The following is a 114285-nucleotide window of genomic DNA, read 5'->3' on the forward strand; positions in this document are numbered from 1 at the left end:
GGTAATGCTTCATAGCCATAGTCTTCCAGGACTCCCATCCACCCGAACCACTCAAGATCCAGGTTCCAGGTGTCCAAGATCAGGGGTCAACTCCCTTCGTCGTGGCCGGTTGTGGTGCCGGTCTTGTTGCGGTCGGCCGTGGTGCTGGTTTCGTTGTGGCCGGTTGTGGTGCCGGTCTTGTTGCGGTCGGCCGTGGTGCTGGTTTCGTTGTGGGCGGCTGGGGTGCCGGTTTTGTCGTGGTTGGCTGTGGTGGCGATGAAGCCGCCCGACTGCCGGGACCACAGGTCGGAATACAGGCCGCCGAGGTCGAGGAGCTCGGCGTGGGTGCCCTGCTCCACGATCCGGCCGGCGTCGAGGACCACGATGCGGTCCATGCGGGCGATCGTGGACAGCCGGTGTGCGATCGCGATCACCGTCCGGCCGTGCATGACCTCGTCGAGGGTGTCGTGGATGGCGGCCTCCGCCTCGGAGTCGAGCGCCGACGTGGCCTCGTCGAGGACGAGGATCGGTGCGTCGCGGTAGAACGCGCGGGCGAGGGCGATCCGCTGCCGCTGGCCGCCGGACAGTCGCACGCCCCGCTCGCCGACGTGGGCGTCGAGTCCCGTCCGGCCGTCCGCGTCGCGCAGGCCGGCGACGAAGCCGTCCGCGGACGCCTTCCTCAGGGCGGCGTCGATGCCGGCCGCCGCCGCGCTTGCGTGCCCGGCGATGTTCTCGCGGATGGAGTGGTGCAGGAGGGTGGCGTCCTGGGCGACCATCGCGATCTGCGCCCGCAGGCTCTCCTGGGTCACGTCCGTGACGGCGGTGCCGTCGACGGTGATCGTGCCCGCCTCCGCTTCGTGGAACCGCAGCAGCAGGCCCACCAGCGTCGACTTGCCCGCACCGGACCTGCCCACGACCCCGACCCGCTCGCCCGCGCCGATGTCCAGGTCGAGCCGGTCGAGGCCGCCCTCGCCGCGCCCGTAGTGGTGGCTGACGCCGTGGAAGCTGATCGCGCCGCCACGGACCCGCAGGTCGCCGGCATCCGGCTGGTCCTGGACCGCGAGGGGCTGCGCGATCGTCCGCAGCGCCTGCCGCAGCGCGCCGACCGCCCCGAACAGCGCCGAGACGGCGTCCAGCAGCCACTCCGCCATCGCGTTGATCCGGAAGCTGAGCGCCAGCGCCGCCGCGACCAGCCCGAGCGGCGCCGCGTCGGAGCGCCACAGCACGATCCCATAGCCGACGAGGCCGACGAGCAGCGCGCTGCCCAGGGTGAGCATCGCGCTGTTGATCGTCACCTCGACCCGCTGCAGGTCCAGGTGTGCCCGTCTGGCCCGCGCGAACACCCGCCGGTCGTGCTCGGTGCGGGCGTCCGGGCCGCCGAGCAGCGCGAGCGTGTCGACGTTGACGTAGGAGTCGACGAGCAGCCCCGTCAGCGTCGACTCGGCGTCCTGCAGCCGCTCCGACGCCCGCTGGAACCGCGGCACCACCCATCGCATGACCAGCACATATGCCACGATCCAGGCGCCGAGCGGCAGCAGCAGCCGCGGGTCGACGGCCGCCATCACCCACACGGACCCGGCGACATACGCCACGACGAACACGAGCGTGTGGATGACCGAATACGCGGCGGTGCTGGCGGCGTCGCCGCCGTCGCGGACCCAGCTGGCGATCCGCCCGGCGAGGTCGGCGCGGAACCAGCCGACGGATTGCCGCGACACGTGCCGGTGCGCCCGCCACCGGGCGAGGGGCCGCGCGTTGGCCCGGAACGTGATGTCGTCGAGCGCCTCACTGACCAGGCTGAGCGCCGGCCTGACCAGCAGCACCAGCACGGCCACGGCGACCAGCTCCGCGCCGTGCCGGGCCCACAGCGTGCCCGGGCCGCCGGCCGCGAGCAGGTCGACCAGGCGCCCCGCATAGCCGATCAGCCACACCTCCAGCGCGGCGCAGACGACGGTCATGGCGACCGCCGCCACGACTACCGGCCGGAGCGGGCTGAGCTCCCGCAGGAGGAACCGCCGCACGTCGGCGGCGGGGGTGCCGGCATCGGCGGTGGGGAAGGGGTCAGCGGCGTTCTCGAAGCGACGAAGCACGAAGTGCCTTTCCGGCGAAGGAGACTGGCAGGAGATCGGGGAAGCCGCCGGATGCCCGCATGATCGATCTCCTTCTCCGTCTGGTCGTGCCTCTCCCCGCGAGGCTATGCCAAGCGCCGCCGCGCCGCCGCCCATTTGCGCGCCTACGGAAACAGCCACCGCAGGCTCCGCTCCGCCGCCCTCGCGTGCTCGCCGCCATACGCCAGGTCCTCCAGGGCCGCGCACCGGGCGAAGAACTCGATCCGCGCAAGGTCCGGGATCTCGCCATACGCCGCCCGCACCTGGCCGAGGAACCCCGGCCCGAAGTCCCGATACAGCCGGGCGAAGTCCAGCGCGGGATCGGTGACCGCCGCGTCGGACCAGTCGATGATCCCGGTGACCCGGCCCCCCTCCTCCAGGATGTGCTCCGCCCCGAGGTCGGCGTGGGCGAGCACCGCCGTCACGGCGACGGCGGGCACGTCGCGATACAGCTCCGGCGGCCCGTCGAGCTCCTCCAGCCACTCCTCGGGATCGGCAGGCTCGACCGGCACGTCGAGCCCCGCCACGTCGATGGCGTGCAGCTCCCGCAGGAACCGCCCCAGCGCCGCGGCGATCCCGGCCGGCGCCTCGCGCCCCAGCAACGGCCGCCCCGGCAGCATCGGATATGCCAGCACGTCCCGCTCGGCGAACCGGACCGCGGGCACCGGCACCGACACCCGCAGCGCCACCACCGCGAGCAGCGCCGCCTCCCAGGCCACGCCGCGCCCGTCCCCGGCGACCCGCACGACCAGATCGCCGGCCCGGAACGCCGTGTTGTCCAGCCCGTGCCCCAGGTCGCTGACAGCACTGCCGTCCAGCTCGGGCGCGTGCGCGCGGATCGCTTGCGTCGCACGGTCCCGGGGCGTCTCGGTCATGCGGCTACTCAAGCACAGCGGTACGACAGAAATGCCCGTCGAACCGGAAGGCTCATGAGCGGGCCGCCGCCCGGATCTCGTCGAGCAGCAGCGCCAGGTCGTCCTCGGTGGTCGCCGGATTGAGCAGGCAGGCGCGAAGCGCCTCCACCCCGCCCAGCCGGGTGCCGGTCAGGAAGGCGCGTCCGCGGCGCTGGACCACGGCAGGGATCCGGCGATTGACCGCATCCAGCCCGGAGTCCGGGCCGCCGGGATGGTACCGGAACGCGACGATCGAGGTGCCGACCGGTGCGAGCAGTTCGAAATCCGGCGCGGCGTCGATCATCGCGGCAAGGGTATGCGCGAGCCGGACCGTCGTGCCGACCAGCCGGACGATCCCGTCCCTGCCGAGGTGCGACATGGTGGCCCAGACCCGCAAAGCCCGGAACGGGCGGGTCTGCTCCGGGCCGTACTCGGAGAACCACCCGGGCCCGTCGTCGTGATCGTCGCGCAGGTACGCGGGCACCAGGCTGAACGTGGAACGGGTCAGCGCCGGGTCACGCCAGAGCACGCACCCGCAGTCGACCGGCACGCCCAGCCACTTGTGCGGATCCAGGACGAGTGAGTCGGCCCGCGCCATGCCCGTGTAGGGGGCGTCGCCGGTGAGGACGCCGAGCGCGCCGTACGCACCGTCGACGTGGAACCACAACCCGTGCGCGGCGGCGACGTCGGCGATCTCGTCCAACGGGTCGACGGCACCGGTGTTGACGGTGCCCGCGCTCGCCGCCACGCAGAACGGGCGCAGTCCCGCCCGCACGTCACGGGCCACCAGGGTCCGCAGCGCGTCGACGTCCATGCGGAAGCCGTCGTCCACCGGCACGACCCGCACCTGCCGGCCGCCCAGACCCAGCAGCTCGGCCGCCTTGCGCAGGCAGCTGTGCCCTTCCGCGGACACGTACACGACCATCGGCGGCCGGCCGTGGAGCCCGTCCTCGCGGACGTCGGCGCCGTCCCGGCCCGCGGCCCACTGCCGGGCGGCGGCCAGCGCGATCACGGTCGCCATCGAAGCGCCGCTGGTCAGCAGGCCACCGCCGGGTCGATACGGGAAGCCGACCAGACCGGCGAGCCACCGCAGCACCGTGTGCTCCAGCAGCACCCCGGCGTGCTCGCCGCCGGCACAGCTCGGATTCAGGGCGGCGGCGATCGGCGCGACCAGCACGCCCGCCGCCGACGGCGCGGAGTTCACCCAGCCGAAGAACCGGGGATGACCGTTGCCCATCGGATACGGCAGCACCCGGGTGCGGATGTCGTCGAGCAGATCCGGCAGCGGCCGGCCCGCCGCCGGCAGGTCCTGCCGCAGCAACCAACCGCGGTCGGCCTCCGTCACCGGCTGCCACACCGGTCGTGCGCCGACACCCGCCAGATAGCCGGCCGTGACGTCGGCGGCGAGCCGGCCCGCACGCGTCAGCTCGTCCGTCACCGCTCCGCCCCGAGGTCCATCACCAGGTAGTAGGCACACTCGACGTCGCCGGGGTTGGCGAACGCGTGACGGCAGTCGCCGGGGAAGTACGCGGAGTCGCCGGTCTCCAGCGTCGCCGCCCGCCCGTCGATGGTGAGCGTGAGCCGGCCCGACTCGACGGCCACGTACTCCCGCGAGCCGGGCTGGTGCGGCGAGAACTCCCCGGCGTCGACGCCGGGCCCCAGCACGGTGCGCATGAACTCGAACTCGACGCCGGGCAGCACCGGCGACAGGATGCGCCGCTGCCACCCCGCCGGGTCGTGGACCACCCGCTGCCGGTCGTGCGGCAGCACCACCAGGGCGAGCTCGTCGGGCTCGTCCAGCAGGCGGGAGATCGACGTGCCCAGCGCCGTCGCCAGCCGGTCCAGCACCAGCACGGTCGGCGTCTTCGTGCCCCGCTCCACCTCCGACACCATGCTGCGGCTCACGCCGCTCAGCTCGGCCAGCCGCTCCAGCGCGAGCCCCTGGGCCCGCCGCCGGGCCCTGATCCGCGATCCCAGGTCGGTCATCGACAGCCCGCTGGACAGCAACCCTCCACCACTGGACATGAATCCACGATAGTAGAGATTCCTCCGCTATCAAGGATATGGTTCATCGATGAGGCTGGAGTGGGGCGGGTTGCGCAACGCGCGGGATCTCGGCGGGCTGCCGACCGCGGACGGGGGCGTGGTCCGGCACGGGGCGGTGGTGCGGGCCGACTCGCCGCACGCGCTCACCGTGGCCGGGATCGCGGCGCTACGGGCGCACGGGGTCAGCCGGATCATCGACCTGCGGTGCGCCGACGAGGCGGCGATGCGGCCCAACGTGCTCGCCCGCGATCCGATGTACCGGCTCGTGCCGTTCACCGACCCGGACGACGACCCAGCCGACGAGTTGTCGGACCTGGCGGAGGTCGGCGAGCTGTACCGCTGCCGCATCGCCGGCGACGCGCGGCGGGTCGTCGCGGCGGTGGCCGCCGTCGCCGACGCACCGGACGGCGCGGTCCTCGTGCACTGCCAGGCGGGGCAGGACCGCACCGGCATGCTCGTCGCGCTGCTGCTGCGCGTGGCGGGCGTCGCCGACGACGTCATCGCCGAGGACTACGCGTTCTCGTCGGTGTGCTGGGACTCGCCGGGCGAGTGCGAGCCGGAGGCGATCCTGGCGATGCTCGACCTCGTCGACGAGCGGTGGTCCGGCGCCGACGGCTACCTCCTCGCCCACGGCCTGCCGGCCGATCGGCTGGCCGTCCTGCGCGCCCGGCTGCGCGGCTGACCTGGTCGCCGGCGGGACCGCACGGGGTGCGATCCGCGCCGGAATGTGTCAGCGGGCGCGGTGCGGGCATCAGTGGATCATGACTGAGATCATCGCGCATCAGGGCTTGGTGAAGGACACGAAACTGCACGTCGACGATCCGGGCGGGACCGGACGGCCGGTGGTGCTGATCCACGGCTGGCCGCTGACCGGGGAGTCGTGGGCGCCGCAGCTGCCGGTGCTGCTCGCCGGTGGGTACCGGCCCATCACGTACGACCGGCGCGGCTTCGGGCGCAGCGACAAGCCGCTGACCGGGTACGGCTACGACACGCTCGCCGAGGACCTGCACACGCTGCTGCTCGAGCTCGACGTGCGGGACGCGACGCTGGTCGGCTTCTCGATGGGCGGCGGCGAGGTCGCGCGGTACCTGGCGACGTACGGCCCCGAACGGGTGCGCAGCGTCGTCTTCGCCGCGGCCGTCACGCCGTACATGATGAACGTCCCCGGCAATCCCGGCGGACCGCTGCACGCCTCGCAGGCGGCGAAGATGACCGCGGCGCTGACCGCGAACAAGGACGCGTTCTATGAGGACTTCATCACGCAGTTCTACTCCGCCGGCGGGGTGCTGCAGGTGAGCGAGCAGGAGCGGCAGGAAGCACTCGCGATGTGCCGGCAGGCCGGGAAGATCCCGGCACTGGAGTGCATGACCGCGTTCGGCAACACCGACTTCCGCGAGGACCTCACCCGGGTGACGGTGCCTTCGCTGGTACTGCACGGCGACGGCGACGCCACGGTCCCGTTCGAGGGCTCGGGTGCCCGTACCCACGCGGCGATCCTCGGCAGCGAGCTGGTGATCCTGCCGGGCGCCCCGCACGGCTGCAACGTGACCCACGCCGCCGCGTTCAACGAGGCGTTGCTGCGCTTCCTCGAGCGCTGAGAGCGCTGAGACTGCTGAGACCGCTGAGAGGTGCCGTCCCACCTTTTAGACCACCCGCCGCGACCAAATAGGTCAGAATGTGGGTGATACGACTAGAAGGTGAAGAATGTACCGATCGAAGCTCTTGGTCGCGTTGACCGCGTTGGTCGTGCTGGCCGCCGGGGGCCCCGCGGCCGCCGCGGAGGCACCCGCGGACAGCGTGCTGGTCACCGGCACCGGCGAGGTCTCCGGCGCGCCGGACACGCTGACCGCCGACTTCGCGGTGGAGACCGGCGCGCCCACGGTCGACGAGGCCCTGCGACGCGCGAGCACCGCGGCCACCCGGATGCGCGACGCGCTGCTGGGTGCCGGGCTGACCGGCGCCGACCTGCGGACGTCGAACGTCACCGTCAGCTCGCGACGCGACGACGACGGCGGCGCAGTCACCGGCTACACCGCCGTTCAAGGGATCAGCGCGACCGTCCGGGACCTGCCGAAGGCCGGTGCGCTGCTGTCGGCGGCGATCAAGGCGGCCGGCGACGCCGGGCGGCTCAACGGCGTGTGGTATTCGATCGACGACGACACGGCGCTGCTCGCGCAGGCGCGCAAGAAGGCCTTCGCCGACGCCCGGGCCAAGGCCGACCTGTACGCAGGGGAGGCGGGCAGGAAGCTCGGCCGGGTCATCAGGGTGGCGGAGGTGCCCGGGTTGACGCCCGGCAGCGCGGGTGCGGGCGCGCCGGACTACCGCGGCGGCTCGGACGTGCCCACCGAGCCGGGCCTGCTGAGGCTGTCCGCGACGGTGACCGTCGAATGGGCCCTGCAGGAGCCGTAAGAGGTCAGGCCCGGACGACCTTGACGCCGACGTCGGTGAAGACCGTGATGTGCTCATCGGTCGCGGTGCTGTCGGTGACGAGGGTGTCCACGTCGGCGATGGCGCAGATCCGGGCGAAGGCGCGCTGGCCCAGCTTGGAGCTGTCGGCCACGATGATCACACGGTCGGCGCGGTCGGCCATGATCTGGTTGATCGCGGCCTCGCCGTCGTTGTGCGCGCTCGCGCCGTGCTGGTGGTCGATCGCGTCGACGCCGAGGACCGCGACGTCCACCGCGACGGTCTGCAGCATGGCGGCGGCGATCGGGCCGATCAGCTCGTAGGACTGCGGGCGGGCGGCGCCGCCGGTGGCGACCACCCGGATGTGGGGGCGCACGACGAGCTCGTTGGCGATGTTGAGGGCGTTGGTGACGACGGTGATTGCCGGGCCGCGCTGGTCGCTGTTGAGGTCGGCGCGCATGGCGAGGGCCCGGGCGACCTCGGTGGTGGTGGTGCCGCCGTTGAGGCACACCGTCGAGCCGGGGGTGATCATCGCGGCCGCGGCGGCGGCGATGCGCTGCTTCTCCGGCGCGTGACGGGCGACCTTGAAGCGCAGCGGCAGGTCGTAGGAGACGCTGTGCGCGGCGGCGCCGCCCCGGGTGCGCTGCACGAGCTGCTGCGCGGCGAGCTCGTCGAAGTCGCGTCGCACGGTGGCGGAGGAGACGCCGAGCGCCTCGGCGGTGTCGTCGATGTTGAGCTGACCGGTGTCCGCCATCATCTCCAGCAGCCTGGTCCAGCGCTCGTACCGGTTCACCGCTGCTCCTACCTTGCAAAGTCGTGTTCCGTTGCCCGTCCATTCTTGCATCCTGGTGACAAGCAAAACGGGACGGGCGTGTGCCCGTCCCGCCTTGGTGTGGATGCTGTCGGAACGCTCAGGACAGGGTCAGGTTGTCGGCCCAGACCGGTTGGGTCTGCTGCCGCCACGCGTGGACGTAGACGGTGACGGTGCCGCTGGCCGGTGCCACGAACGACGGCACGGTGACGGTCGTGTAGGTGGCGGAGGTGGTACCGCGTTCGGTGGCCACGCCGGCCACGGTGGTGCCGAGGTACGCGTACGAGCCGTCGCTGCGCAGGCGGCCGCTGAGCGTGTAGGTGCTGCCGGGGGTGAGGCCCGAGACCGTCTGCTCGCAGCGGGCGGTCGTCGACCCGGTCGGGGTCAGCTTGAGCGCCTTGCTGCCGCCCTCGCCGCCGGTGGCCTGCTGCGAGTACGTGCCGGAGCAGCTCCACGGGCTGAGCGTCGCGGCCTGGAAGTCGCCGTTGACGAGCTTGTCGGCGCCACCTCCGCCGCCGGTGTCGGTGGTGACGGTGATCTGGTTGCTGGCCGCGGACAGGTTGCCGGCGGCGTCGCGGGCCTTCACCGTCAGGGCGTAGGCGGTGCCCGGGGTGAGACCGGTCAGCTGCGTCGTGGTGCCGGTGCCCGTGGTGGAGGTGAGCAGCGTCGAGCCGTTGCGGTAGACGTTGTAGCCGGCCACGCCGACGTTGTCGGTGGAGGCGCCCCACGAGAGGTTGACCGTGGTGGACGTCTTGCCCGTGGAGGTGAGGCCGGTCGGCGCGGTCGGCGCCTGGGTGTCGGTGCCGCCACCGCCGCCGAGCGTGGAGATCCGCACCCAGTCGATGTACTGGTACTGCGTGGCGTAGTTGAAGCTGCCGGACCAGGACGCCGGCCAGTTGCCGACCCACAGCTGCGCCGGGGAGGTCGGCACGGTGCCGGTCTGGGTGGAGCGCAGGACGCCGTCGACGTAGAACTCGATGCGCTTGGCGCCGTTGACGCCGTCGTACCAGTCCCAGCGGTACACGTGGTAGTTACCGTCGTTGTTGTTGAAGCCCAGGTCCACGTTCTGGTAGGTGGCACCGGCGTCGTTCGGCGCGACGTAGGTGTTCAGGCCGGCCCAGCGGGACCAGTCCGCCCGGGCGGCCGTGCCGTTGGCCGGCATCTCGATGTCGATCTCGGTGTAGTCGCTGGTGCCGGGCTCGTAGTAGTTCCAGATGCAGGAGCAGCCGCCGGGCTGGGGCAGGTTCTTCATCCGGACCTCGTAGCGGCCGGCGCCGTACCGCTGCTGGGTCCAGACCAGGCCGCCGCTCATCTGGCCGGTCGCCTGCCGCGTGTAGCGGCGCGGGTCGCCGATCTCGTAGCTGCCGTTGGTGCTCTTCACACCGCGGACCGGCCCGGTGTACTGGGTGCCGTTGGCCTGGGCGACGAGCACGCCGATGTTCTGGCCGTTGTCGCTGACGGTGCGCACCGCCAGGTTCTCGGGCACGACGCCGTTGTTGGCGCCGCCCCACTGGTGCAGGCCGGCGACCCACTTGGTGGTGTCGAGGGCGGTGCCGTTGAAGTCGTCGAAGAACAGCACCTGGTCGGCCGCGGCGGCGGGCTGGACGGAGCTCGCGACGACGACGGCGGTGGTCGCGGCGAGGACGAGTGACAGGCCGGTCGCGAGCCTTCGTCTGCCGCGACCGGGGAGGAGTTGCTGTCGCACGGTGATGCCTCCTCTTGGGGGTGGAGGGGCGGCGCCCCGGGGTGGGCACGCCGATCGATGCCTCCGAGGGGATTGCATTGAGGTTTGCCAGTCTGCTCAGAGCTGCCATGTTTGGCAATACTTGTTGCAGAACTTTGCGTGAGACTGCACTGGATGCTGCTTTGCATGCGGAACGGCGCGCATTGCTACCCCAAGTGACGGCTCAGGGCAATGTTGCAACTTTTGCAAGATGGTGTTGACAGCTGCGAAGTACGCGCCGAGTATGGGCACCGCAAGCGCACGTCACCTCAGGCAGCTCGACTTCCCTCTATGCAGACAGGTGGGTTCGAACTCGATGGCGCAGACACGTTTCTCCCGGCGCAAGGCATTCGCCGCGCTGCTCGCCGCCATCGTCGCGGGTCCGCTCGCCGCGTGCGGCAGCGGTGGCGGCGGCGGTGACACGGGCAAGGCCAGCACCGACCTCGTCTACTGGTCGATGTGGAAGCAGGGCGAGGACCAGCAGAAGGTCCTCGCCGCGGCGATCGAGGAGTTCCAGTCCAAGACCGGCATCAAGGTCGAGGTCCAGTGGGCCGGCCGCGACGTCGTCAAGCAGGTCGCTGCCCGGCTCAACGCCGGCAACCCGCCCGACCTGACCGACCAGGACGCCGGCACCATCAAGGGCATCCTCGGCAAGGTCGACGGCGTCAGGGCCCTCGACGGGCTCTACGGCACGACCGTCGACGGCGAGACGAAGAAGGTCTCCGAGGTCATCCCGGCCGGCCTGATCAAGCCCTACCGCAACGCCGCCGGCGCCCCGATCGTCGTGCCCTACGAGATCATCGGCTCGACGATGTGGTTCGACGGCAAGGCCAACCCGGCGTGGGCCGCCGGTCCGCCGAAGACCTGGCCGGAGTTCGTCGCGGCGCTGGACGCCCGCAAGGCGGCCGGTCGCACCCCCATCGCCCTCGACGGCGACATCAAGTTCTACGACGCCTACTTCACGACCTGGTCGATCATCCGCCACGGCGGTGTCGGGCTGCTCGCCAAGGCGGCCACCGACAAGACCGGCGCCACGTGGGACGACCCGGCGTTCCTCGCCGCCGCCAAGGACGTCGAGCAGCTCGTCAAGGGCGGCTACATCGTCAAGGACTTCAACGCCACCAAGTTCCCCGCCCAGCAGAACGCGTGGGCGGCCGGCAAGAGCCCGACCGACCTGCTGCTGATGGGCACGTGGGGGCCGAGCGAGACCGGACCGCAGGCGTCGGCCGGCTTCGAGTACCGCTCCTTCGCGTACCCGACGGTCGAGGGCGGCAAGGGCAACACCGCCGCCGAGGCCGGCGTCATCGGCTTCGCGATCCCGGCGAAGGCGCGGCACGCCGACGCGGCCGAGAAGTTCATCGCGTTCTTCCTCAACAAGGACCGCCTCGGCAAGATCGGCACCGACGCGAAGAACCTCACCCCGCGCACCGACATCCCCGCGCCGGCCGTCCTCGCCGACTACCAGAAGGAACTGATCGCGGCGGGCGACAACCTGTTCCTGCCCTACGACGACGCGGGTGCCGTCGCGCCCGAGTGGGTGTCGAACGTGTGGGAGCCGCTCAACGGCGACTTCTTCAACGGCAAGCTCGACGCCGCCGGCTTCATCGCGAAGCTCAAGTCGGAGACCGTCAAGCTCGCGAAGAACCAGTGAGCGGCCGGCGGAGCGGCTCGGGCCGCTCACCAGTAGCGCAGATCAAGGTCGCGGCGTCGTGACCACGGTCGAGGAGGTGACCCGGCCGCGGGTCACCTCGCCCAAACCCGGGCCGCGCAAGCACAACGACGGCCCGCTCGGCCGTGGCCGGCGCCGCCTGTACTGGTGGTTCGTCGCCCCGGCGCTGACGGTCTACCTGGCGTTCGTCGCCGGACCGGCGGTCTCCGGGATCTGGATCAGCCTGCACTCGTGGCGCGGCGCCGGCGACGAGATGCGCTGGGTCGGCCTCGCCAACTACCGGCGGCTGTGGTCCGACGACATCTTCCGCACCGCGTTCCTCAACTCGCTGACCATCCTGGCCGTGTGCGGCGTCGCCGTCTTCGCCCTCGCGTTCGTGCTCACCATCGCCCTGCGCGAGATCCGCGCCAAGAGCGCGCTGCGGTCGCTGCTGTTCTTCCCGTACATCGTGTCGCCGATCGCGATCGGTGTCGCGCTGGGACTGCTGCTGGACCCGCAGGGCCTCGCCAACGCCACCCTGCGCAGCATCGGCCTCGACGCCCTCGCCAAGCCGTGGCTCGCGCCGGACCGGCTGTTCTCCACCATCCTGGTGGGCCTCGTGTGGGTCTCCACCGGCTTCTACGTCGTCATCCTGATGGCCGGCACCGACCGCATCCCGGCGTACTTCTACGAGGACGCCGACCTCGCCGGCGCCACGCCCCTGCAGAAGCTCCGCCACGTCACGCTGCCGCTGTCGTGGGACGTGGTGTCGGTGGCCGCGGTCCTCTGGGTGATCAACTCGTTGAAGATCTTCGAGTTCATCTACGCGTTCACCGGCACCGGCGACTCACCGATCCCGGACACCCGCACCGTGCCGATCCATCAGTTCGTGGTCACCACCGGCGGCCGGTCACCTGCCTACCTGCTGGGCTACGGCGCCGCCATGGGCGTCGTGCTGGTGGCCGCGATCGCCGTCCTCGTGATCCTCCTCCGACGGGTGATGCGCCGTGAAGCTGTTCAGTTCTAAACGGCGCCGCCAGCCGGGCCTGGTCCATGCCGCACGGGTGGTGCTGCTGGGCTGGGTGGCGTTCAACCTGTTCCTGCTCGTGTGGATCGTCGCCACCTCGCTCAAACGCAGCAAGGACGTGTTCGGCGAGCCGTTCGCGGTGCCCGGCGACCCGCAGTGGCGCAACTACACCCAGGCCTGGAGCGTCTCCGGGTTCTCCACCGCGTTCCTGAACTCGCTGACGATCGTCGGGGTCGCCTCCGTCGCGGTCGTCGCGCTCGCCGCGCCGGCCGCCTACATGCTGGCCCGGGCCAGGACCCGCACCGCCGGGCCGTTCACCACGTTCTTCGCCGTCGGCACCGGCATCCCGCTGCAGGCGATCGTCATCCCGATCTTCGTCCTGACGCAGTCGATCTCCAGCTTCGCCTACGAAACGGTGGGCTGGTGGGACGACCGGATCAGCCTGACCATCATCTACGTGGCCACCTCGCTGCCGTTCGCGGTCTTCCTGCTGACCGGGTTCTTCCGGTCCCTGCCGCACGAGCTGGAGGAGGCGGCCGCGCTGGACGGCGCGTCGGTCGGGCACATGTTCGTGCGGGTCATGCTGCCGCTCGCCCAGCCCGGCCTGATCACCGCGCTCGTGCTCACCGTCGTGTCACTGTGGAACGAGACGCTGCTCGCGCTGATCCTGGTCGTCGACACCGACCAGCAGACGTTGCCGCAGGCGCTGCTCGGGCTCTACGGCACGATGCAGTACACGTCGAACTGGGGCGGCCTGTTCGCCGGGCTGGCCATCGTGGTGGTGCCGATCGTGGTCATCTACTGGTGGCTCGGCCGGCGCATCATCGAAGGACTCACCGTCGGGGCTGAGAAATGACCGGGGACATGAGCACGCTGGAGCTGACCACGGTGACGGTGCCGGCCGCGGCCCTGGGCCCGGCCAACCCGCTGCCGCCGCTGCGCCGGCTGCGCGACTTCCACGCCGGGCTCGACGCGGGGGTCGCCGACGCGGCGATGGCCGAGAACCTCGCCTACGGCCACGTCACGTCGCTGCTGCCGTACACGATGCAGGACGGCTACGGCCGGGAGCGCGCCGACACCCCGCTGCGGGTCGCGGTGCTGGACAACGGTGTCCTGCGCGCCGAGGTGCTGCTGGACTACGGCGGCCGGCTGTGGTCGCTGCGGCACCTGCCCACCGGGCGGGAGCTGCTGCACCGCAACCCGATCCTGCAGCCGGCCAACCTCGGCCTGCGCAACGCCTGGTTCGCCGGCGGCATCGAGTGGAACATCGGCACCATCGGGCACACCCCGCTGGGCTGCGCCCCGGTGCACGCCGCCCGGGTCGACCGCCCGGACGGCACGCCCGTGCTGCGGATGTGGGAGTTCGAACGGCTGCGGGAGCTGGTCTTCAGCGTCGAGCTGTGGCTGCCGGCCGGCTCGCCGGTGCTCTACGCCCACGTTCGCGTCACCAACCCCAACCCGGCGGACACGCCCCTGTACTGGTGGACCAACATCGCCGTGCCGGAGACGCCGGACACCCGGATCGTCGTGCCGGCCGAGCGCGCCTACCACTTCTCGTACGACAACGTGCTGCGGCGCATCCGCGTGCCCGTCCACGAGGGCACCGACGAGACGTACCCGGGACGGCGCGGACCGGCCGCGGACTTCTTCTACGACCTCGGCGCCGGCCGGCCCTACATCGCCGCGCTCGACGCCGACGGGACAGGCCTGGTGCAGACGTCCACCGGCAACCTGCGCGGGCGCAAGCTCTTCCGCTGGGGCACCTCGATCGGCGGGCGGAACTGGCAGGAGTGGCTGTCCGGCCCCGGCGCCGGCTACCTGGAGATCCAGACCAGCCCGGCGCGGACCCAGATGGAGCACCTGCGGCTGCCGGCCGGCGAGACGTGGTCGTGGGTCGAGGCGTACGGCATGCTCGCCTGCGACCCGGACGCCGTCCACGGCCGGTGGGCCGACGCGCGGTCGGCGGTCGGGACGGCACTCGACGAGCTCGTCCCGGCGTCCACCGTGGACGCCGCGCTCGCGGAGGCCACCGGTCAGGCCGGGCGGCCGCCACAGGCCGGGCTGCACCGGGGCAGTGGCTGGGGCGCGTTGCAGCGCCGGCTGCGTGAGCATGACGGCGACCGGTCGCTGCGCCTGCCCGGCACCCCGTTCGGCGACGAGACGATCGGCCGCGACCAGCAGTCCTGGCTGCGGCTGGTGGACACCGGTGCCATGCCGGCACCGGCGCCGGAGCTGCCGCCGTCGTCGTACACGGTCGGACCGGCCTGGCGGGAACTGCTGGAGAAGTCGTCCGCCACCCAGCCCGGCAACTGGTTCGCCTGGCTGCACCTCGGCGTCAACCGCTTCCACGCCGGCGACACCGACGGCGCGCGGGACGCCTGGAGCCGGTCGCTGACCTTCCGGGCCAACGCGTGGGCGCTGCGCAACCTCGCGATGGTCGACCTGGCCGACGGCGACGGAGCGCTCGCCGCCGACCGGCTCACCGCCGCGCACCGCATGGCGCCCCGGCTGCGGCCGCTGACGGCCGAGGCCCTCGAGGCCCTCATTGCCGCCGGCCGGCCCGGCGACGCGCTGTCCATCGTGGAGCGGCTCGACCGGGAGCAGCGCTGGCACGGCCGCATCCGGCTGCTGGAGTGCCGGGCCGCGCTCGACTTCGGCGACCTGGCCCGGGCGAAGCGGCTGCTCGACGACGGGATCGTCGTCGACGACCTGCGGGAGGGCGAGGACGCCCTGGACACGCTCTGGTGGACCTATCACGAGAAGCGCGCCGCCGCCGCGGGCATGGGCCGGCTCGACCCGGCGACCCGGGTGCGGATCCGCCGCGAGCACCCGCTGCCCTGCCTGTACGACTACCGGATGCACGAGTCCGGCTGACCGTCCCGGCTTGAACGCGGCCACCCGGACCGGGGGCCGCGGCCGAACCCTGCGCACGTCGTCGCGCCCCGCACGTCGTCGCATCCCGCACGTCGTCGCATCCCGTATCCGAGGAGGAGTCCGTGACCCACCCGGTGAGCGCACCCGCGGTGCTGGCCGTCGACGCGGGAGGCACGTACGTGAAGACGGCGCTCCTCGACGCGGACCACGCCGTCGTCGCCGTACACCGGGAGCCGATGCGGCCCGAGGCGGCACTGGACTCGGTGCTCGACGCGGCCGCCGCGATGGCAGCACGCGCACCGGCCGCCGGTCGCGCGGTGGTCGCCGCCGGCATCGCGGTGCCCGGCATCGTCGACGAGGACGCGGGAATGGCCCGGTGGGCGGCGAACCTCGGCTGGCGGGACGTGCCGGTCCGCGCCGCGGCCACCGCCCGGCTCGGCATCCCCGTCACCCTCGCCCACGACGTCCGGGCCGGCGCGCTGGCCGAGGCGGCGCGCGGCGCCGGGCGGGACGCCGGCAGCGTCCTGTTCGTCGCGCTGGGGACCGGTATCGCGGCCGCGCACGTCATCGGCGGCGCGGTCCACCCGGGCGCACACCACGCCGCCGGCGAGCTCGGCCACCTCCGGGTGCGGCCGGGCGGACCCCGGTGCGGCTGCGGCGGCCTCGGCTGCCTGGAGGCGGTGGCGTCGGCGTCGGCGATCGCCAGGCGGTACGAGCAGCGCGGCGGCCCACCGGCCACGGCGAAGGACGTCGCGGAGCGGGCGGCGGCCGGAGACCCCGTCGCCGGCGCGGTGTGGAGCGAGGCCGTCGAGGCCCTCGCGGACGGGATCGCGGTCGCGGCGACCGTGTCCGACCCCAGGATCGTCGTGATCGGCGGTGGCCTCGCCGGTGCCGGCGCGCAACTGCTGGATCCGCTTGCCGCCGGGGTACGGCAGCGGATGACCATCCACGGTGGACCCGCGGTGCGGGCCGCGGCTTTCGCGGATCTCGCCGGCACCCACGGCGCCGGGCTGCTCGCCTGGGCGGCCGCCCGTCCACGGGAAACGGCACCGGCGCCGCACTGACCCGACCACCGTCGTCGTCGCGGCGAAGCGCCGGGGTCAGCGCGCCTGCGGGGGCCAGTCCTGGTCGTCCCAGAGAAGGGGCTGCCGCGTCAGATGCAGCAGGCGCTCCACCAGCCGCCGGTGGGCCGGCGTCTGTGCCGAGGCGCCCCACAGCGGCGCGCTGCTCATCCCGTCCGCCGCCGCCACGACGAGCGCCAGGACGTCCGGGGAGAGGCCGTCGGCGGCCAGCATCGTGTCGATGCGTTCCGCGTCGGCGCGGGCGAGCTCGGCGACCGCGGGGATGGTCATCAGCTGGGTGATCAGCGTCAGGGACTCCCGGGCCTGGACCTCGTCCGCCGGCAGGGTCAGCGCGGCCCGCAGGTAGGCGCGGGTCAGCCGCCCCGGTGCCGTGTCCTCCGGGTCGAGGGCCGCGTCGATGAGGGCCTGGAACGTGGCCAGCTGGTCGCGGGCCAGCTCCAGGATCAGCGCGTCCTTGCTGGCGAAGTGGTAGATCAGGCCGCCCTTGGACACGCCGGCGAAGCGGGCGATCTCGTCCAGGGAGGCGTGGATGCCGCGGGCGCGGATGGCGTCCCCGGCCGCCGACAGCAGCGCCCGGCGGGTGTCGTGCGGCGTGCGGCCTGCGGTGCGTCCCACGGTGACACCGTACCTACGGCCGGGGCGCCGGCTGCGACGGGATCAGCGCCCAGGCCAGCACCGCCGCGCCGGCCATCAGGGCCGCCGCGGTGAGCGAGGTGACCTGCACGGCGGTGACGAAGGCGTCCCGGGCGCCGGCGGCGGCCTGCGGCGGCAGGACCTGCACCGCCGACGCCAGCGAGTCCCGCACCCGGATGGCGTCGCCGGTCGGCAGCCCGTCCGGCACGGTGACGGTCGCGCGGTACACCGAGGTCATCAGCGAGCCCAGCACCGCGATGCCCAGCACGACACCGAGCTCGTTGGCGGTCTCGGTGATCGCGGAGACCGATCCGGCCTTCCGCGGCGGCGCCGCGGAGATGATCGCGTCGCCGGTCAGCGTCAACGCCAGCCCGATGCCCAGCCCGACGGGCACCAGCGCCAGGCCCAGCCACAGGTACGGCCCGTGCGCGGCGGCGGCCATCAACGCCAGCCCGGCGGCGGCCGCGGCCAGGCCGGCGGCGATCGCCCGGCCGCGGCCCAGCCGGGCCGTGGCGATGCCGACGACGGCCACGACCACCATCGCGGCGATCGTCACCGGCAGCTCGGCGAGGCCGGCCCGCAGCGGGCTGTTGCCGCGGGCCAGCTGCAGGTACTGGGAGAAGAAGAACAGCAGCCCGGTCAGGGCGAAGATCGAGATGACGCTCGCCGCGACCGCGCCCGAGAACGCCGGGCTGCGGAACAGCTCCACGTCCAGCATCGGCTCCCGCAGCCGGCGCTGCCGCCGCACGAACAGCACACCGCCGGCCAGGCCGATCGCCGCCGACGCCACGGTCAGCGCGTCGACGCCGGACCCGGCCAGGTGCTTGACCGCATAGACGACGGGAACGACCGCGACCATGGACAGCACCGCCGAGGCGACGTCGAAGCGCCCCGGCTCCGGGTCACACGACTCGGGCAGGAGCAGCAGACCCGCGGCGAGCACCGCGAGCATGACGGGCACGTTGATGAGGAACACCGATCCCCACCAGAAGTGCTCCAGCAGGAACCCGCCCACGAGCGGCCCGACCGCGGAGCCCGCCGCGAACGCCGTCGACCAGATGGCGACGGCCCGGGTCCGCTCGGCACCGTCGGGGAAGATGTTGCGGATCAGCGACAGCGTCGACGGCATCAGCGTCGCTCCCGCCACCCCGAGCAGCAGCCGCGCCCCGATCAACGCCTCCGCGGACGTGGCTAACACCGCCAGCAGCGACGCCGCTCCGAACGCCGCCGAGCCGATCAGCAGCACCCGCTTGCGCCCGAACCGGTCGGCGAGGTTGCCCATCAGCACCAGCAGCCCCGCGAGGGTCAGCGAGTAGACGTCGCCGATCCAGAGGATCTGCTCGGCGGTCGGCCGCAGGCTCGCGGTCAGCGCCGGCACCGCCAGGGCGAGGACGGTCCCGTCGATGGCCAGCAGCAGCACCGTCCCGGCCAGCACGGCGAGCGCCGCCCACCGTCGCCGGGGGGACAGGATCGGGTGCGGCAACGCCGTCGCGGGAAGCGCCATGGGCGAAACTGTACCGACTGGTCGGTGAAGTTTCGAGAGTGGGCGTGATCACCTTCCGGCTCAAAGGGCTCGGCGGCGCCGGGGTGGGGTGGGGGGAGTGGCGTCGGTGAGGTGGGTGAGGACCTTGTCGGCGATGCGGCCCAGGGCGGCGACGTCGGCGTCGTCGAGGAGGTCGATGAAGTGGCGCCGGACCGAGGCCACGTGGTGCACGGCGGCGGCCTGCACGGTGGCCCAGCCGTGGTCGGTGAGCACGACGGTGGCGCCGCGGCCGTCGTCGTCGGCGCCGGTGCGGGTCACCAGGTCGCGCTGCTGCATGCGGGCGACCTGGTGCGACAGACGGCTCGTCGACCAGCGGATCGAGGCGGCCAGCTCGCCGAGACGCAGCTGCCGGCCGGGGGCCTCGGAGACGGCGGTGAGCACGTCGTAGTCGGCGTCCGACAGGCCGGAGTCGGTGCTGAGGTCGCGGGTGAGCTGCAGGTCCAGCAGGGCGCGCATGCGGCGATACCCACGCCAGGTGTGCATCTCGGCGTCGGTGAGCCAGCGCGGTTCGGTCATGCGGTCAAGGCTACGAGATTTGCTTGACGTGTCAAACGCACCGCGGGTAGCGTGCATGACATGTCAAGCATCAAGTTCGGGATCGACGTTCCGGCGAGCACCGCGGTGGACCCGGTCGCCGCCGCGCGGGCCGCCGAGACGCTCGGCTTCGACTTCGTCTCCACGTCCGACCACCCGAGCGGCACCGAGCCGAGCCACGAGGCGTGGACGGTGCTCGCCTGGATGGCGGCGCACACGAGGCGGATCAGCGTCATGCCGCGGGTGCTCGGCGTGCCCTATCGGCGACCCGCCATGGTGGCGAAGATGGCCGAGACCCTCGACCGGCTCAGTGGCGGCCGGCTGATCCTGGGGCTGGGCGGCGGGGCGTCGGACGAGGAGTTCCGTGCGTTCGGCATCGCGGTGCCGTCGCCACGGGACAAGGTCGACGGCCTGGCCGATGCCCTCAAGATCATCCACGGTCTCTGGTCGCGGCCGGTCACCACGTACACCGGCCGCGTCCATCACGTCGACGCCGCGCCGATGGAGCCGAAGCCGGACCGGCGGATCCCCGTCTGGCTGGGCACGTTCGGGCCACGCGCCCTCGCCGTCACCGGGCGGCTCGCCGACGGGTGGATGCCGTCGCTGGGCTACGCGCCGCTGGAGCGGCTGCCCGCGATGCGTGACCAGGTCGCCGCCGCCGCGGAGCGGGCCGGCCGCTCCATCGACGACATCACCTGCGCGCTCAACGTCGAGGTGCGGCCGCTCGAGGAGCCGCCCGGCCGGCTCGCCGAGCGGCTGCACGGCCTGCTCGCGCTCGGCTTCACCGTGCTCAACCTCAAGGTGCCCGCCACCGGCCGCGACGAACACCTCGAGCGGCTCGGCCGGGACGTCCTGCCGCGCCTGCGGTGATTATCATGCGTCGATGAAGGGTGCTCGGATCTGCTTCGCGATGATCGGCGCCGGCAGCGCGCTGTTCCTGCTGTCGTGCGCGCCCTGGATGCCGGCCGGCTCCGGCATCGCCGGCGGCCTGCTCGCCGTCGCCGGTGCCATCGGGCTGCCGCTGGTGTCCAAGGCGCAGGCGATCCAGCACCACGACGACCTCCAGCACCACATGCGGACCCAGGGCGTGCGGGGCGTGGTGCGCATCCACGGCCTGGACCGCCTCGAGGGCGCGCAGGTCCGGCTGGACGCCACCCTCGACCTGCCGGGCGCCGCGCCGCACCGCGGCAGCTTCCGCTGCATCGCGACCGCCGCCGACCGGCGCAACCTGGCGCCCGGCAGCGAACGCCCGGTGGAGGTCGCCCCCGGCCGCATCCTGGTGTATCCGACAGCCACGCCGGACAAGCAGAAACTCCCCACCTACCGGGTGACCTTCTCCCCGACGTGACGGTGCACCGGGCGGGCACCATCGACGACACGCCCCGAGCAGGTGCCGCTGGTCGTCGTGGTGGTCTAGCGCGGCAGGTCGTGGCGGCGGTGGGTGGCCTTCGAGACCAGGGACTGGGGCAGGAGGCGGCGCAGCGGGAAGACGAGCGGGGCGTTGCTGCCGACCGCGTAAAACGGCTTCGGGCGGGGCGTCTCGATCGCCTTGACGATCGTCGCGGCGACCCGCGACGCCGGTGTGCCCGCGCGTTCGTTGCGGTCCAGGGCGGCGAGCATCCGCTCGAAGTCCGCCCTGTGCGGTGAGTCGTCGGCGACGTACCTGGTGCGCCGCTCGCTGATGCCGGTGCTGATCGCGCCCGGCTCCACCGTGGTCAGCCACACGTCGAACGGGGTGTACTCGTGCCGGGCGCCGTCGCTGAAGCCCTTCAGCGCCGCCTTCGACGCGACGTACGAGGAGCGGTACGCCAACGGGAACGACGCGAGCATCGAGCCGACCATCACGACCCGGCCGTAGCGCCGGGCGCGCATGCCGGGCAGCAGCAGCTGGGCGAGCCGGACCGGCCCGAGCACGTTGATCTGGAACAGCCGGCGCAGGGCGTCGAGCGGCAGTTCCTCAAAAGGGCCGTTCTGGCTCTCGCCGGCGTTGTTGACGAGGACGTCGACCTGCCCGGCGGCCGCGGCGAGGGCCTCGATCGACGTGTCGTCGCCGAGGTCGAGCGGCAGGAACCGCACACCGTCCGGGCGCTGGTCGTCGCGCAGCTCGGCCGGGCGGCGGCTGGTGCCGATGACCTGGAATCCGCGCGCGACCAGCGCCGCGGCGGTCGCTCGCCCGATCCCTGACGATGCCCCGGTGACCAGCGCGGTGCGTTGCATCGCTGCACCATACCGCCGCCGGCCCCGGGGCCGCCCGTCAGGCGATCTCGTCCTGTCAGGCGATTTCGAGACTCAGGCGATCTCGTCCTCGCCGGCGACCAGCACGACCGTGCGGCGGCGCTTGGCCCACAGCAGCAGCGCCGCGCCGGCCACGACCGTCACGGCACCGGCGGCGGCGATCCAGCCGACGCGGTCGCCGGTGACCGGCAGGTGCGGCGTCGCGTTCACGACCACGGTCGCGGTGTCGTTGGCCGGGTCCGGGTCGGCGAAGTCGTAGAAACCGTCCGACACCTCGTAGGTGATCTTCCCGGTGGCGTCGGCGATCTTCGTGGTGACGGTGACCCCGAACCCGAACATGATCATCTTGCCCGCGGGCAGCGCCGGGACCCGGCAGCTGAACATGGGCTTCGGCGTGTCCGAGCCGATGCACCCCGGCGGGTAGACCGCCCTGGTGGTGCCGGGCGGCACCTCGACGTGCAGCCACAGCGGCTCGCCGCCCCGGACGTCGCCGAGGTCGGACGGCCCGAGGTTGCGCACGGTGACGGTGAACGAGACCGTCTGCCCCGCCGCGCCGGCGACCGTGGCACCCTCGACCGCGATGTCGGTGGGCACGCCGCTGGTCAGGTGCGCCGTGACGGTGGTCGTCGAGTAGTACACGCTCTCCAGCGGGGTGAGCGGCTCGGCCCACAGCACGAACGACAGGTCACCGGCGACGGCGTGCATCGGGATGCTGACCGGCGTGTCGTAGGTGCCGCCGACCTCGACGCGCCGGTCCACCCGGCACCGCACCGACGGCGGCTCACCGGGCGAGATCATCTCGCAGCCGGCCGGCAGCGTCGCGCCGTGCGTCCACGCGTTGTCGCCGTTGACCCGCACCCAGAACCCGTCGAGGGCGCGGTCGCCCCAGTTGGTGAAGGCCACCGGCAGCGCCAGGGGACTGCGCGACCTGCCCTGCAGCCGCACCTGTGGCTGCGCCGGGATCGGGTCCGCGCCGTGGGTGATGCGGACCTCGGCGTTCCCGGTGAGGGGCTTCGCGTTCGGCCCGGCCACCCGGACCGGCACGCTCAGCGTGCTCCCAGCCGCCGCGGCGGCGCCGGGTCCGGCCCGGTAGACGAGGTCGACCTGCGCGTCTGCCCACGAGGTCGACGGCCCGTCGTGCATCGGGCACGTGACCTTCTTCCCGGCTGTCGTGCAGTCCGCCGGCGGCGTGACCACGACCGCGGTGCCCAGATCCGTCAGGTCGTACTCCGCGGTGAGCCCGACCAGCTCCGCGGCGCTGCTGACCGCCACGAGCGTCCGCGCTGCGCGGCCCGGCGACTGCGCGGTCATGCCCGGCGTCAGCCAGGTCGTGCCGTATTCGGTGAACGTGGTCTCGGCATGGGCAGGGGTGGTGACGAGCCCGAGTCCCCCGACCGCGAGGGCCAGCGCGCCGGCTGCCCCGAAAGCTCTCGTACGTTTGGACGTCACGCGCGGTGAAGCTAGCAGGCCGTCGATCTTCCCGCTGTCCCGTGCGGCTACGCGATCTGGGCGGGCTTGTGGGCGGCGGCGATCTCGGCGGCGAGGCGCCCCGGCTCGTCGAGGGGGACGAAGGTGCGGGCGCCGGGCAGCTCGACCAGGGTGGCGTCGGGGAAGGCGGCGCGCAGGCGATGGGCGAGGCTCAGCTTGAAGAAGCGGTCGCCGGTGCCCCAGACCAGGCGGACCGGCTTGCGGAACGTGCGCAGGCGGGTCGAGACGTCGAGCAGGTCCGCGGGGGAGATGCCGCGCAGGAACGCGGCGGCGTCCCGGCGGATCGCGGCGTCGGCCCGCAGCGGGGCGACCCAGCTCGCGGTCAGGGCCGCGTCGAGGGGGTCGCGGGCCAGTCCGCCATAGCCGGCGACCGAGTGGCGCAGGGCCTTCGCCCGCACCGACGCGGCCAGCAGGCGCAGCCGGGCGGGGCTGCGGCCGGCCTTGACGAGCAGGTCGATCGGCGCGGGCGGGAACTGCTCGAACGCGTCGCAGTTGGTGAGGACGACCCGCCCGACCCGGCTGTGGTCGGTGTCGAGGAGGAACTGGCAGAGGGCGCCGCCGGTGTCGTTGCCGACGAGGGTCACGTCGCTGAGGTCGAGAGCGGCGAGGAACTCGCCGATGAGCCGGGCGATCCCGCGCGGGCTCAGGTCGGTGCCGTCCGGCCACGGCACGCGGTGCGCGCCGAGCGGCAGGTCCGGCGCGTAGCTGCGGATCCCGCGCTCGGCGAGCGCCGAGGCGGTGGCCGACCACAACGAGGCGCCGACGAGCAGCCCGTGGATGAGGACGACCGGGGGCAGGGTGCTGTCCTGCGGTCCGGCGGCGCGGTATTCGATGCGGCCCTGCGGGATGTCGACGGCGGGCATGGCGCCTCCTCGCGGTATCTTCACGGTATGGCACAACAAACATACGTACTGCCTGTATGAAAAGCAACCGCCGAACCCAGGAGCAGCGTTCGGAGGCGACCCGTGCCGCGCTCATCCAGGCGGCCAGGCCCCTCTTCGCCGAGTCCGGCTTCGCCGGCGTGGGCACCGAGGCGATCGTCCGCGCCGCCGGCGTCACCCGCGGCGCGATGTATCACCAGTTCGCCGACAAGACCGACCTGTTCGCCGCGGTCTTCGAGCTGGTCGAGACCGACATGACCCGCCGCATCGACGACGCCGTCGGGGCCAGCGGCCTCACCGACCCGATCGCGCTCATGAGGCTCGGCGCGGGGGTCTGGCTGGACGCGTGCGCCGAGCCCGAGGTGCAGCGCATCGTGCTGATCGAGGCACCCTCGGTGCTCGGCTGGGCGCGCTGGCGCGAGATCAGCCTGCGGCACGGGATGGGCCTGGTGCAGAGCCTCGTCAGCTTCGCCATCTCGGTGGGCCGGATCGCGGAGCAGCCGCCCGAGCCGCTGTCGCACGTGCTCATCGGCGCCCTCGACGAGGCCGCCCTCTACCTGGCGCAGGCCGAGGACCCGGTCCGGGCCCGTCAGGAGATCGGCGCCGTCCTCGACCGGCTCATCGACTCCCTGGCTGTATAGCGGTAGACCTGCCGTGAGCGCCGCGGGGAGCCCTGCGGCGCTCGTCGAGTTTTGACGGTTCTGTTACGTCCGTGCTGCGGCGGTGTTCTTGACACGCTGGTCGGCCCTCGCCAAGATGTAAAAACCAAGCGCTTGTTAGGTTATCGAATGAGACCGGTGGCGTTCGCCGCGATCACTCCTTCCGAGGCTGACGATTCGTATAATTCCGTGACAGGGGTACAAATGGGCGTTTCATCGACGATTCGCATCGTCAGCTGTCTCGCGCTGGCGGCGCTCACCGTCGCAGGCTGCGGCAACAAGGCGGGGGAGGACAAACCGAGCAACGGCACCGCGTCGGGCGCTCCGATCATCATCGGCCTGGACGAGGACAGCACCGGCTCCGGCGCCTCCTACAGCACCATCGCCGGCAAGACCATCCGCCTGGCGATCCAGGACGTCAACGACAAGGGCGGCGTGCTCGGCCGGCCGCTGAAGCTGGTCGTCGAGAACGACGAGTCCGACCCGACCAAGGTGCCCGCGGTCCTGCAGAAGCTCGCCGGCCAGGGCGCCAAGGCGCTGTTCCTGCAGAGCGGCTCCGCCGCCATCCTCCAGGCGAAGTCGACGCTCACCCAGCTCGGCCTGCCCGCCATCGCACCCACCGGCGTGACCGCGACCCTGGTCCAGCCGCCGGACAACGAGCTGATCTACATGCTCGCCAACACGACGACCGACTGGGCCGACGTGTACTGCGGCGCCTTCAAGGCCGCGAACATCACCAAGATCGGCGTCCTCACCGACGACACCACCACCATCGCCGCGCTGGACAAGGCGCTGCTGCCGGCGCTGTCGTGCGTGCAGATCGTCGCGACGGAGAAGGGCGCGGCCAACGCCTCCGACCTGTCCGCGCAGGTGGCCCGGCTCAAGAACGCCAACCCCGACGCGATCCTGGTGACCAGCGTCGGCGGCGCGTTCGAGGTGCTCGCCCAGAACACCCTCGGCAGCCAGATGAAGGGCACCAAGCGCTTCTCCCTGGCCTCCATCGGCAACCAGCCGTCCTCCTGGAAGCTGGCCGCGCCGGGCGCCCTGGAGGGCCTCATCTTCATGGGCTCCATCAACACGGCGAACCCGCGCACCCAGGAGCTCGTCAAGCTGCTGAAGACCAAGTACGGCAACGACTACGACATCACCGCATACGACGCGCAGGCGTGGGACTCGGTGCACGTGCTCAAGCAGGCGATCGAGAAGGCCGGCGGGGTCGACGACTCCAAGAAGCTCAACGAGGCCATCCAGAGCATCAAGGGCTACCCGGCGACCTTCGGCCAGGCCAACTTCACGCTCTCCTTCGGCGCCGACAAGCACCTCGGTGCGGACGGGCCGTGCGGGCTGTCGCTGATCGAGTTCGGCGCGGACAACAAGCCCAAGGGCCCGTGGGCCACGTTCCAGCCGCCGTGCGCGAAGTAAGGAGGTAACACAGGTATGGGCCAGCTGCAGCTGTGGTTGTCAGCCCTCGAGATGGGGTGTTTCTTCGGCCTGCTCGCGCTGGCCTACTACCTGGTCCTGGTCGGCGCCGGGTTCTTCAACTTCGCGATCGGCCCGTACGCCATGGTCGGCGGGCTGTGCACGTCGTACCTGGTGCTGTACGAGGACATGAACGTGTGGGCGGCCGCGGCGGTGGCGATCACCGCCGCCGCGGCGCTCGCGGTCGTCACCGAGCTGGTGGTCGTCCGGCCGGTGCAACGGCGCTCCGGCGGCGGCGAACTGCCCGCCCTGGTCGCGGTCGCCGCGGTGCTCTTCACCATCCAGCAGCTGGCCGGGTACCTGTTCGGCTACACCACCCTGCCCGGGCAGCAGCTGTTCACGTTCGACCCGGTCACGGTCTCCGAGACGGTGATCCAGCCGAGCACGCTCGTCCTGCTCGGCTTCACCGTCGTCGCGTTCGCCGCGCTCGCGCTGTGGATCCGCGGCACCCGCACCGGCCGGCTGCTGCGCGCCGTCGGCGACAGCACCCACGCCGCCAAGCTGCTGGGCCTGCCCGTCAACCGGATCCGGCTCATCGCGTTCGTGCTGTCCGGGCTCCTCGCCGGGATCATCGGGCTGCTGTTCGCGCCGAAGGCCGGGGTCAGCTCGCTGTCCGGGCTCAGCTGGGCACTGTCCGGGTTCCTCGCCATGGTCGTCGGCGGCACCGGCTCCGTGTGGGCGCCGCTCGCGGGCGGGCTGCTCCTCGGCGCCGTCGAGGTCTTCGTCCCCTACTACTTCGGCGGGCAGTCCCACGTGTACGGGCTGCTGTTCGTCGCCCTGGTGTTCTTCGCCCTCAAACCGAGCGGCCTGTTCGTGCGGAGGGTACGAGCATGAAGCGCATCCCCGGCTCCCTCGGCCTGCTGCTCGGGCTGATCGGCGCGGCACTCATCCTGCTGTGGGTCGGCGCCGACGGCTACAAGCAGACCCTGGTCACCACGACCGCCACGTACGCGCTGATCGCGCTCGGCATGTACGTGCCGTACCTGATGGCCGGCTCGCTGTCGATGGCGTACGGCGCGTACGCGGGCATCGGCGGCTACGCGGTCGGCCTGATCTCCAGCAAGAGCGGCCTGCCGCTCGTCGTCGCCTGGCTCGTCGGGCCGATCATCGCGGCGGCCGTCGCGGTGCTGCTCGGGCTCGCCACCCGGCGGCTGTCCGGGTTCTTCCTCGCCGCCGTGACACTGCTGTTCGGCATGGCGTTCACCGCGTGGCTGGTCGACGCCGAAGGCTTCACCGGCGGCTCGGGCGGCCTCGGCAGCCTCCGCAAGCTCAACATCCTCGGCTGGCAACCGGACCACTACGACGTCGTCGTCGGCTCCGTCGTCGTCGTGTGCGTCATCGCGTTCCTGCTCGACCGGCTGCGGATGTCGCCGTGGGGCGTCATCGTGCGCACGATGCGCGACGCTCCCCGCGCGGTCGAGGCGGCCGGTGTACGGGTGCCGGTCATGAACCTCGTGTCCCTCGCCGTCGGCGCGGCGATCGCGGCCGTCGGCGGCGGGCTGTTCACCTACTCCGCCGGCAGCGTCACCCCGGACACGTTCACGCTCAACCTGGTGTTCCTGGCCATCTTCATGCCGCTCATCGGCGGTTCGGCCACCCCGTGGGGCGCGGTCCTCGGCGCGGTCATCGCCGTCGAGCTGACCCTGAACTTCCCCGCGGTGGAGACCAGCGGCACGCTCATCCTCGCCCTCGGGGTGCTCGTCATCCTGCTCGTCGCGCCGCAGGGCGTCATCGGGTACGCGGGCAAACTCGTCAAACTCGCGGGAGGACGCCGTGGCTGAGACGCTCCTCGTCGGATCCGGCCTGACCAAACGGTACGGCGGGGTCACCGCCCTGCAGGACGTGTCGTTCTCGCTCACCGCCGGTGAGGTCCTCGGCCTCGTCGGACCCAACGGCGCGGGCAAGACGACGCTGGTCGACCTCATCTCCGGCGCGCAACCGGCGACCGAGGGGTCGCTGACCCTGCGCGGGCAGCGGCTGACCGGTCCCGCGTCCAAGCGGGCCAAGGGCGGGCTGGCCCGCACGTTCCAGTACCCGCAGCTCGCGCTGGAGCTCACCGTCGCGGAGAACCTGCTGCTCGGCCGCGTCGCCCGCCGGCACGGCACGATCTGGCAGATGATCGCCGGCTCGTTCCGCGGCGCGCTGCGCCCGTACGAGAAGGCGGACACCCTCGCCGTGGCCGCGATCGCCGAGGAGCTCGGCATCGACCGCCTCGACCTGCCCGCGGGCGACCTGTCCCTGGGCGAGCAGCGGCTCGTCGAGGTCGGCCGGGCGCTCGGCCAGGACCCGCTCGTCCTGCTGCTCGACGAGCCGTTCGCCGGGTCCGACGCGGCCGGTGTCACCGGCATCTCCGAGGTGGTGCGCACCGTCCAGCGGCGCGGCCACGCGGTGATCCTCGTCGACCACAACGTCGACCTCGTCGCCGGCCTCGTCGACCGGATCATGCTGCTGGACCGCGGGCGGTCCGTGTTCGACGGCTCCCCGCGCGAGTGCCTCGACAGCCCGCAGATGCAAGAGGTGTACTTCGGGGTCGCCGACCCCGCCACCGAACCGGACCCCGAGGAGGCCGACCGTGTCAGCTCATGAGCTGCGCCTGGAAGGGCTCACCGTCCGGTACGGCCACGCCAGCGCGGTCGCCGGCGTCGACATCACCGCGCCCGGCGGCAAGATCACGGCGCTGGTCGGCCCGAACGGCGCCGGTAAGAGCAGCGCGCTGCTCGCCGCGTACGGGTCGGTCGCCGCGACCGGCCGGGTGTTCCTCGACGGCGAGGACGTCAGCAAGCTCAAGCCGGCCGACCGGGCCCGCGCCGGGATCGCCGTCGTGCCGCAGGGCCGGCAGCTGTTCCCGAAGCTCAACGTCGCCGACAACCTGCAGGTCATGGCGGAGCTGCTGCGCCTGCCGCGCTCCGCGGTCGACACGGCGATCGACCGCTTCCCGATCCTGCGGACCCGGCTCAAGAGCCTCGTCGGCGTGCTGTCCGGCGGCGAGCAGCAGATGCTCGTGGTGTCCCGGGCGCTGATGGGCACGCCGCGGGTCCTGCTGCTCGACGAGATGATGACCGGTCTCGCCCCGCTGATCGTGCAGGAGCTGCTGCGCACCGTCACCCAGCTGGCGTCCGAGGGCATCGCGGTGCTCATGGCGGAGCCCGCGCTCGGCGCCGTCCGCGGCGCCGTCGACCGCGGCTACGTCCTCGTCCGCGGCGAGGTCGTCGCGACCCGCGAGGACGGCGGCAAGTCCCTCGACGACGAGTACCGCTCCCGCATGGGCGTCCTCAAAAAGGCCGCGCACTGAGGTCGGCGTTGCGGGCCGGCTCTGCCAGGATGGTGGCGTGACAGGCACGGCGGACCGGCACGACGACGCCGGGGAGTTCTGGCTGGCGGAGCCCGGGTGGGCGCTGGTGAAGAGCAGCGGCGGCTATCTGCCGGTCAACCGGCTCACGTCCCGGGCGATGCTCGTCTGCGACGAGGACGAGGCCGCGCGCGTCACCGCCGGCATGCTGTCGGCCGGCTGTCCCGTCCTCGACCTGCCCCATGACGTCGACGAGCCGGTCTTCGCCGACATCTACGTCGACCGGGTCCCGCGCGACGGTCTGCGGGTCATGGTCGAGCTTCGGCGCCTGCTGGGAATGGCGTGGCCGTTCTCCGGCATTCGCGACCTGCTCGCCGCCCAGCCGATTCACGCCCGGGCCGCCGACGTGGCCGAGCTGCGAAGCGCGCTGACCGCGGTCCCGCACCTGCGACCGTTCCTGTTCCATGACGCCTACGGTGGCCTCGAGCCGGTCTGGACCGACAGCTGAGGCTGTCCGGTCGCGGGGGTCCGCTCCGACGTCTCCGGCGAACCGGCATCGCGAGGATGCCGGTCGGGAGGAGACGACGATGGGCCGCTTGCGGCTGCTGGGAGTTGTCGCCGGTCCGGTGTTCATCACCGTATGGCTGGTCCAGGCGCTGACCCGCGACGGGTTCGACCCGGCGCGGCATCCGATGAGCCTGCTCAGCCTCGGCGCGGGCGGGTGGGTGCAGATCGCGAACTTCGTGGTCGCCGGTCTGCTGCTGGCCGGCTTCGCCGTGGGGGTCCGCCGGGCCCTGCACCCCGGCCGCGCCGGCACGTGGGCGCCGGTCCTGTTCGCCGCCAACGGCGTCGGGCTGGTCATCGCCGGGGTGTTCGTCACCGACCCGGGGGCGGGGTTCCCGGCCGGCGCTCCCGCGGGTGCCCCGGAGTCGGTCAGCTGGCACGGCGTGCTGCACGAGGTCGGCTTCGCGACGGCGTCGGTGTCGTGGCTCGCGGTCTGCTTCGTGCTGCTGCGCCGCTTCGCCGCCGACGGGCGGCGCGGCTGGGTGGTGGCCTGCGTGCTCGCGCCGCTCGCCTGGGTCGTGGTCGGCGCATGGCCGGACCTCGACAGCCTCAGCCTGCGCCTGGTCGCCGGTACGGCGATCTCGTTCGCGTTCACGGCTGCGCTCGGCGCGGCGCTGCGGCGCACCCCGTGGTAAACGGCGCGGTCAGGTGTGCCGGGCGGTGACGGGTGCCGTGACGATCAGGGTGTCGACGTCGGCGGGGGGCAGGGGCCGGGCGTAGAGGTAGCCCTGGCCGGTGCCGCAGCCGAGCCGGAGGAGCTCGTCGGCCTGGGCGGTGGACTCGATGCCCTCGGCGACCGTGCGCAGGTGCAGCGCCTGGCTCAGCCGGATCACCGCCTCGGTCACCGCGGCGCCCTCCGGAGTGCCGTCGAGCTCGGAGACGAAGCTGCGGTCGATCTTGAGGATGTCGACGGGCAGGCGGGTCAGGTAGTGCAGCGAGGAGTAGCCGGTGCCGAAGTCGTCGATGGCGATGCGGATGCCGTGCTCGCGCAGCGCCTTCAGCGCCGGGATCGCGACCGCCTCGTCGACGACCGCGGACTCGGTCACCTCCAGCACCAGGTCCGTCGCGGGCAGGCCGGTGCGGGCCAGGACCGCCAGGACGTCGGCGACGAGGGTGGGCTCCTGCAGCTGCCGCGGCGACAGGTTGACGCTGGCGTAGAAGGGGGCGCCGAGCCGCCGCTGCCAGGCGAGGACCCGGCGGCAGGCGTCCTCCAGCACGAACAGGCCGATGGCGGTGATCGCGCCGGTGCGTTCGGCGGCGGGGATGAACTCGACCGGCGAGATGGTCCCGCGTTGCGGATGCTCCCACCGTACGAGCGCCTCGACAGCGAGCGGGCGGGTCGTGGTCAGGTCGACCATCGGCTGGTACAACACCCGGATCTGGCCGTCCTGCACGGCCCGGCCGAGCTCCTCGGCGAGCGCGTCGTCGGCGGCGCGCCGGTCGGCGAGACCCGGGTGGTAGGCCTCCCAGCCGTGGGTGCCGGCCCGTTTGGCGTGGTACATGGCGGTGTCGGCGCGCCGCAGCAGGTCCTTGGCGGTGTCGTCGGGGGCGCTGAGCGCGATGCCGACGCTGGCCCGCACGGTGAGCATCTCCGCGCCGACCGGGATCGGGTTCGCCGCGATCGTGGCCAGGATCCGCTGCGCGGTGGTGACCGCCGGGTCGAGACCGGCGACGCCGTCGAGCAGCAGCACGAACTCGTCGCCGCCGATACGGGCCGCCAGGTCGGCTGAGCGCACGTTCTGCCGCAGTACGAACGCGAACTCCGCCAGCAGGGTGTCGCCGGCGTGATGGCCGAAGGCGTCGTTGACGCCCTTGAAGCCGTCGAGGTCGATCAGCAGGACGGCGACGGGCTCGCCGCGGCGGACCGCGCGCTGCAGGCGGTCGTGCAGCCCGGCGCGGTTGGCGAGGCCGGTCAGCGAGTCGGTGACGTTGAGGTCGTGGCTGTCGCGCAGCGAGATCAGCTGCCGCGCCGCGACCGCGCCCGTCATGAGGATGAGGCCGAGCACCAGCCCGCCCCAGGGGAAGACCTGCCGCTCGCGGACGGTCACCACCACGAGCAGCAGGTACCCGCCGATGAGCGCCGCGTACGGGAAGTAGCTGGCCCAGAACGGCACGGCGATGGCGTCGGCGGCGTCGCCGGCCAGGGCGTGCACCAGGACGGCACCGGTCATGAGCAGCGCCGCGGCGAGGCGGCTGACCGTCGCCGGCGGGTCGGCGCCGAAGCCGACCTCGCCGATGAGGAGCACGAAGATCCCGGCCATCAGGACCGGCACCGACCGGGGCGCGCGGGTGAGCGCGCCGCGCAGCAGGAGCCCGGCGATCGCGGTCAGCACCAGCAGGTCACCGAGCGGGAAGCCGACCGACGCCACCCACTGCGCGCCGACCGGCTGTTCGGTGGCCGGGCCGAGCCGCAGGTACCAGACGACCATGAACCCGCCGCCGAGGACCGTGCCGACCTCGGCGAGGTACGCCGCGAGGCGCCGGCCGTGCAGGCGACCGGTCGGCGCGGACAGCATGCCCGCCGCCATCGCCGCGTACATGGCCAGGTGGGCCAGCGCGCCCGTCCACCACCACCCGGTCGCCGAGGCGAGCACCGCCGCCGCCGAGAAGCCCCTGGAGACGGCCATGAGCTGCCAGGTGCGCCGGTCGTTGGCGTGCCCGGCGCCGTACAGGCCGACCACGAGTCCCAGGGTGTCCAGCAGCACCAGCGTGCCCGTCAGGATCACCGGCCGCAGGTGCCCGTCCAGCACCGCGGCGGCCTGCCCCAGCACGACCAGCAGGATCAGGACGCCGACCGCGATGCCGGCTCGGCGGCGGCGGTCGACACGGGACGGCATATCCGGTCTTTCGGCAGGCCCGGCGCTGATGTGAGCGTCAGGCCGCGTAGCCACCGTCGACGTCGAGCTTCTGGCCGGTGATGAAGCGGGCCCGGTCGCTGGCGAGGAAGCATACCGCCTCGGCGACGTCGCCGGCCGTGCCGAACGTCCGCAGCGGGATGTTGGCCCGGGTCACCTCGAGGGCGTGCTCGTCGAGGTCGCCGTCGGCGATGAGCCGGGCCGCCATGCCGTCGGTGAGCATGCCGGGGCCGACACAGTTGGCGCGGACGCCGAAGCGGCCCTCCTCGGCCGCGATCCCGCGCACGAGCGCCTCGACGGCGGCCTTCGGCGCGGCGGACAGGCCGTCGCGGACCGGGAACCGGCGGGTGGCGGCGGTGGTGACGGCGACGAGGCTGCCGCGGGACTCGCGCAGCCGCGGCAGGGCCGCGGCGAGGACGTTGAAGAACCCGGCCACGTCGTCGCTGACCTGCGCGGCGAACTGCCCGGGGGTGACCCGGCTCAGGTGCCGCATCGGCACGTGCGGCCCGGCGGCGTGCACGAGGGTGTGCACGACCGGCGCCGCCTCGATCAGCGCCGCGCACGACGCCGGGTCGCCCAGGTCGACCCGGTGCGCGGTCGCGTCCGGCAGCGACGCGGCCAGCTCCTCGGCGAGCGCGGCGTTGCTGCGGTACGCGAGGAGCACCCGGCTGCCGCGGGCGGCGAGAAGGCGGGCGACGGCGGTGCCGATGCCACCGGTGGCGCCGGTGACGACCGCGACGCCCTTGCGGAACCTGAAATCCATCCGCTTACGCTACCAAGCAAGCGTTTGGTAGAGTAGCCGCCGTGGAGCTGAAACTCGGGGTCATGCCCGTCCTCGGCGGCACCGGCGCCGCCGATCCCGCCACCACCGCCCGCTTCGTCCGGCTGCTGGAGGACCTCGGCTGCGAGTCGGTCTGGGCCGTCGAACACGTCATCGTCCCCGACGACTACACCTCGGCGTATCCCTACGACCCGGGCGGCCGGATGAGCCTCGGGGCCGGCGACGACATCCCTGACCCGCTGCACTGGCTGACGTTCGCCGCCGCGCACACCACCACCCTGCGGCTCGGCACCGCTATGCTCATCCTGCCCGAGCACCACCCGGTCGAGCTGGCGAAACGCCTCGCCACCGTCGACGTGCTCAGCGGCGGCCGGCTGCTGGCCGGGATCGGCGTCGGCTGGCTGCGCGAGGAGTACGACGCCGTCGGCGTGCCCTTCGAGGAGCGCGGCGCCCGCGCCGACGAATACCTCGCCGCCATGCACGCCCTGTGGACCCGGACCCCGGCCAGCTACACCGGGCGGTTCGTGAGCTTCCGCGACGTGCACAGCCGCCCCGCACCGACCCGCCCCGGCGGCGTGCCGATCGTCGTCGGCGGGCACTCCATGGCCGCCGTGCGCCGCGCCGCCCGGCACGGCAACGGCTGGTACCCACTCGGCGTCACCGGCGCCCGCTTCGCCGAACTGCGCGCCGCCCTCGCCGAGGAATGCGCCGCCGCCGGGCGCACCATCGACGACATCGAGATCACCATGCGGGCCCCCGGCAACGTCGGCGACCTGGAGACGCTGCGCTCCCTCGGCGTGGCCCGGGTCGTCATCCGGGCCGACCCCAACGACCCCGTCGGCGTCCGCGACAAGGTCCGCCGCTACCAGAAGGACGTGCTGCGCGTATGAGGTCCGTCATCGTCACCGGCGCCGCGCAGGGCCTCGGCCGCGCGCACGCCCTCGCGTTCGCCGCCGCCGGCGCCCGGCTCGTGCTCAACGACCTCGACGCCGGCGCGCTCGCCGACGTCGCCGAGCGCACCGGCGCCGTCGCGTTCCCCGGCGACATCGCCGACTGGGACTTCTCCGCCGCCCTCGTCGACAAGGCCGTCGCCGCGCACGGCCGCCTCGACGCCCTCGTCAACAACGCCGGCCTGGCCCGCGACCGGATGGTCGTCAACCTCGCCGAGGCCGAGTGGGACGCCGTCATCCGGGTCAACCTCGGCGGCACCGCCGCACCGCTGCGCCACGCCGCCGCGCACTGGCGGGCCCGGTCGAAGGCCGGCGAGACCGTCGCCGCCCGCGTCGTCAACACCACCTCCGGCGCCGGGCTCATGGGCAGCGTCGGGCAGGCCAGCTACAGCGCCGCGAAGGCCGGGATCGCCGCCCTCACCCAGGTCGCCGCCGTCGAGCTCGCCCGCTACGGCGTCACCGTCAACGCGATCGCGCCCAGCGCCCGCACCCCGATGACCGAGGTCGTCTTCGCCGACGCCATGCGCGCCCCCGACACCGGCTTCGACGCCATGGCTCCCGAGAACGTGTCGCCGCTCGTCGTGTGGCTCGCCGGCGCCGACAGCGGCGACGTCACCGGCCGGGTCTTCGAGGTCTCCGGCGGCACGGTCAGCGTCGCCGACGGCTGGCAGCACGGCACGCCGCACGACGCCGGTCGCCGCCTGCACCCCGACGAGATCGGCCCGATCGTGCGCGACCTGCTGTCCCGCGCCCCCGCACCGGCGGCCGTCTATGGCGCCTGAGCCGTCGCTGCGGGCCGCGGACATCCGTGCCTGGCTCCGCGAGCACCTGACCGGGAAGTTCGCCGTCCTCGCCGGCAGCGGCGGGCCCGGCCGCGAGCACGAGCACCTCGAGCTGCGGGCCGAATGGGAGCGCGTCCTCGGCGCCGCGGGCTGGATCGGTCTCGGTTGGCCGCAGCCGTACGGACGCGGCGCCACCATCGCCGAACAGGTCGTCTTCTTCGAGGAGTACGCCCGCGCCGGCGGCCCCGGCAGGCTCAGCCACATCGGCGAGTACCTGCTCGCGCCGACCCTGATCGCGCACGGCACCGACGCGCAACGCGAGCGCTTCCTGCCGCCGATCGCCCGCGCCGAAGAGCTCTGGTGCCAGGGTTACTCCGAGCCCGGCGCCGGATCCGACCTCGCCGGCGTGCGCACCCGGGCCACCCTGTCCGACGGCCGCTGGCACGTCACCGGGCAGAAGGTGTGGACGTCCCTCGCGCACGTCGCCGACTGGTGCTTCGTGCTCGCCCGTACCGACGCGGCGGCCACCCGCAAGCACGGCCTGTCCTACCTCCTCGTGCCCATGCGGCAGCCCGGGGTCGAGGTCCGGCCGATCCGGCAGCTGACCGGGACGTCGGAGTTCAACGAGGTGTTCTTCGACGGCGCGACCACCGACGCCGACCTCGTCGTCGGCGCCCCCGGCGACGGCTGGCGGGTCGCCACCAGCACCCTGTCCTTCGAGCGCGGCGTCGCCACCCTCGGCCAGCAGCTCGGCTTCGCCCGCGAGCTGGACGCCGTCGTCGCCGCCGCGCGGGCCAGCGGCGCCCTCGACGACCCGGTCGTCGCCGACCGCGTCGCCGACGCCTGGGCCGGGCTGCAGGGCCTGCGCCACCACGCGCTGCGCGCGCTGTCCTCGACCGAGCCCGACCCGGCCGGCGCGTCCGTGGCGAAGCTGCTGTGGGCCGGCTGGCACCAGCGCCTCGGCGAGCTCGCCATGGACGTCGGCGGCGCCGCGTCCACGGTCGCGCTGCCGGGGGAGTACGAGCTGACCGACGCCCAACGCCTGTTCCTGTTCACCCGCGCCGACACCATCTACGGCGGCTCCGACGAGATCCAGCGCAACATCGTCGCCGACCACGTCCTCGGCCGCATCCCCCGGAGCACCGCATGACCGAGTCCGCCGAACACGCCGCCCTCCGCGAGAGTGCCGCGGCCTTCTTCGGTGCCGGCGGCGACTGGAAACGACTGACGGGCGAGCTCGGCCTGACGGCCCTGGCGATCGGTGAGGAGCACGGCGGCTTCGGCGCGACCCTCGTCGAGGCCGGCATCGCCCTGGAGGAGGCCGGCGCCGCGCTGCTGGAGTCGCCGCTGCTGGCCACCACCGTCGCGGCGCTGTCCCTGGACCCGGCGCTGCCCGCGGCCGCCGCGCTGCTGCCGGCGCTGGCCGCCGGTGACCTGGTCGGCGCGGTGGCGCTCGACGGCACCTGCACGGTCTCCGGCGACCTGCTGCTGGACGGCTCGTTCGAGCACGTCCTGGACGCCGGCACGGCCGGGGTCGTCATCGTGTCCGACGGGACCTGCCTGTACGCCGTCGACGATCCCGACGTCCGGCCGCAGCCGACCCTGGACCAGACCCGCACGCAGGGCACCCTCGTGCTGTGGCAGACCCCCGGACGGCTCGTGTCCCGCGACGCCGCGCACGCCCACGACCTGCTGCACGCCGCGCTCGCCGCGGAGTCCGTCGGCGTGGCCCGCGCCGCACTGGACCTCACCGCCGAGCACCTGCGCACCCGCCAGCAGTTCGGCGTGCCCCTCGCCACGTTCCAGGCACTGCGGCACCGCGTCGCCGACCTGTACGTCCTGCTGGAGCAGGCCAGATCGTCCGTCTGGTACGCGCTGCGCGCCCACGGCACCGCGGATTTCGCCACCGCCGCCCCACTGGCCAAGCTGCACGCCGCCGAGGCCGCGTGGACCGTCACCCGGGCGTCGATCCAGCTGCTCGGCGGGATCGGCTTCACCTGGGAGCACGACGCCCACCGCTACCTCAAACGCGCCACCGCCAACCGGCTCCTCGCCGGCGACCCGGTCTTCTTGCGGCGCCTCCTGCTGGCCCGCTCCGGCCTGTAGCCGCCTCAGGCGGTCCCGGCCTGCGGGCGAAACGCGGCGTCCCGCCCGGATTGCTGCGAGGCTGGGGCTTGTGACCGAACTGCTCGTCGTGCTGGTGGCCGCGCTGCTGGTGATCGCCGCGGCGCACATCGTCGGCCGGTGGTTCGGCGTCGCGTCGCCGCTGGTGCTCGTCGCGGTCGGGGTCGCGGCGAGCTTCCTGCCGGTGTTCTCCGACACGCACATCGAGCCCGAGCTGATCCTCGAAGGGGTGCTGCCGCCGCTGCTGTACTCCTCGGCGGTGTCGATGCCGGCGATGAACTTCCGCCGCGAGTTCGGCGCGATCGGCGGGCTGTCCGTGCTCCTCGTCGTCGCCAGCGCGCTGCTGCTCGGCGTGTTCTTCATGCTCGTCGTGCCGGAGATCGGCTTCGCGTGGGGCGTCGCGCTCGGCGCGATCGTCAGCCCCACCGACGCCGTCGCCACGTCCATCATCAAGCAGACGCCGGTGTCCAGGCGGGTCGTCGCGATGCTGGACGGGGAGAGCCTGCTCAACGACGCGACCGCCCTGGTCGTCCTGCGCACCGCGATCGTCGCGACCGCCGCCACGTTCTCGTTCTGGGGTGCCGTCGGGTCGTTCGCCTACTCCGTCGTCGTCGCCCTCATCGTCGGCATCGTCGTCGCGTGGCTCAGCCTCGCCGTGCGCAAGCGGGTCACCGACCCGACCGTCAACACCGTCATCTCCTTCACCGTGCCGTTCGCCGCGTCCGTGCCCGCGTCGCTGCTCGGCGCGTCCGGGCTCGTCGCCGCCGTCGTCGCCGGGCTCATCGTCGGGATCCGCGCGCCACGCGACCTGTCGCCGCGCAACCGGCTGTCGGACTCGCAGAACTGGCACACCGTCGAGCTCGTCCTCGAAGGCGCCGTGTTCCTCACCATGGGCCTGCAGATCCGGTCCATCGTGATGAGCGTCGAGGAGGACCATGCGGGGGTCGCCGCCGCGGTACTGATCGCCGCCGGCGCGCTCGTGCTGACGGTCCTGATCCGCGCCGCCTACGTGGCGCCGCTGTTCGGCCTGCTCGCCCGCAAGACCCGCGGCAGCGCGGTCATGCAGACCCGGATGCAGGACATGCAGCAACGCCTCGGCACCGCCGAAGGCAAACAGTCGGCGTTCCAGGAGGTCAACACCCGCCGCCGCCGGGGCGCGACGGAACGCGACCTGGAACGCTTCGCCCGCCGCGTCACGCAGGTCCTCGCCGACGTCGAGTACTTCCTCCGCGAGCCCCTCGGCTGGCGCGAGGGCACCGCCGTCGTCTGGGCCGGGATGCGCGGCGCGGTGACCGTCGCCGCCGCGCAGACCCTGCCCGAGGACACCCCGCAACGCTCGACGCTGGTGCTCATCGCGTACGCGGTCGCGGCGATGTCGCTGCTCGTGCAGGGCGGCACCATCGGCCCGCTGCTGCGCCGCATCACCCCGGAACCCGACGAGGCCACGCTCCGGGACACCGCGGCGCAGCGCGACGCCGAGCGGACCCGCATCTTCGAGCTCATGCGGTCCAGCGGCGACGCGGTCCCGGAGCCGCCGCATCCCGAGGGTGCCCCCACCCTGGAGACGTTCACCGTGGCGAAGGAGCACCGGCTCGCGGTCATCGCCGCGCAGCGCTCGGCCCTGCTCGACGCCCGCGACAACGGCACCTTCGACGCCGACGTCCTGACCAACGCCCTCGCCAACCTCGACGCCACCGAGATCGCCATCGAGATGCGCGGCAGATCCTCCACCGAATAGGACCGGTCGCTCGACGGATGCCCGGAACGGCACCTCGTCAGTGGGTGGGGATGCCGAGGCGGTGCAGGTGGGCGGCGAGCTCGGCCTCGAACATGGGCTCCGGGTCCGTCAGGGCGAAGTGCAGGTGGCCGTAGGCCTCCAGCGCGATCATCCCGTACAGGCGGATCCAGCACGACAGCGCGACGTGCGCGGCACCGACCGGCAGCGGCGCCGGCATCCGGTCGATGTAGGCCTGCAGCTGCGCGCGCAGCGACGCGGCGATCTCCTCCGGGGCGGGCACCGGAAAGGGTGAGCGCCCCCAGATCTCGGCGAACAGCGCGCTGAACACCGTGGCGAACCGGTCGCCGGCCTGGTGCACGGGGCTGTCGGAGTGGCCGGGCTCGAGATGGTCGTCGGCCGGCAACGGCGTGCCGAACATGACGCCGAACTCCGCGGGGTGCTCCAGGGCCCAGCGGCGCAACGCGCGGCAGACGGCGATCAGCCGGTCGCCGGGATCGTCGGACGGCGTGGCGTCGCGGGCGCGCTCCAGGTGGCCGCGGGTGTCGTCGTACAGGTCGGCGGTGACCGCCTCCATCAGCGCTTCCAGGCTCGGGAAGTACCGGTAGAGCGCGGCCGGCACCATGCCCATCTCGCGGGCGATCGCCCGCAGTGACAGCCCGGCGGCGCCGTCCTTGACGAGCAGGGCGCGGGCCGTCTGCTTGATCTCGTCGACCGTCGCCGCCCGGACCCGTTCCCGACGGGTCGGTGGAGTCGTCAATGTCTCTCCCGTTGACTTGCGCGAACACCGGTTGACTGTCGCGAACACCAGTGACAGAGTGAACGCCGTTCACTTAAGTGGACGTCGTGTTCATCGTACGGCTGATGTGGGGGACGACATGCTCGCATGGTGGGGGCGCACCGTGGTGCGCGCACGATGGGCGGTGCTGCTGGCCGGGGTCGCGCTCGCGGTGCTCGGCGTGGTCTGGGGCACCGGCGTCCTGGGCACGCTGAGCAGCAACGGCTTCGACGTGCCCGGCAGCGAGTCGGTCCGCGCCAGGGACCGGATCGTCGCCGAGCTCGGCCGGCAGGACGCCGACGTCGTCGCCCTGTACAGCTCGCGGGACATGACCGTCGACGACCCGCGCTTCGCCACGGCGGTCCAGGACGCGCTCGCCCGCGCCGGGCAGCGCGCCGAGGTCGCCAGGATCGTGTCCTTCTACGACACCGGCAGCCCGGCGCTCGTGTCGCAGGACCGGCACGCCACCTACGTGGCGATCACCATGCGCAGCGCCGACGACGACGAGGACCTGAAGGCCGTCCGGCCGGTCCTGCGGGCGGACGGCGTCGACACCCAGATCGGCGGGCACACCGCCGTCTTCGCCGACGTCAGCGACCAGGTCGGCGACGACATCGCCCACGCCGAGCTGCTGTCGATGCCGATCCTGCTGGTCCTGCTCGTCCTGGTCTTCCGCAGCGTCGTGGCGGCGACCATGCCGCTGCTGGTCGGCGGCCTCGCCATCCTCGGCGCGTTCGTCGTCACCCGCCTGCTCGCGTCCGTCACCGAGGTGTCGGTCTTCGCGCTGAACATCATCACGCTGGTGGGTCTCGGCATGGCCGTGGACTACGCGCTGTTCGTCGTGAGCCGCTTCCGGGAAGAGCTGGCCGCCGGCCACGACGTGCCCGGGGCGGTCGCCCGGACGATGACCACGGCCGGGCGCACCGTCCTGGTGTCCGGGCTCACCGTGGCGTTCGCGCTGTCGAGCCTGCTGCTGTTCCCGCAGGCGTTCCTGCGCTCGATGGGCTTCGGCGGCGTGGCGGCCGTGCTCGTCGGGATGCTCGTCGCGCTCACCGTGCTGCCCGCCGTGCTGGCCGTCCTCGGCACCAGGATCAACGCGCTGCGGGTACCGCTGCCGGAGCGGGACAAGGGCAGACTGTGGGAGCGCGTCGCGCACGCCGTCATGCGCCGGCCGGTCCTCGTCGCCGCCGCCGTGGTGGCGGTGCTCGGGGTGCTCGCAACGCCGTTCCTGCGCGCCGAGTTCGGCGCCGCCGACGAGCGCGTCCTGCCCGCCGGGACCGAGAGCCGGGTCGTGTCCGAGCGCCTCGGCGCCGAGTTCCCCGGCGGTGGCGGCGGCGTGCTGACGGTCTTCGTCGGCGGCGCCGACCCGGCCCCGCTCGCCGGTGAGATCGGCCGCCTCGACGGGGTGCTGCGGGCGGGCGTCACCGCCACGAAGGGCACGTCGTCGGTCATCACGGTCACCACCGCGCGCGAGCTCGACAGGGCCGTGGTCAAGGAGATCCGCGCGCTGCCCGGCCCGGGTGAGGTCCTCGTCGGCGGTGCCGCGGCCGACGTCGAGGACCGGCTCGACAGTCTCGGCGACCGGTTGCCGTACATGGCGCTGACGGCGGCGGCCGGCACGATGCTGCTGCTGTTCCTGGCGTTCGGCTCGCTCGTCCTGCCCGTCAAGGCGGTGCTCATGAACCTGGTGTCGATCGGCGCGTCGTTCGGCGCGATCGTCTTCGTCTTCCAGGACGGCCACTTCAGCGACGTGCTCGGCTTCACCCCGACCGGTGACCTCGAGGCGAGCCAGCTCGTGCTCATCCTCGCCGTCCTTTTCGGGCTGTCCACCGACTACGAGGTGTTCCTGCTGTCCCGCATCCGCGAGGAATGGGACCGCACCGGCGACAACACCACCGCCGTCGCCGCGGGCCTGCAACGTACCGGCGCCATCATCACCTCCGCCGCGCTGCTGCTCATCGTCGTCGTCGCCGGCTTCGCCACGGGCGGCATCTCGTTCATCAAGATGATCGGCGTCGGCATGATCATCGCCCTGGTGGTCGACGCGACGATCGTGCGGGCCCTGCTGGTCCCGGCGACGATGCGGCTGCTCGGCCGCGCCAACTGGTGGCTGCCGTCCCCGCTGCGGCAGGTGTACCGCCGCTTCGGCATCCGCGAGTCCGGCCCGGCCACACCAGCGGACGTGCCGGCCGGTGCGGCCACACCCGTCGGCTCCACCTTCGGCCGTTAGCAGGGGCCGCCGTCGCAGGCGGTGCCGTGGGTGCGGCCGGGCATGTACTCGGTGGCGATGGCGGTCGCGAGGTCCCGCAGGAGCCGCCGGTCCTCCGCGCCGAGGGCGTCGGCGATGCCGGGCAGCCGCTCGGCGACGTCGGCCTGGAACGCGTCGGCGATCTGCTTGCCGGGCGGCGTGACGTTGAGGGTGATCACGCGCCGGTCGCGCTCGGGGCTCTCGCGGTGCACCAGCCCCCGCCGCTCGGTGCGGTCGACGAGCTGGCTCAGCGCGTTCTTGGACATGCCGAGCGCGGCCGCGAGCATCGCCATCCGCTGCGGCCGGTCCTTGATCATGCACAGCAGCTGCGCCTGCGCCGGGGTGAGGTCGTGCTCGGCGCAGATCTGCGCATACCGGCGCTGGATGACGATCGAGAGCACCACCAGCACGTCGCCGAAATCGTCCTGCTGCGCCACGTCCCACGTCTCCCTCGTCACAGCCCCGCCGGTGCAGTCTACCTGGCAGAAGTTCATGCCGTGAACTACAGTTGGTTCACGGCATGAACTTCCGTTTCGAGGTGAGGAGCCATCGATGAAACGCGACACGACGTTGTCCTGGCGCCCGGTCGACCCTGACCGCGTGGACCTGACGGGCCTGCGGGTGGCGGTGGTCGGCGGCGCCGGCGGCATCGGCCGGGCACTGAGCCGCCGGATGGCCGCCGGTGGCGCGCACGTGCTGGTGGTCGGCCGCACCTTCCGCGACGCGGACGTGCCCGGCATCGAGTTCCTGCCCGCCGACCTGAGCCTCATGCGCGAGGCCGAACGCGTCGCCGAGCGGCTGCCCGACCTCGACCTGCTCGTCCTCACCACCGGCATCTTCGCCGCACCGGCCCGCCAGGAGACCGCCGAGGGCGTCGAGCGGGACATGGCCGTGAGCTACCTGAGCCGCCTCGTCATCCTGCGCGCGGCCGCCGCCCGCCTCGGCGCCGGCGGCCCGGCGGCGCTGGGCCGGCCCCGGGTCTTCGTCATGGGCTTCCCCGGCAGCGGCCAGACCGGCACCGCCGGCGACCTCAACGCCGAGCGGTCCTACCGCGGCATGACCGTGCACATGAACACCGTCGCGGGCAACGAGATGCTCGTCCTGGACGCCGCCCGCCGGTGCCAGGGCATCGACACCTTCGGGCTCAACCCCGGCTTCATCAAGTCCGACATCCGCGGCAACGCGCTCGGCGCCGGCAGCCTCAAGCACCGCCTGACCGAAGGTGCGATCGGGCTGCTCACGCCGAGCGCCGGCAGCTACGCCCGGCGGATCACGCCATTGCTGGTCGCGCCCGAGCTCACCGGCCGCAGCGGCGCCATGTTCAACCGCAAGGGCGCCGCCGTCCTGCCCTCCAAGGGGCTGACCGGGGACCACGTCACCGCCTTCATGGCCGCGTCCACCGCCCTGGTCTCGCGCGCCGGCGTCCAGCTCCCGGCCTGATGGGAACGCCCGGGGCCGATCCGCGTCACCGACCGCTGGCCGGCGCCACGGCCGCCGCCCGCCACGTGCTGTAGGCGGCCTCGAGGCGGTCGAGCTCCTCCCGGGTGCCGATGCCGGCGCGGTGCTCCGGGTGCTCCACGTAGTGCCGGATCACCGAGGCGAGGAAGTCGCGGTCGACGTGGGTGCGGCCGGTCAGCACGCCGAGCCGTTTCGGTCGCCCGGCCGCGGTCCGCTGCAGCAGTGTCAGGGTCCGACCGGTCGGCACGTGCGGGCCGCCCGGCAGCAGGTCGTCCCAGCCGACGGTCCGGGCGCGGCAGCCCCTGGACCGTGACGCCCTGCGGGGTCAGCGTCACGCTCGGACCGGACAGCCACAGCATCGCCAGCCCGAGCGCGAGCAGCACGACGATCAGCGTCGACACGACCGGGACGAAGCCGGGAAGCGTCGACAGCCGCACCTGGTCGGTGTCCGGCACCCGCTCGGCCGGGATCATGTTGCCCGCGAGCAGCGCCGCGCAGATCGCCTGGATCCCGAGGTATTCCGGTGAGACCGGCACGACGAACGCGTCCCCGGTGGCGGTGAACGTCGCCGGGCGCGGCCGCAGGTCGCGGGTCAGCCACCGGAACAGCACCAGCGGCACCGCCGCGGCGAGGGCGAGCGCCGCCAGGCCCGCCGCGAGGCCGAGCCAAACCGGCTCGATGCGGAAGAACACCGGCCAGAGCACGAACTTGTACAGCACGAACCCACCGAACGCGCCGGCGGTGACCACGGTGGCGGTGACCCGCCGGCGCAGCGACATGGCAGCAGCGTAGGTGGAGACCGGCCGGCCGTGTGACCCACCGGACGGCCGGACCCCTCAGGCCGCCGCGAGCGGGCAGGTCGCCCGGCGTCGCGGGACGAGGGCCGGAGCCAGGCCGGACGGCTCAGAGCGGCGTGGGGCGGGCGGTGTCGGCGTAGCGGGGGAGCTGGCCGCCGCCGTCGACCAGCAGGCTGGTGCCGGTCAGGTACGTGGCCAGGGGCGAGGCGAGCAGCAGCACCGCGTCGGCGATGTCGGCGGGGGTGGCCATGCGGCCCATCGGGACGGTGGCGGCCACGGCGGCGAGCGCGGCCTCGTCGCCGTAGTGCGCGGCGTTGTCGTCGGTGCGGACCACGCCGGCGGTGACGGTGTTGACGCGGACCTTCGGCGCCCACTCCAGGGCGAGGGCCCGGGTGAGTGTTTCCAGGCCGGCCTTGGCCGCGGCGTACGCGGCGGTGCCGGGCGCCGGGCGCAGCGCCGACACGCTGCCGATGTTGACGATGAGACCGCCGGTCGGCTGGGACTGCATGACGGCGTTCGCGGCCTGGGCGACGAAGAACGGGGCGAGCAGGTTGAGCCGGACGACCGACGTGACGAGGTTCGGTGAGGCGGTCGCGGCCGGCACCGCGGGCGAGCCGCCGGCGTTGTTGACGACCAGGTCCAGCCGGCCGAACCGGGTGACCGCCGCCGTGACCAGCGCGGCGGCCTCGGCGGGCTCCCGCACGTCGGCCGCCGTGAAGGAGACCCCGTCCGGCAGGTCGGACGGCTCGCGGCGGCCGCAGACCAGGACCTGGTAGCCGGCGCCGGCGAGCCGGGCGGCGATCTCGCGGCCGATGCCCCGCGTGCCGCCGGTGACGATCGCGCACTGGGGTTCAGAGGCGTTCGATGATGGTGACATTCGCCGTGCCTCCGCCCTCGCACATGGTCTGCAGCCCGTACCGGCCGCCGGTGTCCTCCAGAGCGTGCAGCAGCGTCGTCATCAGCCGGGCGCCGGTCGCGCCGAGCGGGTGGCCGAGCGCGACCGCGCCGCCCCTGACGTTGATCTTCTCAAGGGGGCAGCCGGTCTCGCGCTGCCAGGAGAGCACCACCGGGACGAACGCCTCGTTGATCTCGACGAGGTCGATGTCGTCGATGGTCAGGCCGCTGCGGCGCAGGGCGTGGGCGGTGGCCGGGATCGGGCCGGTGAGCATGTAGACGGGGTCGTCGGCGCGGACGCTGAGGTGGTGGATGCGGGCGCGGGGGCGCAGCCCGTGCGTGTGCAGCGCCTGCGCCGAGGCGACGAGCAGGGCGGCGGCGCCGTCGGAGATCTGGCTGGCGAGGGCGGCGGTGACCACCCCGCCGGGCGTGAGCGTCCGCAGGCCCGCCATCTTCTCCAGGGAGGTGTCGGCGCGCGGGCCCTCGTCGGTGGTCACGTCGCCGAGCGGGGCGATCTCCCGCTCGAAGGAGGCGGCCAGGGCCTTGCGGTGGCTGTCCAGGGCGTACACCTCCATCTCCTCGCGGGTGAGGGACCACTTGGCGGCGATGAGCTCGGCGGCGCGGAACTGGCTGATCTCCTGGTCGCCGTAGCGGGCCTGCCAGCCGGCGGAGCCGCGGAACGGGTCGTCGAAGCCGTACGCCTGGCCGGCCAGCATCGCCGCGGAGATGGGGATGGCGCTCATGTTCTGCACGCCACCGGCGACGACGAGGTCGGCGGTGCCGGACATGACCGCCTGGGCGGCGAAGTGCAGCGCCTGCTGGGAGGAGCCGCACTGCCGGTCGACGGTGACGCCGGGGACCGCCTCGGGCAGGCCGGCGGCGAGCCATGCGGTGCGGGCGATGTTGCCGGCCTGCGGGCCGATCGCGTCGACGCAGCCGAAGATCACGTCGTCGACGGCCTCCGGGTCGACGCCGCTGCGGTCCATGAGTGCGGTGAGCGCGTGCGCGCCGAGGTCGGCTGGGTGCACGCCGGCGAGGCCGCCACCCCGCCGGCCGACCGGGGTGCGGACCGCTTCGACCAGGTAAGCCTCCGTCATGCTGAGCACCTTACCAAGCGAGCGCTTGGTTGGTAAGGTGCGTGCCATGGAACCGTTGCGTGCCCGGACACTGCCGGAACTGGTGCGGGCCGGCGCCGAGCACCACCGCGACCGCGAGGCGATCGTCGACGGCCCGGTCCGGCTCACCTATGCCGGACTGGCCGACGAGGTCGCACGGTTCGCCGGGGCCCTTGCCGTCAGGGGTGTCGGCAAGGGCGACCGGGTCGCGCTGTGGGCGCCCAACTCCTGGCGCTGGATCGTCGCCGCGCTCGGCATCGTCACCGCCGGCGGGGTGCTCGTGCCGCTCAACACCCGCTTCAAGGGGCCGGAGGCCGGCTACATCCTGGCCCGCAGCGGCGCTCGGATGCTGCTGGTGGACGACGGCTTCCTCGGCAACCGCTACGTCGACTCCCTCGACAGGTCTGAGATACCCGAATTATCGGAAATCGTACCTTTCGCCGAGTGGGACGCGTTCGTCGGCCGTACCGGCGACGTCACCGCGACCGTGGAACCCGACGACCTGTCCGACCTCTTCTTCACCTCCGGCACGACGGGCCGGCCCAAGGGCGCCATGCTCACCCACCGGCAGAGCACCCAGGTCTACGCCGCCTGGAGCGAGCTCGCCGACCTCCGCGCCGGCGACCGGTACCTGCTGGTCAACCCGTGCTTCCACACCTTCGGCTACAAGGCCGGCGTCATCGCCTGCCTGCTGCGCGGCGCCACCATCGTGCCGATGCCCGTCCTGGACGTCGCCGAGTCGCTGCGGCTGATCGAGCATGAGCGGATCACCGTGCTGCCCGGCCCGCCCACCCTGTACACGACGATGCTCGACCATCCGGACCGGCACCGGCACGACCTGTCGAGCCTGCGGGTCGCCGTCACCGGGGCCACCACGGTCCCGGTCGTGATGGTCGAACGCCTCCGCGAAGAGCTCCGCCTGGCGACGGTGCTCACCGCCTACGGGCTGACCGAGTCGTGCGGCACCGCCACCATGTGCCGCCCCGACGACGACCCCGTCACCGTGTCCACCACGTGCGGCGCCGCGATCGACGGGGTCGAGGTCGCCGTCGACCCGGCCAGCGGCGAGGTCCTGGTCCGCGGGTACAACGTGATGCGCGGCTACTGGCAGGACCCGGCGTCCACCGCCGACGTGATCGACGCCGGCGGCTGGCTGCACACCGGCGACGTCGGGGTCCTCGACGAGCGCGGCTACCTGCGGATCACCGACCGGCTGAAGGACATGTTCATCGTCGGCGGGTTCAACGCCTACCCGGCCGAGATCGAGCAGGCCCTCGCCCGGCACGAAGCGGTGGCCGAGGTCGCGGTCATCGGCGTCCCCGACGAACGCCTCGGCGAGGTGGCCCGTGCCTACGTCGTGCCGCGGCCGGGCGGCTCGGCCGACGCCGGTGAGCTCGAGGCCTACTGCAAGGAACGCCTCGCCAACTACAAGGTGCCGCGGTCCTTCGTGTTCCTGGAAGCGTTGCCGCGCAACGCCAGCGGCAAGGTGCTCAAGACGACCCTGCGCGGGGAGGCCTGAACCATGGAAACCGGCATGGACACCGTCATCGTGACCGGCGGCGCGAGCGGCATCGGCGCCGCGATCGTCCGCCTCGCCGCCGCACAGGGCCTCCGCCCGGTCGTCTGGGACCTGACGGCGACCGACGGCGGGCTCGTCGTCGACGTCCGCGACCCCGGCGCGGTCGCGGCCGCGCTCGCCGAGACCGGGCCGGCGCGGTATCTCGTGAACAACGCCGGACCGGCCAGCGGCGGCGCCGCCCTCGAGTTCGGTGCCGGGCTCCTCGCGACCGCCGGCAGCGTCGAGGCCGTCACCGCCGCCTGGCTGCGCACCGGACCACCCGAGGGCGCCGCCGTCGTCAACGTCGCGTCCGTCGCCGGGAACCTCGTCGGCACCGACTCCGCCTGGTACAGCGCGGGCAAGGCGGCCATCGCCGGGTACACCCGCCACCTCGCCACCCGCATCGCACCCGGGGTCCGGGCCAACGCCGTCGCCCCCGGCTTCATCGAAACCCCGCGCATGGCCGGGTTCGGTGACACACCGCTCGGCCGGGACCTCATCGCCCGCAACCCGATGCGCCGCGCCGGCCGCCCCGAGGACGTCGCCGCCGCCGTGCTGTTCCTGCTCTCCCCGTCCGCCGCCTACATCAACGGTGTCCTCCTGCCGGTCGACGGCGGCTGGACCGTCACCCAGTAAGACCGTCGCCCAGCAAGCCGCCCAGTAAGGGGTCGTCATGCCCGAAGCTGTCATCGTCTCCGCCGTGCGTTCGCCGATCGGCCGCGCGTACAAGGGATCCCTCGCCGGCGTGCGCGCCGACGACCTCGCCGCGCAGGTCGTGCGCCTGGCGCTGGACAAGGTGCCGGCGCTCGACCCGGGCACCCTCGACGACCTGATGCTCGGCTGCGCCCAGCCGGCCGGCGAGCAGGGGTACAACCTCGGCCGGCAGGTCGCGATGCAGCTCGGCTACGACATGCTGCCCGGCACCACCGTCAACCGGTACTGCGCCTCCTCGCTGCAGGCGATCCGCATGGCGTTCCACGCGATCAAGGCGGGGGAGGGGCACGCGTTCGTCGCCGCCGGCGTCGAGGTCGTCTCCCACTACCCGGCGGGCAAGGCCGACGGCATGCCGGACACCCGCAACCCCCGCTTCGACGTCGGCACCGGGACCCGGCCCTCGGATCAGGCGTGGTCCGACCCGCGTGACCGCGGCGCCGTCCCCGACGTGTACATCGCCATGGGCGAGACCGCGGAGAACGTCGCCGAACTGTGCGGGATCACCCGCCTGGAGCAGGACGAGTTCGCCGTCCGCAGCCAGAACAACGCGGAGAAGGCGCTCGCCGACGGATTCTGGGACCGCGACATCACGCCGGTCACGCTGCCCGACGGCACCGTCGTGCGCACCGACGACGGCCCGCGGTCCGGGGTCACCCTGGAGAAGGTGTCGGCGCTGCAGCCCGCGTTCCGGCCCGACGGCACCGTCACCGCCGGCAACTGCTGCCCGCTCAACGACGGCGCCGCGGCCCTCGTCGTGCTCAGCTCCACCAGGGCCGCCGAGCTCGGCCTGACCCCGCTCGCCAGGATCGTCAGCACCGGCGTGTCCGCGCTCAGCCCCGAGATCATGGGCCTCGGTCCCGTCGAGGCGAGCCGCCGCGCCCTCGCGCACGCCGGACTGGGCATCGGCGACATCGACCTGGTCGAGATCAACGAGGCGTTCGCCGCTCAGGTGATCCCGGCGTACCGCCAGATCGGCGCCCCCCTGGACCGGGTCAACGTGCACGGCGGCGCGATCGCGGTCGGGCACCCCTTCGGCATGACCGGCGCCCGGATCGCGACCACCCTGCTCAACGGTCTCGTGCACCGCGACGCGCAGTTCGGCCTGGAGACCATGTGCACCGCCGGCGGCCAGGGCATGGCCATGGTCATTGAGCGGCTCGCCTGATGGGAGCCCTGGACGGCAAGGCGGTCGTCGTCACCGGCGCCGGGCGCGGGCTCGGCGCGGCGTACGCCGGGCTCGCGGCCGCGGAGGGCGCGGCGGTGGTCGTCAACGACGTCGACGCCGACCTCGCCGAGGCGGTGGCGGCGCAGATCACCGCGTCCGGCGGCCGCGCGCTCGCCGTGGCCGGCACGATCGGCACCTGGGAGGGCGCCGGCGCGCTCGTGTCGCGCTGCGTCGACGTGTACGGCGCGATCGACGGCCTCGTGAACAACGCCGGCATCTTCCGCCTCGCCCACCCGGCGGCCCAGGACCCGGACGAGTTCCGGGCCGTCGTCGAGGTGAACCTGCTGGGCACCGCGTACTGCGGCCTGCACGCGATCCGGGCGATGCTCGCCCAGGGCGGCGGATCCGTGGTGAACGTGACGTCCGGCGCGCACGCCGGCTCGGCCGCGATGGGCGCCTACGGTGCCAGCAAGGGCGGCGTCGCCTCGCTCACCTACTGCTGGGCCGCGGACCTGATCGGCACCGGCGTGCGGGTCAACGCCGTCTCCCCGAACGCGCACACCCGGATGGCCGACACGTTCGAGGCGTACCTCGGCGCCGCCGCCCAGGGCCAGAACGTCGACAAACCCCCGTCGCAGAACGCGCCGGCCGTGATCTACCTGCTGTCCGACGCCGCGGCCGCCCTGCACGGGCAGATCGTCCGCATCGACGGCGACGAGCTGTCGATGATCGCCCACCCCGTCGTCCAGGGCACCGGCGCCCACGACCCCGACTGGACGGTCGACAAGATCGCGGCCGCCTTCGAGGCCGGCGCCGTCGGCCCGATCAGCCCGGTCGGCCTGCACCGCGCCGCCGGCTGAGCCGGCCCGGCCGAGCGGGCGGACCGGACCGGGACCGTCCGCTCCGCCCGCTCCGCCCCCGTTACCGGGCCGGGTCAGCTCCCGGCGGGCTCAGCAAGGGGTCGCGAGGTAACCGTCCAGGTATCCCTCGTAGATCCAGCCCCAGTTGGTGTACGTCCACCAGTTGCCGGTCGACGCGTTGTACCAGCTGCACCACTTGTAGACCACGGTGCCGTAGGGGGCGTAGTCGTAGACGGGGCACTTGGCGGCCGGGCCGTTGTGCACCGCCGCGCTCGGTGACTTGAGCACCCGTGCCGCGGTCGGGCCGTAGCCGCCCGCGCTGACGCTTGGGCACCCCGCCGCGGCCGCCGCCGCCGAGGCGGCCGGTGCCTGGACGGCCAGCCCGCCGAACGCGATGAGCAGCGCGGTGACGACCGTCGCTGCCCTTGCCGATGCCCACCTCATGGTGCCTCCCGTGAATCCGGTTCCGACGATGCGCCCACGATGCGCGAGGATGCATGCGGGAACGTTGTGACAACCTTGAATCGGGCGGACGGGGTGGCGGTGGAGTTCCGGTTGCTCGGCGGCGTCGAGGCGATCGACGGTGCGGGGCCCCTCGACGTCGGACCCGCGCGCCAGCGCGGGGTGCTGGCGGCGCTGGTGGTCGACGCCGGCCGGGTCGTGCCGACCGAGGACCTCGTCGAGCGGGTGTGGGGGCCGGCCAGGCCCCGGCGGGCGCGGCCCACGCTGTACAGCTACCTGTCGCGCCTGCGCCGGGTCCTCGGCGCCGGGGTGGCACTGCGCCGGCGCGCGGGTGGCTACCTGCTCGCGGCCGAGCCCGGGACCGTGGACCTGCACCGGTTCCGGCTGCTGTGCGCCCGTGCCCGCGCCGCGCCCGGCGACGAGCCCGCCGCGAGCCTGTTCGGCGAGGCGCTGGAGCTGTGGCGGGGCACGGCGTTCGGCGACCTCGACACCCCGTACTTCAACCTGCAGCGCCAGGCCGCCGACCGGGACCGGCACGCCGCCGCGCTGGACCACGGCGACGTCCTGCTCCGGCTGGGCCGCCACGGCACGCTGCTGGGCGAGCTGTTCGCCCGCGCCGAGGCGCATCCGCTCGACGAGCGGGTCACCGGTCAGCTCATGCTCGCGCTGCACCGCGACGGCCGCTCCGCCGACGCGCTGGCGCGCTACCGGCTGACCTGGGAACGGCTGCGGGAGGACGTGGGCGGCGAGCCCGGCGCGCCGCTGCAACACCTGCACCGGCGCATCCTGGCCGGCGACCCGACCCTGGCCGGCGTCGACACCGCCGCCCCGATCCTGGCCGGTGCCGAGACCGGCGGTCCGACCCTGGGCGGCGACGGGCCGGACGGCGGGATCGGTGGCGGGACCGACGATCCCGCCGCCGCCGGGCCTTCGCAGGTGCCCCGGCAGCTGCCGGCCCCGCCGGCCGTGTTCGTCGGGCGGCAGCGGGAGCTGGCCGAGGTCGACCGCATCGCCGCCGGCGCCGCGATGGCGGTCGTGACGATCGGCGGCACCGGAGGCATCGGCAAGACCGCCCTGATGCTGCACTGGGCGCACCGCAACATCGCCCGGTTCCCCGACGGGCAGCTGTACGTGGACCTGCGCGGCTTCGACCCCGCCCACGACCCGGTGCCGGCGTCCGTCGCGCTGCGCGGCTTCCTGGAGGCGCTCGGCGTCGCGCCGTCGGAGATCCCGGCGGACCTGGCGAGCCGGTCGGCGCTGTACCGCAGCGTCGTGGCCGGCCGCCGGATGCTCGTGCTGCTCGACAACGCCGGCACCTCCGCACAGGTCGAGCCGCTGCTGCCGGGCAGCCCGGCCTGCACGGTCCTGGTCACCGGCCGGCGGCAGCTCGCGGGCCTCGTCACGGCGGCGGGTGCCCGGCCACTGACACTGGAGGCGTTGCCGAGCGCGGAGGGCCGGGAGCTGCTCGTGCACCACCTCGGGCCGGGCCGGGCCGCGCAGGAGCCGGAGGCCGCCGCCGCGCTCGTCGCGCACTGTGCGGGGCTGCCGCTGGCCACCAGCATCGTCGCGGCGCGGGCCAGGATCCAGTCCGGGCTGCCCCTCGCCGCCCTGGCGGAGGAGCTCGACGACCGCTCCGCCCGGCTGGACGCGCTCGACGCCGGCGACCTCAACGCCGACCTGCGAGCGGTGTTCGCCGCGTCGTACCGGGCCCTGGAGCCGCCCCTCGCGACCGCGTTCGGGCTGCTGGGCGCCGCGCCGGGGCCGGACATCGGGCTGGGTGCCGCGGCCGAGCTGATCGGGCAGCCCGCCGCCCGGGCACGCGCCGCGCTGCGCCGGCTGACCGCCGCGTACCTGCTGCAGGAGCACGCGCCCGGCCGGTTCCACATGCACGACCTGGTGCACCTGTACGCCGCCGAGTGCTGCGCCGCCGACCAGCCCGACGGCACCGCCCGGCTCGCCCGCGCCCGCCTCGCCACGCACTACGCCGACGCCGCCATCGGCGCCGACCGGGTCCTGGCGCCGCAACGCACCCCGATCGCGCCGAGCGCGGCGGCGCCGGCGAAGGACGCACTGGCCTGGTTCGCGGCCGAGCACGACTGCCTGCTGGCCATCCAGCGGGCGGCGGCGGAGGACGGCCTGCACGCCGAGGTGTGGCGGCTCGCGTGGGCCCTCGACACGTACCAGTGGCGGCGGGCGCTGCTCGCGGAGCGGGTCGCCATGCTGGAGACCGCGCTGCCCTCGACCGTGGCGCAGCCGGGTGCCGCCGCGCTCAACCACCGGCTGCTGGGCCGCGCGTACGTGCCGCTCGGCCGGCACGACAGGGCACTGCACCACCTGCATCTGGCCGTCGCCGGGTACGAGACGGCCGCCGACCCCGACGGCCAGGCGCAGACGCAGCTCAACCTGGCCCTCGCCTGGGAGCACGCCGGCGACGACCGGCAGGCCCTGGCCCACGCGGAGGCGAACCTGCGGATCCGGGCCACCCTCGCCAACCCGGCGCGTGAGGCGGAGGCGCTCAACGCCGTCGGCTGGTATCACGCCCGGGTCGGTCAGCACGACGCCGCCGACGGGTACTGCCGCCGCGCCCTGGCCATCTGCCGCGCGCACGGCTTCCTGGAGACCGAGTCGTACACCCGCGACAGCCTCGGCTACATCGCCCGCCACCGGGGGCGGCCCGAGGAGGCGCTGCGCCACTACGGGGGCGCCCTGGAGCTGCGCCGGCTGCTCGGCGACACCTACGAGGAGGGCGACACGCTCACCCACCTCGGCGAGGTGTACGAGGCGCTGGACCGTCCCAAGGACGCCGCCGCCGCGTGGCGGGCGGCCCTGGCCCTGTACGAGTCGCAGGGCCGCACCCGGGAGGCGGACGCCGTCAGGCGGCGGCAGGCGGAGGGCGGGGCGGCCCGCTGAGCCGGCGCGGCGGGTGGGCCGCGCCGCTGTCAGGCGGCGGGCCTGGCCAGGCCGTCCAGGAACAGTGACGTGCAGTCCTCCGCCAGGCGGGTGATCGGATACGCCGCGGTCGGCTTGAACCAGCGGACCGACAGCCAGACGGCGTCACGCATCAGCCGGTAGAGGATCTTCGGGTCGAGGTCGTCGCGGATGACGCCCTCGGCGATGCCCGCCTCGATGACCGACAGCCAGGTCTGCTGGACCTCCTTGCCGGCGGTGCGCAGGTATCCGAACCGCTCGATCTGGGTCAGGTAGTTGACGTCGTTCTGGTAGATCTCGGTGGCGTGCGGGTGCGCCTCGACGACCTCGAGCGACGCCACGATGAGGTCGTGCAGCCGGGTCCGGGGATGGCTCTCGCCGTCCAGCACGCGCTTGTACCGCGTCCGCAGGTCTTCCAGGTAGGAGGTCACGATCTCGTCGACCATGGCTTCCTTGGACTCGAAGTGGTGATACAGGCTGCCGGACAGGATGCCCGCCTCGTCGGCGATCTCCCGCACGGTCGTGGCCGACACTCCCTTGCGCGCGAACAGCGCCGCGGCGCTGGCGAGAATCCGCTCGCGTCGATCCCCAGGCTCTCGGGCCATCTGCTTCCTCACCGCTGTCGTGATGCAGCCCCGTCGATCCGGCGCGCATCAGGAGTGTACGTGTGCCGTGAGATACGGCTCGTCAGCGAGTGTAGCGTAATCAAGCAAGCGCTTGGTACGTTCACCGGGCAAGGTCCAGGCTGCGCGGTGAAGAAGGCGGCGATGGCGAACAAGCAGATGACCGAAGACGAGGTCGTGGCGCAGCTGCGCTCCGGCATGACGATCGGGATCGGCGGCTGGGGCTCCAGACGCAAACCGATGTCCCTGGTGCGCGCGATCCTGCGCTCCGACCTCACCGACCTGACCGTCGTGAGCTACGGCGGCCCCGATGTGGGGCTGCTGCTGGCCGCGAAGAAGATCCGTCGCCTGGTGTACGGGTTCGTCTCCCTGGACTCGATCCCGCTGGAGCCGCACTTCCGGGCCGCCCGCCAGTCCGGCGCGGTGGAGGTGACCGAATACGACGAGGGCATGCTGCGCTGGGCGCTCTACGCCGCGGCGTGCCGGCTGCCCTTCATGCCCAGCCGGGCCGGCCTCGGCTCCGACGTGCTGAAGGTGAACCCGGGGCTGCGGACCGTCGCGTCGCCCTACGACGACGAGGAGCTCGTCGCGATCCCGGCCGTGCGCCTGGACGCGGCGCTGGTCCACCTCAACCGGGCCGACGTGCACGGCAACGCCCAGTACCTCGGGATGGACCCGTACTTCGACGACCTGTTCTGCAGCGCCGCCGACAAGGCCTACGTGTCGTGCGAGCAGATCGTCGACACCGCCGAGCTGACCCGGGAGGCGCCGGTCCAGTCGCTGCTGCTGCAGCGGTGGATGGTGCACGGCGTCGTCGAGGCGCCCCGCGGCGCGCACTTCACGTCCTGCGACCCCGACTACGGCAGGGACGAGGCGTTCCAGCGCGAATACGTCGCCGCCGCCGCCGACCCGCAGGCGTGGGCCGCCTTCTACGACCGGTACCTGGGGGTCCTGACATGAGCGACACGGTGACCAGAGCCGAGGTGTGCGTCGTCGCCTGCGCCGAGGTGTGGCGCGGCGACGGGGAGATCCTCGCCAGCCCGATAGGAATCGTGCCGAGCATCGGCGCCCGCCTGGCGCGCGCCACGTTCGCCCCCGACCTGCTGCTGTCCGACGGCGAGGCGTGCCTGACCCAGGGCACCTGGGCGATCGGCGGCACCCCACCCGTCATCGAGGGCTGGATCCCGTTCCGGGCGGTGTTCGACCTGCTGTACACCGGCCGCCGGCACGTCATGATGGGCCCGAGCCAGATCGACCGCTACGGCAACGCCAACATCTCCGCCATCGGCGACTTCGCCCGCCCGACCCGGGCGCTGCTCGGCGTCCGCGGCGCGCCCGGCAACACCGTCAACCACCCCACCAGCTACTGGGTGCCGCGGCACGGGAAGCGCTCGTTCGTCGCCGCCGTCGACATGGTCAGCGGCATCGGCTACGACCGGGCCGCCGCGAACCCCAGCGCCGGGCGCTTCCACGAGATCCGCCGGGTGGTCAGCAACCTCGGCGTGTTCGACTTCGACACCGAAGACCACCGGATGCGCCTGGTCTCCGTGCACCCCGGCGTCACCGTCGACGAGGTCGTCGCCGCCACCGGCTTCGACCTGACCGTGCCCGCCGACGTACCGGCGACGCGGCTGCCGACCGAGGACGAGCTCGCCCTCATCCGCGACGTCATCGACCCTCGCTCCGTGCGGTCCCGCGAGGTGGAGGGGTGAGCGGCCCGGAACGCAGTGGAGTGGCTGCTCACTGGGATTGCGGATGTGGGTCGGGCCGACGACGGGGCGTAGCGGAGGCGGCGGCATGACCGCGCTCCGGACGCCGATCTGTGAGCTGTTCGGCGTCCGGTACCCCATCGTGCAGACCGGCATGGGGTGGGTCTCCGACGCGAAGCTGACCGCCGCCACCTCCAACGCGGGCGGGCTGGGCATCCTCGCCAGCGCCACGCTCTCCTACGAGGACCTCGAGACCGGGATCGCCGAGGTCCGGCGGCTCACGGACGCCCCGTTCGGCGTCAACCTGCGCGCCGACGCCCCCGACGCCGCGAAGCGCGCCGACCTGCTCATCCGGGAAGGTGTGCGGGTCGCCTCGTTCGCGCTGGCGCCGAAACCCGAGCTCATCGAACGGCTCAAGGCCGCCGGGGTGGTGGTCGTGCCGTCCGTCGGCGCGCGCCGCCACGCCGAGAAGGTCGCCGCCTGGGGCGCGGACGCCGTCGTCGTGCAGGGCGGCGAGGGCGGCGGCCACACCGGCCCGGTGCCGACGACGCTGCTGCTGCCCCAGGTCGTCGACGCGGTCGACATCCCGGTCATCGCCGCCGGCGGCTTCTTCGACGGCCGCGGCCTGGTCGCCGCGCTCGCCTACGGCGCCGCCGGGATCGCGATGGGCACCCGCTTCCTGCTCACCTCCGACAGCCCCGTCGGCGCCGCGGTGAAGCAGCGCTACCTCGACGCGACCGTCACCGACACCGTCGTCACGTCCGCGCTGGACGGCGTCCCGCAGCGGGTCCTGCGCACGCCCTTCGTCGACGGTCTCGGCGACGCCGGCGCGCTGCGGAAGCTGCCCCGCGCGGTCCGCAGCGCCCGCGCGCTGCGCAAGGCGACCGGCCGGTCGTGGCTGAGCATGCTGCGCGAGGGCCGGGCCATGCGCGGCAGCCATGACCTGCGCCTCGGCCAGCTCGTCCTGGCCGCCAACACCCCGATGCTGATCCGCGCCGCCATGGTCGACGGCCGCGACGACGCCGGCGTCATGGCCACCGGTCAGGTCGCCGGGCTCATCGACGACCTGCCCAGCTGCGCGGAGCTGGTCGAGCGCATCATGGCCGAGGCCGCGGACACCCTGAAGCGGCTGGCCTGATGCCCGCGTACTCCATCGAGGGCGTCATCCCGGTCGTCCACCCGACCGCCTACGTCCACCCCACCGCCGTCCTCATCGGCGACGTCCACGTCGGTGCCGGCTGCTACGTCGGCCCGAACGCGAGCCTGCGCGGCGACTTCGGCCGGATCGTCCTGTCGCCCGGGTCCAACGTGCAGGACTCGTGCGTGCTGCACACCTTCCCCGGCACGACGCTGACGCTCGGCGTCGACGGGCACGTCGGGCACGGCGCGGTCCTGCACGGCTGCCGGGTCGGCGAGGGTGCCCTCATCGGCATCAACGCCGTCGTCCTCGACGACGCGGTCGTGGGGGAGTTCGCGTTCGTCGGCGCCCATTCCCTCGTCCGCGCCGAGTTCGAGGTCCCGCCGAGGACGCTCGCGGCAGGTGTACCGGCGAAGATCGTGCGGGACCTCACGGACACGGAGCTGTCGTGGAAGGCGCACGGCACGGGGGTCTACCAGGCCCTGGCGGTCCGCAGCCGGGACTCGCTGCGCCTGGTGTCGCCGTTGCCGCAGGAGGAGCCGGACCGGCCGCGGCTGTCGACGTCCGAGGCGACCGCCGTCCCGATCGACCGGGCCCGGCGCTCGGCAGACTCTGGCGTACCAAGCAAGCGCTTGGTAGAGTCATGAGCATGCCGAACAGGACGAAGGGCCACGGGCTGCTCGCCGGGCGCACGGTGCTGGTGACCGCCGCCGCGGGCACCGGCATCGGATCCGCCACCGCCGAACGCTGCGTCGAGGAAGGTGCCCGCGTCGTCATCTCCGACCGGCACGAGCGCCGCCTCGCCGAGACCGCGCAACGCCTGGGCGTCCTCGGCATCCCGTGCGACGTCACCGACCAGGCGCAGGTCGAGCACCTCTTCGCCACCGCGGTCGAGCACCTCGGCGGCGGCCTCGACGTGCTGGTCAACAACGCCGGGCTCGGCGGCACCGCGGCCGTCGTCGACATGACCGACGAGCAGTGGAGCACCGTCCTGGACGTCACGCTCACCGGCACCTTCCGCTGCACCAGGGCGGCGCTGCGGCACATGATCCCCCGCGGGACCGGCGTGATCGTCAACAACGCCTCCGTCATCGGCTGGCGGGCCCAGGAGGGTCAGGCGCACTACGCCGCCGCGAAGGCCGGCGTCATGGCGCTCACCCGCTGCTCCGCGGTGGAGGCCGCCCGCTCCGGCGTGCGCGTCAACGCCGTCGCGCCCAGCCTCGCGATGCACCCGCACCTGGCCAAGGTCACCACCGACGAGCTGCTCGCCGAGCTGTCCACCCGCGAGGCGTTCGGCCGGCCCGCCGAGCCGTGGGAGATCGCCAACGTGATCGTCTTCCTGGCCAGCGAGTACAGCTCGTACATGACCGGCGAGGTCGTCTCCGTCAGCAGTCAGCACCCCTAGGAGCCCGGCATGGTCGACGACAGCGCCGCCGGGCGCACCGGCGAGCCCTTCACCCTCGACGTGGAGCGCGGCAAGATCCGCGAGTTCGCCCGGGCGACCGGCTCCACCAACCCTTCGTACTTCGCGGCGGACGACCCGGTCGCCCCGCCGACGTTCCTCACCACCGCGTTCTTCTGGCAGACCGGCGCCGCCGACCCGTGGCAGGCCGTCGCGATGGACCAGCGCAAAGGCCTGCACGCCGAGCAGGAGTTCGTGTTCCACGGCCCGCCACCGCGCGCCGGGGACCGACTCACCGGGGTCTCCCGGATCGAGTCGATCACCCGCAAGGAAGGCCGCAGCGGCACCCTCACGTTCGCGGTGATGGTCACCGAGTTCCACGACGAGACCGGCCGACACGTCGCCACCGTCAAGCTGACCGGGGTGGAGACGGCATGAGCGGCCAGCGGAGCGTCTCGGGCCGCTCATCGTGTGACAGTTTCGGCTCAGGTCGACGCCGGAGCGCAGCGGAGGTGGCGGCGTGAGCGGCCAGCGGAGCGTCTCGGGCCGCTCATCGTGTGACAGCCCTGGGTCAGGCCGGCGCCGGAGCGCAGCGGAGGTGGCGGCGTGACGTTCACGTACGGGCCGCTGACGCGGACCGATCTCGTGCGCTACCAGGGCGCTTCCGGGGACTTCAACCCGATCCACCACGACGAGCCGTTCGCGCTCGCCGCCGGGATGCCGGCGCCCCTCGCGCTCGGCATGCTGCAGGCCGGGTTCCTCGCCACCTGGGCCACCGACCGGTTCGGCGCTTCCGCGATCCGCTCGTTCCGCGTCCGGTTCGCCGCCCAGGTGTTTCCCGGCGACACCGTCACCTGCGACGGCACCGTCGTGGCGACCCGCGACGACAGCTTCGACGTCGAGATGACGTGCACCACCCAGGCCGGCACCGTCGCGGTGTACGGCTGGGCGACCTTCGCTTCGGATCCCGCCTCGGAGGCACAGTGATCGAGTCCACAGTGGACGAGCTCGGGGTGGCCGAGATCGTCATGGCCAACCCGCCCGTCAACGCGCTGCCGGTCGCCGGCTGGTTCGCGCTCGCCGCCGCCCTGGACGCAGCCGGGCAGGACCCCGCCGTCCGCGCGGTCGTGCTGCGCGCCGAGGGCCGCGGGTTCAACGCCGGCGTCGACATCAAGGAGCTGCAGGCGGCCACCGGCCACGGCGCGCTCGTCGGCGTCAACCGCGGCTGCGCGGCCGCGTTCAGCGCCGTCTACGACTGCCCCGTCCCCGTCATCGCCGCCGTGCACGGCTTCTGCCTCGGCGGTGGCATCGGCCTGGTCGGCAACGCCGACGTCATCGTCGCCTCCGACGACGCCACGTTCGGGCTGCCGGAGGTCGACCGCGGCGCGCTCGGCGCCGCCACCCACCTGTCCCGGCTGGTGCCGCAGCACAAGATGCGGGCCATGATGTACACGTCGGCCACCGCGACCGCCGCCGAGCTGCACGCCTTCGGCTCGGTGCTGTCCGTGGTGCCGCGCGACGAGCTGCGCGCGGCCGCGTTCGCCGTCGCGCACGACATCGCCGGCAAGAACCCGCAGGTGATCCGGGCCGCGAAGGAGTCGCTCAACGGCATCGACCCGTGGGACCCGAAGCGCAGCTACCGCTACGAGCAGGGCTTCACCTTCGAGCTCAACCTCACCGGCGTGGCCGACGAGGTCAGGGACGAGTTCGGGCAATGAGCGGCCGGAGCGAAGCGGAGAGCCGGTCCTCACGGGCGCGGGGCCGGATCGGGCCGGCGCCGGAGGCGACGGAATGATCTCGCTGGAGGACACCGAGGAGGAAGCGGCGTTCCGGGCCGAGGCCCGCGAGTGGCTGCGGGCCAACGTGCCCGGCCAGCTGCCGTCCGGCGACACCCGCGAGGGCTTCGCCGCGCACCTGCACTGGGAGCGGGCCCTGTTCGACGCCGGCTGGGCGGTCGTCTCCTGGCCCCGCCGGTACGGCGGCCGCGACGCCTCCCTGTGGCAGTGGCTCATCTTCGAGGAGGAGTACTACGCCGCCGGCGCGCCGCAGCGCGTGACCCAGAACGGCATCTTCCTGCTCGCCCCGACCCTGTTCGAGTTCGGCACCGCCGAGCAGCAGGACACGCTGCTGCCCCGGATGGCGGCCGCGCAGGACCTGTGGTGCCAGGGCTGGTCCGAGCCCGGCGCCGGCAGCGACCTCGCCGCGATCAGCAGCCGCGCCGAGGCCGTCGACGGCGGCTGGCGGATCAACGGGCAGAAGACCTGGACGACCCGCGGCGCGTTCAGCACCCACATCTTCGGCCTGTTCCGCACCGACCCGGCCGCCACCCGGCACCGCGGCCTCACCTACCTGCTCGTGCCGCTGGACACCGACGGGGTCACCGTGCGCGGCTTCGGGCGGCTCGACGGCGACGAAGGCTTCGCCGAGGTGTTCTTCGACGACGTGTTCGTCCCGCACGGCGCCGTCCTCGGCGAGGTCGGCAAGGGCTGGCAGGTCGCCATGTCCACCACCGGCTCCGAGCGCGGCCTCACGCTGCGCTCCCCGGGCCGCTTCCTGCACACCGCACAACGCCTCGTCGCGCTCGCCGCCGCGCAGGGCGGCCGGCTGCGGCCGGCGCTGCGGGAGCGGATCACCCGCGCCTGGCTGGCCGCCCGCGCCTACCAGCTGTTCACCCTCAACCAGGTCACCGACCTCGTCGAGGGCCGGGCACCGGGCGCCCGGTCCAGCCTCAACAAGCTCTTCTGGTCACGGCTGGACGTCGAGCTGCACGAGATCGCCCTGGAGCTGCTCGGTGGTGAGGCGGTCCTCGACTCGCCGTGGACCCGAGGCTTCCAGTTCTCGCTCGCCGGGCCGATCTACGCCGGTACCAACGAGATCCAGCGCAACATCGTCGCCGAGCGCGTCCTCGGCCTGCCCCGAGCGTGAAGGAGCCACCGTGCGGTTCGCGTTGACCGACGACCAGACCGCGCTGCGCGACGCGGTCCGGGCGCCCCTGGCCGCCGCCGACTGGCCGGCGCTCGCGGAGATGGGCGTGTTCGCCGCCATGACCGACCTGGGCCTGGACGAGACCGACCTCGCGCCGGTCCTGGAGGAGATCGGCTTCGCCGCGGTCGCGCTCCCGGTGACCGCGACGGCGTTCGTCGCCGTGCCGCTGCTCGCCGCGATCGGCGACGAGCGGGCGGCCGCGGCAGCCGCCGGGCGGCTGCGGGTCGCGGTCGCCGGGCCCGGCGGCATCACCCCGTTCGGCGCGGACGCCGACCTGATCCTGCACCTCGGCGACGGTGCCGCGCGCCTCGGCGCCGCCGCCGCCGGGGCGTCCACGGTGGACACGTCGCTCGGCGCGGTCTTCTCCGTCGGCGGCGAGCTCCTCACCGACGACAGGGCGCTGGTCGAGGCGGCCGCCGCCCGGGCCGCGCTCGGTCACGCCGCCGAGCTCGTCGGGCTCGGCCGGCGGATGCTGGAGCTCACCGTCGGCTACGTCGGGCAACGCCACCAGTTCGGCGCGCCCGTCGGCAGCTTCCAGGCCGTGAAGCACCAGCTCGCCGACGCGTACCTCGGCCTGGAGTTCGCCCGCCCCACCGTCCTGGCCGCCGCGTGGGCGCTCGTGCACGGCGCCGACCCGGTCGCGGCCGTCGACGGCGCCGTCGTGCTCGCCGCCGAGGCCGCGCACGCCGCGAGCCGCGCCGCGATCCAGTGCCACGGCGCCATCGGCTACACCGTCGAATACGAGCTGCACCGCTACGCCAAACGCGCCTGGGCGCTCGCCGCCCTCGCCGGACCCGGCGACCGCCTGGACGCGCTGTCCCACACCATCGGCCTTCCGAAGGAGCTTTGATGACCGACGAGGAAGTCGTTCGCTACCGCACCGACGGGCCGGTCGCGGTCGTGACGATGCACCGGCCGCAGTACCGCAACGCGCAGAACTCGGCGATGACCTACGCCCTGGACGACGCCCTGTACCGCGCCGCCGACGACGACGAGGTGAAGGTCATCGTCCTCGCGGGCGAGGGGAAGCACTTCTCCGCCGGGCACGACATCGGCACGCCGGGCCGCGACATCGACACCACGTTCCCGCGCCGCGCCGGACTCTGGTGGGACCACGTCGACAAGCCCGGCGCGGAGAGCCGCTTCGCCCGCGAGTCCGAGGTGTACCTCGGCATGTGCCGGCGCTGGCGGGAGCTGCCGAAGCCGACCATCGCCATGGTGCAGGGCGCCTGTATCGCCGGTGGGCTCATGCTCGCCTGGTGCTGCGACCTCATCGTCGCCGCCGACGACGCGTTCTTCGCCGACCCGGTCGTGAAGATGGGCATCCCCGGCGTCGAGTACTTCGCGCACCCGTGGGTCATGGGCCCCCGGCATGCCAAGGAGTTCCTGTTCCTCGGCGAACGCGTCCACGCCGACCGCGCGCTGCAGCTGGGCATGGTGAACCGGGTCGTGCCCCGCGCCGACCTGGAGGCGTCCACGATGGACATCGCGCACCGCATCGCGCAGATGCCCCGCCTCGGCCTCGCCCTGACGAAGAAGGCCGTCAACCAGGCCGAGGACCTGATGGGGCTGCGCGCCGGGATGGACTCCGTGTTCGGCCTGCACCACGTCGCCCACGCGCACAACGCCGAGGTCGGCCAGGACTCCCTCGCCGGGCACGACGCCCGTTCCATGCGCGACGGCAGTCGCTGATGCCGCTACGGTACGAAGGCCGCGTCGCCCTCGTCACCGGCGCCGCCTCCGGCATCGGTGCCGCCACCGCGGCCCGGCTGGTGCGGGAGGGCGCCCGCGTCGCGGGCCTCGACGTCGCGCCCGTCTCCGTCCCCGGGGTGCACGGCATCGTCTGCGACCTGCGCGACGAGGAACAGGTCGCGGCCGCCGTCGCCGACACCGCCGGGTGGGGCGGGCGGATCGACCTGCTCGCCAACGTCGCCGGGGTCGCCGCGTCCGCGCACACCACCGACGTCACGCTCGCCGAGTGGGACCGGATCCTGGCCGTCAACCTCACCGGCACGTTCCTCGCCTGCCGGGCCGTGCTGCCACACCTGGTCGCCACCCAGGGCGCGATCGTCAACGTCGCGTCCCTGGCCGGGGTGCGCGGCTGGCGGTACAGCGCCGCGTACTCCGCCGCGAAGGGCGGCGTCGTCGCGCTGACCCGGTCCCTGGCGGTCGAGTACGCGCCCGACGGCGTGCGGGTCGCCTGCGTCTGCCCCGGCTCGGTCGACACGCCGCTGAAACGGTCCCTGGTGCCCGCGCCGGACCAGGACCCCCGGCTGGCCGGGCACGCCCGGGCGCTGCTCGACCCACCCGTCGCCGACCCGGCCGAGGTCGCCGCCGCCATCGCGTACCTCGGCTCGGCGGAGGCGCGCTTCGCCACCGGCGCCGTGCTCCGCCTCGACGGAGGCGCCGGTGTCTGAGTACCCGCCCGACGTGATCGCCGGCCACTACGCCACCGGTGCCTGGACCGCGGACACGGTCGCCTCGCTCGTCGCCCGGCAGGACCCGTCACGGACCGCGTTCATCGCCCCGGAGGGCACCTTCACCTGGGGCGACTACGACACCCTGTCGTCCCGCCTGGCCCGGTCCTATGTGGACGCCGGGTTCGCGCCGGGGGACCGCCTCGCGGTGCTGCTGACCGGCGGCGCGCTGACCCACATCGCCTACCTCGCCGCGCAGAAGGCCGGCCTCGTCACGGTCGGCATCGGCCCGCGCGCCGGCGACGCCGAGATCACCCACATCCTCGCCAAGGCCGGCGCCGCGGGACTCGCCACCCGGCCGGCGCACCGCGGCCGCCCGGGGCACGAGATCGCGGCCCGCTGCGGCGCCGCCCGGCACGTCGTGCTCGACCTGGACACCCTGCCGACCGCCGGGCACACCGGACCGGGGCTCGGCGCGGACGACCTGTTCTTCGTGAACTCCACGTCCGGCACCACGGGCCTGCCGAAATGCGTACGCCAGACGATGAACAACCGCAAGTACTTCGGGCCGCTCGCCCACGCCGCCGGCCGCTTCGGCGACGACGAGGTCTTCGCCAGCGTCCTGCCCGCACCCTACGGCTTCGGCCTGTGGAGCGCGCACATCGTGCCCGCCATGTACGGCTACCCGACCGTCCTCACCGCCGAGTTCGACGCCGCCGAGACGCTGCGGCGCATCGAGGAGCACCGGGTCACCGTCCTGTGCGCGGTCACCGCCCAGTTCATCATGCTGCTCAACTCCCCGGCGTTCGCGACCACGGACCTGTCGTCGCTGCGGGTCATGTTCACCGGCGGGGAACGCGTCCCGGTCGCCCGCGCCCGCGAGTTCGAGGAACGCACCGGCTGCGCGGTGCTGCAGTTCTACGGCTCCAACGAGGCCGGCCCGCTCTCGGTGACCACGGTCGACGACCCGCGGACCGCCCGGCTCACCACGGCCGGCCGGCCGGTGCCCGGCGCGAACCTGCGGCTGCTCGCCGACGGCGCCGACCTCGCCGGGGGACCGGGGCAGGTCGCCGCGAACGGCCCCGGATGCACCCCCGGCTACCTCGACGACGACACCGCGAACGCCGCACTGTTCCGCCCCGACGGCTGGCTCCTCACCGGCGACGTGGCCACCGTGGACGATGCCGGGTACCTCTCCATCACCGGCAGGATCGCGGACTTCATCATCCGCGGCGGCCACAACGTCAGCGCCCTCGTCGTGGAGGAGGCCGTCGGCGGGCACCCGTCGGTCGCGCAGGCCGCCGTCGTCGCCGTGCCCGACCCGGTCCTCGGCGAACGCGTCTGCGCCTACGTCGTCACCCGCGCCGACCTCACCCTCGACGCGCTCCGCCTGCACCTGGACGCCGCCGGCGTGTCGAAGCAGAACTGGCCCGAATACCTGGTCCCGCTGCCGTCCCTGCCACTCGGCACCGGCGGCAAGGTCGACAAGGCGTCCCTGCGCACCGACGCCGCCCGCCGCTTCCCGCTTGGCTAACGTGGTGGCATGTACCGGGACCTCGGGGAAGCCGCCTGGGCGTGGACGCTCGCCAACGTGCACCACGACGAGGAGGGGCCGTGGCTGCCCTCCGAGGTCGGCGACGACGAGCCGGCGCCGGCGAAGGACCGCGACTCCGTGTACGCGGGCATCGGCGGGCTCGCGCCGGTCCTCGCCGAGCTCCGCCTGCACCGGCCGCTGACCGGTGCCGAGACGGCGCTCGCGGACGCGGTCGTCGCGCGGCTCTCGGCGGGTGCGGCGGCGCGGGTCGAGCCTTCGCTGTACGACGGGCTCGGCGGCGACGTCCTGGCGCTGCGGCTGCTCGCGCCGGGCCGGGAAACGCTTGCCCTGGAGCGTCTGGCGGCGCTGCGTACGCCCGGCGGGTGGGAGACGACGTTCACGGTCAGGCCGGACAGCACCGCGCCGCTCACCGACGTCGTCATGGGCACGGCCGGGATCGTGCACGCCGCCGCGTGGGCCGGCGGGCCGCACGCCGGCGACATCATGACGACCGGCGGCGAGGCGCTGCTCGAGGCCGCCGAGCCGACCGAGGCCGGGCTCAACTGGCGGATGTGGCCGGGGCACCGGTCGAGCTCACCGAACTTCTCGCACGGCACCGCGGGGGTCGCCGCCGCGCTCGCCGTCGCCGGGCGCGCGCTGGGGCGGGACGACTTCGTCGACGCGGCCCGGCGCGGCGGCGAGCACCTCGTGGCCATCGCGGACCTCGACGGCGGCGGCTTCGTCGTCCCGCACACGATCCCGCCGTCGGAGCGGGAGGTGGAGCCGGTCACGTACAACTGGTGCCACGGACCGGCGGGCACCTCCCAGGTCTTCCCCGCCCTCGCCCTCGCCGGCGTGGCCTCGGTGGGTGGGCACCCGGTCGGCGAGCTGCGCCGCCGCTGCCTGCACTCGGTCCTCACCTGCGGCGCCCCGGCCCGCCTGCGCCCCGGCTTCTGGGACAACGACGGCCGCTGCTGCGGCACTGCCGGCGCCGGCGACATCCTCCTCGACGCCGCCCAGTCCTCGCCCCAGGACGCCGACGCGCACCTGGCGGGCGCCCGGACGATGGCGGACGCCCTCGTGGAGCGGGCGATCCGGGACGGGAGCGGCGCCCGCTGGCGGTTCGTGGAGCACCGGCAGGACCCGCCGCTGCTGCCGCCGAGCCCCACCTGGATGCAGGGCTCCGCCGGCATCGCCGCCTTCCTGCTCCGCCTCGCCCGGGTCGAGGAGGACGGTCTCACCGCCCCCGTCGTCGACCGCCCCGACCAGTGGTGGACCGTCCCGCCGTCGGTGGTCACCCAGCACCGGTCCTGAGACCGCCGGTCACGCTGGGGCGGACCGGGCGAACCGGGTGACCAGGTCCGGGTCGGCGAAGACGGTGACGGCGGCGATGCCGTCCGGTGCCACGGTCAGGACCGCCACGCCGAAGGGCTCGCCGTGCCACCAGGCGAGGGCGGCGGGCTGGGCGTTGGCGCCGGCCGGCCGCATGCGCCAGGCGCCCGGGGCGTCCATGGCCGGGCCGGCCAGTGCCGCGCAGGCGGCGTTTCCCCTGGCCACGTCGCCGGACGGGACGAGTTCGAGGATCGCGTCGCGGCGCAGGACGCGCTGGAAGGCGGCCGGGTCGGCGTCGGTCCAGGCGGCCATGTACAGGTCGAGCAGCTCCCGGGTGCGGCGGTCGGTCGGCTCGGTGACCTGGTCCGGCGTCGGTGCCACCTCGGCGATGCGGGCCCTGGCGCGCTGCAGGGCGCTCTTCACCGCGGCCACGCTGAGGTCCAGCATCTGGGCGACCTCGGCCGCCGGGAAGGCGAGGACCTCGCGGAGCAGCAGCACGGCGCGCTGGCGGGACGGCAGGTGCTGCAGGCCGGCGACGAACGCCAGCCGCACCCCTTCGCGGCCCACGACCGCGCCTTCCGGGTCGGAGCCCGGCGGCGCGGTCGGGATCGGCTGGATCCACGCGTCGGTGGCGAGCCCCGACGGCAGCGCCCGGCGGGTCCGGCCGCCGGCCGTGGTCAGGCAGACGTTGGTCACGATGCGGAACAGCCACACGCGCACCGACGAGCGCTCCTCGAACGCCGGCCAGGCGCGGAACGCGCGCAGGTAGGCCTCCTGGACGGCGTCCTCGGCCTCGTCCCACGAGCCCAGCATGCGGTAACTGTGCGCGAGCAGGCCGCGCCGCTCGGCCTCGAACTGTGCGGTCAGGTCAGGTGTCACGGTCATGCAGACCGCCGGGGGCCGGGAAAGGAATCGGTCGCCCGGCGATTCCTTCTCCGCGCGGCCGGGGTCTGCACTGGAAACGACGCAGTGGAGGGCATCATGAGCGATCCGATCCGGCGGCACTGGACGCTGGCCGCGGCGGGCACCGCCGAGCCGTGGGAGGCGTTGACCGCCGAACCGGCCGGGGTCACGCACCGCGAGGTCGACGCCGGGGGCCTGGGGGCGCTGTGGGTGGAGCCGGAGGACACCGTCCTGTTCTACATCCACGGCGGCGGGTTCGTCAGCGGCAGCGTCTGGACACACCGCAAACTCGTGGGCCACCTGGCGGCAGCGGCCGGTGCCAGGGCGCTGATCGTCAGCTACCCGTACGCGCCCGACCAGGTGCACCCCGCGCAGCTGGACGCCGTGGCTTCCTCGTACACCTGGCTGCTCGGGCAGGGCGTCGACCCGCGCAGGACCGTGGTCGCCGGCGACTCGTGCGGCGCCTGGCTGGCGCTGGCCCTGGCGCTGCGGGCGCGCGACCAGGGGCTGCCGCTGCCGTCCGGGCTGGCGCTCATCTCGCCGTGGGTGGACCTGACGCAGAGCGGCGCGAGCTATGCGACCAACGCCGCGGCCGACCCGTTCTTCAGCAGGGCGCTCGTGGACGGCCTCGCCGCCTGCTTCCTCGGCGCGGCGGGCCCCGGTGGTGACCTGCTGCGGGCCGACCTGACCGGGCTGCCGCCGATGGTGATCCAGGCCGGCGGCGACGAGACCCTCGTCGACGACGCCCGCGGCCTGCACGCCGCGGCACGCGGGGCGGGTGTCGAGTCGCGGCTCGAGGTGTACCCGGGTCAGCTGCACACGTTCCAGATGGCGGCGGGCCGCACCGCGGTGGCCGGCGAGGCGGTCGCGTCCCTCGGCGGGTGGGTGCGGGCCCGGGTCAGCGGCTGATCAGGGTCTGGGCGACCTGGCCGTCGCCGATCGGGCGGCCGCCGACGGTGGCGTGGACGTCGAAGAGGTACCGGCGGCCGCGGACGTCGGCGAGCGTCGCGGTGACGACGAACTGCTGGCCGGTGTGGGCGGGACCGGTGTGCCGGATGCCGATCCACGTGCCGAGGGACGCGGTCGCCGGGCCGAAGTGCGGCCGGAGCGTGTCGGCGGCGGTGTCCTCGAGGCAGGCGATGAGCGCCGGCGTGCTCAGCACCGGCTCGGTGTCGGGGACGTGGTCGGTCGTCTGGTCCGCGGTCACCGTGAACGTGCGGGCGCACGACGCGCCGGGGGCCAGGTCGGTGCGCAGCAGGCGGTGCGGGGCCTCGTCGCGGGGCGGGCCGGTGCGGACGCGGAGGTCGGCGACGAGCCGGTCGCCGCGCAGCAGGCGCAGGGTGCTGACCCGCCCGCCGGTGCCGTCCACCGTGGTCAGCCGCAGCGGCGCGTCGGCGGTGCCGGCGCCGTCGCCGTACCAGATGAGCTGCTCGACGTGAGCACCCTGCGGGACCGGCAGCAGCGGCAGGACGGTGAGGTCCGCGGGGGTGCCGGCGGGGGCGGTCCAGAGATCCGGCACGCGACGCTCCCTACCTTGACATGCTCGAAGGGCCGGGAACAGAATGGCACAACCAAGCGCTTGTTTGGTAGAGGTCTTGGGGGTTTTCGTGCACGACCTGTTCCCGGCCGGTGCCGCGCCGGCGCCCGGCAGCGTCCACGAGCGTTACGTCGCCGACCGCCTCGCCGGGGTGCGCGACGGCGAGACACTGCCCGACACGGTCCGCCGGCACGCCGCCGCGCAGCCGGACGGCGTCGCGTTCGTCGCCGGCGACGACCGGCTCACCTGGGCGCAGTTCGACGCCCGCTCGTCCGCGTTCGCGCAGCGGCTGGCCGACGCCGGGCTGCCGCGCGGCGCGCGGGTGGGCGTGCTGCTGCCCGACGGGGTCGAGGTGCACGTGGTGTACCTCGCGGCGATGAAGGCCGGCATGGTCGTCGTGGCCATCGGCCCACGGGCCGCCCGCCTCGAGGTCCGCCACCTGCTGACCGTCGGCGGCGCGACCGCCCTCGTCAGCCAGGAGCTGCACCGCGGCGAGCCCGTCAGCGCGCTCGTCGAGGGCCTCGGCATCGGCGTACACCTGCTGCTGGACAAGCTCCCGGACGCCGACGCCGCCGCGAAGGGGCCGCACGAGCTGCGCCGGGACGAGATCCACCTGCTGAACTCCACGTCCGGCACCACGGGCATGCCGAAGTGCGTGGTGCACAACCAGGACCGGTGGTACTACTACCACGAGCTCGCCGTCGAGTGCGGCGACCTGCGCGCCGACGACGTGTTCCTCACGCTGATCCCGGCGCCCTACGGCTTCGCGCAGTGGACCGCCAACTTCACGCCCACCATCCTCGGCGTGCCCACCGTCGTCATGCCCCGCTTCACCGCCGACGAGGCGCTGCGCCTCATCGAGCGCGAACGGGTCACCGTCGTGTGCTGCGTGAGCACCCAGTTCATCATGATGCTCAACTCGCCGCTCGCGTCCGAGGTGGACCTGTCGTCGCTGCGGGTCATGTTCACCGGCGGGGAGGCCGTGCCGTTCGAGCGCGCCGCCGAGTTCGAGCGGCGCACCGGGGCGAAGGTGCTGCAGTTCTTCGGCTCGAACGAGACCGGCGCCCTGTCGCGGACCTCGGTCACCGACACCACCGACCAGCGGCTGCGGACCGCCGGGAAGGTCATCGACGCGATGCGGGTGCGGCTGTTCGCGGCGGACGGCACGGACGTCACCGCCGCCGGCGGGCCCGGCCAGGCCGCCTGCGCCGGTCCCGCGACCTGCCTGGGGTACTTCGGCGATCCCGTCGCCAACGAGACGCTCTTCACCGCCGACGGCTGGATGCTCACCGGCGACATCTGCACCATCGACGCCGACGGCTACCTGCGGGTCGTGGACCGCAAGTCCGACTTCATCATCCGGGGCGGCAAGAACATCAGCGCGGCGGCCGTGGAGGACCACGTCGGCTCGCACCCGGCGGTGGCGATGGTGGCGGCGGTCGCCGTGCCGGACCCGACGTTCGGCGAGCGCGTCTGCGCGGTCGTGGTCCTGCGCGAGGCGGCGTCGCTCGACCTGGACGGGCTGCGCGCGCACCTGGACGCCCGCGGGGTCTCCCGGGACAACTGGCCGGAGCGCCTCGAGATCGTCGCCGACCTGCCCCGCGGCTCCGGCGGGAAGGTCGCCAAGGCCGAACTGCGCCAGCGCCTGCGCGGCTGACGGACGCGGGCGCGCCGCTCGTACGCTGTGCGCTGTGAAGGCAGTGATCGTGGTGGCAGCGTTGCTGCTCGCCGGATGCAGCTCAGGCACGCCGTCCCAGGCCTCGTCGTCCCCGACGTCGTCCCCGCCCACCTCGTCGTCCTCGGCGTCGCCGGCACCGTCGCCGGCGGCCGTGGAACTGACGCTGGCGTTCGGCGGGGACGTGCACTTCACCGAGCGGACGGCGGGACTGCTGAAGGACCCGGCGACCGCGATCGGGCCCATGGCGCCGGTCCTGTCGGCCGCCGACCTCGCCGTCGTCAACCTCGAGACGGCGGTGACCACGCGGGGCACGCCGGAGCCGAAGGAGTTCCACTTCCGGGCGCCCGCCACGGCGTACGAGGCGGTGAAGGCCGCCGGGATCGACGCGGTGTCGATCGCCAACAACCACGCCCTCGACTACGGCCGGGTCGGGTTCGCCGACACCCTCGACGCGGCCGCGGCGGCCGGGATGCCCACGGTCGGCGGTGGCCGCACGATCGACGAGGCCTACGCGCCGCTGATCCTGACCGCCCGGGGCGTGCGGGTGGCGATCGTCGGGTACAGCCAGATCCACACCCTCGCCGAAAGCTGGAAGGCCGGTCCGTCGACGCCCGGGATCGCCCTCGCCTGGGACGTGCCGCGGGCCGTCGCCGCGGTCAAGGCCGCCCGCGACCGCGCCGACCTCGTCGTCGTGTTCAACCACTGGGGCACCGAGACCGACCCGTGCCCCAACGCCAACCAGAAGTCCTTCGCCAAGGCCCTCGCCGACGCCGGCGCCGACATGATCATCGGCGCGCACGCGCACGTCCTGCAGGGCGACGGCTGGCTCGGGCGGACCTACGTGGCCTACGGCCTGGGCAACTTCGTCTGGTACGTCGGCTCCGCCGACACCGGCGTGCTCAAGGTCCACGTCCGCGGCCGCTCGGTCACCGCCGCCGAACTCGTGCCGGCCGTCGTCTCGGGCACCGGGCAGCCGAAGCCGCTCACCGGCGGCGCCGCGACGGCCGCCGCCAAGAAGTTCGCCGACCTGCGCCGCTGCACCGGCCTCGCCCCCGCCCCACCGGCCGCCTGAAGACGGCACGGGGCACCCCGACCGGCGTGACCCGCCTATGATCACCCGCGTGGCTGACTTCGATGTGCTGGTGATCGGCGGGGTCGGGGTCGACACCATCGTGCGGGTGCCGGACCTGGCGATCCCGGCGAGCGACAACATGCACGTCCCGCCGATCCAGGACTACGTCGCGCACTCCGGCAACGGGGTGGCGCTGGGGTTCCACTCGCTCGGGCTGCGCACCAAGTTCGTCGACTTCCTCGGCGACGACCAGCAGGGCGAGCTGATCCTGCGGCGGTACGCGGCGGCCGGCCTCGATTTCAGCAGCCTGCCCGCGCCCAACGGGACGCCGCGCAGCGTCAACCTGGTCGACGCGGCCGGCCGGCGGTTCTCGTTCTACGACGGCCGGCACCCGGCCGGGCTGACCCTGCCGCGGGAGTTCTACCTGCCGCTGCTGGAGCGGACCCGGCACGCGCACATCGGCGGGCGGGACATGGCCGCGTTCGCCGACGCCCGGCGGCTCGGCGTCACCACCTCCTGCGACATCCACGCCTGGGACGGCGTCAACCCCTGGGGGCTGGCCTGCGCCCGCGAGGCGGACATCGTCTTCCTCAGCTCCGCCGCGGCACCGGAGAAGATCGACGACCTGATGCGCCTGCTGCTGGACGCGGGCACCGCCGAGCTCGTCGTCGCGACCGAGGGCGACGCCGGCTGCCGCGTGCTGACCCGCGCCGACAGGCAGGTGCGCCGCTTCCCCGTGGCGGAGCCCGAGCGCCCGGTCGTCGACAGCAACGGCGCCGGCGACGCGTTCAGCACGGCCTTCATGAGCCGCTGGTTCGCCGGCCGTACCGTCGAGGAATGCGCGCTCGCGGGAGCCGTCTCCGGCGCGTTCGCGTGCGGAGCGCACGGCACCCACGAGGAGCTGATCTCGGCGGACCGGCTGACGCAGGCCGTGACGCGCGCCGAGCGGTCGCCGCACTGGCTGGCTGGCCGCTGACGCTCCGCGGTCGCGCCGTCACCGAGACCATCCTGGGACCTTGCCGATGTGTCGGAGGCGCCCGTTACGGGGACGGTGATCAGCATGTTGCGGGATCAAGTCCTCGCCGGTCGCTACCGGCTGACCGAGGAGCTCGGCACCGGCGGGATGGCCGTGGTGTGGAAGGCACACGACGAGCTGCTCAACCGGCATGTGGCGGTCAAGGTCCTCGCCGGCGCGCAGGCCGCCGACCCGGCCGCCCGGCGCCGGGTCCTGGCCGAGGCGCAGGCCGCCGCGCAGGTGCAGCATCCACACGTCGCCGGCATCTACGACTACGGCGAGGCGACCGGGGACACCGGCCACACCGTGCCGTACGTGGTGATGGAGCTGCTGCACGGACGCACGCTGTCGCAGCGGCTCGCCGGGGGTCCGCTGCCGCCGCGCGCCGCCCTGCGTGTGTGCGCCGAGGTCGCCGGGGCGCTCGCCGCCGCGCACGCCCGCCACGTGGTCCACCGCGACGTCAAGCCCGCCAACGTCATGCTGACCCCGTCCGGGGCCAAGGTCGTCGACTTCGGGCTCGCCGCCATCGCCGGGGCGCCGGACCTCGACGAGGACGGCCAGCTGCTGGGCACCGCGGCGTACCTCGCCCCGGAGCGGCTCACCGGGGACGAGGTCCTGCCCGCCTCCGACGTCTACGCTCTCGGCCTGCTCCTGCACCGCGCGCTCACCGACGAGCTGCCGTGGGAGGCGGACACCCCGTCGCAGATGCTCACCGCGCACGTCTACGTCGAGCCGGAGCCCCTCACCCCGATGAGCGGCGTGCCCGTCGAGGTCAACGAGATCTGCGACCGGTGCCTGGCCAAGGACCCGGCGGACCGCCCGCCCGCCGCCGAGGTGGCGGCCGTGCTCGCCGCCGCCGCGGGCATCGCGTCCCCGCCGGTGGACGACCTCCCCGGGCCCGTCGCGCCCTCGGCGGACGACCTTCGCAGGACCGCCGCGTCCCCGGTCGGCGATCCGGCGGTGGCCGCCGCGGCCGCCGGCGATCCCGGTCGTCGCCGGCGGACGACGGTCGTCGCCGGCGTCGTCGCCGTGCTGGCGTCGGCGAGCACGGCCGCGGTCCTCGTCGCGTTCGGCCCCGCGAGCGACGATCCGGCGGCCGCGCCGGCCGGATCGGCCGCGGCCCCGGCCATCGCCGCCCCGTCCCCGGCGGAGCCGAGCACCTCGGCGTCGTCGCCGGCGCAGAGCACCTCCTCCATCAGCCCGGGGCCGACCGGCACCGTCCAGCCCGCCGGTGGTGCCACCGCGCCGCCGTCGCCGACGACCGCGCCCGGCCCGACCCCGTCCGCGTCGCCGGCGCCACCGCCGGCACCCGGCGTCACGATCCAGGCTCTGGGCGGCGTGCTGTGGGCTCAGTGCACCGGCAAGACGGCGCAGGCCCTCAGCCTGGAGCTCACGGAGGGCTACACCGTGCAGGAGTAACGGCCCGGCCCGGCCGACGAGGTCAAGGCGGTGCTCCTCGCACCCACCAACAGGAGCGAGATCAAGGTCAAGTGCCCCGGCGGCACGATGGCCGCGGAAGTGAAGGAGGTCCGGCCGAAGCCGTGAGTCAGCGGCTGTAGCGGTGCTTCACGCCGACCGGGAAGTAGTCCGGGTCGCCGGGCTCACGGACCTCGACCACCGGCGTCCGGTACTCCGCCGGCACGTAGTTGGCGAACTCGCTGTTGAGCCTCACCAGCGTGTCGCGCACCGCCGCCGCGACCCGGCCCGGATCGGGCGCCGGGCGGTCCGGGGCGCGCTCGACCACGACGGACAGGCGGCGGTCCTCGTCGGCGGTCGTCAGCACCTGGATCACGAACTTGCCGGTCAGGTGGTCGGCGAGCGCCGGGTCCTCCAACGCGACGGTGACGTTCTCCGGATAGATGTTGGCGCCGAAGTACGACACGGTGAACAGCGACCTGCCGAAGACGTAGACGAACGGGCGCTCGTCGTCGCCGGGCCCCGACACGTCGAGGCCGTGCCGCGCGCAGAACTCGACCAGCGAGGCGTGGCCGATCAGGCCGCCCTCGTCCGCGATGTGGTAGCGCACCAGCGGCACGCCGCCGTCGCCGGTGAAGAGCAACGTGCCGTCGACGCACTCGAAGTAGCGCAGCATCGGGTCGTACTGCACGAGCGTCGGCAGCCGCGGGTCGCCGAAGAGCTCACGGGCCAGCTCCGGCCGCGACGCCAGGAACCGGCGGACGCGCACGCTCAGCGGGGTCTCGTTGCCCAGGACGCCCGCGTCGGCGGTGCCGTACAGCGACACCGAGTCACGCTCGGGGCTGGTCATCCCGGCGCGCCGCCCCATCAGGTCCCGCCACGACTCGCTGAACACCTCACCGGCCAGCAGCATCTTCACCCGGTGCGCCGGCCAGTCGACGCCGCGGCGCACACCCTCGTCGACGACGTTCTTCACGAACGGCGGGTAACCGGCGAGGACGACCTGCTCGTACCGCGGCGCCAGCTCCCCGACGACGCGCAGGATCTCCTCGACCGAGTTGCCCGGCGTGGCCACCGTGACCGGATACCCCTTCGCGGCAAGATGCCGGCACGCGGCCGCCGTGTACATGCCGCCGACCCAGCTGCCCAGCGCGAAGCACACCACGACCAGGGTGCTGCGCCCGTCGCCGCCGAAGCTGTGCACCAGGGCGTCCTCGAACCGCCGGGCCACGGCCAGCTCGTCGACGACGCTGCGCGGCCACACCGTCGGCGAACCCGACGAGCCCGACGACACGGCCACGGTGTCGTTGGCGTCGAGCCGCCCGCCGCGGCACCGCTCGGGCAGCGGATACCGGCGCAGGTAGGACTCCTTCGTCACCAGCGGCAGGTCCTCGAACCGCGCGGTCGCCGGGTCGACACCGTGCTCCGCGAGAAACGCCGCGTACGCCGGCACGGACGCGGCGACCTCCCGGAACAGCTCCACCGCGCGGGCGGCCGGATCACCGCCCAGCGGCGCGACGGGTGCCGCGTAGAACTCGCCGAGCCGCTCCAGGGTCCGCGCCGCGCGTGCATGCATCCCCGAAACGTACTGCACGCTCACCGCTCGTCGATCGCCTGGACCCGGGCGTGCGCGGCGACCGCGGCGGCGGCGACGTACGCGACGAGCGCGGCCGTGGTCCAGGTCGCGAGGGGCGCGCCGTGGACCACGGAGTGCGACTCAGGCGGGCCGGGTGGCTGCCAGAGGGTTCGCGGCGATCTTGCCGGCGACGTCCCCGCGGACGGACGCGGCGGCGGCGCTGCCGGGCTTGCGCTGCGCCTGGTCCTGGAAGCAGGCCAGGAACTCGGTGCCGAATCCCAGCAGCGGGTACCGGGCGAGCACGTCGGTCCGGGTGTCCGGCGGGAACTCCTCCGGGTGCCGGCCGACGATCTCCCAGCTCGTGGCGACCTGCAGCACGTGCGCCTCGGGGTCCTGCCCGGCGGGGACGTCGTCGCGCATGTGCAGCACGATGATCTCCTCGGCCCTGGCGGCCCGCCGCTGCGGCCAGCCGGCCGCGACGCAGAACGTCCACGCGAGGTGCCCGCCGGCCACCTCGAACGGCAGCCGGTGACTGTCGAACGGCTCCGTCAGCCCGAGGTCGTGCAGCAGCGCCGTGACGTAGAGCAGCTCGTCGTCGACGGCGATCCCGTGCGCCGCGCCGTACACCATGCCCCACAGGTACGAGCGCACGGCATGGTTCAGCAGCGCGGGCGAGTAGTAGCGGCCGGCCACGGCCAGCGCGGCCGTGGCGGCGGGGGTCTCCGGGAACATGCCTCACGTATATCGCGACGGTCCGCCGCGCCGCGGCGGGTTCCGGGGTGATTTCGGGGCGGGCCGCCTCGGCCGCGTGGAGCTCAGTGGCCCAGCAGGGCCTTGAGCAGCGCGATGGCGAGCGCGACCGTGGCGAGCGCGATGCCGGCGAGCAGGGTCCGGAAGGACGGCCGGGCCGACCGCAGCCGCTCCACCAGGAAGCCGACCCCCGCCATGCGGACGAGCAGGTAGATGCCGGAGAGCAGCACGGCCGTCCCGCCGGGGAGCCAGCCGGCCCAGGCCGTGCCGAGCAGGACGCACGGCACGACGGCGGACGAGACGATCGGCAGCGAGTCACGCTGCTCGTGCCGGATCGCGGAGCGGGTCATCGGCTCGCCGGCCTGGGCGCTGTGGCCGACGATCTCGGCGAACACGTGCGCCACGTAGGTCGAGACGGCGACGCCGAGCAGCAGTTTCAGCCCGTGCCCGTGCGCGGCCTGCTCGGCGCTGACGGGGATGAGCGTGGCGAAGAGGATGATGTTGCCGTAGAGATACGCGGAGACGCGTGCGGCGGCACGGTGACCGGAGAGGTCGCGGCTCGCCCGGTAGTTGACGACGCGGTCGCGCAGGCTCGGCTCCGGTGTTTCGGTCATCGCCATGATGCTAGTGGCTGCCGCCGGCCGCGGTGCGGCGCCGCGTCAAGAGCGCCGCGTCAGGCGCCTGGCAGGCCGTGGACCAGGAGCACGACGCCTTCCGTGGCGGCGACCCGGTCCTTGGAGATCTCCCGGTACTCGGGCGAGGACGCCCAGCGTTCGAAGGCGGCCCGGTCGTCGAACGCCATCAGGACGACCTTGTCGTGCGGCCAGCTGCCCTCGACGACGGCGGCGTGCTCGTCGGCGGCCAGGAGCCGGCCGCCGTACTGCGTGAGGATCGGCATGAAGCGGGCGGCGTACCGCTCGTACCGCGGCCGGTCGTGCACGGAGATCTGCGCGATCGCATAGACAGTCACCCGCTCATCTCAGCGACGCCTCGGGCGCGGCGCAACGCGGAGTCGGACATTTCACTGCTGCGGCGGGCACCCTACGATCGGATCAGGCCGCACGGCATGGTCGGCCAGGTGCTGTTCGTCGACCACGAGTCGACCATGGGCGCGCGGTGGGTCGCGCCGTCGCTGACCGAGCTGCTCACCGAGATCCAGGTCCCCGCGCGCCGAGGTGCCGTGCGCCCCGTTCCCCTACAGATCCGCCGTGGTCTGCGCTCACGACCGACTTCCGCACGAACTGGGACGCGTTCCAGGTGCTGCTGCGGCAGCTGGCGGCCACCTCCCCGACCGACCCGAAGATGCAGGACATCGGGATGCGCGCGAACCAGATGACCGACGCGGCGCAGGACATCCTGGTGCGGATCAGCGCCTATGAGCAGACCACGGCCCGGGCGATGGCGCGGGCCGCGGAACGGACCTACTCCACGGCCGTGCGGACGCTGGCGGTCGTGATGCTGGTCGGGATCGTCATCGCGACGATCGTCGCGTACCTGGTGATCGGTCAGGTGGTCCGGCCGCTGCGGCAGATGCGGGAGGTGGCCGTGGCCATGGCGCGCGGCGACCTGACCCGGACGCTGCGGGTGGGCTACCACGACGAGGTCGGTGAGACCGCGGACGCGCTCAACGTCGGCACCCGGCACGTCCGGGACGCCGTGCAGATGCTGCACGTCAGCGCGGAGCGGCTGGCGACCAGTGGTGACCGGATGGCGAAGACGTCCTCGGACATCTCGGTCGGCGCCGCCGAGGCGTCCACGGAGGCGGCGACGGTGTCCGGCACCGCCGGCACCGTGTCGGAGAACATCAGCACGCTGGCCGACGGGGCGCATCAGATGCGCGCGTCGATCGAGGAGATCGCCCGCAGCGCCAGCGACGGCGCCGGTGTCGCCGCGCAGGCGGTGCAGGCGGCCCGGACGACGGGTGACATCGTCATGAAGCTCGGCGCATCGTCGGTCCAGATCGGCAACGTGGTCAAGACGATCACCGCGATCGCCGAGCAGACGAACCTGCTCGCGTTGAACGCGACCATCGAGGCCGCGCGGGCCGGCGAGTCGGGGAAGGGCTTCGCGGTCGTCGCCGGGGAAGTGAAGGACCTGGCGCAGGAGACCGCCCGGGCGACCGACGACATCGCCCGGCAGGTGCAGGCGATCCAGGCCGACACGCAGAGCGCGGTCAGCGCGATCAACCAGATCAGCGCCATCATCGAGCGGATCAACGCCTATCAGACGTCGGTCGCCGCGGCCGTCGAGCAGCAGACGGCGACGACCAACGAGATGACCCGCAACGTCGCCGCGGCCGCCGAGGGCAGCGCGGTGATCGCCAGGAACATCGCCACCGTCGCTTCGGCGACCGAGCGGACCAGGCACGGCGCGACGGACAACGCGCGGGCCGCGGGCGAGCTCGCCGACATGTCGCAGGAGCTCAAGGCGGTCGTGGCCCGCTTCCAGGTCTGAACGGCACGTCAACACCGGCTCGGGCACCGGCACCCGCGGAAACGACCTCGTGTGACCGGCGTCACAGGCGGACATAACGCCCGGGCGCGGCGCGGGTGACCTGCGCGGGGGTGCCGCCAGGGGGGCCGAGGACCGTGCTGATCACTGCCGGTTCGGGTCGCCTCTCGTAGTATGGATGTTGATCGATTAAGTCGTTGACCTCGGCAAGATCTCGATACTGCGAGCGCAGACCGCCCCCTGGGGTTCCGGTGGATCCGATCGCCTGGAGCCGGGCGGGATCACCACGCTCACCGTCAGACGCCGTGTGCGGCCGCGTCCGCACGCGGGGCCCGCCATGCCCCGCAACCGCCCGGACGGCCCGCCCGCCCCGGACGGCGTGCCCCGGCGGGCCCGCTACCGGCCGCCCGAACAGGGCAGATGCAGGAGGCAGCAGTGCACCAGACCGACCACGCCCGGCAGGCGACCAGTGCCTGCCGGCCGGCGACCCGCACCATCGTGCGGGTGCCGGTCACCACCGGCGAGCCGACCGCCTGGTCCGACGCCGAACTGATCAGCTTCGACGGTCTCTGCGACGAGCTCGAACACATCGCATTACGCTTCCGCGCCCCGGCGGTCGGCGCCGCGCAGGCGCCGGTGCTGATCCGGATCCACTCCGAATGCCTCACCGGCGACGTGTTCGGGTCCGCGCGCTGCGACTGCGGCCCGCAGCTCGCCGAGGCCGTCGAGCGCATCTCCGGCGAAGGCGGCGTCATCCTGTACCTGCGACAGGAAGGCCGCGGCATCGGGCTGTACAACAAGATCGACGCCTACCGGCTCCAGGACTGCGGCCTGGACACCTTCGCCGCCAACCGGGAGCTGAACTTCGCCGAGGACGAACGCAGCTACCGCGTCGCCGCCGAGATGCTCAGAGCGCTCGGGATCCGGTGCGTCCGCCTGCTGAGCAACAACCCGGACAAGGCCGAGCAGTTGCGCAGCAACGGCATCGAGGTCGACTCCATCGTCCCGACCGGCGTGTTCCTCAACCAGTCCAACCAGGACTACCTGCGGGCGAAGCTCGATCAGGGCGGACACACGATCCAACTGCAGAAGGAGCAACCGTGATCGCACATCGGGGACCCATCAGCGGAATCGCCGCCTTCGAGGACACGTACGTCCTCACCGCCGGCTACGACAACCAGATCATCCTGTGGGACATGCCGTCGAAGACGCCCATCGCGCGGGCGTGGCACGACCACCTCGCGAACCAGGTGGCGTTCTCCCCGGACGGGCGGCTGGCCGTCACGTCGTCGTCCGACTACGGCGCCCGGCTGTGGTCGCTGCCCGAGCTGCGGCTGATCGCGGTGCTCGCCGACCACGCCGACGACGTGGAGATGTCGGCGTTCCACCCGACCCGCGAGCTGATCGCCACCGCCTCGCGCGACCACGACGTCCGCGTGTACGACTTCCACGGCGGCCTGGTCGCCAGGTTCCAGGGGCACACCGCCGACGTCATCTCCGTCGAGTGGTCGGCCGACGCCGACGAGCTCGTCTCCTCCAGCGACGACGGCACGATCAAACGCTGGTCGCTGCGCTCGCGGCAGCTCATCACCGACCTCGACATGGACGGCGTCGAGACCGACACGATCGCCATCTCCTCCGCCGGTACGATCTACGCCGGCAACGACGAGGGTCAGATCATCGTCGTCCACGACGGCGGCCGCACGACGCTCGACGCGCACGACGCCGGCGTCAAGCGGGTCGTGCTCGACGACGGCCGCGCGCTGCTGGTCACGCTGAGCTACGACCGCACGATGAAGCTGTGGAACGTGGCGGACCGCGAGCCGGTGCTGGTGGCGACGGCCGACCTGCCGGCCGACGTGTGGCCCCGATCGTGCGCGTTCGCGGGCGACACCCACCTGGTGTTCGCCACGTTCGGCGCGACGTACCGCACGTACGACCACCGCACCGGCGAATGGCTGGCCGAGGCGGTGCCGCCGACCGGCGGGGTCAACGCCGTCCTGGCCGATGCCGGGTCCGGGATCATCACGGTCGGCGACGCCGGCATCGTGCGCCGCGACGGCGCCGCGGTCGCCGAGACCGGCAGCCTGTGCAACTTCCTGGTCGCCGTCGGCGACCGCGTCTACACTGGCGGCCAGCTCGGCAGGCTGTTCGACGCCGGGACCGGCGCCCAGGTGCACCAGCACCGCTCACCGCTCAACTGCGGCGCCGGGTTCGTCCACGACGGCCGCCGGCACGTCGTGATCGGCGCCTACACCGGCGAGGGCCTGGTCTTCGAACAGACCGGCGAGGGCCTGCGGCACGTGACCGACCTGCGCCTGCACGCCAACGCGGTGAAGGGCGTCGCCGAGTCCGGCGGCTACCTCTTCTCGGTCTGCGCCGACACCAGTGCCACCTGGTACCGCGCCGACGACCTGCAACCGGTGGCCACGGTCGAGGACGCGCACCACAAGATCGCCAACGGCTGCGCCGGGCTCGGCGACGGCTACTTCGCCAGCGTGAGCCGCGACCTCCTGTTGCGGATCTGGGACCCGCGGCAGCGGCCGGCCGTCATCGAGACGCCGCACGACCATTCGATCAAGTGCGTCAGCGCGTCGGCCGACGGCCGCTACGTCGGCACCGGCGGCTACCACGGCCGGGTCTGCGTCTACGACCGCGGCAGCGGCTCCTGGGTGGTCAACGACCGGCCGACGACCGCCGGCATCTCGTCGATGTCCTACGCGCCGACGCTCGGCTGCTTCCTGGCCAGCTCCTACGACGGCAACGTCTACCAGGTCAAGGTCTGAGCCCATGACCTCGGACGTCGCGCTCACCGACGCGGACATCAACGCGCTCACCGACCGCGCCGCGATGGGCCTTCCGGAGAGCTACGAGGTGCCCGCCGCCGAGCGGCTGCCGGTCACGGACGTGCTCGGCGGCGGCGTCGGGGACCCGGCGGCGCTGCTCGGTACCCTCGACGCCGCCGCGGAGCCGGTCCAGACGCGGCTCGCGGCGGGCACGATGCTGGCGCTGCTGGGCGACCCGCGGGTGCGCCCCGGCGGGCACCCGGCCACGGTCGAGGTCCCGGGCGGCCGGTTCCCCATGGGCACCGCCGACGGCGACGTCGACGAACTGCACGCCGACACCGAGCGGTTCGGTGTGCGGCGGGACTGGATCGCGAAGGAGTGCCCCCGCGCCGAGGTCGTGGTGCGGCCGTTCCGGATCGCGACGTATCCGGTGACCAACGCCGAGTACGCCGCGTTCCTGGCCGACACCGCGTACCCGGAGCTGCCGACGCACTGGGGCTACGGCCGGTACCACCCGGCCGAGGCGAACCATCCCGTGTACACGGTCACGCCGCCCGCCGCGGACGCGTACGCCGCATGGCTGGCGCGCCGCACCGGCCGCGCCTACCGGCTGCCGACGGAGACCGAGTGGGAGTACGCGGCCGCCGGCCCCGACGGCCCGCGCTACCCGTGGGGCGCCGGGTGGCGGCCGGACCTGGCGAACACCCTCGAATGCCGGCTCATGGCGAGCAGCCCCATCGGCGCCTTCCCCGGCGGGCGGTCCTGGTGCGGCGCCTACGACCTGGCCGGCAACGTCGAGGAGTACACGTCCAGCCACTACTTCCCGTACCCGGGCGGCCGGCTCGTCGAGGACGACCTGTACCGGCGGCTCGGCCACTACCGCATCGCCCGGGGCGGCGCGTTCAACCGCTTCCGGGACCTGGCCCGCTGCCAGCGCCGGCACGGCCCCTACCCGCGCTCGCTCTACGCGATGGGGTTCCGGGTGGCGGCGGACATCTGATACGGATCTATCGAAGGAGTACCCATGCGGATCGCACAAGTGGCAACCCTGTTCGAGCCGGTGCCCCCGGCCCGCTACGGCGGCGTCGAACGGGTGGTCGGCATCCTCACCGACCAGCTCGTCGCCCAGGGGCACGACGTCACGCTCTTCGCCAGCGGCGACTCGACCACCAAGGCCCACCTCGTGCCGGCCTGCCCGCAGTCGCTGCGGCTCGCCGACACCGGGCCGTTCCGCGACTTCACGGTCGCCATCTACATGAAGATGATGATGGACCTGCTGCACCGGGTCGACGACTTCGACGTCATCCACTTCCACACCGGCTTCTACCACCTGCCGGCGTTCTACCCGCACCGGCACAAGTCGCTGACGACCGTGCACATGCCGATGAGCCTCGGCCCGGACATCGGCACGCTGCTGGACGCCTTCGCCGAGATGCCCTACATCGGCATCTCCCACGATCAGCGCAGCCACCGCCCGTCGATGAACTGGCGCGGCGTCGTCCACCACGGGATCCCCGCCGACCTGTACACCCGCGACGACGGCGACGGCGGATACCTGCTCTTCGTCGGGCGCATCGCGCCGAGCAAGCGACCCGACCGCGCCATCGAGATCGCGCGCCGGGCGGGCCTGCCGCTGAAGATCGCCGCGAAGGTCGACGACATCTTCCGCGACTACTTCGAGGCGGAGGTCGCGCCGCACATCGACGGTCACGCCGTCGAGTTCCTCGGCGAGGTCTCCGACCAGGAGAAGCAGGAGCTGTACGGGGGAGCCCGCGCACTGCTGTTCCCGATCGACTGGAACGAGCCCTTCGGTCTCGTGCTCATCGAGGCGATGGCCTGCGGCACCCCGGTCGTCGCGTGGGACATGGGCTCGGTCACCGAGATCGTCGACGACGGCGTCACCGGCTTCCGGGTCTCCGACGTCGACGCCGCCGTCGAGGCGGTCCACGCGGCGGCGGGCCTCGACCGGGGACTCGTCCGCGCCACGTTCGACCGCCGTTTCACCGCGGAGCGCATGACGTCCGGCTACGTCGCGCAGTACGAGCGGATGATCGGCGAAGCGGAGGCGGGTGCGCGATGAGGGTCGCGCACGTGCACTGGGCGGCGCTGCCCACGATGGGCGGCATCGAGACCCACCTCGAGTCGCTGACCATGGACACCGAGTTCTTCGCCGGTACCCGGGACGCGCGCACCGCGGTGTTCCACCCCTGCCTGGAGCCGGGCGGCGGCGGGTCGGCGGCCGACCTGGCGGACCTGACCCGGCGGCTGGCCGGCGCCGACGTCGTGCACCTGCACAACCCGCAGTGGCACCGGCCGGAGGTCACCGATCACCTGGTCCGGCACCTGCCCGCCGCCCGGGTGCTCGACGTGCACAACCTGGCGGTGCGCGGCACCGACACCGAGGCGCTGCGCCGCTGGTCCGCGCTGGGCGGGCGGCTCGTCGCCCACTCCGAGTTCGTCGCGGCGGAGCTGCGCGCCGAGGTGCCGTCCGCGGCGGTCACCGTGCTGCCGCTGGCGCTGCCGCGGGCGGTGGAAGGGCCGCCGCCGATCGCGGACAGCGGCCGCCCGATGGTGCTGCAGCCGACCCGCCTCTCGTCGTGGAAGGGCAGCGACCTCTCCCTCACGATGGCCGCCGACCTGCTCGACCGGGGCTACGACTTCGACTTCGTGCACGCCGGCAGCGAGCACCTGCTGTGGGACCCGAACCTCGACGAGGCCCTGCTGCGGCGGGTCGAGCCGTGGCGGGAGCGCGGCCGGATCCGCTTCGTGCACTACCAGCCGGACCGCAGCTGGGCGGCGATCGGCGCGGCGGACCTCGTGGTCCATCCGACGGCCGGCATCCAGGCCCGCGGCGAGCCCTACTCCATGTCGGTGGCGCAGGCCGTCATCACCGGCCGGCCCGTCGTCGTGAGCCGGTCCGGCAACCTGCCGGCGCTGGTGGCCGGCTACCCGGCCGCGCGCACGGTCGACGTGGGCGACGCGGCGGCGCTGCGCGACACGGTGGAGTCGTTCCTGCGCGGGCACTGGCCCCGGCCGGCGCGGGCGGCGATGGCGCGCTCCGCCGACGCGCTGCGCGCCTACCACGACTCGGCGCCCCGCCGGCACCGCGAGTTCGCCGCGTCGCTGGCCGGCGACCGGGCGGGAGCGGCCCGATGAGGGCCGCCGAGCTCGACAGCCTGCCGGTCGACCAGCTGCCGCACGGCCTGCCGCTGTTCGGGATGTTCCTCAGGATGCCGACGTTCGACGCCGAGCTGCAGGTCTTCCGGGTGCCGGGCTGGCGGTCCGCGGCCGGGCTCACGCTGCACGACGTGTTGGTGCACCCCGAGCAGTTCGACGCGCTGGACCTGCCGGCGGGCACGTTCGCGCTGGTCCAGACGCACGGCCAGGTGTGGGCGCTCGGCACCGGCGACCGGCCCGTGATGACGCTGCGCAGGATCGGCGGCGAGGGCCGCTTCGACATCGGCACCGCACCCGGCGGCGGCCCGGTCACGCTGACCGACGAGCGTGGCACGGTCCTCGGCCGGTACACCATGGACAGCCTGCGAAACGACGACAGCGCGGTGGTGTCGCTGATCGCCGCCGCCCTGGCGACCCGGTTCACCGACGAGGCGCTGTCGGCGGTCCTCGTGCGCGCCTATCCCGGCCTGACCTCGTTGATCGTCGAGCGCAGGACGTTCCCGCGGCTGTTCGCCTCCGACACGGTCAGCCGGGACGCGCGGCAGCGGCCGGTCTGGCCCGAGGACGGAGGTGACCGTGATCCGGGGTAACCGCGCGTATCAGCTGTTCCTCGTCGCGACCCTGCTGTCCTTCATCGGCAGCACGATCCATGTGGTCGCCGCGTCGTGGCTGATCCTGTCGCTGACCGGTGTCGCGTACTCGGTGCCGCTGCTGCTGCTGTTCTCCGCCGTCCCCGGTGTGCTGCTCGCGCCGGTCGTCGGGTCGATCGTCGACCGCTTCGACCCGCGGGTCCTGCTCATCGTCGTCGACGTCGTGTCGGCGGCCGCGGTGTTCTCCGTCCCGCTCGCGTCGTCGGCGGACCTGCTCGTGCCATGGCACCTGTACGCCGTCGAGTCGGTCCTCGCCCTGTGCGGGCAGTTCTACGGCGCGGCGTCGCGCGTCTTCGTGAACCGGCTGGCCGCGCCGGACGAACTGCTCGCCGCGAACGCCACCACCACGCTCGTCTACCAGCTCGGCATCGCGTTCGGCGCGCTGGGCGGCGGCCTGGTGGTGGCGACCGCCGGCCCGCTGACCGGCCTGGCGATCAACGGCGTCTCGTTCCTGCTGTCGGGGATCGGGATGGCCGTCATCGGCCTGACCCGGCAGTGGAAGGCGGCGACCCCGCCCGCGGCCTCGGCGGCGGCCTCGGCGGAGCCGGTGAAACGGACCGGCACGTGGGAGGGCTTCGTCAACACCGGCAGGCTGATGGTCGGCCACCGGCAGATCCTGCACATGACGCTGCTGTACGTCGGCCTGCAGTCCATGCACCGGCTGCTGTCCTCGCTGCTCGCGCCGTACGTCAGCGCCGGCGGGCACGGCGCGGGCACGCAGGGCGGCCTGCAGATGAGCTACAGCCTCGGCGCGGTGATCGCCGGCGGCCTGATCCCGCTCATCACCAGACGCCTCGGCGCCGCCGCGATCCTGCTCATCGGCTCGGTGGGCGTGGCCGGCCTGGCCGTCGCGTTCTCCTTCACCAGCGACTGGACCGGCATCCTGACCTACGGCGCGCTGGGACTGGCTGTGAGCGCCTGGATCTACCACCTCACCGCCGCGCAACTGCTGGTGCCGGCCAAACAGCAGGGCACGTACTTCGCCACCACCGGCTCGCTCGTCTCCCTGGCCGGCATCGTGGTCTTCGGTGCCAGTACCGTGCTGCTGCACACCCTGGAGCCGCGCACGGTCTACTGGATCGGCGCCGCCGCGCTGCTGGCGACGGCGCTGCCCTCCCTGCTGGCCACCCGCCGCGCGCCCGACCCCACCAGCGGCGAAGCCGGCCGGCCGGCCGTCAAGGACCCCGAACCGGACCGCTCGCAGGCGTAGGCCGGGGTCACCGGCCGTCGAGGACGCCGGCGGCCTCGACGGCCCGCTGCTCGATCATCGCCAGGGCGACCGGGGTGTACGCGTGGGCGGCGGACCGGGCCGTCGCGCAGGCGGTGAGGACCTGCGCGGCGCGGCGGGCCGCCTCGTGCGGCGCCACCGGGGGAGCGTCGGGCAGCCGTCCCGCCCGGTGCCAGAAGCGCATGACCGCACCGAACGCGGCGATGCCGTGCAGCACGGCCGCCGGCGGCCGGGGCTCGTCCTTCCAGGGCGACGGCAGCCGCACGGTGTCGTCCTGGGTGAGCGGTGTCAGCGCGGCGACGACCTCGACGAGCTGGTGCGTCGCCTCATGGACCAGCACCTCGGCGGTGTACCAGGGGTCGGGCCGGCCGAGCGACGCGTAGATGACGCCCGGCGCCGACGAGACCGAGCAGCTCTGGATCTCGAACTCCGGCCGGCCGATGATCCGCCCGTCGCGTTGCCGCAGCGGGACCAGTACCTGGGTGAGCGCGGCGACGGAGGCGGCGGCGTCGGATCCCGCCCGGCGCAGGACCTGACCGGCGGCGGCGCCGACCCCGGCCCAGAGGGCCCGGGTGGCGGACAGGTCGTCCCGCGGGTCGGCGAAGCGGGCCAGCAGCGGGTCGCAGGCGTTGATCTCGATCGTCCACGTGCCCTCACCGATGACGGGCAGCGGCCGCGCGCCGGGCGGTGCCAGCCGCGACCCCGGCAGGTAGGCGCAGCCCGACACCCGGTCCAGACGCACCTCGCCGGCCTCGACCAGCATCGCCATGGCCATCGGATAGGCGGAGGTGACGGCGTCCGGGTCGAGCGGCCGGTCGTAGTCGAGCAGCGACCGGCCGAGCATCCCGGCGACGGGGTGCCGCAGCGCCGCGAAGGTCTCCGGCGTGTCAAGGGCGAAGGCGACACTCCACCAGTGATCGCTGTAGATGTCCGCGGCGCGCCGCAGCGCCGCCGTCCGCAGCGCGGACTCCCCGGCCCACCACCGGTCCAGCCACGGCCCGGGGCACGCGTCGCCGGCCAGGACGGCGTCGGCGCCGGGCAGCCCCGCGTGCTCACGCACCGGTCACGACCTTCGCACCGGCCAGCGGCCCGTCCAGCGGGATGCCCCCGGACACGAGCGCGGGCAGCAGCCTGGCGACGATCTCCTCGTGCTGGGCCGTGTACGACGCGCAGTGCTCGTCGGGCAGCGGCACGACACCCGAGTCGCCGTGCTGGCCCGACAGCGTGCAGCCACCGCCGCAGCTGCGCAGCCACGGGCAGCCCCCGCAGGTCCGCGGCGCGGTGTGCAGCGCGTGGTCGAGCGTCCCGGCACGCTTGAGGATCTGCAGCCCCACGGTCCGGCCGTCGACCTTGGCGCCCTGCCCGGGGGTGACGAACCGCGGGCACGCGTGGACCTCACCGCGGGCGCTCAGCACGTGCAGGCTGCGCCCCGACCCGCAGTGGCGCGACGTGCAGCCGTCCCGCCAGCCGTACGGGTCGCCGAGCATCCGGGCGAGGAACTTGCCGGCCGACTGGTCGAGCATGCCGAGGCCGCTGCCGGCGGCGCGTTCGACGGTGCGCCGGAGGAAGTGCGCGATCGCGGCGGGCGACGCGCCCACCTCACGCCAGCCGGCGCCGGCCTCCCCGTGGGCGAGGACGGGCTTGCACAGGAAGCTCGCCGGCGCCTGCCGGGCGATCTCGTCGAGCACCTCGTCCGGCCGCGCCACGTTGTGGGCGCCGACCGTCACGATGAGATGGAACGGCAGGCCGCGGTCCCGGCACCGGGCGAGGGCGCCGGCGACCTTCGCGTGCGTCCCGCGGCCGCTGCGCAGCGTCCTCGCCTGGTCGTGCAGGGCCGCCGGACCGTCGAGGCTGACCCCGATCAGCACGTCGTTGCCCACCAGCAGGTCCAGCAGGTCGTCGCCGAGCGTGGTGGCGTTCGTCTGGACCGCGACCCGCAGGTGCTTGCCGGCCTCGTCGGCGCGGCGGCGGGCGTACGCCAGTGCCGTCCGGAACAGTCGCGGCGCGGCGGCGATCTCCCCGAAGTCGACGAGGATCGTCGCCTCGGGACGGCGCATGGCCGCGTCCAGCGCCGCCGTGACGAGACCCGGGTCGGCGTCGTTCTGGCCGCCCGGCGCGGCATGGCCGAGGTAGCAGTAGGTGCAGGCCAGGTTGCATCCCGAGTTGAGCACCAGGATCAGGCCGTAATGCTCGCGGGTCTGCTCGACGCAGGCGTCCCAGTCCACGGCGCCGAGCGCCGTCTCGCCGTCGAGCGAGACCAGGCCGCGGCGCCACAGCGGGACGGCCCAGCGGTCCGCTCCCGACAGGTCCACGACCGAGCCGGCGGCGGCCTCGAGCCGCGATCGTTCGGCGGTGCTGAGCATCGCCCAGCCGCCGGTGGTGTGCTCGACGCCGACCCAGTCCGGGCCCGCGGCCCGCCAGCGCACACCGTCCGCGCCGAGGACGCCGCGCGGCGGCGGTTGCCGGGTGGCTGCCAGCGCCCAGGGCGGCAGCCGCCGGGCGGGCTCAATCCAGGCCGGCATGGGCACCTACCATCTCCCCGGGCCTGGCGGCGGTGACTCCGCCGGGGTCCGCGACCGTCCACGGCAGCCGGTCGTCCATTCCGGTGCACAGCAACCGGAAGGAGCAGCCACCGCAGACCCGGGCGGTCAGGGCCGCGCCACGCCGCCGGACGGCCTCGAACCCGGCCGGGTCCGGCTCGCCGGCCACCCGCCCGAGCGGCCGGTCACGCAGCGGCGGGCAGGTCACCATCGCGCCGTCCGGACCGACGACCAGGTTGTGGCTGATCGGGAACCGGCCGCGCGGCTGCACCGGCAGCGTCGTGGGCCAGTCGTCGCCGATGACCGGGCCCATCTGGCCGATGTCGAGCCCGTGCTCCGCGCGGGCGGCCATGAGCCACACGGTCAGCGCGGCCCACTGCTCGGCGTCGAGACTCTCCAGGTCGCAGCGGACGGCCCGGCCCAGGGCGGCCACCGGGAAGACGGTCCACACCGACGCCCCGAGCGACCGGACCAGCTCGACCATCGCGGCGAGCTCGCCGGCGTTGCCGCGGTGCACGACCGTGTGGACGCCCGTGACCCGGCCGCCACCGGCGCGGAAGCGCTCCAGCGCCGCCAGCGTGGCCCGGAACGTCCCACGGCCGCGGATCGAGTCGTGCGTGGCCGGGCCCGCGCCGTCGAGACTCACATGGACACCGAGCCGGTGATGCCGGCGCTGGACGTCGGTCAGCGCCCGCATCGTGCGGCGGCCGAGCAGCCCGTTGGTGATCAGCGTGACCTGGGCGATCCCGGCGTCGAGCGCGTGCTCGAGCAGGACGCAGGCGTCGTCCCGGAGCAGGGCCTCGCCGCCGGAGACGGTCAGCGCCCGGACCCCCGCCGCGGCGAGCGTGTCGATGAAGCGGAGCCAGGCGGCGGTGGGCAGCTCGGCGCCGGCCGGCGAGTCCTCCTCGGGCACGGCGCAGTGCGTGCACCGCAGGTTGCAGCGTTCGGTGAGCATGATCTGCACGAAGTCGCCGAACCGCACGCCGGTCATCGCCCGGCCCCCTGCCCGGCGGTGGCGAGGGTGCGCAGGTCGTCGCCGATCCGGTCGCGGATGCGCGTGATCAGCGCGAACAGGTCGGGGCAGTACACGCTCGGCCGGTCGAAGCCGCCGTCGTCGCCGTAGCGGTGCGGGTAGAGACCGCCTCCGCAGGTGTCCACGACGGGGCAGGCGAGGCACTGCGCCGCCAGGGACTCCTTGCCGTCCTGGCGCACGACGACACCGGGGTGGGAGAGCACCTCGTCGATGCTGTGCGTGAGCACGTTGAGATCCGTCGAGGCGGCCCCGTCGTACGTGGTCTTGAGCGTGTCGACGAGCTCGATCGAGCCGTCGGTCTCGATGGTGACCAGCCCGACCGGGTCGGTGCCGAGCATCTCGAACGCGCCGCCACCGCCCAGCAGCAGGCTCATCGTGTCCTGGAAGATGCGGATGGTCAGCGGCTGCACCGGCTCGGCGTACCAGCTGTCGAAGATCACCCCGAGCCAGTCGGCGTACGGGGTGCCGGTGCCCGTGGTGTCGCGGCCGGGCGGCGGCGACGACCAGTTGCCGTGCGGCAGGAGCAGGTCGCAGTGCCGCGGGTCGAGCCCGGCGATCGTGCGGTACACCTCGAGCGGGTCGTTGGCCAGGTCGATGGTGGCGAGCACGCCCGAGAAGACCCGCGGCCCGGCGGCGCGCAGCCGCTCGATCCCGGCGAGCACCTCCTCGAAGCTCGACCGGCCGTCCCGGTAGGTGCGGTGCCGGTCGTTGGCGGACTTCGGCCCGTCCAGGCTGACGCCGACGCGCACGTCGTGCTCGGCCAGCACCGCGGCGACGGCCGGGGTCACCAGCGTGCCGTTGGTCTGGCACATGAGCACCAGCTCGGTCACCCCGGCCAGCTCGCGGCGCAGGACGGTGAACATGCGGTCCAACGTCCGCGCGCCGGCGAGGAGCGGCTCCCCGCCGTGGAAGGCGATGCCCACGGCGGGAAGCTTCCAGCGTTGCGCGTGCTCACGGACCCTGGCGGCCAGCGCGGCGACGACCCCGTCCGCCATCATCACCGGCTGGCGGCGCCAGCCCTGGTCGGCGTGGTGGTAGACGTAGCAGTAGTCGCAGTCGAGGTTGCAGCGGCTGGCAACCTTCACCACGTATTCGGCGATGGGGGTCGGCTGCCGGTCCGGCACTACCACGGGTTGGACGAGTGCTTGTTGTAGCTCTGGTGGCCGGCCCGCAGCTCGCCGTCCTCCTCCCGGGCCCGGCGCAACGCGGCGGCGAGCGCCGACTCCCCGCTGTCGGCCAGCTCCTGTGCGGCCTCACCCTGCGCGAGGTCGGCGAGGTCGGTGGCGCGGTCCTGGATCTCTTCCATGGCTCTCTCCTCCGTCTTCACTGACTGCTGCTGCTCTCACTGACGGACAGGCATACCGGCGGTTGATTCCACCGACGGACCTGCCGGCGGTTGCTTCACTGACGGACCTGCCGGCGGTTGCTTCGTTGACGGAACGGGTGTGCCGGCGATGGCCGGGCCGCGGCCGTGCGGCAGCAGCGGCGGCACGCCGGCCACCGGCGCGTCCACGGCGGCGCCCGAGCGACGCGCGAGATCGGCGACGTCCAGGCCGAAGAAGGCCGCCGGCGCGTGCACGAGCACCTCGCGCCGCTGCGCGTCGGTGAGCTCCGGGTGGTCGCGGACCGCGACGATCGGGTCGGGCCAGGTGCCGTCGTGGTGCGGCCAGTCGCTGGCGAAGAGCACCCGGTCCGCGCCGAGATACCGCACGGTCTCGGCCAGCAGCGGATCGTTCATGTCCGCCGAGATGACGCACTGCCGGCGGAACGTCTCGCGCACCGGCTCGGCGAGCCGCCGGGAGACGAGGGCCATCTTGGCGAACGTCGCCTGCAACCGCTCGAACCAGTGCGGGACCCACCCGAGGTCGCCCTCGAAGAACCCGATCCGCAGCCCCGGGAACCGGTCGAGCAGACCCGACTCGAGGACGTGCAACGTCGCCAGCTGCGCCTGGAACGAGTACCCCATCTGCCACTGGATGCGCCCGCGGAGGTGTCCGGCGATGTCGAGACACGAGTTCGCCGGATTCACGGCGTGCACCACGAGCGGTACGCCGGCCTCCTGCAGCAGCGCGTACAGCGGGTCGAGCGCCCGGTCCGCCAGCGACGTCTTCGCCGCGTCGAGGATCGGCGGCACCATCACGGTCCGGGCGCCGCGGTCGAGGCACTCGGCCGCGACCTCGGCGGCGACCGCGAGGTCGGCGGTGGGCAGCACCCCGCCCCACAGCAGCCGCACCGGGTCCGCCGCGCAGAACTCGGCGATCCAGGAGTTGTACGCACGCGCGTACGCCACCTGCAGTTCGACGTCGTGGACATCGGCGAGCCCGAGCATCATCGACGGGAACAGGACGCTGGCCGCGATCCCTTGCTCGTCCATCAGCGCGAGGCGCCGGTGCGGGTCCCGCACGCCCTCGTCGACCTCGGTGTCGATGTCGATGTCGAGCCGCCCGCCCTCCTGGACCGCGCCCGGCGTGCTCAGCGTGCCGGTGGTCCACTCGACGCTCAGCGGCCGGCCGTCGTGGTAGAGCGTCTCGCGCCCGTCCGCGTCGACCTCGCGCCGCCACACCCGGTCGTGGAACCGTGCGGGCATCCGCTCGCGCCACAGGCTGAACGGCTCGACGACATGAGCGTCGGCGTCGATGATCGGCAGTGTCACCACGGTGGTCCTTTCAGACGTGATGCCGGGCCCGCGCGCGGATGTCCCGCAGCGGTCGCGCGAGCGCCGCGCGCAATGCGTCGATCTCGTCCGGCCAGCTCCGCGGCCGGGCCGCCGGCACCACGACGAACTTCGACGCGCCCTGGTCGGCGTGCGCGGCCAGGACCTCCGCGAGGGCGTCCGGCCCGGCCGGGCAGAGCCAGTGCGGGTCCTCGCCGGGGTAGCGCCGGGCGAGCAGGTCGGCGGCCTCCTGCGGGCGGCGCGGGCTGTCGCTGTACAGCAGCAGCACACCGAAGTGGTCACCGTCGACGGTGCGGCCGGCCTCCCCGGCGGCCTCGTGCACGATGCCGATGGCCCGGCCGACGGCCGCCGGCGCGGCGAAGCTGCCCAGCCATCCGTCGGCGAGGCGGCCCGCTCTGCGCAGCTCGGCGTCGGTGCGCCCGCCGAGCCACAGGTCGGGTTCGCGGCGTGCCGCCGACATGCCGATGCCGATGTCGTCCAGCTCGAAAAGGGCCGAGGCGTGGGTGACCCGCTCGCCGCGCAGCATGCGGCGCAGCAGCGGCAGGGCCTCCTCGACCCACCTGGCCCGGGCGGTGCGCTCGATCCCGAACGCCTGGTGCTCGGCCGCCTCGGCGACGCCCAGGCCGAAGATCGGCAGCAGCCGCCCGCCGCTGAGCCGGTCGACGGTCGCGAGCGTCTTGGCCAGGTCGACGGGGCTGCGCCCGGCGAGGACCGTGACGCTGGTGCCCAGCCGCATCCGGGTCGTCAGCGCGGCGGCGTACGCGAGCTGCGGCAGCGGCGCCGGCGTCGGCCCGGTCAGGTGCTCGGACAACCACAACGAGTCGAACCCGGAGCGCTCCGCGTGGGTGACGATGGTGGCGAACTCGGCGCCGTCGTCCCACATCGGGAACAGGCCCAGCCCGAGTCCGGCCCGGATCGGGTACCCGGTCACGACAGGCACCTCCGCGCCTCGGCCACGGCGCCGCTCAGCTCGGCGAAGTAGCGGTCCCAGCCGTGCCTCGGCCAGAAGACGAGCTGCACGGCGGGGTGCGAGCCGACCGGCGACGTCAACGGCGTGGTCTCGCACAGCAGCTCGACGGACGCGGCCGTGACCGAAGCGGCGAGCCGCCGGCCCCGCCGCTCGATGCGGTGCAGTTCCTCGTCGTCGCGGGGCAGGATGCCGATCTCGCACGGCGCCGGCGACCGTCCGTCGGTGGCCGGGTGTCCCTCGCAGGAGGAGTACGTCAGGCAGCCCCACGCGTCGAGCACGGTGAGGACGAGGTCGCGCACGCCGGGCTCGAGGCACGCGGCGAACCCGGGCGCGCCCGGCGGCACGAGGGCGCCCCGTCGCGTCGCCGGGTCACCCCGGTCGCCGGGCCCGTCCGGGTCGGCGATCCGGCTGTCCGTCCCGCGCAGGAACGCCCCCAGGCCCGTCACCTGGTTCACCCGGTGGTTGGGCCGCGGCATCATTGCTTGAGCAGATCCAGGCCCGGGTCCTGGGCGCGCAGCTGACGCAGGACCCGCGTCTCGATCTGCCACCTTCGCGCATGGTCCAGGATTCCCATGTCGCGTGCTCCCCTCCGCCTGACGTGCTCCGGTCACGGGTGCACTGACGGACAGGACCCGGCGGCACGGGCCGTCGCTGACCGGGTGTCGCGGCGCGGGCCGGAGCCGTCCGGGCGACCCGTTCGTAAACCGGTCGTGCGGGCCGCGCCGGCGCCGTACCGTGCGATCCGTGACCGAGGACGCGACGACGGCCGAGCTGTTCGCCGGCGCCGCCGCGGAGCTGCGCGACGACGACCCCGGGTGGCACTACGAGCATCTCGTCGCGTTGCATCTGCGCGCGACCCCGGAGGTCTTCGCCACCGCCAGGGCCCTGGCCCGCGACCCCGACCCGGCCCGCCGCGAGCTCGGCGTCCGCGTCCTGCGCGAGGCCGGCGGCAACGACCCTGCCGCCGACCACCTGCGCCGCGGCAACCTGCCGGTCCTGCTGGAGCTCCTCGCCGGCGAGGAGGACCCGGTGGTGCTCGGCTGGGCGGTGTCCGCCGCCGGCTACCACCCCGACCTGCCGGAGACGCTGCCCGCGGTCCTGCGCCACGCGAGCCACCCGGACGACTTCGTCCGCTTCCACGTGGCGGCCGCGATCCCTTGCCTCGTCGACCCCTCCGCGCCGGACGACGCCGCCGTGACCGCGCTGGAGGCGCTCGCCTTCGACGAGGACGACGACACCCGCGGGTACGCGATCTACGGTCTCGTCACCGAGCTCGCGGTCGATCCGGCCAGGATCGCCGCCACCGTCACGGTGTTGAGGGCCGACCCCGACCCGCACATCCGCCGGCTCGCCGGCGGCCAGTTCCGTTCGGACTCGTAAACGCCCCGCGCGCCGCCGCGAGACTCGGTGACGCGACCGGCCACCGCGGCCGGTCGGCGACACCCAGAGGGGGAGCGAGCCATGCCCAAGCAACCACGCAGCCAGGTCAGCACCGACGGCGTGTTCCTGTCCACGCCCGGCGTCTTCGACACCACCGCGACGGGTCTGCGGCACATGTTCAAGATGCAGTTCTCGGCCACGACGGCGGGCGTCCGCGAGGACAGCGGCGTCACCCGTACGTCGGTGGGCGCCGCGTTCGCGGTGGACCGGGCTTTGGTCGACTTCGGTGCCGTCGACCCGGCGGCGGTGGACTTCGGCCGTGCCGAACGCGACTGCGAGCTGATCCGGGAAGCGATCCAGAAGCACCCCGAGGTGCTCACCCAGGCGCTGGAACTGGTCAGCGGTGGCAGCGCCGACGTCGAGCGGATCCGCTCGGTGGCCGCCGCCCTGCACGGCATCGGCCTCACCGAACGGCAGGCCACCGGCAACGGCGGCGGCATCGCCGCGCTGCTGGCCCTCGTCGCGGTGGCGCTGCTCGTCGAGGGCTGCGGCTCGTGCACCGACATCGCCGTCAGCAGCCCGCAGGTCCAGCCGCAGTTCCCGTCGAACCCGGGCCCCGGCGACGCGGGCGTCGACGGCGGCTGAACGGGCCCCGGCTCACGCCGGGCCGGAGCGCGGATCAGCAGGTGCCCGCGCCGGCCCGGCGACCGGCGGCGGTCATGCGCGGGCGGGCCGGTGCGGGGTGCGGTGCCGCGGCCGGCGCCATTCCGGCCGGCGGCCGAGGCGCAGCGCGAGGATGCCGGCCAGCAGCGCCACCAGCCCGGTCGCGGCGACGCCGGTCACCGGGGCGCCGGTCACGGCCAGGTCGGAGGTGGCGGCGGCGACGGTGATGGCCAGCTTCATCGCGTGCGGGTTGCCGTCCGGGTCGACGCCCTGGGCGGCCAGGGTGTGCGCGCCCGCCGCGAGCGACGGCGGCACGGTGACGGCCTTGCTGAAGTTGCCGGCGCCGTCGGTGAGGACGGTGCCGAGGACCTGCGGGTCGGAGTAGATGGTGATCGTCGCGGTCGAGTGGGCCGCGAAGCCGGTGCCGATGATGACGATCTGCTGGCCGGGCTCGGCGGTGCTGATGCTGCCCTTGTCGGTCGTCAGGGTCAGGTCGGTCACCGGCGGCGCGGGCGGCACGACCGGCGCGGTCGGGGTGCCGGTGGCCTGAGCGGTCGCGGCGGCGGAGTTGCCCGCGGCGGACGTGGCGACGACCGACACGGAGTAGCTCGTCCCGGCCTGCGCGCCCAGCACGCACGAGGTCTCCGCGGCGGTGGCCGTGCAGGTCGCCGGGCCGGGGTCGGCCGTGACGAGGTATCCGGTGACGGGTGACCCGTGCGTGGCCGGTGCTGTCCACGTGACGACGACCGACGACACCGCCGCGGCGGCGACGACCCCGCCCGGAGCGTCGGGCGCGCCCGGGTTGACGGTCAGGCCCGCCGGGTTGCTCGTCGCGTCTCCGCCCGCGCTGTTGTGGAACACGGCGCGGTACTGCCTGCCGGTGTCGGCCGCGACGGGGGTGAACGTCAGCGAGCCGCTGGTCGCGCCGGGCACGTCGGTCCAGGTCGTGCCGTCCGTGGAGGTCTGCCACCGCACCGTCGGCGTCGGGTTGCCGGACGCGGCGGCGGTGAACGTGACAGGGCTGCCGGACGAGACGGTCTGCGCCGTCGGCTGGGTCGTCACGCTCGGCGCGGCGAGGCACGCGCTCGCCGCCTCCGGGGTCAGCTCGTACCTGACGCCGGCCGCCTGCACCAAGGGGGCGGTCATGTAGGTGTACCCGTTCGTCAGGGTGTCCGAGCCGCCGTAGGCGTCCACGACGACGTCGACGACCCCGTCGGGGTGGGCCGGCGTCGTGATCGTGAACGACGTGTCGGTGTGGCCGACGTTGAGGGTGCTCATGTCCGAGGAGTTGCCGTCGAACCAGACACCCAGGACGCCGATGAGGTTCGTTCCGGTGATCGTCACCGTGTCCCCGCCGCCGGATCCGATGTTCGGCGTGATGGCCGTGATCGTGGGCGTCTCGTCGTAGTGCAGCACGATGGCGTTGGACTCGCCGCCGGGTCCCGTGGCGACCACGTCGACGTCGCCGGCCGCGTGCGGCGGTGAGACGAAGGTGAAGCTCGTCATGTTGATGCCGGTGAAGGGGACGTCGGCCCCGTCGACGGTCAGCTTCGTGATGGTGCCGAGCCGGATGCCGGTGACGGTGTGTGTCGCCCCGCCCGAGACGTTGACGAAGTTGGGCGAGGAGCAGCACAGGATCGGCGGCTGCAGGTACTGGTACGTGACCCCGCTCGCCGACGACCCGGCGGCGGTCTGCACGACCACGTCGACGGGGCCGGTCCCCGCCGGGCTGACCGCGGTGATCTGGGTGCCGCTGTCCACGGTGTACGAGGTCGCGTTGACCCCGTCGAACGTCACCGCCGTCGCGCCGGTGAAGTCGGTGCCGGTGAGCACGACGCTGGTGCCGCCCGCCTCCGGTCCCGACGACGGGGCCATGCTGGTGATGGCCGGCGCGGCCGGGGCGGTGTACGTGTACCCGCCCACCGCCGTGTCCGTGCCGCCGGGCCCGGTGACCACGACGTCGACGGCCCCGGCGGCGTGCGCCGGGCTGACGACGGTGATCTGGGTGGCGCTGTTGACCGTCATCGACGTGCCGCTGACCCCGTCGAACGTGACGCCGGTCGCCCCGGTGAAGCCGGTGCCGGTGAGGACCACGGAGGTGCCGCCCAGGTCGGACCCGGTCGTCGGGGACAGCGACGTCAGCACCGGCGCCGGCGGCAGCTGGTACGTGTAGCTGACCGCGCTCGACGCTCCGGCGGGGGTGGTGACGACGACGTTCTTTGCACCGGCGGTGCCGGCCGGTGCGACGGCGGTGATCTGGGTGGCGCTGTTCACGGTGTACGAGGTGGCGTTGACCCCGCCGAACGTGACAGCCGTCGCGCCGGTCAGGGCCGTGCCGGTGATCGTCACCGACGTGCCGCCGAGCGTGGACCCGGTGTTCGGCGACAGCGACGACACGACCGGCGCCGGCACGACGTAGGTGTAGCTGGCGGCGGTGGAGCTGCCGCCGGGGGTGGTGACGACGACGTTCTTGGCGCCGGCGGTGCCGGCGGGTGCGACGGCGGTGATCTGGGTGGCGCTGTTCACGGTGTACGAGGTGGCGTTGACCCCGCCGAACGTGACGGCCGACGCGCCGGTCAGGTTGGTGCCGGTGATGGTGACGGACGTGCCGCCGAGCGTGGTGCCGGACGTCGGCGACAGCAGCGACACCGTCGGCGCCGACACGGCGTACGTGAACGGGCTCGCGGCGGAGTCCCCGCCGGGCGTGGTGACGACGACGTCCTTCGCCCCCGCGGTGCCGGCCGGTGCGACGGCGGTGATCTGGGTGGCGCTGTCCACCGTGTACGAGGTGGCGTTGACCCCGCCGAACGTGACGGCCGACGCGCCGGTCAGCCCGGTGCCGGTGATCGTGACGGAGGTGCCGCCGGCGGTGCTGCCGGACGTCGGCGACAGCGACGACACGACTGGCGCCGGCGCATAGGTGAACTGCGGGCCACCGCTGGACGGCCCGCACAGCGCGGTCGTGACGACGATCTCGACCGGGCCCGCGGCGTGCGCCGGTGCGACCGCGGTGACCTGCGTGGCGCTGTTCACGACGACCGATGCCGCCGCGACCCCGCCGAACGTGACCGTGGTCGCGCCGGTGAAGTCGGTGCCGGTGATCGTGACCGTCGTGCCCGCCCGGCCCGTCGTCGGGCTCACGCCCGCCACGACCGGCGCGTCGGCGGCCAGCACGACCGGCACCGCGCGGAGCTGTGCCCGTGCCGGGGTCACGACGACCGCGGAGGAGAGGACGAACAGGGTGGCGGCGAAGGCCCCGGCCCATGCCCGGAACGCGATGGACATGGTGCCCCCCGATACGCCGGCCTGCTGGTGTCACCCCGTAACGTAGACCAATAAGTTCGGATTTACTCCGATTTGCCGCTAGTGCTCCCGGCGCTGTCCGTGCAGGTCAGGGCAGTTCAGTGCAGTTCAGGGCAGTTCAGGGGCGCAGGGCGCGGCCCGGGTAGGCGTCGGTGAGCAGCTCGCCGTCGCGGACGACCGGCTCGCCGTTGACCAGGAGATGACGGACGCCGAGCGACGGGGCGGTCGGGGCCAGGACCGACGCCTGGTCGGTGACGGCACCCGGGTCGAGCACGACGATGTCCGCGTCGGCGCCGACGCCGAGGTGGCCCTTGCGGCGGGCGGCGGGGGTGTGCGCGTCCAGCAGCCGCGCCGGCAGGAACGAGCAGCGCCGGAAGGCCTCGGCCCAGTCCCAGACGCCGGTCTCCCGGACGAACCGGCGCAGGGTCCTGGCGAACGTGCCGGCGGTGCGCGGGTGGGTGGCGCCGCCGTCCGGCAGCGGCCACCGGCGGGTGTCGGTGCTGCCGTCCTCGAAGGTCACCGGCAGGGCGTCGCTGGCGACGATGGTGCCCGGGTGGGCGAAGGCCGACTCGAGCAGGGCGCGCTGCGCGGGGTCGGTCTCGTCGAGGATCTCGATGAGGCACAGCGCCCCGGGGGTGGCGGTCCGCACCTCGCGGAGGCGGGCCGCGTCGGCGATGCGTTCGCCGCTGCGCAACAGCACGATGTTCGACGGCGTGAGACCCCAGACGTGCAGGCGTTCGGGTGCGAGGAAGGCGGCGCCGACCGCGGTGCTGCCGGTGCCATACGGATACGCCTCGTAGGTGACCCGGGACCCCGCCGCGACCGCCGCCTCGATGGTGCTGAGCGCGCGCTCCAGGTGCCGGCCGGAGGTGCTGTTGACGTGGCAGTAGTGCATCGCGGCGCCGGTCTCGGCGGCGGCCGTCGTCAGTTCGGACGCGCCGTCGACGACCACCGCCGGGTCGGCCTCGACGAGGTTCCTGACGTGCGCGAACAGCGGTACACCGGCGGCCCCCGCGAGACGGGCGACGGACAGGAACTCGCCGGGGTCGGCCTGCGGGGCGTAGCCGATCGGCACGCCGATGCCGAGGGCGCCGGCGGCGAGCTCCTCGGAGAGCAGGTGCAGCCACCGGTCGCGCTGGGCCGGGGTGGACGAGCGCTGCCACAGGTCGTTGCCCAGCAGGGCCATGACGGCGCCCAGGTCGGGGACCGGCTCGACGCCGGCGAGGACGAGACCGCGGGCGGCCGTCCACGACGCGGAGTACCCGTAGTTGAGCGGGCGGCCCTCGGCGGCGGCCTTCGCGAGCGCCGCCGCCACGGGCATGAGACCGACCTCCAGGTCCAGGGCCGTGGTCACCCCGTCGAGGGCCTGCAGGCGCTGGCCGGCGATGGTGTTGACGTGGCTGTGGACGTCGACGAGGCCCGGCCCGACGACCAGCCCGGACACGTCCAGGACGACGGCGTCGCCGTCCGCCTCCGCGGCGATCGAGCCGTCGCGCACGAACAGGTCACGCACGGCGTCCGTCCCGGTGCCGGGGTCGACGACGCGGCCGCCGCGCAGCAGGTATGAGGTCATGAGCGTCCAATCAGGCGTAGCTCCAGCATCGCGGCGAAGCGCGCGTCGGGGTCCCGCAGGTCGAGGGGGCCGACCTCGGCGACGCGGCGCAGCCGGTACCGGAAGGTGTTGGGATGCACGTACATCGCGGCCGCGGCGGCGACCGCGTCGCCGAAGGCGTCCAGCCAGGCCCGCAGCGTGTCGACGAGGTTGGTGTTGTGGCGGGCGTCGTAGGCGATCAGGTTCGCGACCGCGCCGCTGGGCTGGTCGCCGCGGGCCGACACGACGTCGGCCAGGTCGAGCAGGAGCGCGTCCACGTGCACGTCGGCGAGGCGGGCGACCCGGCGGCCGGTGCCGGTGCGCAGGACCCGCAGCACCCGGTCCGCCTCGGCCCGTGCCGCGGCGAGCCCGGCGACGTCCTGCGCGACCGGGCCGATGCCGGCCACGGCGGGGGTGCGCTCACCGACCCGGTCCAGGAAGTCGGTCGCGATCCGGCAGGCGCGCTCCTGGTTGACCGGGACGAGCGCATACACGACGTCGCCGACGAGCGCGGCCGCCGACCGGGGGTGCACCGCGCCGACGTGCATGGCCAGCGCGTCGGCCAGCCGCTGACGCTCGGTGGCCGGGCCCGCGTCGGCGTCCGGGGAGGAGCCGAGCAGGGCGAGCCCGAGGACCGCGACCGGCCGGTCGGCGAGGCCGAGGCGGGTCAGCGCGTCGAGGGCGCCCGGCCCGCCCTCCAGGGCGGTGCTGAGCAGGTCGGTGCGCAGCCGCCGCTCCACGTCGGCGCCCGCCCGGATGCGCAGCATGTGCAGCGCGACCACCCGGGCGGCGTCGCGCAGCGCCTGCATCCGGTCGGGGGTCGGCGGCCGGCGGACCGCGGCCCAGATCGAGCCGAGGATCTCGTCGCCGGCCCGGACCGCGACCGCCACCCGCGGCAGCAGGAAGTCGTCGCCGCCGGGCTCGACGTAGACCGGTTGGTCGCTGCGGTACAGGTCGCGGAAGATCCCCTGGTCGGTGAGGTAGCGCGCATACCGCTCGGGCACCTGCCGGCCGAGGATCGTCTCGATGCGCGACCGGTCGGCCTCGTCCTGCCGGCCGGAGTAGGCCAGGACCCGCGAGCTGCGGTCCTCGATGGTGACGGGCGCGTCGAGCAGCGCCGCGATCGCGTTCGCGAGGGCGAACAGGTCACCCGCCTGGACGCCGCCGAGGGTCTGCGGCCCGGCGTCGCCGACGTCGTCCTCGGCGAGCAGCGACCGCAGCAGCGCGGCGAGCTGCGCCCACGACGCGCCGCGGGTCAGCCCGAGCAGCGCCACCCCGGACTCCGCCGAGGCGGCGGCCAGGTCGTGCCCGGCCGGCACCGGCGACCGCACGACGAGCCCGACGGCCTCCTGCCGGCCGAGCGCGTGCAGCAGCCGGGCGGCCTGCCCGGCGTCGCCGACGCCGACGCCGAGGACCAGCGCGTGCTGGGGGAGCACCGGCTCGTCGAGCGGGTCGTGGATGACCACCCCGCCGATCGCGGCCGTGTTTTCGGGGTCGCCGTGGACCAGCTCGAGCAGCGTGGCGCCCAGATCGTCGAGGACGCGCCCGAGGCTGGCCTGTGGTCGCACGACAGGAATCTTAGATCCGGATCCAGGTCGTTTCGGTCGTTATGTGCGCCAGGACGTCGGGCAGCGGCTCGACGCCGAGGCCCGGCCCGGTGGGCACGGCCAGGTGGCCGTCCTGCAGCACGAACGGCGCGGTGACGTCGGTGCTGTAGTAGCGGTCCGAGGCCGACGTGTCACCGGGCAGGGTGAAGCCGGGCAGCGCGGCGAGCGCCACGTTCGCGGCCCGCCCGATGCCGGTCTCCAGCATCCCGCCGCACCACACCGGTACACCGTGCGCCGCGCAGACGTCGTGGATCCGGCGGGCCTCCAGGTAGCCGCCGACCCGGCCCGGTTTCACGTTGACGATCTCGCAGGCGCCCAGGGCGATGGCCGCGGCGGCGGTACGGGCGGAGGTGATCGACTCGTCGAGGCACACGGGGGTGCGGATGAGCTTGGCCAGGGCGGCGTGCCCGAGCAGGTCCTCCTCGTCGAGGGGCTGCTCGATCAGCAGCAGGCCGAACGGGTCGAGCCGGGCCAGGTGCCGGGCGTCGGCGAGCGTGTAGGCGGTGTTGGCGTCGACCTGCAGCAGCAGCGCGTCGCCGAACCGTTCGCGGACGGCGCGGACCGGCTCGACGTCCCAGCCGGGCTCGATCTTCAGCTTGATCCGCACGTACCCGGCCTCGACGTATCCGGCGACCGCGTCCAGCAGCTCGCCGATCGAGTTCATGATGCCGACGGAGACCCCGCACGGCACCCGGTCGCGGACCGCGCCGAGCTCCCGCGCCAGGGGGCGGCCCGCGGCGCGCAGCTCCGCGTCCAGGACCGCCATCTCCAGGGCCGCCTTCGCCATCCGGTGACCCTTGTACGGCGCGAGCGCCGGCCCGACCGCGGTGCCGTCGAGGTGCTCCACCGCGCCGAGCGCCGGGATGAGGAACCGGGTGAGGACGTCGGTGGCGGCCTCCACGTACTCCGAGGAGTACAGCGGGTCGGCCATCGCCACGCACTCGCCCCAGCCGTCCGCCTCGGGCGTCGCGGCGCGCAGCAGCAACAGGTCGCGGGAGGTGCTGGTGCCGAACGAGGTGCGGAACGGCGCGACGAGCGGCAGCCGGACGCGGCGCAGCTCGACTCCGGTGAGTTTCATGGGTTCCCGTCTTTCGCGTCGGTGAGCACGTACCAGCCGGCCCGGTCGAAGCCGGCCACCCGCAGCCCTCTGGCCATGAGCGTGCCGAGCGCCTCGCGGACCGCGATCCGCCAGGCGTGCGCGGCGGCGGGGTCGGTGCGGCGCAGCGCCTCGACGTCCTGGGGCACGGCCACCAGGACGGTGCTCCCGCCGAGGTCGCCGGGCTGGGGACGGCCGTCCGCGGTGCGGCCCAGCCCGACCACGGCACCCCGTGGGGCGCACAACGCCGGGCGGCCGGCGCACGCGGCGTCGACCGCCGGGGCGGCGAGATCCCAGCTGACCAGCAGCCGGTCGCTGTCGTCGGCGCCGTTGAGCCCGTCGTTCATGCCGCCGTAGAAGTTGGTCAGGTACTCGGCCGGGGTGGCGGCCAGCTTCGCCAGGTTGAAGTACGCGTTGCGGCCGACGAGCGGGTCGTAGGTCCACGCGATGGTCCGCAGCCCGCGGTGCAGGGCCCAGGCCCGCTGGTGCGTCTTGAGGGCGAAACCGACCGCGCGCCGGCCGCCGCCGTGGGTGACGCCGGTGATGTGGCTGTGCATGGTCGCCTGCGCGGGCGGGCCGAAGAACCCGACGCACGCGCCGACGAGCTCGTCACCGTCGTAGGCGCCGGCGACGTAGTTGTCCGCCTTGCTGAACGCCCGCAGGAGCACGGCCGTGACCGGCTGGTTGTTCGGGTCGGGCCGCCAGATCCGGTCGAACAGCTGATGCATGGCCTGGAAGTCGCCGTCGCCGGCGATCTCGCGGACAGTCACCCCGGCCGCGTCCGCGGCGGCGCGGGCCTGCCCGGCCGCCGCGTCGGTGAAGGTCCCCGCCGTCACCGGACACCTCCGGCGCCGTCGAGGACGTCCAGCACGAGTGCCGTGACGAGGGCGGTCCTGCCCGGCAGCGCGTCGATCAGGACGTGCTCGTCGTCGGCGTGGGCGCCGCCGCCGACCGCGCCGAGCCCGTCGAGGGTCGGGGTGCCGACGCCGGCGGTGAAGTTGCCGTCGGACGCCCCGCCCACGGCCGCCTCGTCCAGCGGCGGCAGGCCGAGCCGGCCGGCGAGCGCGCATGCCCGCCGGTACAGCCCGGCGGACGCGGCGGCGGTCAGCGGCGGCCGGTTTCCCCCGCCCTCGACGACCAGGCGGGCGCCGTCGAGGACGGGACGCAGCCCGGCCAGGGCGGCGGCGACCCGGTGCTGCTCGGCCTCGTCGCGGACACGGACGTCGACGGCGAACCCGGCGGCCGCCGGCACGGTGTTGGTGGTGGTCCCGGCGGTCACCGCCGTCGGGGTGACGGTGGTGCCGAGGTCCGGGTCGCCGAGGCCGTGCACGGCGAGGAGCTGGTGGGCCAGCTCCACGGCGGCGTTGACGCCGCGCTCCGGCTCGAGACCGGCGTGGGCGGCCCGGCCGGTGATCCGCACCCGGTAGAACCCGGCGCCCTTGCGGGCCGTCTTGAGCGCGCCGCCGTCCGCGGCGGCCTCCAGGACCAGGGCGGCGCGGGCGCCGGCCGCCTCCCGCTCGACGAGCGCCTGCGAGCTCGGCGAGCCGATCTCCTCGTCGCCGGTGATGAGCACGGTCACGGCGGCTCCTCGCCCGGCCGCGGCGGCGGCCGCGTGCAGCGCCATCACCACCCCGGCCTTCATGTCGAAGCAGCCGGGGCCGCGCAGCCGGCCGCCGGTCGTGGACCAGGGATGGGTGGCCAGGGTGCCGACCGGCCACACCGTGTCGTGGTGCCCGAGCAGGAGGACCCGGTCGGGGCCGTCGCCGAGCCGCCAGCGCAGGTGGGTGTGGCCGTCCAGGACGATGCGGTCCGGGGCGGCGCCGAGCCGGCGCGCGCCGACCCCCGCGACCACGTCGGCGCTGCGGGCGACGGCGGCGAGGTCCGCCGACGGCGACTCGGCCCGCACCAGGGTCTCGATCTCGGCGAGCAGCGCGGGCAGCGCCGCACGCATGTCCCGCACCAGCGTGTCACCGTCCATCGTGGACCTTCGGGGTGGCGCGTACCCCGAAATGCAGGTACGGCTCGCCGGTCGGCAGCGTGTAGAACGTCACCGGCGCCCAGTTCTGCGCCGACGGCTCCTTGACCAGGAACAGGTGCTCTTCGACCGGGACCATCGTGTATTCGGACACCGGGTCCGGGACCAGCTCGGCGATCGGCCCGGTGACGGTGCTGCGCATGACCGGCCCGCCGTCGCGTTCGAGGACCTCGATGCGGACGCTGGCCCGCTCGTACGTGCCGATGAACCGCTGGAAGTCGACCTGGACGGGTTCGGCGGGCGGCGCGATCGGGTGCGGCATCGCGAGGTCCGCGGTTTCGGCGAAGATCTCCCGGTACAGCTCGTCGTAGAGGTCGCGGCCGTTGCCGCCGTTGGTGAGCAGCGTGACGGCGAGCCCCTCCTCGGGCAGCAGGCGCAGGAACGCCGACTGGCCGATGGTGTTGCCGTCGTGCCCGATGAGCCGCCGCCCGTCCCAGCCGAACCGGATCCAGCCGAGCCCCCACGAGTCGCCGAGGGAGTCCTTGTCGGGCAGCTCGGCGTGCTGGGCGGCCATCGCGGTGGCGCTCGCCTTGCTCAGCACCCGGCCGCCGTCCGGGGCGAGGCCGCCGCGCAGGTGCAGGCGGGCGAACGCGAGCACGTCTGCGGCGGTGGCGTTGATCAGGCCGGCCGGGCCGAGCGAGCGGGGCAGCCCCCAGGCCGGTGCCACCTGGAGGTCGTCGAGGTCCTCGCCGACGTGCCCGATCGCGGTGCGGTGGGCGAGGGCCTCCTCGGGCAGCGTGCCGGTGCGGCGCAGCCCGAGCGGGCCGAAGAGCCGGGCCCGCAGCGCCGCGTCCCACGTGCCGCCGGTCAGCTTCTCGATGACCCGGCCCGCGAGGGAGAACCCGGCGTTGCAGTAGGACCAGGTGACGCCGAGCGGGTGGTTCTGGGTCTGCTCGGCGAGCAGTGCCACGTACCTGTCGAGGCAGTCGTCGCCGCGGCCGGTGTCGGTGAACACGTCGCCGTCGATGCCGCTGGTGTGGGTGAGCAGGTGCCGCATGGTGACCTGCTTGGTGACCTCCGGGTCGGCGAGGCGGAACTCGGGCAGCACGTCGACGATCGGCGCGTCCAGGTCGAGCAGGCCCTCGTCGACGAGCTGCAGGACGACGGTCGCGGTCCACACCTTCGAGATCGAGCCGATCTGGAACACCGAGTCGGTGGTGGTGGCGACGCCGGTGTCCTTGTTCACCACGCCGTACGCGGCCTCGACGACCTCGTCGTCGGCGCCCGGCCGCAGGCGCAGGATGCCGAGCGTCGCGCCGGGCACCTTGTGCCGCGCGGCGAGCGCGGTCAGCCTGCGCTGCCAGTGCGCGGCGTCCAGGGCCGCGCGCCGAGGTCCGCCGCGGCCGCCGGCGTAGCGCTCAACCCAGTCGACGACGCGGCGGTTGAAGTCGAGCCGGTGCGACGGCCGGCCCTGCAGGATGAACAGGTGCGACGCGTCCGGGTAGAGGACGAGGCGGGTCGGCACGTCCCGCTCGCGCAGCGCGGTGTGCCACTGCTGCGCCTGCCCGACCGGGCACCGCACGTCGGCGGCGCCGTGCAGGACCAGGGTGGGCGTGCGGACCCGGTCGACCCGGGTGATCGGCGACATCGCCGCGTGGTCCCCGCCGGCCAGCTCGAACGCGGCGAGGAAGTGCCCGGCGTCGGCGGTGCCGGACTGGCTGGCCAGGTCGCTGACCACGCCACCGGCGACCGCGGCGGCGAAACGGTCGTCGATCCCGGTCAGGTAGCAGGTCATGTAGCCGCCGTAGCTGTAACCGGCGACGGCGAGCCGGGCCGGGTCGGCGACCCCCTCGGCGACCAGCGCGTCGAGCGGCTCCAGGAGGTCCTTGGCGTCGGCGACGCCCCACGCGCCGAGCGCGGCGGTGTAGAACGCCTCGCCGTAGCCGTCGCTGCCGCGCGGGTTGAGCAGCAGCACCGCCCAGCCGCGCGCGGCGAGCTCCTGGTGGTACAGGTGCACGTCGTCGGCGGCGCCGTTCCACGCGTTGTGCGGCCCGCCGTGGACGTCCAGCAGCAGCGGGCCGGGCCCGGTCGCCGCCGGGTCGCGGATCAGCCAGCCGTGCACGACGGTGCCGTCGGAGACGGTGAACTCGCGCTCCTCGCGGGCGAACAGGTCGAACCCGGTGCCGTGCGCGGTCCTCGCCGCGGTGTCCCCTGTGGACAGTTCGACGGTGACGACCTCCCCGAGCGAGTCCGGGGTGAGCAGGAGGACGGCCGCGGTGTCCCCGGCGGCCGACATCCCGGCGACCGAGCGTCCGGCGCCGCCGAGGACCAGCCGGGGCTCGCCGCCGTCGACTGGGACGGTGTACAGGTGGGTGTCGCCGCGGTCGCGGACGCAGAACAGCACGGACCGTCCACCGTCGACGGTCACCGGCAGGGCGCCCGGGTAGCCCGGCCCGCCGGGCATCACGTTGCGGTCCAGCGCGGCGGACAGGCTGGTGACCGGCGCGCCGTCCAGCGGCACCCGCAGCAGGTGCGCGTGCCCGGTGAGCCGGCCCGGGAAGCCGACGACGAGCAGCGCCGCGCCGTCCGCGGTCCAGGTGACCGGGCCGCCGGTCCCGTCCGCCAGCCCGGCGAGCCGGGGCGCCGCCGCCGGGTCGGTGGCGGAGCGCACGTAGACCGGCGTGTGCATCGTCTTGTCGGAGTCCGGTGCGGTGGCGGCCGTGTACGCCAGTTGCGTCCCGTCCGGCGACCACGCCGGCTCGCCCGCGTGCCAGTCGCCGTCGGTGAAGCGGCGGCAGGTCTTTCCGGCCACGTCCACGACGTGCACGTGGCCGCGCACGGTGCGCAGGTATCCGGCGCCGTCGGCGAGGTAGTCGAGGCGGTCCGCGACGATCGGCGCCGCGCCGCGCCGCTCGCCGGCCGCGTCGTCCTCCCCGGCGGCCGCGTGCAGGTCGACCGGGGCGGTGAACGCGATGGCGGTGCCGTCGGGGCTCCACACCGGCCGCCCGGCGCCCATCGGCAGCGTGGTGAGCTGCTCGGGCTCCCCGCCGCCGGCCGGCAGCAGCCACAGCTGCGCGCCGCCGTCACCGGCCCGCAGGAACGCGATCCGGGTGCCGTCCGGCGACCACGCCGGCGCCGAGTCCGAGCCGCCGCGGGTGAGCTGCCGCGGCTCGCCGGTGCGGGCGCCGACCCACCAGAGGTTGTGCAGGGTCCGGTCGGCGCCGGCGTCGACGGTACGGAGCACGTAGACGACCCGCGTGCCGTCCGGCGCGATCGCCGGCTGCTCCGGCGTCGCGAGGGTGAGCAGGTCGTCGATGCGCTGGCGTCGGGTCACGGCGTACTCCTCATGGGATGCGTGTCTGGTGCGGCGAAGTGGCAGGCGGCGCGGTGCCGGTGTGCGGCGCCGTCCGGTTCGGATTCGCGGCAGGCGTCCCGCTTCAGGATGAGCGGGCCGACCGGGCAGCGCGGGTGGAACCGGCAGCCGGGCGGCGGGTGGTGCGGGTCCGCCGCCTCCGCGGCGTCCAGCACGGCCTCCGCGCCGAGCATCGCCCGCCCGGGGGCGCCGGGTTGCGGCGCCGAGGCGAGCAGCTGCCGGGTGTACGGGTGCTGCGGGTCGCCGAGCACGTCGTCCACCGGCCCGATCTCGACGATCCGGCCGAGGTACATGACGGCGAGGATGTCGCTGACGTACCGGACGACCGCCAGGTTGTGCGAGATGAACAGCATCGACAGGCGCAGCCGGCGCTGCAGGTCGCGCACCAGGTTGAGCACGGTGCCCTGGATGGACACGTCCAGCGCCGAGGTGATCTCGTCGGCGATGATCACGTCCGGGCGGGCGGCCAGGGCGCGGGCGAGCGCGACCCGCTGCCGCTGCCCGCCGGACAGCTGCGCCGGGTACTGCCGGGCCCGTTCCGGCGCAAGCTCGACCAGGTCGAGGAGCCGGGCGACCTCGGCCCGGCGGTCGGCGGTGCTCGTGCCACGGGGCACCGCCTCGGCGATCGAGGCGCCGACGGTCATCCGCGGGTCCAGCGACGAGTACGGGTCCTGGAACACCATCTGCACGCGGCGCCCCTCGCCGGTGCCGGGGGTGCGCGGCAGCGCCCGCCCGTCGAGCAGGACGTCCCCGCCGGCGAGCGGTGCGAGGCCGACGGCGGCGCGGGCGAGGGTCGACTTGCCGGAGCCGGACTCGCCGACGAGCCCCACCACCCGCCCGGCGGGGACGGTGAGGTCGACCCGGTCGACGGCGGTGACGCCGCGCCGCCGCCCGCCGAACCGGACCGAGACGTCCCGGAAGCTCAGCTCATTCACCGTGCTCGACCACCTTCGCGTGCCAGCAGGCGACCCGCCCGCCGTCGTCGTCCGTCTCCAGCGGAGGGTCCTGCTGCCGGCAGAGGTCGGTGGCGTACGCGCACCGCGGCGCGAACGCGCAGCCGGTGGGCCGCTCGCCGGGCTCGACCGGCCGGCCGGGGATCACGGTCAGCGGCAGGTCCCGGTCGGTGCCCAGGTGCGGCACCGCGGCCAGCAGCGCCCGCGTGTAGGGATGCCGCGCCCCGCCGGGGAGCGCCGTGGCCGGCACGTCCTCGACGATGCGGCCGGCGTACATCACCAGCACCCGCTCGCAGACCTGGCTCACGACCGTGATGTCGTGGCTGATCAGCAGCAGCGCGACGGCGTCGGCGGCCCGGATGTCCTCCAGCAGGGCGAGGACCTGCCGCTGCACGGTCACGTCCAGCGCGGTGGTCGGCTCGTCGGCGACGATGAGCACCGGGCTGCCCATCAGGCCCATGCCGATCATCGCCCGTTGCCGCATGCCGCCGGAGAACTCGTGCGGGAACTGGTGCGCCCGCCGCTGCGGCGCGGGCAGCCGGACGGCCCGCAGCCGGTCCACGGCCCGCGCGAACGCCTGCCGCCGGTCCATGCCCTGGTGCTGCCGGGCCGACTCGGCGAGCTGCCGGCCGATCCGCTGGGTCGGGTTGAACGACGACATCGGGTCCTGGAACACCATCGCGAACGTGGTGCCCAGCAGGCGCCGCTGGGCGCGGCTCGGCCCGTGCCGCAGGTCCTCCCCGGCGAACTCGAGGCGGTCGGCGCGCACCTCGCCGGGCGCCTCGATCAGCTGGGCGATCGCCAGAGCGGTGAGGCTCTTGCCGGAGCCGGACTCGCCGACCACCCCGACCGCCTCGCCGCGGCGCATCGTGAAGCTCAGCCCGCGGACCGGCGTCAGGTCGCCGAACGTGACGTGCAGGTTCTCCACGGCGAGCACGGTGCCGTCGCCCTCGCCGTCCACGGTGGACGGCTTCGGCGCGGCGGGCTCGCGGCGGCGCACGGCGGTGAACAGCGGCGTGCTCTGCCCGATCTGCCGGGCGATCGCCTCGCCGGTGAGGTTGAACGCCAGCCCGGCCAGGACGACCGCGACGCCCGGCACGAGGGCCGCGAGGGGATGCACGTAGAGGCTGTTGAGGCCCTCGCCGAGCAGCCGGCCCCAGTCGTAGTCGGGTGCCTGCACGCCGAGGCCGAGGAACGACAGGCCGGCGAAGGCGAGCAGCGAGCCGCCGGCCGCGACGGTCGCGTTGACGACGAGGGGCCCGCCGATGTTCGGCAGGATGTGCCGGACCAGGACCCGGAATCGGCCGGCCCCGGCGATCCGGGCGGCGGCGACGTAGTCGCGTTCCGCGACGGAGGCGACGAGCGTGCCGGTCAGCCGGGCGAAGGCGGGCGCGACGGCGAAGCCGATCGCGAGGACGGCGCCCTTCGCGCCGACCCCGAAGATGACCGCGAAGCTGAGCGCGAGCAGCAGCCCGGGGAACGCGACCGCGACGTTCACCCCGGCGGTGACGAGACGGCCCAGGCGGGCGCCGAGCAGCTGCGGCGCGGCGCCGAGCAGCAGCCCGGTGACGACGCCGAGCCCGGTCGACAGCAGCGCCAGGATCACCGACAGCCGGGTCGCGACGAGGACCCGGTGGAAGATGTCGCGGCCGAGCCCGTCGGTCCCGGCCCAGTGCCGCGCCGACGGGCCCTGCAGGATGCCGCCGGTGTCCACGGCGCCGGCCCGGTCCGCCCACAGCACGGGCGCCAGAACGGCCATGAGCAGCACGACGGTGAGCAGCGCGGCGGCGGACACGCCGAGCGGGGTACGCAACCGGTGCGGCACGGCTCAGGCCTCCCGGATCGTCGAGCGCGGGTCGAGCAGGGCCAGGCCCACGTCGACGACGAGGTTGACCAGGAGCACGCCCAGGCCGTAGATGAGCACGATGCCCTGCACCACCGGATAGTCCTTGGCCAGGATCGACTGGACGATGGTGCTGCCCAGGCCCGGCCACGCGAACACGTTCTCCACCAGGACGGTCGCCGCGACCAGCCCGCCGAGCAGCAGCCCGGCGAGCGTCATCGTGGCGGTCAGCGAGTTCGGCAGCGCGTGCCGCAGGTACAGGCGCCGGGCCGGCAGCCGCTTCGCGCGGGCGGTGCGGATGTAGTCGGCGTCCAGCACGGCCAGGGTCTCCACCCGCATGATCCGGGCGAGCACCGCGGCCGGGCCGAGGGCGAGGGCGAGGACCGGCAGGACGTACGAGCCGGGACCGTCCCGCCCGGCGATCGGCGCCAGCCCGAGGCGGACGCCGAACACGTACACGAGACCGGCGCCGATCAGGAACTCCGGCACCGCGCCGAGGAACACGCTGGTGGCGGTGAAGCCCAGCTCCAGCTGCCGGCGGCGGCCGGCCCTGGTCAGCACCGCCATGGTCAGGCCGAGCGGCACGGACAGGACGACGGCGACGAGGAAGGCGTAGACCGCCAGCTCCAGGGTCGCCGGGTAGCGGTCCGTGAGGACCTGCGAGACCGGCAGTCCGGAGATCGTCGAGGTGCCGAACCGCCCGGCGGACAGGTCCGCCAGGTAGTCCAGGTACTGCCGCCACAGCGGGTCGTCGAGGCCGAGCTGTGCCCGGCGCGTGGCGACGAGCTCGGCCGGTGCGGTGACGCCGAGCGCCGCCCGCACCGGGTCACCCGGGATGAGGTGGATCATGCCGAACGCGGCGGTCAGCAGCACCCAGACCGAGAACAGCAGCCGGCGCAACCGGCGTGCGGCGAACCGCACCCATGCGTTGTCCGTCATCGCCCGCACGCCGGTCACCACCTCAGGCGAGCATTCGGATCGACTGCGGGATCAGCGCGCCGTCGCCGAGCTCGAACTGCGCGCCCTGACCGAACGTCGGGATCGTCGAGTTGACGAACGGCACCAGGTCGACGTGCTGGAAGATCGCCTTCTCCGCGGCCGCCCACTTGTCGCAGCCGGCGGTGCCGGCGATCGCCGACGCCTCCGTGACCGCCTTGGTGTAGTCGGCGTTGTCGATGCCGGAGAAGTTGACGCCGTTCGGCGCGGACGGCCCGGACACGTACGGGATGACCTGGCTGGGCAGGGTCGTGTTGAGCGGCAGGAACGCCGCCTCCCAGGCGAGCTGCCCGCCGAGCAGCGCCGTGCCGATCTCGGCGTCGGTCACGGACTTCACGGTGACCTCCGCGCCGACGCTCGTCCAGACCTTCTGCGTGAGCTCGGCGCCGGCCTGCGAGCCGGCGCCCAGGCTGGCCGGGTACGCGATCGTGATGGTGAGCTTCTGCCCGCCCTTCGCGCGGCCGCCGCCGGAGCCGGCCGTCCAGCCGGCGGCCTCCAGCGCGGCCTTCGCCGCGTCGAGGTCGTGGCCGGGCAGGTTGCCCTCGACCGTGTTCTGCTTGCACGGCCCGATGCCCGAGGCGACGAGGCCCGTCGGCGGCTTGCCGCTGCCGCTGCTGACGACCTTGCCCAGCTCGGTCAGGTCGAGCGCCTGGACCAGCGCCTTGCGCACCTGCTCGTCGGCGCCGGGCAGCCCGGTCTTGTGGTTGAACCACAGCTCGCCGAGCGCCGCCTCGATCTGCCGCTGGTGCAGACCGGCCGCCTGGAGCCGCTGCCGGTCCGGCCCGACCATCTGCGCGGCGTTC

The 114285-nt window shown here is 73.8% G+C and carries 106 protein-coding genes (1 of these 106 only partly in view); 60 read left to right on the forward strand and 46 right to left on the reverse strand.

The window, feature by feature from the left end:
- Positions 1–86 precede the first annotated feature (86 nt).
- From ACZ6TV_RS39155 to ACZ6TV_RS39170, 4 genes are all read right to left on the reverse strand, one after another.
- Positions 87–2069, reverse strand: coding sequence for an ABC transporter ATP-binding protein (locus ACZ6TV_RS39155; protein WP_465303677.1), 1983 nt, complete (start codon positions 2067–2069; stop codon positions 87–89).
- 143 nt (positions 2070–2212) lie between these two features.
- Positions 2213–2962: a phosphotransferase gene (locus ACZ6TV_RS39160; RefSeq protein WP_465303679.1), complete on the reverse strand. Its 750-nt coding sequence runs from the start codon at positions 2960–2962 to the stop codon at positions 2213–2215.
- 52 nt (positions 2963–3014) lie between these two features.
- Positions 3015–4418, reverse strand: coding sequence for a pyridoxal phosphate-dependent decarboxylase family protein (locus tag ACZ6TV_RS39165; RefSeq protein WP_465303681.1), 1404 nt, complete (start codon positions 4416–4418; stop codon positions 3015–3017).
- A complete protein-coding gene (locus ACZ6TV_RS39170) occupies positions 4415–5005 on the reverse strand; it encodes a helix-turn-helix domain-containing protein (RefSeq protein ID WP_465303683.1) in 591 nt (196 codons plus the stop codon). Before ACZ6TV_RS39170 ends, ACZ6TV_RS39165 begins: the two co-directional genes overlap by 4 nt.
- 49 nt (positions 5006–5054) lie before the next feature.
- Between ACZ6TV_RS39170 and ACZ6TV_RS39175 the strand changes: the two genes are divergently transcribed.
- The 3 genes from ACZ6TV_RS39175 (at position 5055) to ACZ6TV_RS39185 (ending at position 7435) form a co-directional block, all read left to right on the forward strand.
- A complete protein-coding gene (locus tag ACZ6TV_RS39175) occupies positions 5055–5708 on the forward strand; it encodes a tyrosine-protein phosphatase (RefSeq protein ID WP_465303685.1) in 654 nt (217 codons plus the stop codon).
- A gap of 79 nt (positions 5709–5787) precedes the next feature.
- Positions 5788–6624, forward strand: a complete 837-nt coding sequence (locus tag ACZ6TV_RS39180; protein ID WP_465303687.1) for an alpha/beta fold hydrolase — start codon at positions 5788–5790, stop codon at positions 6622–6624.
- A 106-nt stretch (positions 6625–6730) separates the two neighbouring features.
- The gene (locus tag ACZ6TV_RS39185) at positions 6731–7435 is read left to right on the forward strand and encodes an SIMPL domain-containing protein (RefSeq protein ID WP_465303689.1); all 705 of its coding nucleotides are present in this window, start codon (positions 6731–6733) and stop codon (positions 7433–7435) included.
- A gap of 4 nt (positions 7436–7439) precedes the next feature.
- Here ACZ6TV_RS39185 and ACZ6TV_RS39190 read toward each other — a convergent pair whose 3' ends face one another.
- Both ACZ6TV_RS39190 and ACZ6TV_RS39195 read right to left on the reverse strand, forming a co-directional pair.
- Positions 7440–8225, reverse strand: a complete 786-nt coding sequence (locus ACZ6TV_RS39190) for a DeoR/GlpR family DNA-binding transcription regulator (RefSeq protein WP_465303691.1) — start codon at positions 8223–8225, stop codon at positions 7440–7442.
- A gap of 118 nt (positions 8226–8343) precedes the next feature.
- Positions 8344–9948, reverse strand: a complete 1605-nt coding sequence (locus ACZ6TV_RS39195) for a fibronectin type III domain-containing protein (protein ID WP_465303693.1) — start codon at positions 9946–9948, stop codon at positions 8344–8346.
- A gap of 334 nt (positions 9949–10282) precedes the next feature.
- Between ACZ6TV_RS39195 and ACZ6TV_RS39200 the strand changes: the two genes are divergently transcribed.
- The 5 genes from ACZ6TV_RS39200 to ACZ6TV_RS39220 all read left to right on the forward strand — a co-directional run bounded on the left by ACZ6TV_RS39200 (position 10283) and on the right by ACZ6TV_RS39220 (position 16579).
- The gene (locus tag ACZ6TV_RS39200; RefSeq protein WP_465303695.1) at positions 10283–11617 is read left to right on the forward strand and encodes an ABC transporter substrate-binding protein; all 1335 of its coding nucleotides are present in this window, start codon (positions 10283–10285) and stop codon (positions 11615–11617) included.
- 58 nt (positions 11618–11675) lie between these two features.
- Positions 11676–12641: a carbohydrate ABC transporter permease gene (locus tag ACZ6TV_RS39205; RefSeq protein WP_465303697.1), complete on the forward strand. Its 966-nt coding sequence runs from the start codon at positions 11676–11678 to the stop codon at positions 12639–12641.
- Positions 12622–13497 (forward strand): carbohydrate ABC transporter permease, encoded by an 876-nt coding sequence (locus ACZ6TV_RS39210; protein WP_465303699.1) that lies wholly within the window; start codon positions 12622–12624, stop codon positions 13495–13497. Before ACZ6TV_RS39205 ends, ACZ6TV_RS39210 begins: the two co-directional genes overlap by 20 nt.
- Positions 13498–13505: 8 nt before the next feature.
- On the forward strand, positions 13506–15515 hold the full coding sequence (locus ACZ6TV_RS39215; protein WP_465303701.1) for a DUF5107 domain-containing protein: 2010 nt from the start codon (positions 13506–13508) through the stop codon (positions 15513–15515).
- 122 nt (positions 15516–15637) lie between these two features.
- The gene (locus ACZ6TV_RS39220; RefSeq protein WP_465303703.1) at positions 15638–16579 is read left to right on the forward strand and encodes an ROK family protein; all 942 of its coding nucleotides are present in this window, start codon (positions 15638–15640) and stop codon (positions 16577–16579) included.
- A gap of 36 nt (positions 16580–16615) precedes the next feature.
- Here ACZ6TV_RS39220 and ACZ6TV_RS39225 read toward each other — a convergent pair whose 3' ends face one another.
- The 3 genes from ACZ6TV_RS39225 to ACZ6TV_RS39235 are packed head-to-tail and all read right to left on the reverse strand — an operon-like array spanning position 16616 to position 19289.
- Positions 16616–17212 carry a TetR/AcrR family transcriptional regulator gene (locus ACZ6TV_RS39225; protein ID WP_465303705.1) on the reverse strand — a complete coding sequence of 199 codons (597 nt, stop codon included), beginning with the start codon at positions 17210–17212 and terminating at the stop codon, positions 16616–16618.
- Between the two features lie 13 nt (positions 17213–17225).
- On the reverse strand, positions 17226–18734 hold the full coding sequence (locus ACZ6TV_RS39230) for an MFS transporter (protein WP_465303707.1): 1509 nt from the start codon (positions 18732–18734) through the stop codon (positions 17226–17228).
- 60 nt (positions 18735–18794) lie between these two features.
- On the reverse strand, positions 18795–19289 hold the full coding sequence (locus tag ACZ6TV_RS39235) for a MarR family winged helix-turn-helix transcriptional regulator (RefSeq protein ID WP_465303709.1): 495 nt from the start codon (positions 19287–19289) through the stop codon (positions 18795–18797).
- Positions 19290–19349: 60 nt separating this feature from the next.
- On the opposite strand from ACZ6TV_RS39235, the gene ACZ6TV_RS39240 reads away from it, so the two are divergent.
- Together ACZ6TV_RS39240 and ACZ6TV_RS39245 are read left to right on the forward strand one after the other, a co-directional pair.
- The gene (locus tag ACZ6TV_RS39240) at positions 19350–20177 is read left to right on the forward strand and encodes an LLM class flavin-dependent oxidoreductase (protein WP_465303711.1); all 828 of its coding nucleotides are present in this window, start codon (positions 19350–19352) and stop codon (positions 20175–20177) included.
- 13 nt (positions 20178–20190) lie between these two features.
- Complete coding sequence (locus ACZ6TV_RS39245) at positions 20191–20655, forward strand: hypothetical protein (protein WP_465303713.1); 465 nt, start codon at positions 20191–20193, stop codon at positions 20653–20655.
- A gap of 65 nt (positions 20656–20720) precedes the next feature.
- On the opposite strand, the gene ACZ6TV_RS39250 is transcribed toward ACZ6TV_RS39245, so the two are convergent.
- The 3 genes from ACZ6TV_RS39250 to ACZ6TV_RS39260 all read right to left on the reverse strand — a co-directional run bounded on the left by ACZ6TV_RS39250 (position 20721) and on the right by ACZ6TV_RS39260 (position 23893).
- Complete coding sequence (locus tag ACZ6TV_RS39250; protein ID WP_465303715.1) at positions 20721–21524, reverse strand: SDR family oxidoreductase; 804 nt, start codon at positions 21522–21524, stop codon at positions 20721–20723.
- 72 nt (positions 21525–21596) lie between these two features.
- Positions 21597–22991 (reverse strand): LPXTG cell wall anchor domain-containing protein, encoded by a 1395-nt coding sequence (locus tag ACZ6TV_RS39255; protein WP_465303717.1) that lies wholly within the window; start codon positions 22989–22991, stop codon positions 21597–21599.
- Positions 22992–23038: 47 nt separating this feature from the next.
- On the reverse strand, positions 23039–23893 hold the full coding sequence (locus ACZ6TV_RS39260) for an alpha/beta fold hydrolase (protein ID WP_465303719.1): 855 nt from the start codon (positions 23891–23893) through the stop codon (positions 23039–23041).
- Between the two features lie 56 nt (positions 23894–23949).
- Here ACZ6TV_RS39260 and ACZ6TV_RS39265 point away from each other — a divergent pair, with 56 nt between their 5' ends.
- From ACZ6TV_RS39265 to ACZ6TV_RS39300, 8 genes are all read left to right on the forward strand, one after another.
- Positions 23950–24552: a TetR/AcrR family transcriptional regulator gene (locus tag ACZ6TV_RS39265; protein ID WP_465303721.1), complete on the forward strand. Its 603-nt coding sequence runs from the start codon at positions 23950–23952 to the stop codon at positions 24550–24552.
- Between the two features lie 222 nt (positions 24553–24774).
- The gene (locus tag ACZ6TV_RS39270) at positions 24775–25992 is read left to right on the forward strand and encodes an ABC transporter substrate-binding protein (RefSeq protein WP_465303723.1); all 1218 of its coding nucleotides are present in this window, start codon (positions 24775–24777) and stop codon (positions 25990–25992) included.
- A 15-nt stretch (positions 25993–26007) separates the two neighbouring features.
- Complete coding sequence (locus tag ACZ6TV_RS39275; RefSeq protein WP_465303725.1) at positions 26008–26883, forward strand: branched-chain amino acid ABC transporter permease; 876 nt, start codon at positions 26008–26010, stop codon at positions 26881–26883.
- Positions 26880–27830: a branched-chain amino acid ABC transporter permease gene (locus tag ACZ6TV_RS39280; protein WP_465303727.1), complete on the forward strand. Its 951-nt coding sequence runs from the start codon at positions 26880–26882 to the stop codon at positions 27828–27830. Before ACZ6TV_RS39275 ends, ACZ6TV_RS39280 begins: the two co-directional genes overlap by 4 nt.
- Positions 27823–28635: an ABC transporter ATP-binding protein gene (locus tag ACZ6TV_RS39285; RefSeq protein WP_465303729.1), complete on the forward strand. Its 813-nt coding sequence runs from the start codon at positions 27823–27825 to the stop codon at positions 28633–28635. The genes ACZ6TV_RS39280 and ACZ6TV_RS39285 overlap by 8 nt, the downstream gene beginning before the upstream one ends.
- Positions 28622–29341, forward strand: a complete 720-nt coding sequence (locus ACZ6TV_RS39290) for an ABC transporter ATP-binding protein (protein ID WP_465303731.1) — start codon at positions 28622–28624, stop codon at positions 29339–29341. Before ACZ6TV_RS39285 ends, ACZ6TV_RS39290 begins: the two co-directional genes overlap by 14 nt.
- 37 nt (positions 29342–29378) lie before the next feature.
- Entirely contained in the window at positions 29379–29846 is a 468-nt protein-coding gene (locus ACZ6TV_RS39295) for a hypothetical protein (protein WP_465303733.1), read from the forward strand.
- Between the two features lie 79 nt (positions 29847–29925).
- The gene (locus ACZ6TV_RS39300; protein ID WP_465303735.1) at positions 29926–30537 is read left to right on the forward strand and encodes a DUF998 domain-containing protein; all 612 of its coding nucleotides are present in this window, start codon (positions 29926–29928) and stop codon (positions 30535–30537) included.
- A 9-nt stretch (positions 30538–30546) separates the two neighbouring features.
- Here ACZ6TV_RS39300 and ACZ6TV_RS39305 read toward each other — a convergent pair whose 3' ends face one another.
- Together ACZ6TV_RS39305 and ACZ6TV_RS39310 are read right to left on the reverse strand one after the other, a co-directional pair.
- Entirely contained in the window at positions 30547–32739 is a 2193-nt protein-coding gene (locus ACZ6TV_RS39305; protein ID WP_465303737.1) for a putative bifunctional diguanylate cyclase/phosphodiesterase, read from the reverse strand.
- Positions 32740–32776: 37 nt separating this feature from the next.
- On the reverse strand, positions 32777–33520 hold the full coding sequence (locus ACZ6TV_RS39310) for an SDR family NAD(P)-dependent oxidoreductase (protein ID WP_465303739.1): 744 nt from the start codon (positions 33518–33520) through the stop codon (positions 32777–32779).
- A 41-nt stretch (positions 33521–33561) separates the two neighbouring features.
- Between ACZ6TV_RS39310 and ACZ6TV_RS39315 the strand changes: the two genes are divergently transcribed.
- From ACZ6TV_RS39315 to ACZ6TV_RS39335, 5 genes are all read left to right on the forward strand, one after another.
- Positions 33562–34428 (forward strand): LLM class F420-dependent oxidoreductase, encoded by an 867-nt coding sequence (locus ACZ6TV_RS39315; RefSeq protein ID WP_465303741.1) that lies wholly within the window; start codon positions 33562–33564, stop codon positions 34426–34428.
- Positions 34425–35270 (forward strand): SDR family oxidoreductase, encoded by an 846-nt coding sequence (locus ACZ6TV_RS39320; RefSeq protein ID WP_465303743.1) that lies wholly within the window; start codon positions 34425–34427, stop codon positions 35268–35270. Before ACZ6TV_RS39315 ends, ACZ6TV_RS39320 begins: the two co-directional genes overlap by 4 nt.
- The gene (locus ACZ6TV_RS39325) at positions 35260–36420 is read left to right on the forward strand and encodes an acyl-CoA dehydrogenase family protein (RefSeq protein WP_465303745.1); all 1161 of its coding nucleotides are present in this window, start codon (positions 35260–35262) and stop codon (positions 36418–36420) included. The genes ACZ6TV_RS39320 and ACZ6TV_RS39325 overlap by 11 nt, the downstream gene beginning before the upstream one ends.
- Positions 36417–37376, forward strand: coding sequence for an acyl-CoA dehydrogenase family protein (locus tag ACZ6TV_RS39330; RefSeq protein WP_465303747.1), 960 nt, complete (start codon positions 36417–36419; stop codon positions 37374–37376). The genes ACZ6TV_RS39325 and ACZ6TV_RS39330 overlap by 4 nt, the downstream gene beginning before the upstream one ends.
- 70 nt (positions 37377–37446) lie before the next feature.
- A complete protein-coding gene (locus tag ACZ6TV_RS39335; RefSeq protein WP_465303749.1) occupies positions 37447–39132 on the forward strand; it encodes a cation:proton antiporter in 1686 nt (561 codons plus the stop codon).
- A gap of 37 nt (positions 39133–39169) precedes the next feature.
- Here ACZ6TV_RS39335 and ACZ6TV_RS39340 read toward each other — a convergent pair whose 3' ends face one another.
- On the reverse strand, positions 39170–39889 hold the full coding sequence (locus ACZ6TV_RS39340; protein ID WP_465303751.1) for a TetR/AcrR family transcriptional regulator: 720 nt from the start codon (positions 39887–39889) through the stop codon (positions 39170–39172).
- Between the two features lie 118 nt (positions 39890–40007).
- Between ACZ6TV_RS39340 and ACZ6TV_RS39345 the strand changes: the two genes are divergently transcribed.
- The gene (locus tag ACZ6TV_RS39345; RefSeq protein WP_465303753.1) at positions 40008–42137 is read left to right on the forward strand and encodes an MMPL family transporter; all 2130 of its coding nucleotides are present in this window, start codon (positions 40008–40010) and stop codon (positions 42135–42137) included.
- On the opposite strand, the gene ACZ6TV_RS39350 is transcribed toward ACZ6TV_RS39345, so the two are convergent.
- A complete protein-coding gene (locus ACZ6TV_RS39350; protein ID WP_465303755.1) occupies positions 42134–42613 on the reverse strand; it encodes a MarR family winged helix-turn-helix transcriptional regulator in 480 nt (159 codons plus the stop codon). The genes ACZ6TV_RS39345 and ACZ6TV_RS39350 overlap by 4 nt on opposite strands.
- Before the next feature lie 94 nt (positions 42614–42707).
- Between ACZ6TV_RS39350 and ACZ6TV_RS39355 the strand changes: the two genes are divergently transcribed.
- Positions 42708–43595: an SDR family NAD(P)-dependent oxidoreductase gene (locus ACZ6TV_RS39355; RefSeq protein WP_465303757.1), complete on the forward strand. Its 888-nt coding sequence runs from the start codon at positions 42708–42710 to the stop codon at positions 43593–43595.
- Between the two features lie 25 nt (positions 43596–43620).
- Here the strand turns inward: ACZ6TV_RS39355 and ACZ6TV_RS39360 are convergent, their stop codons facing one another.
- The gene (locus ACZ6TV_RS39360; protein ID WP_465303759.1) at positions 43621–43860 is read right to left on the reverse strand and encodes a hypothetical protein; all 240 of its coding nucleotides are present in this window, start codon (positions 43858–43860) and stop codon (positions 43621–43623) included.
- Between the two features lie 62 nt (positions 43861–43922).
- Here ACZ6TV_RS39360 and ACZ6TV_RS39365 point away from each other — a divergent pair, with 62 nt between their 5' ends.
- The gene (locus tag ACZ6TV_RS39365) at positions 43923–44405 is read left to right on the forward strand and encodes a hypothetical protein (protein WP_465303761.1); all 483 of its coding nucleotides are present in this window, start codon (positions 43923–43925) and stop codon (positions 44403–44405) included.
- A 111-nt stretch (positions 44406–44516) separates the two neighbouring features.
- Here the strand turns inward: ACZ6TV_RS39365 and ACZ6TV_RS39370 are convergent, their stop codons facing one another.
- Together ACZ6TV_RS39370 and ACZ6TV_RS39375 are read right to left on the reverse strand one after the other, a co-directional pair.
- Positions 44517–45287, reverse strand: coding sequence for an SDR family oxidoreductase (locus ACZ6TV_RS39370; protein ID WP_465303763.1), 771 nt, complete (start codon positions 45285–45287; stop codon positions 44517–44519).
- Positions 45262–46401 (reverse strand): acetyl-CoA C-acetyltransferase, encoded by a 1140-nt coding sequence (locus ACZ6TV_RS39375; RefSeq protein ID WP_465303765.1) that lies wholly within the window; start codon positions 46399–46401, stop codon positions 45262–45264. Before ACZ6TV_RS39375 ends, ACZ6TV_RS39370 begins: the two co-directional genes overlap by 26 nt.
- Positions 46402–46447: 46 nt before the next feature.
- On the opposite strand from ACZ6TV_RS39375, the gene ACZ6TV_RS39380 reads away from it, so the two are divergent.
- Genes ACZ6TV_RS39380 through ACZ6TV_RS39395 form a run of 4 tightly spaced genes read left to right on the forward strand, consistent with a single transcriptional unit; the run spans position 46448 to position 50716 of the window.
- Entirely contained in the window at positions 46448–47938 is a 1491-nt protein-coding gene (locus ACZ6TV_RS39380; RefSeq protein WP_465303767.1) for a FadD3 family acyl-CoA ligase, read from the forward strand.
- Positions 47939–47953: 15 nt separating this feature from the next.
- Positions 47954–48613 carry an SDR family NAD(P)-dependent oxidoreductase gene (locus tag ACZ6TV_RS39385; RefSeq protein ID WP_465303769.1) on the forward strand — a complete coding sequence of 220 codons (660 nt, stop codon included), beginning with the start codon at positions 47954–47956 and terminating at the stop codon, positions 48611–48613.
- Between the two features lie 37 nt (positions 48614–48650).
- The gene (locus tag ACZ6TV_RS39390) at positions 48651–49856 is read left to right on the forward strand and encodes an acetyl-CoA C-acetyltransferase (protein ID WP_465303771.1); all 1206 of its coding nucleotides are present in this window, start codon (positions 48651–48653) and stop codon (positions 49854–49856) included.
- Positions 49856–50716: an SDR family NAD(P)-dependent oxidoreductase gene (locus tag ACZ6TV_RS39395; RefSeq protein ID WP_465303773.1), complete on the forward strand. Its 861-nt coding sequence runs from the start codon at positions 49856–49858 to the stop codon at positions 50714–50716. The genes ACZ6TV_RS39390 and ACZ6TV_RS39395 overlap by 1 nt, the downstream gene beginning before the upstream one ends.
- Positions 50717–50806: 90 nt before the next feature.
- Here ACZ6TV_RS39395 and ACZ6TV_RS39400 read toward each other — a convergent pair whose 3' ends face one another.
- A complete protein-coding gene (locus ACZ6TV_RS39400) occupies positions 50807–51160 on the reverse strand; it encodes a hypothetical protein (RefSeq protein ID WP_465303775.1) in 354 nt (117 codons plus the stop codon).
- Positions 51161–51259: 99 nt separating this feature from the next.
- Between ACZ6TV_RS39400 and ACZ6TV_RS39405 the strand changes: the two genes are divergently transcribed.
- Complete coding sequence (locus ACZ6TV_RS39405) at positions 51260–54088, forward strand: AfsR/SARP family transcriptional regulator (RefSeq protein WP_465303777.1); 2829 nt, start codon at positions 51260–51262, stop codon at positions 54086–54088.
- A gap of 29 nt (positions 54089–54117) precedes the next feature.
- Here the strand turns inward: ACZ6TV_RS39405 and ACZ6TV_RS39410 are convergent, their stop codons facing one another.
- On the reverse strand, positions 54118–54711 hold the full coding sequence (locus tag ACZ6TV_RS39410) for a TetR/AcrR family transcriptional regulator (RefSeq protein ID WP_465303779.1): 594 nt from the start codon (positions 54709–54711) through the stop codon (positions 54118–54120).
- A 162-nt stretch (positions 54712–54873) separates the two neighbouring features.
- Between ACZ6TV_RS39410 and ACZ6TV_RS39415 the strand changes: the two genes are divergently transcribed.
- From ACZ6TV_RS39415 to ACZ6TV_RS39480, 14 genes are all read left to right on the forward strand, one after another.
- Entirely contained in the window at positions 54874–55689 is an 816-nt protein-coding gene (locus tag ACZ6TV_RS39415) for a CoA transferase subunit A (RefSeq protein ID WP_465303781.1), read from the forward strand.
- Complete coding sequence (locus ACZ6TV_RS39420; protein ID WP_465303783.1) at positions 55686–56441, forward strand: CoA-transferase subunit beta; 756 nt, start codon at positions 55686–55688, stop codon at positions 56439–56441. The genes ACZ6TV_RS39415 and ACZ6TV_RS39420 overlap by 4 nt, the downstream gene beginning before the upstream one ends.
- 85 nt (positions 56442–56526) lie before the next feature.
- Positions 56527–57576, forward strand: a complete 1050-nt coding sequence (locus ACZ6TV_RS39425) for an NAD(P)H-dependent flavin oxidoreductase (RefSeq protein ID WP_465303785.1) — start codon at positions 56527–56529, stop codon at positions 57574–57576.
- Positions 57576–58223, forward strand: coding sequence for an acyltransferase (locus ACZ6TV_RS39430; RefSeq protein ID WP_465303787.1), 648 nt, complete (start codon positions 57576–57578; stop codon positions 58221–58223). Before ACZ6TV_RS39425 ends, ACZ6TV_RS39430 begins: the two co-directional genes overlap by 1 nt.
- Positions 58224–58225: 2 nt before the next feature.
- On the forward strand, positions 58226–58981 hold the full coding sequence (locus ACZ6TV_RS39435) for an SDR family oxidoreductase (RefSeq protein WP_465303789.1): 756 nt from the start codon (positions 58226–58228) through the stop codon (positions 58979–58981).
- 9 nt (positions 58982–58990) lie between these two features.
- Positions 58991–59416 carry an FAS1-like dehydratase domain-containing protein gene (locus tag ACZ6TV_RS39440; RefSeq protein ID WP_465303791.1) on the forward strand — a complete coding sequence of 142 codons (426 nt, stop codon included), beginning with the start codon at positions 58991–58993 and terminating at the stop codon, positions 59414–59416.
- A gap of 168 nt (positions 59417–59584) precedes the next feature.
- Positions 59585–59965, forward strand: a complete 381-nt coding sequence (locus ACZ6TV_RS39445) for a MaoC/PaaZ C-terminal domain-containing protein (RefSeq protein WP_465303793.1) — start codon at positions 59585–59587, stop codon at positions 59963–59965.
- Positions 59962–60696, forward strand: a complete 735-nt coding sequence (locus ACZ6TV_RS39450) for an enoyl-CoA hydratase family protein (protein WP_465303795.1) — start codon at positions 59962–59964, stop codon at positions 60694–60696. Before ACZ6TV_RS39445 ends, ACZ6TV_RS39450 begins: the two co-directional genes overlap by 4 nt.
- 73 nt (positions 60697–60769) lie before the next feature.
- Positions 60770–61903, forward strand: coding sequence for an acyl-CoA dehydrogenase family protein (locus ACZ6TV_RS39455; RefSeq protein WP_465303797.1), 1134 nt, complete (start codon positions 60770–60772; stop codon positions 61901–61903).
- Between the two features lie 10 nt (positions 61904–61913).
- Positions 61914–62813, forward strand: a complete 900-nt coding sequence (locus ACZ6TV_RS39460; protein ID WP_465303799.1) for an acyl-CoA dehydrogenase family protein — start codon at positions 61914–61916, stop codon at positions 62811–62813.
- Positions 62813–63655 carry an enoyl-CoA hydratase gene (locus ACZ6TV_RS39465; protein ID WP_465303801.1) on the forward strand — a complete coding sequence of 281 codons (843 nt, stop codon included), beginning with the start codon at positions 62813–62815 and terminating at the stop codon, positions 63653–63655. Before ACZ6TV_RS39460 ends, ACZ6TV_RS39465 begins: the two co-directional genes overlap by 1 nt.
- Positions 63655–64380: an SDR family NAD(P)-dependent oxidoreductase gene (locus ACZ6TV_RS39470; RefSeq protein ID WP_465303803.1), complete on the forward strand. Its 726-nt coding sequence runs from the start codon at positions 63655–63657 to the stop codon at positions 64378–64380. The genes ACZ6TV_RS39465 and ACZ6TV_RS39470 overlap by 1 nt, the downstream gene beginning before the upstream one ends.
- The gene (locus tag ACZ6TV_RS39475; RefSeq protein ID WP_465303805.1) at positions 64373–65914 is read left to right on the forward strand and encodes a class I adenylate-forming enzyme family protein; all 1542 of its coding nucleotides are present in this window, start codon (positions 64373–64375) and stop codon (positions 65912–65914) included. Before ACZ6TV_RS39470 ends, ACZ6TV_RS39475 begins: the two co-directional genes overlap by 8 nt.
- Positions 65915–65923: 9 nt before the next feature.
- Positions 65924–67228, forward strand: coding sequence for a lanthionine synthetase LanC family protein (locus ACZ6TV_RS39480; RefSeq protein ID WP_465303807.1), 1305 nt, complete (start codon positions 65924–65926; stop codon positions 67226–67228).
- 9 nt (positions 67229–67237) lie between these two features.
- Here ACZ6TV_RS39480 and ACZ6TV_RS39485 read toward each other — a convergent pair whose 3' ends face one another.
- Positions 67238–68131 carry an RNA polymerase subunit sigma-70 gene (locus ACZ6TV_RS39485; protein WP_465303809.1) on the reverse strand — a complete coding sequence of 298 codons (894 nt, stop codon included), beginning with the start codon at positions 68129–68131 and terminating at the stop codon, positions 67238–67240.
- Positions 68132–68227: 96 nt separating this feature from the next.
- Here ACZ6TV_RS39485 and ACZ6TV_RS39490 point away from each other — a divergent pair, with 96 nt between their 5' ends.
- On the forward strand, positions 68228–69058 hold the full coding sequence (locus ACZ6TV_RS39490) for an alpha/beta hydrolase fold domain-containing protein (protein ID WP_465303811.1): 831 nt from the start codon (positions 68228–68230) through the stop codon (positions 69056–69058).
- On the opposite strand, the gene ACZ6TV_RS39495 is transcribed toward ACZ6TV_RS39490, so the two are convergent.
- On the reverse strand, positions 69048–69668 hold the full coding sequence (locus ACZ6TV_RS39495; RefSeq protein WP_465303813.1) for a thioesterase family protein: 621 nt from the start codon (positions 69666–69668) through the stop codon (positions 69048–69050). The genes ACZ6TV_RS39490 and ACZ6TV_RS39495 overlap by 11 nt on opposite strands.
- Before the next feature lie 76 nt (positions 69669–69744).
- Here ACZ6TV_RS39495 and ACZ6TV_RS39500 point away from each other — a divergent pair, with 76 nt between their 5' ends.
- The 4 genes from ACZ6TV_RS39500 (at position 69745) to ACZ6TV_RS39515 (ending at position 74870) form a co-directional block, all read left to right on the forward strand.
- Complete coding sequence (locus tag ACZ6TV_RS39500) at positions 69745–71343, forward strand: class I adenylate-forming enzyme family protein (protein ID WP_465303815.1); 1599 nt, start codon at positions 69745–69747, stop codon at positions 71341–71343.
- A gap of 34 nt (positions 71344–71377) precedes the next feature.
- Positions 71378–72436: a CapA family protein gene (locus ACZ6TV_RS39505; RefSeq protein ID WP_465303817.1), complete on the forward strand. Its 1059-nt coding sequence runs from the start codon at positions 71378–71380 to the stop codon at positions 72434–72436.
- Positions 72437–72485: 49 nt separating this feature from the next.
- Complete coding sequence (locus ACZ6TV_RS39510) at positions 72486–73412, forward strand: carbohydrate kinase family protein (protein ID WP_465303819.1); 927 nt, start codon at positions 72486–72488, stop codon at positions 73410–73412.
- 84 nt (positions 73413–73496) lie between these two features.
- Positions 73497–74870, forward strand: a complete 1374-nt coding sequence (locus tag ACZ6TV_RS39515) for a serine/threonine-protein kinase (protein WP_465303821.1) — start codon at positions 73497–73499, stop codon at positions 74868–74870.
- Positions 74871–74997: 127 nt separating this feature from the next.
- Here ACZ6TV_RS39515 and ACZ6TV_RS39520 read toward each other — a convergent pair whose 3' ends face one another.
- From ACZ6TV_RS39520 to ACZ6TV_RS39535, 4 genes are all read right to left on the reverse strand, one after another.
- Positions 74998–76443 carry a phenylacetate--CoA ligase family protein gene (locus ACZ6TV_RS39520; RefSeq protein ID WP_465303823.1) on the reverse strand — a complete coding sequence of 482 codons (1446 nt, stop codon included), beginning with the start codon at positions 76441–76443 and terminating at the stop codon, positions 74998–75000.
- Positions 76444–76584: 141 nt separating this feature from the next.
- The gene (locus ACZ6TV_RS39525; RefSeq protein ID WP_465303825.1) at positions 76585–77175 is read right to left on the reverse strand and encodes an HD domain-containing protein; all 591 of its coding nucleotides are present in this window, start codon (positions 77173–77175) and stop codon (positions 76585–76587) included.
- 83 nt (positions 77176–77258) lie between these two features.
- Positions 77259–77807, reverse strand: a complete 549-nt coding sequence (locus tag ACZ6TV_RS39530; RefSeq protein ID WP_465303827.1) for a hypothetical protein — start codon at positions 77805–77807, stop codon at positions 77259–77261.
- A gap of 59 nt (positions 77808–77866) precedes the next feature.
- On the reverse strand, positions 77867–78163 hold the full coding sequence (locus ACZ6TV_RS39535) for a DUF1330 domain-containing protein (protein ID WP_465303829.1): 297 nt from the start codon (positions 78161–78163) through the stop codon (positions 77867–77869).
- 287 nt (positions 78164–78450) lie between these two features.
- On the opposite strand from ACZ6TV_RS39535, the gene ACZ6TV_RS39540 reads away from it, so the two are divergent.
- The 8 genes from ACZ6TV_RS39540 to ACZ6TV_RS39575 all read left to right on the forward strand — a co-directional run bounded on the left by ACZ6TV_RS39540 (position 78451) and on the right by ACZ6TV_RS39575 (position 87467).
- Positions 78451–79647, forward strand: a complete 1197-nt coding sequence (locus tag ACZ6TV_RS39540; protein WP_465303831.1) for a methyl-accepting chemotaxis protein — start codon at positions 78451–78453, stop codon at positions 79645–79647.
- Between the two features lie 432 nt (positions 79648–80079).
- Positions 80080–80748 carry a GTP cyclohydrolase II gene (locus ACZ6TV_RS39545; protein WP_465303833.1) on the forward strand — a complete coding sequence of 223 codons (669 nt, stop codon included), beginning with the start codon at positions 80080–80082 and terminating at the stop codon, positions 80746–80748.
- On the forward strand, positions 80745–82430 hold the full coding sequence (locus tag ACZ6TV_RS39550; protein ID WP_465303835.1) for a WD40 repeat domain-containing protein: 1686 nt from the start codon (positions 80745–80747) through the stop codon (positions 82428–82430). Before ACZ6TV_RS39545 ends, ACZ6TV_RS39550 begins: the two co-directional genes overlap by 4 nt.
- Before the next feature lie 4 nt (positions 82431–82434).
- Complete coding sequence (locus tag ACZ6TV_RS39555) at positions 82435–83430, forward strand: formylglycine-generating enzyme family protein (protein ID WP_465303837.1); 996 nt, start codon at positions 82435–82437, stop codon at positions 83428–83430.
- A 24-nt stretch (positions 83431–83454) separates the two neighbouring features.
- Complete coding sequence (locus tag ACZ6TV_RS39560) at positions 83455–84510, forward strand: glycosyltransferase family 4 protein (protein ID WP_465303839.1); 1056 nt, start codon at positions 83455–83457, stop codon at positions 84508–84510.
- Positions 84507–85586, forward strand: coding sequence for a glycosyltransferase family 4 protein (locus ACZ6TV_RS39565; protein WP_465303841.1), 1080 nt, complete (start codon positions 84507–84509; stop codon positions 85584–85586). The genes ACZ6TV_RS39560 and ACZ6TV_RS39565 overlap by 4 nt, the downstream gene beginning before the upstream one ends.
- Positions 85583–86197 carry a hypothetical protein gene (locus ACZ6TV_RS39570; RefSeq protein WP_465303843.1) on the forward strand — a complete coding sequence of 205 codons (615 nt, stop codon included), beginning with the start codon at positions 85583–85585 and terminating at the stop codon, positions 86195–86197. Before ACZ6TV_RS39565 ends, ACZ6TV_RS39570 begins: the two co-directional genes overlap by 4 nt.
- Entirely contained in the window at positions 86184–87467 is a 1284-nt protein-coding gene (locus ACZ6TV_RS39575) for an MFS transporter (protein WP_465303845.1), read from the forward strand. Before ACZ6TV_RS39570 ends, ACZ6TV_RS39575 begins: the two co-directional genes overlap by 14 nt.
- 7 nt (positions 87468–87474) lie before the next feature.
- On the opposite strand, the gene ACZ6TV_RS39580 is transcribed toward ACZ6TV_RS39575, so the two are convergent.
- From ACZ6TV_RS39580 to ACZ6TV_RS39615, 8 genes are read right to left on the reverse strand one after another with little or no spacing between them, the layout of a single operon-like run.
- Positions 87475–88545 carry an aKG-HExxH-type peptide beta-hydroxylase gene (locus ACZ6TV_RS39580; protein WP_465303847.1) on the reverse strand — a complete coding sequence of 357 codons (1071 nt, stop codon included), beginning with the start codon at positions 88543–88545 and terminating at the stop codon, positions 87475–87477.
- A complete protein-coding gene (locus ACZ6TV_RS39585) occupies positions 88538–90007 on the reverse strand; it encodes a radical SAM protein (RefSeq protein ID WP_465303849.1) in 1470 nt (489 codons plus the stop codon). Before ACZ6TV_RS39585 ends, ACZ6TV_RS39580 begins: the two co-directional genes overlap by 8 nt.
- Positions 89991–91016, reverse strand: coding sequence for a radical SAM/SPASM domain-containing protein (locus tag ACZ6TV_RS39590; RefSeq protein WP_465303851.1), 1026 nt, complete (start codon positions 91014–91016; stop codon positions 89991–89993). The genes ACZ6TV_RS39585 and ACZ6TV_RS39590 overlap by 17 nt, the downstream gene beginning before the upstream one ends.
- On the reverse strand, positions 91013–92188 hold the full coding sequence (locus tag ACZ6TV_RS39595; protein WP_465303853.1) for an FxsB family cyclophane-forming radical SAM/SPASM peptide maturase: 1176 nt from the start codon (positions 92186–92188) through the stop codon (positions 91013–91015). The genes ACZ6TV_RS39590 and ACZ6TV_RS39595 overlap by 4 nt, the downstream gene beginning before the upstream one ends.
- On the reverse strand, positions 92182–92364 hold the full coding sequence (locus tag ACZ6TV_RS39600) for a hypothetical protein (RefSeq protein WP_465303855.1): 183 nt from the start codon (positions 92362–92364) through the stop codon (positions 92182–92184). The genes ACZ6TV_RS39595 and ACZ6TV_RS39600 overlap by 7 nt, the downstream gene beginning before the upstream one ends.
- 36 nt (positions 92365–92400) lie before the next feature.
- A complete protein-coding gene (locus ACZ6TV_RS39605; RefSeq protein ID WP_465303857.1) occupies positions 92401–93711 on the reverse strand; it encodes an amidohydrolase family protein in 1311 nt (436 codons plus the stop codon).
- Positions 93712–93724: 13 nt separating this feature from the next.
- On the reverse strand, positions 93725–94663 hold the full coding sequence (locus ACZ6TV_RS39610; protein WP_465303859.1) for an LLM class flavin-dependent oxidoreductase: 939 nt from the start codon (positions 94661–94663) through the stop codon (positions 93725–93727).
- Positions 94660–95148 carry a hypothetical protein gene (locus ACZ6TV_RS39615; RefSeq protein WP_465303861.1) on the reverse strand — a complete coding sequence of 163 codons (489 nt, stop codon included), beginning with the start codon at positions 95146–95148 and terminating at the stop codon, positions 94660–94662. The genes ACZ6TV_RS39610 and ACZ6TV_RS39615 overlap by 4 nt, the downstream gene beginning before the upstream one ends.
- Before the next feature lie 298 nt (positions 95149–95446).
- On the opposite strand from ACZ6TV_RS39615, the gene ACZ6TV_RS39620 reads away from it, so the two are divergent.
- The gene (locus ACZ6TV_RS39620; protein WP_465303863.1) at positions 95447–96082 is read left to right on the forward strand and encodes a HEAT repeat domain-containing protein; all 636 of its coding nucleotides are present in this window, start codon (positions 95447–95449) and stop codon (positions 96080–96082) included.
- Between the two features lie 81 nt (positions 96083–96163).
- A complete protein-coding gene (locus ACZ6TV_RS39625) occupies positions 96164–96727 on the forward strand; it encodes a hypothetical protein (RefSeq protein WP_465303865.1) in 564 nt (187 codons plus the stop codon).
- 72 nt (positions 96728–96799) lie between these two features.
- Here the strand turns inward: ACZ6TV_RS39625 and ACZ6TV_RS39630 are convergent, their stop codons facing one another.
- The 11 genes from ACZ6TV_RS39630 to ACZ6TV_RS39680 form a co-directional block, all read right to left on the reverse strand.
- A complete protein-coding gene (locus ACZ6TV_RS39630) occupies positions 96800–100030 on the reverse strand; it encodes a beta strand repeat-containing protein (protein ID WP_465303867.1) in 3231 nt (1076 codons plus the stop codon).
- Positions 100031–100166: 136 nt separating this feature from the next.
- Positions 100167–101621 (reverse strand): amidohydrolase family protein, encoded by a 1455-nt coding sequence (locus tag ACZ6TV_RS39635; RefSeq protein WP_465303869.1) that lies wholly within the window; start codon positions 101619–101621, stop codon positions 100167–100169.
- Positions 101618–103207, reverse strand: a complete 1590-nt coding sequence (locus ACZ6TV_RS39640) for a PucR family transcriptional regulator (protein ID WP_465303871.1) — start codon at positions 103205–103207, stop codon at positions 101618–101620. The genes ACZ6TV_RS39635 and ACZ6TV_RS39640 overlap by 4 nt, the downstream gene beginning before the upstream one ends.
- Before the next feature lie 10 nt (positions 103208–103217).
- Positions 103218–104324, reverse strand: coding sequence for an o-succinylbenzoate synthase (gene menC, locus ACZ6TV_RS39645; RefSeq protein ID WP_465303873.1), 1107 nt, complete (start codon positions 104322–104324; stop codon positions 103218–103220).
- Positions 104321–105178 (reverse strand): GNAT family N-acetyltransferase, encoded by an 858-nt coding sequence (locus ACZ6TV_RS39650; protein ID WP_465303875.1) that lies wholly within the window; start codon positions 105176–105178, stop codon positions 104321–104323. The genes menC and ACZ6TV_RS39650 overlap by 4 nt, the downstream gene beginning before the upstream one ends.
- Complete coding sequence (locus tag ACZ6TV_RS39655) at positions 105175–106320, reverse strand: M20/M25/M40 family metallo-hydrolase (protein ID WP_465303877.1); 1146 nt, start codon at positions 106318–106320, stop codon at positions 105175–105177. The genes ACZ6TV_RS39650 and ACZ6TV_RS39655 overlap by 4 nt, the downstream gene beginning before the upstream one ends.
- A complete protein-coding gene (locus ACZ6TV_RS39660; protein WP_465303879.1) occupies positions 106310–109651 on the reverse strand; it encodes a serine hydrolase in 3342 nt (1113 codons plus the stop codon). Before ACZ6TV_RS39660 ends, ACZ6TV_RS39655 begins: the two co-directional genes overlap by 11 nt.
- Positions 109648–110625 (reverse strand): ABC transporter ATP-binding protein, encoded by a 978-nt coding sequence (locus ACZ6TV_RS39665; RefSeq protein ID WP_465303881.1) that lies wholly within the window; start codon positions 110623–110625, stop codon positions 109648–109650. Before ACZ6TV_RS39665 ends, ACZ6TV_RS39660 begins: the two co-directional genes overlap by 4 nt.
- Positions 110618–112468: a dipeptide/oligopeptide/nickel ABC transporter permease/ATP-binding protein gene (locus tag ACZ6TV_RS39670; RefSeq protein ID WP_465303883.1), complete on the reverse strand. Its 1851-nt coding sequence runs from the start codon at positions 112466–112468 to the stop codon at positions 110618–110620. The genes ACZ6TV_RS39665 and ACZ6TV_RS39670 overlap by 8 nt, the downstream gene beginning before the upstream one ends.
- Before the next feature lie 3 nt (positions 112469–112471).
- Positions 112472–113425, reverse strand: a complete 954-nt coding sequence (locus ACZ6TV_RS39675) for an ABC transporter permease (RefSeq protein ID WP_465303885.1) — start codon at positions 113423–113425, stop codon at positions 112472–112474.
- Between the two features lie 22 nt (positions 113426–113447).
- Positions 113448–114285, reverse strand: partial view of an ABC transporter substrate-binding protein gene (locus ACZ6TV_RS39680; RefSeq protein ID WP_465303887.1) — the 3' portion only. The gene runs 752 nt beyond the window's last position; only the last 838 of its 1590 coding nucleotides appear in the window; its start codon lies off the right edge, out of view; its stop codon occupies positions 113448–113450.

This window comes from Dactylosporangium sp. NPDC051087 (assembly GCF_055586325.1).

Bases quoted from the DNA above. Each gene is read 5' to 3' on its own strand.
- ACZ6TV_RS39625 (WP_465303865.1), top strand. From the start codon at position 96,164: ATGCCCAAGCAACCACGCAGCCAGGTCAGCACCGACGGCGTGTTCCTG.
- ACZ6TV_RS39630 (WP_465303867.1), bottom strand. From the start codon at position 100,030: ATGTCCATCGCGTTCCGGGCATGGGCCGGGGCCTTCGCCGCCACCCTG.
- ACZ6TV_RS39325 (WP_465303745.1), top strand. From the start codon at position 35,260: ATGGCGCCTGAGCCGTCGCTGCGGGCCGCGGACATCCGTGCCTGGCTC.
- ACZ6TV_RS39415 (WP_465303781.1), top strand. From the start codon at position 54,874: ATGGCGAACAAGCAGATGACCGAAGACGAGGTCGTGGCGCAGCTGCGC.
- ACZ6TV_RS39410 (WP_465303779.1), bottom strand. From the start codon at position 54,711: ATGGCCCGAGAGCCTGGGGATCGACGCGAGCGGATTCTCGCCAGCGCC.
- ACZ6TV_RS39400 (WP_465303775.1), bottom strand. From the start codon at position 51,160: ATGAGGTGGGCATCGGCAAGGGCAGCGACGGTCGTCACCGCGCTGCTC.
- ACZ6TV_RS39380 (WP_465303767.1), top strand. From the start codon at position 46,448: ATGGAACCGTTGCGTGCCCGGACACTGCCGGAACTGGTGCGGGCCGGC.
- ACZ6TV_RS39490 (WP_465303811.1), top strand. From the start codon at position 68,228: ATGAGCGATCCGATCCGGCGGCACTGGACGCTGGCCGCGGCGGGCACC.
- ACZ6TV_RS39160 (WP_465303679.1), bottom strand. From the start codon at position 2,962: ATGACCGAGACGCCCCGGGACCGTGCGACGCAAGCGATCCGCGCGCAC.
- ACZ6TV_RS39245 (WP_465303713.1), top strand. From the start codon at position 20,191: ATGAAGGGTGCTCGGATCTGCTTCGCGATGATCGGCGCCGGCAGCGCG.
- ACZ6TV_RS39345 (WP_465303753.1), top strand. From the start codon at position 40,008: ATGCTCGCATGGTGGGGGCGCACCGTGGTGCGCGCACGATGGGCGGTG.
- ACZ6TV_RS39570 (WP_465303843.1), top strand. From the start codon at position 85,583: ATGAGGGCCGCCGAGCTCGACAGCCTGCCGGTCGACCAGCTGCCGCAC.
- ACZ6TV_RS39250 (WP_465303715.1), bottom strand. From the start codon at position 21,524: ATGCAACGCACCGCGCTGGTCACCGGGGCATCGTCAGGGATCGGGCGA.
- ACZ6TV_RS39385 (WP_465303769.1), top strand. From the start codon at position 47,954: ATGGACACCGTCATCGTGACCGGCGGCGCGAGCGGCATCGGCGCCGCG.
- ACZ6TV_RS39390 (WP_465303771.1), top strand. From the start codon at position 48,651: ATGCCCGAAGCTGTCATCGTCTCCGCCGTGCGTTCGCCGATCGGCCGC.
- ACZ6TV_RS39565 (WP_465303841.1), top strand. From the start codon at position 84,507: ATGAGGGTCGCGCACGTGCACTGGGCGGCGCTGCCCACGATGGGCGGC.
- ACZ6TV_RS39300 (WP_465303735.1), top strand. From the start codon at position 29,926: ATGGGCCGCTTGCGGCTGCTGGGAGTTGTCGCCGGTCCGGTGTTCATC.
- ACZ6TV_RS39525 (WP_465303825.1), bottom strand. From the start codon at position 77,175: ATGTTCCCGGAGACCCCCGCCGCCACGGCCGCGCTGGCCGTGGCCGGC.
- ACZ6TV_RS39230 (WP_465303707.1), bottom strand. From the start codon at position 18,734: ATGGCGCTTCCCGCGACGGCGTTGCCGCACCCGATCCTGTCCCCCCGG.
- ACZ6TV_RS39420 (WP_465303783.1), top strand. From the start codon at position 55,686: ATGAGCGACACGGTGACCAGAGCCGAGGTGTGCGTCGTCGCCTGCGCC.
- menC (WP_465303873.1), bottom strand. From the start codon at position 104,324: ATGAAACTCACCGGAGTCGAGCTGCGCCGCGTCCGGCTGCCGCTCGTC.
- ACZ6TV_RS39265 (WP_465303721.1), top strand. From the start codon at position 23,950: ATGAAAAGCAACCGCCGAACCCAGGAGCAGCGTTCGGAGGCGACCCGT.
- ACZ6TV_RS39560 (WP_465303839.1), top strand. From the start codon at position 83,455: ATGCGGATCGCACAAGTGGCAACCCTGTTCGAGCCGGTGCCCCCGGCC.
- ACZ6TV_RS39485 (WP_465303809.1), bottom strand. From the start codon at position 68,131: ATGACCGTGACACCTGACCTGACCGCACAGTTCGAGGCCGAGCGGCGC.
- ACZ6TV_RS39170 (WP_465303683.1), bottom strand. From the start codon at position 5,005: ATGTCCAGTGGTGGAGGGTTGCTGTCCAGCGGGCTGTCGATGACCGAC.
- ACZ6TV_RS39305 (WP_465303737.1), bottom strand. From the start codon at position 32,739: ATGCCGTCCCGTGTCGACCGCCGCCGCCGAGCCGGCATCGCGGTCGGC.
- ACZ6TV_RS39590 (WP_465303851.1), bottom strand. From the start codon at position 91,016: ATGACCGGCGTGCGGTTCGGCGACTTCGTGCAGATCATGCTCACCGAA.
- ACZ6TV_RS39375 (WP_465303765.1), bottom strand. From the start codon at position 46,401: ATGACGGAGGCTTACCTGGTCGAAGCGGTCCGCACCCCGGTCGGCCGG.
- ACZ6TV_RS39215 (WP_465303701.1), top strand. From the start codon at position 13,506: ATGAGCACGCTGGAGCTGACCACGGTGACGGTGCCGGCCGCGGCCCTG.
- ACZ6TV_RS39310 (WP_465303739.1), bottom strand. From the start codon at position 33,520: ATGGATTTCAGGTTCCGCAAGGGCGTCGCGGTCGTCACCGGCGCCACC.
- ACZ6TV_RS39635 (WP_465303869.1), bottom strand. From the start codon at position 101,621: ATGACCTCATACCTGCTGCGCGGCGGCCGCGTCGTCGACCCCGGCACC.
- ACZ6TV_RS39515 (WP_465303821.1), top strand. From the start codon at position 73,497: ATGTTGCGGGATCAAGTCCTCGCCGGTCGCTACCGGCTGACCGAGGAG.
- ACZ6TV_RS39440 (WP_465303791.1), top strand. From the start codon at position 58,991: ATGGTCGACGACAGCGCCGCCGGGCGCACCGGCGAGCCCTTCACCCTC.
- ACZ6TV_RS39275 (WP_465303725.1), top strand. From the start codon at position 26,008: ATGGGCCAGCTGCAGCTGTGGTTGTCAGCCCTCGAGATGGGGTGTTTC.
- ACZ6TV_RS39455 (WP_465303797.1), top strand. From the start codon at position 60,770: ATGATCTCGCTGGAGGACACCGAGGAGGAAGCGGCGTTCCGGGCCGAG.
- ACZ6TV_RS39465 (WP_465303801.1), top strand. From the start codon at position 62,813: ATGACCGACGAGGAAGTCGTTCGCTACCGCACCGACGGGCCGGTCGCG.
- ACZ6TV_RS39175 (WP_465303685.1), top strand. From the start codon at position 5,055: ATGAGGCTGGAGTGGGGCGGGTTGCGCAACGCGCGGGATCTCGGCGGG.
- ACZ6TV_RS39180 (WP_465303687.1), top strand. From the start codon at position 5,788: ATGACTGAGATCATCGCGCATCAGGGCTTGGTGAAGGACACGAAACTG.
- ACZ6TV_RS39240 (WP_465303711.1), top strand. From the start codon at position 19,350: ATGTCAAGCATCAAGTTCGGGATCGACGTTCCGGCGAGCACCGCGGTG.
- ACZ6TV_RS39395 (WP_465303773.1), top strand. From the start codon at position 49,856: ATGGGAGCCCTGGACGGCAAGGCGGTCGTCGTCACCGGCGCCGGGCGC.
- ACZ6TV_RS39435 (WP_465303789.1), top strand. From the start codon at position 58,226: ATGCCGAACAGGACGAAGGGCCACGGGCTGCTCGCCGGGCGCACGGTG.
- ACZ6TV_RS39520 (WP_465303823.1), bottom strand. From the start codon at position 76,443: ATGCATGCACGCGCGGCGCGGACCCTGGAGCGGCTCGGCGAGTTCTAC.
- ACZ6TV_RS39235 (WP_465303709.1), bottom strand. From the start codon at position 19,289: ATGACCGAACCGCGCTGGCTCACCGACGCCGAGATGCACACCTGGCGT.
- ACZ6TV_RS39260 (WP_465303719.1), bottom strand. From the start codon at position 23,893: ATGCCCGCCGTCGACATCCCGCAGGGCCGCATCGAATACCGCGCCGCC.
- ACZ6TV_RS39200 (WP_465303695.1), top strand. From the start codon at position 10,283: ATGGCGCAGACACGTTTCTCCCGGCGCAAGGCATTCGCCGCGCTGCTC.
- ACZ6TV_RS39480 (WP_465303807.1), top strand. From the start codon at position 65,924: ATGTACCGGGACCTCGGGGAAGCCGCCTGGGCGTGGACGCTCGCCAAC.
- ACZ6TV_RS39370 (WP_465303763.1), bottom strand. From the start codon at position 45,287: ATGTCACCATCATCGAACGCCTCTGAACCCCAGTGCGCGATCGTCACC.
- ACZ6TV_RS39185 (WP_465303689.1), top strand. From the start codon at position 6,731: ATGTACCGATCGAAGCTCTTGGTCGCGTTGACCGCGTTGGTCGTGCTG.
- ACZ6TV_RS39425 (WP_465303785.1), top strand. From the start codon at position 56,527: ATGACCGCGCTCCGGACGCCGATCTGTGAGCTGTTCGGCGTCCGGTAC.
- ACZ6TV_RS39655 (WP_465303877.1), bottom strand. From the start codon at position 106,320: ATGGACGGTGACACGCTGGTGCGGGACATGCGTGCGGCGCTGCCCGCG.
- ACZ6TV_RS39585 (WP_465303849.1), bottom strand. From the start codon at position 90,007: ATGCCGGCCTGGATTGAGCCCGCCCGGCGGCTGCCGCCCTGGGCGCTG.
- ACZ6TV_RS39280 (WP_465303727.1), top strand. From the start codon at position 26,880: ATGAAGCGCATCCCCGGCTCCCTCGGCCTGCTGCTCGGGCTGATCGGC.
- ACZ6TV_RS39675 (WP_465303885.1), bottom strand. From the start codon at position 113,425: ATGACGGACAACGCATGGGTGCGGTTCGCCGCACGCCGGTTGCGCCGG.
- ACZ6TV_RS39330 (WP_465303747.1), top strand. From the start codon at position 36,417: ATGACCGAGTCCGCCGAACACGCCGCCCTCCGCGAGAGTGCCGCGGCC.
- ACZ6TV_RS39555 (WP_465303837.1), top strand. From the start codon at position 82,435: ATGACCTCGGACGTCGCGCTCACCGACGCGGACATCAACGCGCTCACC.
- ACZ6TV_RS39470 (WP_465303803.1), top strand. From the start codon at position 63,655: ATGCCGCTACGGTACGAAGGCCGCGTCGCCCTCGTCACCGGCGCCGCC.
- ACZ6TV_RS39530 (WP_465303827.1), bottom strand. From the start codon at position 77,807: ATGACCGAAACACCGGAGCCGAGCCTGCGCGACCGCGTCGTCAACTAC.
- ACZ6TV_RS39355 (WP_465303757.1), top strand. From the start codon at position 42,708: ATGAAACGCGACACGACGTTGTCCTGGCGCCCGGTCGACCCTGACCGC.
- ACZ6TV_RS39600 (WP_465303855.1), bottom strand. From the start codon at position 92,364: ATGGAAGAGATCCAGGACCGCGCCACCGACCTCGCCGACCTCGCGCAG.
- ACZ6TV_RS39320 (WP_465303743.1), top strand. From the start codon at position 34,425: ATGAGGTCCGTCATCGTCACCGGCGCCGCGCAGGGCCTCGGCCGCGCG.
- ACZ6TV_RS39430 (WP_465303787.1), top strand. From the start codon at position 57,576: ATGCCCGCGTACTCCATCGAGGGCGTCATCCCGGTCGTCCACCCGACC.
- ACZ6TV_RS39270 (WP_465303723.1), top strand. From the start codon at position 24,775: ATGGGCGTTTCATCGACGATTCGCATCGTCAGCTGTCTCGCGCTGGCG.